The sequence below is a fragment of the Myxococcales bacterium genome (assembly GCA_016703425.1).
Lineage (GTDB): Bacteria > Myxococcota_A > Polyangia > Polyangiales > Polyangiaceae > JADJCA01.
This window is the reverse complement of sequence record JADJCA010000008.1, coordinates 169,929-284,693: the sequence shown is the minus strand read 5'-3', so window position 1 is coordinate 284,693 and position 114,765 is coordinate 169,929. Positions and strand designations below refer to the sequence as shown.

General features: G+C 68.5%; 95 protein-coding genes (2 of these 95 running past the window's edge). 50 read left to right on the top strand and 45 right to left on the bottom strand.

Annotated features, from left to right (window positions below):
* Positions 1–39 carry the 3' end of a 2-dehydropantoate 2-reductase gene (locus tag IPG50_16230; protein ID MBK6693736.1) on the top strand. It extends 1,053 nt beyond the left edge of the window, so the window shows 39 of its 1,092 coding nt (coding positions 1,054–1,092); its start codon lies off the left edge, out of view; its stop codon occupies positions 37–39.
* Between the two features lie 12 nt (positions 40–51).
* On the opposite strand, the gene IPG50_16225 is transcribed toward IPG50_16230, so the two are convergent.
* A complete protein-coding gene (locus IPG50_16225; GenBank protein MBK6693735.1) occupies positions 52–1,107 on the bottom strand; it encodes a DUF1513 domain-containing protein in 1,056 nt (351 codons plus the stop codon).
* A gap of 6 nt (positions 1,108–1,113) precedes the next feature.
* Between IPG50_16225 and IPG50_16220 the strand changes: the two genes are divergently transcribed.
* From IPG50_16220 to IPG50_16210, 3 genes are all read left to right on the top strand, one after another.
* Positions 1,114–3,441: a tetratricopeptide repeat protein gene (locus tag IPG50_16220; protein MBK6693734.1), complete on the top strand. Its 2,328-nt coding sequence runs from the start codon at positions 1,114–1,116 to the stop codon at positions 3,439–3,441.
* Positions 3,442–3,508: 67 nt separating this feature from the next.
* Complete coding sequence (locus IPG50_16215) at positions 3,509–4,219, top strand: response regulator (GenBank protein MBK6693733.1); 711 nt, start codon at positions 3,509–3,511, stop codon at positions 4,217–4,219.
* A 14-nt stretch (positions 4,220–4,233) separates the two neighbouring features.
* On the top strand, positions 4,234–5,991 hold the full coding sequence (locus IPG50_16210; protein ID MBK6693732.1) for a HAMP domain-containing protein: 1,758 nt from the start codon (positions 4,234–4,236) through the stop codon (positions 5,989–5,991).
* Here IPG50_16210 and IPG50_16205 read toward each other — a convergent pair.
* Positions 5,967–6,758 (bottom strand): hypothetical protein, encoded by a 792-nt coding sequence (locus tag IPG50_16205; protein ID MBK6693731.1) that lies wholly within the window; start codon positions 6,756–6,758, stop codon positions 5,967–5,969. The genes IPG50_16210 and IPG50_16205 overlap by 25 nt on opposite strands.
* A 225-nt stretch (positions 6,759–6,983) precedes the next feature.
* Here IPG50_16205 and IPG50_16200 point away from each other — a divergent pair, with 225 nt between their 5' ends.
* From IPG50_16200 to IPG50_16180, 5 genes are all read left to right on the top strand, one after another.
* Complete coding sequence (locus IPG50_16200; protein ID MBK6693730.1) at positions 6,984–7,874, top strand: hypothetical protein; 891 nt, start codon at positions 6,984–6,986, stop codon at positions 7,872–7,874.
* Positions 7,875–7,951: 77 nt separating this feature from the next.
* Positions 7,952–8,812, top strand: a complete 861-nt coding sequence (locus IPG50_16195) for a hypothetical protein (GenBank protein MBK6693729.1) — start codon at positions 7,952–7,954, stop codon at positions 8,810–8,812.
* A gap of 7 nt (positions 8,813–8,819) precedes the next feature.
* A complete protein-coding gene (locus IPG50_16190) occupies positions 8,820–10,397 on the top strand; it encodes a PAS domain S-box protein (GenBank protein MBK6693728.1) in 1,578 nt (525 codons plus the stop codon).
* Between the two features lie 70 nt (positions 10,398–10,467).
* A complete protein-coding gene (locus IPG50_16185) occupies positions 10,468–11,838 on the top strand; it encodes a sigma-54-dependent Fis family transcriptional regulator (GenBank protein MBK6693727.1) in 1,371 nt (456 codons plus the stop codon).
* Positions 11,839–11,883: 45 nt separating this feature from the next.
* Positions 11,884–13,056: an HDOD domain-containing protein gene (locus IPG50_16180; GenBank protein ID MBK6693726.1), complete on the top strand. Its 1,173-nt coding sequence runs from the start codon at positions 11,884–11,886 to the stop codon at positions 13,054–13,056.
* Between the two features lie 35 nt (positions 13,057–13,091).
* On the opposite strand, the gene IPG50_16175 is transcribed toward IPG50_16180, so the two are convergent.
* From IPG50_16175 to IPG50_16150, 6 genes are all read right to left on the bottom strand, one after another.
* The gene (locus IPG50_16175; protein MBK6693725.1) at positions 13,092–13,520 is read right to left on the bottom strand and encodes a universal stress protein; all 429 of its coding nucleotides are present in this window, start codon (positions 13,518–13,520) and stop codon (positions 13,092–13,094) included.
* Positions 13,521–13,634: 114 nt separating this feature from the next.
* A complete protein-coding gene (locus tag IPG50_16170) occupies positions 13,635–15,260 on the bottom strand; it encodes a DUF4173 domain-containing protein (GenBank protein ID MBK6693724.1) in 1,626 nt (541 codons plus the stop codon).
* Between the two features lie 51 nt (positions 15,261–15,311).
* Positions 15,312–17,210: an ATP-dependent DNA helicase RecQ gene (locus tag IPG50_16165; GenBank protein ID MBK6693723.1), complete on the bottom strand. Its 1,899-nt coding sequence runs from the start codon at positions 17,208–17,210 to the stop codon at positions 15,312–15,314.
* Between the two features lie 26 nt (positions 17,211–17,236).
* Positions 17,237–18,061, bottom strand: coding sequence for an SDR family oxidoreductase (locus IPG50_16160; GenBank protein ID MBK6693722.1), 825 nt, complete (start codon positions 18,059–18,061; stop codon positions 17,237–17,239).
* Between the two features lie 37 nt (positions 18,062–18,098).
* Positions 18,099–18,683, bottom strand: coding sequence for a response regulator transcription factor (locus IPG50_16155; GenBank protein ID MBK6693721.1), 585 nt, complete (start codon positions 18,681–18,683; stop codon positions 18,099–18,101).
* A 59-nt stretch (positions 18,684–18,742) separates the two neighbouring features.
* Positions 18,743–19,816, bottom strand: coding sequence for a PAS domain-containing protein (locus tag IPG50_16150; GenBank protein ID MBK6693720.1), 1,074 nt, complete (start codon positions 19,814–19,816; stop codon positions 18,743–18,745).
* Between the two features lie 290 nt (positions 19,817–20,106).
* Here IPG50_16150 and IPG50_16145 point away from each other — a divergent pair, with 290 nt between their 5' ends.
* Complete coding sequence (locus tag IPG50_16145) at positions 20,107–20,448, top strand: PilZ domain-containing protein (GenBank protein MBK6693719.1); 342 nt, start codon at positions 20,107–20,109, stop codon at positions 20,446–20,448.
* Positions 20,449–20,488: 40 nt separating this feature from the next.
* Here IPG50_16145 and pgi read toward each other — a convergent pair whose 3' ends face one another.
* Complete coding sequence (gene pgi, locus IPG50_16140) at positions 20,489–22,120, bottom strand: glucose-6-phosphate isomerase (GenBank protein ID MBK6693718.1); 1,632 nt, start codon at positions 22,118–22,120, stop codon at positions 20,489–20,491.
* Positions 22,121–22,261: 141 nt separating this feature from the next.
* Between pgi and IPG50_16135 the strand changes: the two genes are divergently transcribed.
* A complete protein-coding gene (locus IPG50_16135; protein ID MBK6693717.1) occupies positions 22,262–23,047 on the top strand; it encodes a response regulator in 786 nt (261 codons plus the stop codon).
* Between the two features lie 48 nt (positions 23,048–23,095).
* Here IPG50_16135 and IPG50_16130 read toward each other — a convergent pair whose 3' ends face one another.
* From IPG50_16130 to IPG50_16110, 5 genes are all read right to left on the bottom strand, one after another.
* Positions 23,096–24,466, bottom strand: coding sequence for a protein kinase (locus tag IPG50_16130; protein ID MBK6693716.1), 1,371 nt, complete (start codon positions 24,464–24,466; stop codon positions 23,096–23,098).
* A 56-nt stretch (positions 24,467–24,522) separates the two neighbouring features.
* Complete coding sequence (locus tag IPG50_16125) at positions 24,523–27,846, bottom strand: efflux RND transporter permease subunit (protein MBK6693715.1); 3,324 nt, start codon at positions 27,844–27,846, stop codon at positions 24,523–24,525.
* A gap of 3 nt (positions 27,847–27,849) precedes the next feature.
* Positions 27,850–29,589, bottom strand: a complete 1,740-nt coding sequence (locus tag IPG50_16120; GenBank protein ID MBK6693714.1) for an efflux RND transporter periplasmic adaptor subunit — start codon at positions 29,587–29,589, stop codon at positions 27,850–27,852.
* Positions 29,579–30,880, bottom strand: coding sequence for a TolC family protein (locus IPG50_16115; GenBank protein ID MBK6693713.1), 1,302 nt, complete (start codon positions 30,878–30,880; stop codon positions 29,579–29,581). The genes IPG50_16120 and IPG50_16115 overlap by 11 nt, the downstream gene beginning before the upstream one ends.
* Before the next feature lie 118 nt (positions 30,881–30,998).
* Entirely contained in the window at positions 30,999–31,436 is a 438-nt protein-coding gene (locus IPG50_16110; GenBank protein ID MBK6693712.1) for a hypothetical protein, read from the bottom strand.
* 153 nt (positions 31,437–31,589) lie between these two features.
* Between IPG50_16110 and IPG50_16105 the strand changes: the two genes are divergently transcribed.
* The 5 genes from IPG50_16105 to IPG50_16085 all read left to right on the top strand — a co-directional run bounded on the left by IPG50_16105 (position 31,590) and on the right by IPG50_16085 (position 37,064).
* Positions 31,590–32,243, top strand: coding sequence for a sugar transferase (locus IPG50_16105; protein MBK6693711.1), 654 nt, complete (start codon positions 31,590–31,592; stop codon positions 32,241–32,243).
* Positions 32,236–33,300, top strand: a complete 1,065-nt coding sequence (locus IPG50_16100) for a histidine kinase (protein ID MBK6693710.1) — start codon at positions 32,236–32,238, stop codon at positions 33,298–33,300. Before IPG50_16105 ends, IPG50_16100 begins: the two co-directional genes overlap by 8 nt.
* 14 nt (positions 33,301–33,314) lie before the next feature.
* Complete coding sequence (locus tag IPG50_16095) at positions 33,315–34,076, top strand: response regulator (protein MBK6693709.1); 762 nt, start codon at positions 33,315–33,317, stop codon at positions 34,074–34,076.
* A gap of 111 nt (positions 34,077–34,187) precedes the next feature.
* Complete coding sequence (locus IPG50_16090; protein MBK6693708.1) at positions 34,188–35,792, top strand: radical SAM protein; 1,605 nt, start codon at positions 34,188–34,190, stop codon at positions 35,790–35,792.
* A gap of 267 nt (positions 35,793–36,059) precedes the next feature.
* Positions 36,060–37,064: a hypothetical protein gene (locus IPG50_16085; protein MBK6693707.1), complete on the top strand. Its 1,005-nt coding sequence runs from the start codon at positions 36,060–36,062 to the stop codon at positions 37,062–37,064.
* Between the two features lie 88 nt (positions 37,065–37,152).
* Here IPG50_16085 and IPG50_16080 read toward each other — a convergent pair whose 3' ends face one another.
* Positions 37,153–38,235 carry a citrate/2-methylcitrate synthase gene (locus IPG50_16080; GenBank protein MBK6693706.1) on the bottom strand — a complete coding sequence of 361 codons (1,083 nt, stop codon included), beginning with the start codon at positions 38,233–38,235 and terminating at the stop codon, positions 37,153–37,155.
* Between IPG50_16080 and IPG50_16075 the strand changes: the two genes are divergently transcribed.
* From IPG50_16075 to IPG50_16065, 3 genes are all read left to right on the top strand, one after another.
* Complete coding sequence (locus IPG50_16075) at positions 38,219–39,175, top strand: DMT family transporter (protein MBK6693705.1); 957 nt, start codon at positions 38,219–38,221, stop codon at positions 39,173–39,175. The genes IPG50_16080 and IPG50_16075 overlap by 17 nt on opposite strands.
* A 165-nt stretch (positions 39,176–39,340) precedes the next feature.
* Positions 39,341–40,762: a trypsin-like peptidase domain-containing protein gene (locus IPG50_16070; protein ID MBK6693704.1), complete on the top strand. Its 1,422-nt coding sequence runs from the start codon at positions 39,341–39,343 to the stop codon at positions 40,760–40,762.
* A 61-nt stretch (positions 40,763–40,823) separates the two neighbouring features.
* Positions 40,824–41,630, top strand: a complete 807-nt coding sequence (locus tag IPG50_16065) for a hypothetical protein (GenBank protein ID MBK6693703.1) — start codon at positions 40,824–40,826, stop codon at positions 41,628–41,630.
* 24 nt (positions 41,631–41,654) lie between these two features.
* Here the strand turns inward: IPG50_16065 and IPG50_16060 are convergent, their stop codons facing one another.
* Together IPG50_16060 and IPG50_16055 are read right to left on the bottom strand one after the other, a co-directional pair.
* Positions 41,655–42,557, bottom strand: a complete 903-nt coding sequence (locus IPG50_16060) for a hypothetical protein (protein ID MBK6693702.1) — start codon at positions 42,555–42,557, stop codon at positions 41,655–41,657.
* A complete protein-coding gene (locus tag IPG50_16055; protein MBK6693701.1) occupies positions 42,512–43,765 on the bottom strand; it encodes a hypothetical protein in 1,254 nt (417 codons plus the stop codon). Before IPG50_16055 ends, IPG50_16060 begins: the two co-directional genes overlap by 46 nt.
* A gap of 369 nt (positions 43,766–44,134) precedes the next feature.
* Here IPG50_16055 and IPG50_16050 point away from each other — a divergent pair, with 369 nt between their 5' ends.
* From IPG50_16050 to IPG50_16040, 3 genes are all read left to right on the top strand, one after another.
* Positions 44,135–45,496, top strand: a complete 1,362-nt coding sequence (locus IPG50_16050) for a hypothetical protein (GenBank protein ID MBK6693700.1) — start codon at positions 44,135–44,137, stop codon at positions 45,494–45,496.
* Between the two features lie 116 nt (positions 45,497–45,612).
* Positions 45,613–47,070, top strand: a complete 1,458-nt coding sequence (locus IPG50_16045) for a prolyl oligopeptidase family serine peptidase (GenBank protein ID MBK6693699.1) — start codon at positions 45,613–45,615, stop codon at positions 47,068–47,070.
* A 69-nt stretch (positions 47,071–47,139) separates the two neighbouring features.
* Positions 47,140–48,039 (top strand): hypothetical protein, encoded by a 900-nt coding sequence (locus IPG50_16040; GenBank protein MBK6693698.1) that lies wholly within the window; start codon positions 47,140–47,142, stop codon positions 48,037–48,039.
* Between the two features lie 25 nt (positions 48,040–48,064).
* Here IPG50_16040 and IPG50_16035 read toward each other — a convergent pair whose 3' ends face one another.
* A complete protein-coding gene (locus tag IPG50_16035) occupies positions 48,065–48,709 on the bottom strand; it encodes a hypothetical protein (GenBank protein ID MBK6693697.1) in 645 nt (214 codons plus the stop codon).
* Positions 48,710–48,946: 237 nt separating this feature from the next.
* On the opposite strand from IPG50_16035, the gene IPG50_16030 reads away from it, so the two are divergent.
* From IPG50_16030 to IPG50_16005, 6 genes are all read left to right on the top strand, one after another.
* Positions 48,947–49,132: a hypothetical protein gene (locus IPG50_16030; protein ID MBK6693696.1), complete on the top strand. Its 186-nt coding sequence runs from the start codon at positions 48,947–48,949 to the stop codon at positions 49,130–49,132.
* A 323-nt stretch (positions 49,133–49,455) separates the two neighbouring features.
* On the top strand, positions 49,456–50,412 hold the full coding sequence (locus IPG50_16025; GenBank protein MBK6693695.1) for a hypothetical protein: 957 nt from the start codon (positions 49,456–49,458) through the stop codon (positions 50,410–50,412).
* A 67-nt stretch (positions 50,413–50,479) separates the two neighbouring features.
* The gene (locus IPG50_16020; protein ID MBK6693694.1) at positions 50,480–52,060 is read left to right on the top strand and encodes an Hsp70 family protein; all 1,581 of its coding nucleotides are present in this window, start codon (positions 50,480–50,482) and stop codon (positions 52,058–52,060) included.
* Between the two features lie 123 nt (positions 52,061–52,183).
* On the top strand, positions 52,184–53,278 hold the full coding sequence (locus IPG50_16015; protein ID MBK6693693.1) for a response regulator: 1,095 nt from the start codon (positions 52,184–52,186) through the stop codon (positions 53,276–53,278).
* 58 nt (positions 53,279–53,336) lie between these two features.
* Entirely contained in the window at positions 53,337–54,908 is a 1,572-nt protein-coding gene (locus IPG50_16010) for a L,D-transpeptidase (protein ID MBK6693692.1), read from the top strand.
* 114 nt (positions 54,909–55,022) lie between these two features.
* The gene (locus IPG50_16005) at positions 55,023–56,033 is read left to right on the top strand and encodes an ATP-grasp domain-containing protein (protein MBK6693691.1); all 1,011 of its coding nucleotides are present in this window, start codon (positions 55,023–55,025) and stop codon (positions 56,031–56,033) included.
* Between the two features lie 182 nt (positions 56,034–56,215).
* Here IPG50_16005 and IPG50_16000 read toward each other — a convergent pair whose 3' ends face one another.
* Positions 56,216–57,256 carry a putative zinc-binding metallopeptidase gene (locus IPG50_16000; GenBank protein MBK6693690.1) on the bottom strand — a complete coding sequence of 347 codons (1,041 nt, stop codon included), beginning with the start codon at positions 57,254–57,256 and terminating at the stop codon, positions 56,216–56,218.
* Positions 57,257–57,443: 187 nt separating this feature from the next.
* Positions 57,444–57,806 (bottom strand): response regulator, encoded by a 363-nt coding sequence (locus tag IPG50_15995; GenBank protein MBK6693689.1) that lies wholly within the window; start codon positions 57,804–57,806, stop codon positions 57,444–57,446.
* 286 nt (positions 57,807–58,092) lie between these two features.
* Here IPG50_15995 and IPG50_15990 point away from each other — a divergent pair, with 286 nt between their 5' ends.
* On the top strand, positions 58,093–59,571 hold the full coding sequence (locus IPG50_15990; protein ID MBK6693688.1) for a sigma 54-interacting transcriptional regulator: 1,479 nt from the start codon (positions 58,093–58,095) through the stop codon (positions 59,569–59,571).
* A 65-nt stretch (positions 59,572–59,636) separates the two neighbouring features.
* Here the strand turns inward: IPG50_15990 and IPG50_15985 are convergent, their stop codons facing one another.
* Positions 59,637–60,455 (bottom strand): SUMF1/EgtB/PvdO family nonheme iron enzyme, encoded by an 819-nt coding sequence (locus IPG50_15985; protein ID MBK6693687.1) that lies wholly within the window; start codon positions 60,453–60,455, stop codon positions 59,637–59,639.
* Positions 60,456–60,655: 200 nt separating this feature from the next.
* Between IPG50_15985 and IPG50_15980 the strand changes: the two genes are divergently transcribed.
* The 5 genes from IPG50_15980 to IPG50_15960 all read left to right on the top strand — a co-directional run bounded on the left by IPG50_15980 (position 60,656) and on the right by IPG50_15960 (position 66,542).
* Complete coding sequence (locus IPG50_15980; protein MBK6693686.1) at positions 60,656–61,411, top strand: protease complex subunit PrcB family protein; 756 nt, start codon at positions 60,656–60,658, stop codon at positions 61,409–61,411.
* Between the two features lie 136 nt (positions 61,412–61,547).
* Positions 61,548–62,054 carry a hypothetical protein gene (locus IPG50_15975; GenBank protein ID MBK6693685.1) on the top strand — a complete coding sequence of 169 codons (507 nt, stop codon included), beginning with the start codon at positions 61,548–61,550 and terminating at the stop codon, positions 62,052–62,054.
* 77 nt (positions 62,055–62,131) lie between these two features.
* Positions 62,132–65,254 carry a hypothetical protein gene (locus IPG50_15970; protein ID MBK6693684.1) on the top strand — a complete coding sequence of 1,041 codons (3,123 nt, stop codon included), beginning with the start codon at positions 62,132–62,134 and terminating at the stop codon, positions 65,252–65,254.
* A 68-nt stretch (positions 65,255–65,322) separates the two neighbouring features.
* On the top strand, positions 65,323–65,697 hold the full coding sequence (locus IPG50_15965; protein MBK6693683.1) for a hypothetical protein: 375 nt from the start codon (positions 65,323–65,325) through the stop codon (positions 65,695–65,697).
* Positions 65,694–66,542 (top strand): hypothetical protein, encoded by an 849-nt coding sequence (locus tag IPG50_15960; GenBank protein MBK6693682.1) that lies wholly within the window; start codon positions 65,694–65,696, stop codon positions 66,540–66,542. The genes IPG50_15965 and IPG50_15960 overlap by 4 nt, the downstream gene beginning before the upstream one ends.
* A gap of 6 nt (positions 66,543–66,548) precedes the next feature.
* Here the strand turns inward: IPG50_15960 and IPG50_15955 are convergent, their stop codons facing one another.
* Positions 66,549–67,172 carry a hypothetical protein gene (locus IPG50_15955; protein ID MBK6693681.1) on the bottom strand — a complete coding sequence of 208 codons (624 nt, stop codon included), beginning with the start codon at positions 67,170–67,172 and terminating at the stop codon, positions 66,549–66,551.
* 8 nt (positions 67,173–67,180) lie between these two features.
* Positions 67,181–67,741 (bottom strand): hypothetical protein, encoded by a 561-nt coding sequence (locus IPG50_15950; protein MBK6693680.1) that lies wholly within the window; start codon positions 67,739–67,741, stop codon positions 67,181–67,183.
* 150 nt (positions 67,742–67,891) lie between these two features.
* Between IPG50_15950 and IPG50_15945 the strand changes: the two genes are divergently transcribed.
* A complete protein-coding gene (locus IPG50_15945; protein ID MBK6693679.1) occupies positions 67,892–68,224 on the top strand; it encodes a PilZ domain-containing protein in 333 nt (110 codons plus the stop codon).
* Here the strand turns inward: IPG50_15945 and IPG50_15940 are convergent.
* Positions 68,211–74,399 (bottom strand): hypothetical protein, encoded by a 6,189-nt coding sequence (locus tag IPG50_15940; GenBank protein MBK6693678.1) that lies wholly within the window; start codon positions 74,397–74,399, stop codon positions 68,211–68,213. The two genes, IPG50_15945 and IPG50_15940, sit on opposite strands and share 14 nt — an antisense overlap.
* Positions 74,400–74,573: 174 nt before the next feature.
* Between IPG50_15940 and IPG50_15935 the strand changes: the two genes are divergently transcribed.
* Positions 74,574–74,927: a hypothetical protein gene (locus IPG50_15935; GenBank protein MBK6693677.1), complete on the top strand. Its 354-nt coding sequence runs from the start codon at positions 74,574–74,576 to the stop codon at positions 74,925–74,927.
* Positions 74,928–74,974: 47 nt separating this feature from the next.
* On the opposite strand, the gene IPG50_15930 is transcribed toward IPG50_15935, so the two are convergent.
* A complete protein-coding gene (locus tag IPG50_15930; protein MBK6693676.1) occupies positions 74,975–75,745 on the bottom strand; it encodes a hypothetical protein in 771 nt (256 codons plus the stop codon).
* A 149-nt stretch (positions 75,746–75,894) separates the two neighbouring features.
* On the opposite strand from IPG50_15930, the gene IPG50_15925 reads away from it, so the two are divergent.
* Together IPG50_15925 and IPG50_15920 are read left to right on the top strand one after the other, a co-directional pair.
* Positions 75,895–77,058 carry a hypothetical protein gene (locus tag IPG50_15925; protein ID MBK6693675.1) on the top strand — a complete coding sequence of 388 codons (1,164 nt, stop codon included), beginning with the start codon at positions 75,895–75,897 and terminating at the stop codon, positions 77,056–77,058.
* 3 nt (positions 77,059–77,061) lie between these two features.
* Complete coding sequence (locus IPG50_15920) at positions 77,062–78,471, top strand: MBOAT family protein (GenBank protein MBK6693674.1); 1,410 nt, start codon at positions 77,062–77,064, stop codon at positions 78,469–78,471.
* Positions 78,472–78,505: 34 nt separating this feature from the next.
* Here IPG50_15920 and IPG50_15915 read toward each other — a convergent pair whose 3' ends face one another.
* The 4 genes from IPG50_15915 to IPG50_15900 all read right to left on the bottom strand — a co-directional run bounded on the left by IPG50_15915 (position 78,506) and on the right by IPG50_15900 (position 83,929).
* The gene (locus IPG50_15915; GenBank protein ID MBK6693673.1) at positions 78,506–79,807 is read right to left on the bottom strand and encodes a hypothetical protein; all 1,302 of its coding nucleotides are present in this window, start codon (positions 79,805–79,807) and stop codon (positions 78,506–78,508) included.
* Between the two features lie 162 nt (positions 79,808–79,969).
* A complete protein-coding gene (locus tag IPG50_15910) occupies positions 79,970–80,560 on the bottom strand; it encodes a hypothetical protein (GenBank protein ID MBK6693672.1) in 591 nt (196 codons plus the stop codon).
* Between the two features lie 170 nt (positions 80,561–80,730).
* Complete coding sequence (locus tag IPG50_15905; protein ID MBK6693671.1) at positions 80,731–82,536, bottom strand: hypothetical protein; 1,806 nt, start codon at positions 82,534–82,536, stop codon at positions 80,731–80,733.
* A 10-nt stretch (positions 82,537–82,546) separates the two neighbouring features.
* Positions 82,547–83,929 carry a glutamine synthetase gene (locus tag IPG50_15900; GenBank protein ID MBK6693670.1) on the bottom strand — a complete coding sequence of 461 codons (1,383 nt, stop codon included), beginning with the start codon at positions 83,927–83,929 and terminating at the stop codon, positions 82,547–82,549.
* 108 nt (positions 83,930–84,037) lie between these two features.
* Here IPG50_15900 and IPG50_15895 point away from each other — a divergent pair, with 108 nt between their 5' ends.
* Positions 84,038–85,249, top strand: a complete 1,212-nt coding sequence (locus tag IPG50_15895; GenBank protein ID MBK6693669.1) for a 2-hydroxychromene-2-carboxylate isomerase — start codon at positions 84,038–84,040, stop codon at positions 85,247–85,249.
* Between the two features lie 40 nt (positions 85,250–85,289).
* Here IPG50_15895 and IPG50_15890 read toward each other — a convergent pair whose 3' ends face one another.
* Positions 85,290–86,996, bottom strand: coding sequence for an SUMF1/EgtB/PvdO family nonheme iron enzyme (locus IPG50_15890; protein MBK6693668.1), 1,707 nt, complete (start codon positions 86,994–86,996; stop codon positions 85,290–85,292).
* Between the two features lie 241 nt (positions 86,997–87,237).
* Between IPG50_15890 and IPG50_15885 the strand changes: the two genes are divergently transcribed.
* From IPG50_15885 to IPG50_15870, 4 genes are read left to right on the top strand one after another with little or no spacing between them, the layout of a single operon-like run.
* Entirely contained in the window at positions 87,238–88,098 is an 861-nt protein-coding gene (locus IPG50_15885; protein MBK6693667.1) for a hypothetical protein, read from the top strand.
* A 36-nt stretch (positions 88,099–88,134) separates the two neighbouring features.
* On the top strand, positions 88,135–88,827 hold the full coding sequence (locus IPG50_15880; protein ID MBK6693666.1) for a sigma-70 family RNA polymerase sigma factor: 693 nt from the start codon (positions 88,135–88,137) through the stop codon (positions 88,825–88,827).
* Positions 88,824–89,717 carry a hypothetical protein gene (locus tag IPG50_15875; protein MBK6693665.1) on the top strand — a complete coding sequence of 298 codons (894 nt, stop codon included), beginning with the start codon at positions 88,824–88,826 and terminating at the stop codon, positions 89,715–89,717. The genes IPG50_15880 and IPG50_15875 overlap by 4 nt, the downstream gene beginning before the upstream one ends.
* 41 nt (positions 89,718–89,758) lie before the next feature.
* The gene (locus IPG50_15870) at positions 89,759–90,844 is read left to right on the top strand and encodes a hypothetical protein (GenBank protein MBK6693664.1); all 1,086 of its coding nucleotides are present in this window, start codon (positions 89,759–89,761) and stop codon (positions 90,842–90,844) included.
* Positions 90,845–90,875: 31 nt separating this feature from the next.
* On the opposite strand, the gene IPG50_15865 is transcribed toward IPG50_15870, so the two are convergent.
* The gene (locus tag IPG50_15865; GenBank protein MBK6693663.1) at positions 90,876–92,417 is read right to left on the bottom strand and encodes a serine/threonine protein kinase; all 1,542 of its coding nucleotides are present in this window, start codon (positions 92,415–92,417) and stop codon (positions 90,876–90,878) included.
* Positions 92,418–92,609: 192 nt separating this feature from the next.
* On the opposite strand from IPG50_15865, the gene IPG50_15860 reads away from it, so the two are divergent.
* A complete protein-coding gene (locus tag IPG50_15860; GenBank protein ID MBK6693662.1) occupies positions 92,610–92,903 on the top strand; it encodes a hypothetical protein in 294 nt (97 codons plus the stop codon).
* Between the two features lie 38 nt (positions 92,904–92,941).
* On the opposite strand, the gene IPG50_15855 is transcribed toward IPG50_15860, so the two are convergent.
* Both IPG50_15855 and IPG50_15850 read right to left on the bottom strand, forming a co-directional pair.
* On the bottom strand, positions 92,942–94,063 hold the full coding sequence (locus IPG50_15855; GenBank protein MBK6693661.1) for a hypothetical protein: 1,122 nt from the start codon (positions 94,061–94,063) through the stop codon (positions 92,942–92,944).
* 178 nt (positions 94,064–94,241) lie between these two features.
* The gene (locus tag IPG50_15850) at positions 94,242–94,529 is read right to left on the bottom strand and encodes a hypothetical protein (GenBank protein MBK6693660.1); all 288 of its coding nucleotides are present in this window, start codon (positions 94,527–94,529) and stop codon (positions 94,242–94,244) included.
* 252 nt (positions 94,530–94,781) lie between these two features.
* Between IPG50_15850 and IPG50_15845 the strand changes: the two genes are divergently transcribed.
* Positions 94,782–96,560 carry a hypothetical protein gene (locus IPG50_15845; GenBank protein MBK6693659.1) on the top strand — a complete coding sequence of 593 codons (1,779 nt, stop codon included), beginning with the start codon at positions 94,782–94,784 and terminating at the stop codon, positions 96,558–96,560.
* A gap of 39 nt (positions 96,561–96,599) precedes the next feature.
* Here the strand turns inward: IPG50_15845 and IPG50_15840 are convergent, their stop codons facing one another.
* Positions 96,600–97,598 carry a hypothetical protein gene (locus tag IPG50_15840; GenBank protein MBK6693658.1) on the bottom strand — a complete coding sequence of 333 codons (999 nt, stop codon included), beginning with the start codon at positions 97,596–97,598 and terminating at the stop codon, positions 96,600–96,602.
* 183 nt (positions 97,599–97,781) lie between these two features.
* Here IPG50_15840 and IPG50_15835 point away from each other — a divergent pair, with 183 nt between their 5' ends.
* Positions 97,782–99,950: a hypothetical protein gene (locus IPG50_15835; protein MBK6693657.1), complete on the top strand. Its 2,169-nt coding sequence runs from the start codon at positions 97,782–97,784 to the stop codon at positions 99,948–99,950.
* Between the two features lie 41 nt (positions 99,951–99,991).
* On the opposite strand, the gene IPG50_15830 is transcribed toward IPG50_15835, so the two are convergent.
* From IPG50_15830 to IPG50_15810, 5 genes are all read right to left on the bottom strand, one after another.
* Positions 99,992–100,918 carry a hypothetical protein gene (locus IPG50_15830; GenBank protein ID MBK6693656.1) on the bottom strand — a complete coding sequence of 309 codons (927 nt, stop codon included), beginning with the start codon at positions 100,916–100,918 and terminating at the stop codon, positions 99,992–99,994.
* A gap of 81 nt (positions 100,919–100,999) precedes the next feature.
* On the bottom strand, positions 101,000–101,770 hold the full coding sequence (locus IPG50_15825) for a hypothetical protein (protein MBK6693655.1): 771 nt from the start codon (positions 101,768–101,770) through the stop codon (positions 101,000–101,002).
* Positions 101,771–102,003: 233 nt separating this feature from the next.
* Positions 102,004–102,537: a hypothetical protein gene (locus IPG50_15820; GenBank protein ID MBK6693654.1), complete on the bottom strand. Its 534-nt coding sequence runs from the start codon at positions 102,535–102,537 to the stop codon at positions 102,004–102,006.
* Positions 102,534–102,692 carry a hypothetical protein gene (locus tag IPG50_15815; GenBank protein MBK6693653.1) on the bottom strand — a complete coding sequence of 53 codons (159 nt, stop codon included), beginning with the start codon at positions 102,690–102,692 and terminating at the stop codon, positions 102,534–102,536. The genes IPG50_15820 and IPG50_15815 overlap by 4 nt, the downstream gene beginning before the upstream one ends.
* A 94-nt stretch (positions 102,693–102,786) precedes the next feature.
* Positions 102,787–103,212 carry a hypothetical protein gene (locus IPG50_15810; GenBank protein MBK6693652.1) on the bottom strand — a complete coding sequence of 142 codons (426 nt, stop codon included), beginning with the start codon at positions 103,210–103,212 and terminating at the stop codon, positions 102,787–102,789.
* Positions 103,213–103,429: 217 nt separating this feature from the next.
* Between IPG50_15810 and IPG50_15805 the strand changes: the two genes are divergently transcribed.
* Together IPG50_15805 and IPG50_15800 are read left to right on the top strand one after the other, a co-directional pair.
* The gene (locus tag IPG50_15805) at positions 103,430–104,647 is read left to right on the top strand and encodes a hypothetical protein (GenBank protein MBK6693651.1); all 1,218 of its coding nucleotides are present in this window, start codon (positions 103,430–103,432) and stop codon (positions 104,645–104,647) included.
* Between the two features lie 97 nt (positions 104,648–104,744).
* On the top strand, positions 104,745–105,980 hold the full coding sequence (locus IPG50_15800) for a hypothetical protein (protein MBK6693650.1): 1,236 nt from the start codon (positions 104,745–104,747) through the stop codon (positions 105,978–105,980).
* Positions 105,981–105,996: 16 nt separating this feature from the next.
* Here the strand turns inward: IPG50_15800 and IPG50_15795 are convergent, their stop codons facing one another.
* On the bottom strand, positions 105,997–107,097 hold the full coding sequence (locus IPG50_15795; protein MBK6693649.1) for a hypothetical protein: 1,101 nt from the start codon (positions 107,095–107,097) through the stop codon (positions 105,997–105,999).
* Positions 107,098–107,293: 196 nt separating this feature from the next.
* Positions 107,294–107,812 carry a hypothetical protein gene (locus IPG50_15790; protein MBK6693648.1) on the bottom strand — a complete coding sequence of 173 codons (519 nt, stop codon included), beginning with the start codon at positions 107,810–107,812 and terminating at the stop codon, positions 107,294–107,296.
* A gap of 945 nt (positions 107,813–108,757) precedes the next feature.
* Between IPG50_15790 and IPG50_15785 the strand changes: the two genes are divergently transcribed.
* Complete coding sequence (locus IPG50_15785) at positions 108,758–109,021, top strand: hypothetical protein (protein MBK6693647.1); 264 nt, start codon at positions 108,758–108,760, stop codon at positions 109,019–109,021.
* Positions 109,022–109,151: 130 nt separating this feature from the next.
* Here IPG50_15785 and IPG50_15780 read toward each other — a convergent pair whose 3' ends face one another.
* From IPG50_15780 to IPG50_15765, 4 genes are all read right to left on the bottom strand, one after another.
* Positions 109,152–110,246, bottom strand: coding sequence for a 6-phosphofructokinase (locus IPG50_15780; protein MBK6693646.1), 1,095 nt, complete (start codon positions 110,244–110,246; stop codon positions 109,152–109,154).
* 92 nt (positions 110,247–110,338) lie between these two features.
* Positions 110,339–112,258 carry a DUF1565 domain-containing protein gene (locus IPG50_15775; protein MBK6693645.1) on the bottom strand — a complete coding sequence of 640 codons (1,920 nt, stop codon included), beginning with the start codon at positions 112,256–112,258 and terminating at the stop codon, positions 110,339–110,341.
* 162 nt (positions 112,259–112,420) lie between these two features.
* Positions 112,421–113,254 (bottom strand): hypothetical protein, encoded by an 834-nt coding sequence (locus tag IPG50_15770; GenBank protein ID MBK6693644.1) that lies wholly within the window; start codon positions 113,252–113,254, stop codon positions 112,421–112,423.
* Between the two features lie 258 nt (positions 113,255–113,512).
* On the bottom strand, positions 113,513–114,163 hold the full coding sequence (locus IPG50_15765) for a hypothetical protein (protein ID MBK6693643.1): 651 nt from the start codon (positions 114,161–114,163) through the stop codon (positions 113,513–113,515).
* Positions 114,164–114,337: 174 nt separating this feature from the next.
* Here IPG50_15765 and IPG50_15760 point away from each other — a divergent pair, with 174 nt between their 5' ends.
* Positions 114,338–114,765: the 5' end (the start) of an ATP-dependent DNA ligase gene (locus IPG50_15760; GenBank protein ID MBK6693642.1), read on the top strand. The gene runs 1,441 nt beyond the window's last position; 428 of the gene's 1,869 nt are visible here — the first part of the coding sequence; the start codon lies at positions 114,338–114,340; its stop codon lies beyond the right edge, outside the window.

Genomic DNA, 114,765 nt, shown 5'->3' with positions numbered 1-114,765 from the left:
CGCATCGCGAAGCGGCGCGAGCTCGAACGCACGCGGTAGCTCGGGCTCCGATCAGCGGCGCGCGCCTTCGCCGTCCCACGCGTAGACGTGTGAGCCCGAGATCGTGCCGCCGCCGGCGTCGCCGAGCGACGTCACGGCGCGGTCCGCCGAAAAGAGCGTCATGATGGCGCCCTTGCCGTGGGTCACGACGAACGCGGAGCCATCGAGTGACAGCGTGACCCCTCGCGGAAACTCCATGGCCCGAGCCTCGAGGAGTTGGCCCTCGCGCACGTCCCAGAGCGTCATCAGGTTGCCCCAAGGGTTGGTCACGACAGCGACGCCGCTCGCCTCGTGCACCGCGACGCTTAGCGACTCGCCGAGCATGCGACCGGTCACGTCGCGAGGCTCATCCATCGGTCGGAGCGGTCCGCCACCTCGCCGAAAGCTCACGCCACCGGGGGACTCTTTCTCTGGCAAGCCGTCGCGCGGTGCCGAGCTCACGGCGAAGGTTCCCGCGTCGCTCACGGCGAGGTGCCCCGCGTTCCACTCGCCTTTGGTGACGACGGAGCGCTCGAGAAGTTTTCCCGTCGCCAGCTCCACGAGGCACACGCTCCCGTGCTCCTCGGTGCCGACGGGGCCGCCGCCGTTGGTCACGAGCATCACGCCGCCGTCGAGCAACACGCAGTCGTGGGGGTTCTGGCCAAAGGTTGGCACGTCGCCGAGGACCCGGAAGGTGTCCCGGTCGCGCACCGACAGGACGCCTCGTCGCGTCGAGAGCTCGGTCTCCACGCAATAGAGGACGCTGCCGTCTTTGGCGAACTGACCGTGGCCGTAGAAGTGGTGACCCGGTGAGGGCTCCACGGTGGCGAGCGCCCTTCGTCCCACGAGGTCGACGACGGCGGCGCCGGGGCCCTTCTTTTCGAGGACGACCGCGACGCCCCGGCGGCGAGGGTCGACGGCGAAGCCGTGGGCCAAGAAGGTCATGGGGACCCGCTGGATGGCGTCCTTGGGATCGAGCGCGTCGAGGTCGACGAGATCCAGCGAAAAGAAGGCGCGTTTGGTCCGCGCATCTTGCAGCTGCATGCCGCCGACCATCACGCCGCGCTGCGCTGTGTCCTTCGGCGTCACGTTGCCATGCTCGCACAGGTGGAGACCTCGTGCCTCGCCCGCTTCGCTGACATTTCGGCCCCGGGGCTCCCATCGGGTATGCTCTCGCGGCTGATGTCGACCGGTGATCCCACCGGCTCCCTCGTGCGCGCGTTTTTCGAGCTTCGAAAGGCCCGCCGAAGTGGGGTTTTGTCCGTTGCCGCCGACGAGGTGACGACGTCGGTGCACTTTCGCGAAGGCCTGCCGGTCTGGGCCGAAGAGGAAGGAACGCCTGGCGAAGCCCTCGGCCGCATGTTGGTCCGCACCCGGGTGCTAACCGCGCAGGAGCACGCGAAGGTCATCGACAAGATGGCCACGTCGCTCGAGAACGGCCAAAAGTTCGGCGAGATCGCCATCGAGCTGGGGCTCCTCACACAAGCGAAGCTCGAGCACGCGCTCCGAGAGCAGGTCCGTTGGCGCATCGTCCGCGCCCTTCAGCGCGAGGGCGTGCACCACTCGTTTCGCGAAGCGTCGATCGCGGCTCGCGGCGCAGGGTTGCCGCTCGAGAGCCTGGTGCTCGACGCGGCACGCTGGCTCCGCCCCGAGCAACGGCTGGGCGTCGTCGAAGCGGCGAGGGGAAAATTTCCCGTTCTGTCGAGCACCGTTGTCGCCGACGTCGCGGCGCGCTTCGCGTTGACGGCGGAAGACGAACCCACGCTCGCGATCTTTGACGGCTCGGTGGCCCTTGAGGACCTCGTCAAGATCGAGCCGTCGGCCGCGGGAACCGACGTCGGGGCGCTCTGCGTGGCGCTCTACGCGGCCGGCGAGTTGGAGCTTGCCGACGCCGCGCGGGCTGCGAGTCGCGGCTCGCTCCGTCCGCTGTCGCGGCCGCCGTCGCGACCCCCGCCCAGCGAACGCGTCGCGCGCACACTGGCTCGCCTAAAGAAGGCGCGCGCCAAGAGCGCGCTCCTCGAGCTCCCAGAGGCGGTAGCGGAGCGAAAGCCCGCGAGCGAACACGAGGCGCGGGTCATCGCCGAACAGGCGTTCCAACACGGCGTCTTGCACCTGCGAGCCAATCGCCTCGAGGCCGCGGTGCCCCTTCTGCGGCGCGCCTTCGGCCTGATGCCGAAGAACATCGAATACGAGCTCTACGCGATGTGGACCGAGGTTCGCGTTCACGAGGGAAAACCAACAGCGCCGCAGCTCGGCGCGCTTCGCCACATCGCGCTGTCGGCGGTGAGGCAAGATCCCAACCTTGCCTTCGCGTACTACGTCCTTGGTCAGGTGACGCTCTACGAGGGCGGCTCCGAGTCGATGGCCAAGCACCACTTCGTGCACGCCCTCAAGCTCGACCCCGACGCCATCGACGCCGAGCGCCATGTTCGCGTCCTCCGCCGCCGCGAGGCGCGCGGCTCGCGTGTCCCTCAAGTCCGCACGTCACGGGCGCCTGCCGTGCCGCCGCCCGCGCCGAGCGCACCGGTGGCGCGCGTCGCGCTCAAGAAGGTCTTGAGCCAAGCGCCACGACCTGGGTCCGATGCCACGGAGACGCCGGTCGTCCTCTATCGCAAGCCCCAGCGCACGCTCGAGATGTCGCTCGAGAGCCCGCCTCCGCCGGAGGTCGAGGTCGCACGAGCGCCGGCGCCGCCCACCGCTGCGCCGGCACTCTCACCGTCCGCGTCGCTGGCCAACGCCGCCGCGGCACCCGTGGAGCCAGCGGTCCCTGTCGCGCCGGTGCTTGACGGTGCGCAGCCCGCCGATGCGACGTCGCTGACGGGGGTGGCGAGGCCGAAGGCCGGCGGAGCAGAGGACCAGGGGCCACCCTCGACGGAGCGGCGCCCTGCGCCGAAGAAGCCCCAGAATACGACCACGCTCGTGGCCGGCGCGGCGATGACGCTGGCCGTGCTGGCCGCCGCCTTCGCGATGCTGGGCCTGCGCGCGAGTGGCTCCGTCGTCAAGCGGCCGCCGCCGGTTGCGTCCTTCGTCGCCCCCGCGGCGCGTCCGCCAGCCGCCGTCTCCGTCAGCGCGACGCCGCTCACGTCTCCAGCGCCGCCTTTGGCCATCCCCAGCACCCCCGCTGTCACGTCAACCGCGAGCGCAAGCGCGCGCGCGCTCGTGCCCGACGCCGGGGCGCCCGTCGTCGCGAGCGCCGCCAGCGCCGACAACCGTGTCGACGGCGGGCCCGCGGGCCGCAGCGAAAACGGCCTCGTCGTTCTCCCGAAGTGGGCCTCGCAGCGGCGCATCTACGTCGACGGCAAGCTCGCGACCAACGGTGGCGAACAACTCGAAGTGAAGTGCGGCTCGCGGCAAGTGCAGATCGGCAGCAGTGGAAAGCCGCGCACGCTGGAGGTGCCGTGTGGCGGCATCGCGACCTGGTAGCTAAGAAGAGAGCGGCCAGCTACGCGCCGGGCGGCGCCGACGAGCGAGGGCCAATGAAGGACGGCCAATGAAGGAAGGATTGGTTCTCTTGGTCGACGACGAGCCCGACTTGGCTCGACTCGTGGCCTACAACCTCGAGGAGGCCGGCTTCGAGGTCGTCGTCGCGTCGACGGCGGAAGATGGCCTCGAGCGGGCTCGCGAGACGCGACCTCTCTTGGCGATCTTGGACGTGATGCTGCCGGGCGAGTCGGGCGTCGAGTTGTGCGGTCGCATTCGGCGCGACCCAGCCCTCTCCGACATCGGCATTCTGATGCTGACGGCCCGCGGTGACGAGCAAGACCGCGTGGCCGGTTTCGAAGAAGGCGCCGACGACTACGTCGTGAAACCCTTCAGCGTGAAAGAGCTGGTGCTCCGCGTGCGTGCCCTCGCGCGTCGTGCTCGCGAGCGCAACGTCGCCCGCGCCTTGGACAAAGGCGGCGAACGCCTTCGCTGGAAGGGCCTTGAAGTCGATGTCGGGTTTCACCGAGTCTACGTCGACGGCGTCGAGGTTTCGCTCCGGCCGTTGGAGTTCAAACTAATCTGCGTCTTGCTCGAAAACCCCACGCGCGTGTTCTCTCGGAGCAACCTCCTCGAGGAGGTTTGGGGCACATCCGGTGAGATGAACACGCGCACCGTCGACACGCACGTGCGAAGGCTGCGCGACAAGCTGGGGCCCTGCGCCGAGGCCGTGGAGACCGTACACGGCTTCGGATATCGCCTTAAAGACGTGGTCGGCTGAGAGCCTCGCGGTCCATGAGCACCCCGTCCAGCGGCTTCACCTTTCGCGCGAAGCTCCTTGCCAGCTACGTGGCCCTGGTCGTCGCGGTCGTTGCCGTTGCCGTCGTCCAGCTCGATCGTTCGCTTGCGCGGGACTTGCGTGAGCGGCTTGACCAGCGCCTCGAGCAACAGGCCATCGGCGCCACGCAGTGGGGCGTCGGCGAAGGTCGACGGCATCCCGAAAAGATTGCGGCGCGTCTCGCTAAGATCGTCGGTGCCGATGTCACGATGTTCGACGACAAGGGCGTGGCCGTCGCCGACTCGCGCCCCGAACCAGTCGGCGAAGGCGACGTTGGGCCGGAGGTGGCCGCCGCCTTGGGCGGCGCCGTCGGGCGCGCCTCGAGGATCAGCGCCCTGCGCCGCGTGGAGACCTACTACGTGGCTGTTCGCGGCGGCGACGGTTGGGTCATTCGTCTCTCGGTCCCCTTGTCCGACATCGATGCCACGGTCACTGGCCTGCGCAGTCAGTTGCTCGGCGCCGCAGGGCTCGCGCTCGTTTTGGCCCTCGCGCTCGGGCTTTTGGCGTCGCGCGTCGTCGCTCGGCCGCTGCACGCGATGACGCTAACGGCACGTCGCATCGCCAACGGCGACTTCGACGTGGCCGTGCCGGCGCCATCGCCCGACGAGTTCGGCGTGCTCGCCGAGTCGCTCACGTCGTTGGCGAGGCAACTCAAGGCTCGCATCGGCGAGCTCGTTCGAGAGCGAGATCGGCTAAGCGCGATCCTCGAGGGCATGGCGGAGGGCGTCCTCGTCGTCGATCGCGGTGGCGCCATCGTCCTCGCCAATGCGGCGGCCAAGTCGATCCTGCGCGCGCCCCGCGCTCTGGAGGGCGAATCGCTCAAGGCGGCGCTGTCCGATGCCGAGATGCGCGGTTTCGTCGAAGCTCGCCTCGCCGACGGCCACACCGACGAGAGTGAAATTGCGGCGACCGACGGCCGCTCCACCGCCGTCTACGTCACCCCCCTTGAGCAACGCGCCGGCGCCGGTGTTGTGTGCGTCCTTCGAGACATGACGACGATCCGTCGTGTCCTCACGATGCGACGCGATTTCATGGCGAACGCGTCCCACGAGCTTCGTACGCCGGTGGCCGCGATCCTGGGCTACGCCGAGACGTTGCTCTTGGGAAAGCGCCTCGACGGCGAAGGTCGGCAGTTTGTTGAGATTATCGAGCGGCACGCGAAGCGCCTCTCGAGCCTTGTCGACGACGTCCTTCGCTTGTCGGAGCTGGAGGATCGTCCGGCGCCGTCACGACAGGTCATCGAGCTCGGGCCCCTCGTCTCGCTCGTGGTGGATACGGTCAAAGCCAAAGTCGAGCGGGCGAAGGTCGACCTGGTCATCGACGTCCCGGCTCGCCTCGAGGTCCTGGGGGACAGCACGGGCCTGGAGCAGGTGCTCGAGAACCTCGTCGACAACGCGCTCAAATACGGCAACGGGGCTCCGATTCGCGTCGCCGCGCGCGACGACGGCCCCAAGATGGCCGTCCTTGAGGTGACCGATCGAGGCCCCGGCATCGCCGCCCAACACCTGCCACGGCTCTTCGAGCGCTTCTATCGGGTGGACCCCGCGCGCTCCCGCGAGCGAGGTGGCAGCGGCCTCGGGCTCGCCATCGTGCGGCAACTCGTCGAGTCCATGGGTGGCACTATCAACGTCGAGAGCACCGTCGGCGAAGGGACGACGTTTCGCGTGGCGCTCGAGCGGACGTCAGAGCCTCAGCGCACGCCCGACACGGCGTAGATGATGCCCAAGACGATGAGGCCAAAGAACAGGCCACCGGTGAAGGAGAGCGCCAGGAACGCGCGGTGACGTGACTGGGCCGGGCCCGGCTGAATGATGCGCGTGTTCGACCGGCCGGGGGCCGCCTGCGCCTCGTGAATCGCCGGTGCGGGGCCCGCGCCATAGTCAGGCATCGAGGGCCGCCGACTCGTGGCCGGAGAGGGACCCGGGCCCGCTAGGCCCTGCCCCGGCAGGCCGTGATCCGGCAGCGATGGGCGCCGTCCCGCGGCAGGTCTCGCGGCCGGCAGATCGCGAGCGGGTGGCGGAAACGAGTCGTGCACCGGCGAGCCCATCTCAGGCAGCTCGCCCTCCTCGAAGGGCGACGCCGTGATGAGCGTTCGCTCTCCGCCTTCCTCCTCGTCGGCCGGGTGGGGGGGCTCCGACGGGGGCGCGGCCGCAGGCGGGCGCCTCCCGAACGAGCGCATCTCGTCGACCGACGCAGGACCGGCGGCAGCCGCTTGATCGAGCGCCTTGATCTCGGCGGGGCTTGCGATGAGCGTTCGGAGGGCAGCCTCGTCTTCCGGCCCATCGGCGCCTGCACCGCCGCCGGCGAGCAGCGTCGCGAGCTCGGGGAACGTGTTGGCGGGACGAAAATCGTTGGGCGCCGCGGCGCGGGCGACACGTTGCCGCGCATCGAGGATTCCGCTGCGAATGGCTCGAGCCAGGTCGGCGGCCGATGCGGGACCTCGAGGGACGCCGTCGTCCGAGTGAATGAGCCAGTTCGCCATGATTCGTGCGGGGGCCGCTGCGAACTGAAAAGTATGCCTTTCGGCCGCGTTCAGGCGTGAGTTTTCTCACTTCGGGGGCATTCCCCCGCAACTATTTTGCCTCGCGGAGGTCCCCGTCACGCAATCGTCGCGGCGTGCGTCGTGGCGCGTGCTAGACCTGCCCCGCTGCCTGCGGAGCGTGGTTCTTCTCTCTGTTTTTTGGCTGTTTTTCTTGGCAGGACCTCGATGAAACGAACCTTCAGCGTGCCCGTTGTTCCTTCCGTCGTCGTCCTTGGCGCGCTCTGCCTTGGCTGCAGCGCAGAGGGCCGTGACGTGACCGCGTCGCCGGCCCCCAGCAGCTCCCAGGCGCCGGTGGGCCCGGGCACCACGGGGACGCCCTCTGGCATCGGTAGCAACGACGGCGGCGTCGTCACGAAAGAGCCCAAGAGCGAGGTCTACGGCCACAGTGGCACGGAGCTCTATCGACTCGACCCGATCACCAAGGCCGTGACCCGCGTCGGTGACTTCAAGAGCTGCGGCACCACCGGCGGCGTCATCGACATCGCCCTCGACGAAGACTCCAACCTCTTCGCATCCACCGCGCAGGCCCTCTTTCGGGTCGACCCAGACACGGCGAAGTGCACCAAAATCGCCGACGGCGACTACCCCAACTCGCTGTCCTTCGTGCCCAAAGGCACCGTCGACGCGAACGCCGAAGCGCTCGTGGGATACGACAAGGACGACTACGTCCGCATTGACCCGCAGACCGGCAAGCGCTCCATCATCGGTTCGCTCGGACAGGGCTACACGTCAAGCGGCGACATCGTTTCGGTTAAGGGCGGCGGGACTTACCTAACGGTCAAAGGCAACAGCTGCGACGATTGCATTGTTGAGGTCGACCCGGCGACCGGCGCCCTCAAGAAGAAGCTCGGAAGCCTGGGGCACGCCGACGTGTTCGGCCTCGCCTACTGGGCCGGCAACGCGTACGGATTCGACAAGAGCGGCAACCTCTTCGAGGTTGACCTGACGGCGAGCAAGGTCACGACGAAGTCCATCCCGCTGCCGAAGGCGCCCGCCGATCTGAGCTTCTGGGGCGCTGGCTCCACGACGTCCGCGCCCGTTTCCGGTCCCAAGTAGCAGGACGGTCCGTCGGCGGGCGCCTGTTGGCACCGCGCCTTGCAAAGCCGGGTCGCCTAGCTACTCTGCCCTCGACCATGGGCGGCCGTATCGCGACCTTAACGCTCCTCACAGCGGCGGCGGGCTTCTCGCAAGCCGGCTGCTCGTCCGACGCCCGCTCCTACACGGTCGCCGACGCTGGCTCCGCCCCCGCCGATGCGGCGGTCGTCATCCTGGCGCAAGAGGGCGGCGCGCCATCGGGCGGCGGCGAGGTCTTCGGCCACAGCGACACGACGCTGTATCGACTGAACCCCGAGTCGAAGGCCGTGTCCGTGGTCGGCGACTTCGACGGATGCAACGAGAAGATCCTCGACATCGCGCTCGACGAGAAGTCGAACATGTACGGCGCCGGCGACACGTCGCTCTACCTCATCGATCGCACCACGGCGAAGTGCACGCTCTTAAAGGCGGGGCAAAAATACCCGAACTCGCTGTCCTTCGTGCCGGCCGGCACCGTCGACCCTTCGCGCGAGACGCTCGTCGGCTTCGTCGACTCGATCTACTACAAGATCGACACATCGACGGGCGCCAAGGTCTCCATCGGCTCGCTCGGCACCGTCTTCGAATCGAGCGGCGACATCGTCTCCGTCAAAGGCGGCGGCACCTACGTGACCGTGAAGAACAACGGCAACGGCTGCAACGACTGCCTCGTCGAGATCGATCCAAAAACGGGCGCCATCAAGCAGAACTTTGGCTCGCTCGGCTACACAGACGTGTTCGGCCTCACGTTCTGGGGCGGAAGCGCCTACGGCTTCACCGACGGTGGGCAGCTCTTCGAAGTTCGGTTTCAAGGGACGAAGGTGACCACGGCGCCCATCGCGATTCCCGCAGCTCCTGCGGGCCTCAGCTTCTGGGGAGCCGGCTCGACGACTTCGGCGCCGCTCACCCCGATCCGGTGATGCCGCGATGACGGACACGAGCGCCGAGACCCTCTTCGCGGAGCTCAAACGTTACGTCGTCTTCGACGCCGCCGATACGGCGCGCATTCGTGACCTGCGCCCTCACGTCGCGCCGCAGTTCGAGCGCATCGTCCGCGCCTTCTATGATCGGACGCGCGCTCACGAGCAGGCGCACGCGGTCTTCGCCGACGAGGCGCAGATCGCGCGCCTCCAGCGCTCGCTCATCACGTGGCTCGACCGCGTCTTCTTGGGGCCTCACGACGAAGCCTTCTTCGAACGAACGCTTCGTATCGGTCGCGTGCACGCCGTGATCGAGCTACCGCAGCGGTACATGCTCGCCGCCATGGCGTTCGTGCGAACCGAGCTGGCGACGCTCTTGGACGACGTTGCCCTCGCGGAGCGGCAAGCGTCGATGCATTCGCTCCACAAGCTCCTCGACCTCGAGCTCGCGGGAATGCTCGAGTCCTACAACACCGACCTCAGGGCGCGCCTCGAACAGCAGCGCCGGGCGACCTACGACGCGCTCCTTCGGATGGAGCACCGCTACGTCAACGCCGTCGAGGTCGCCAACGTGCTCGTCGTGGGCCTCGACACCGCGCAGCGCATACGCTTCGTCAACCGGGAGGCCGAGAACGTCACCGGCCGCACGCGGCACGATCTCCTCGGGACGGTCTTCGCCGATTCGCTGGACACCGAGGGGCTCGTCACGGAGGCCGCGGCGGAGGTCGCTTCCGGCAAGCGCCCATCGGGGACCGCCGCCGACGGCGTCGTTCGCAACCGCGCCGGCAAGCTGCGCGACATTCGGTGGCAGCTGGCCCGCGCGCCCTCCGAGGAGGACGAGGTCGTGCTCTTCGCCATCGGCTCCGACGTGACGGAAGAGCGTTTGCAGGCGGCGCGGCTCCAGAAAGACCAGAAGCTCGCCGCCGTAGGCACGCTCGCGGCCGGCCTGGCGCACGAGATTCGCAACCCCCTGAACGGCGCGCAGCTCCACGTGACGTTCCTCGAAAGGGCGCTCCGAAAGCGCGGCGACATGCCTGACGAGCTCGAAGCCGTGGGGGTCGTGGGCGACGAGATCAAGCGGCTAGCTCTTCTCGTCAACGAGTTCTTGGACTTCGCCCGTCCCCGGCCTCTCGCCCTTCGGCCGGTGGACGTCAACGCGCTCGCCAACCGCGTTCTTTACCTCGTGTCCGCCAAGGCCGCCGCGGCCGAGGCTGAGGTCTCCCTCGACCTGCCCGTGACGGAGCTCGCGATCCAAGCCGACGCGGGCAAGCTTGAGCAAGTGCTGCTCAACCTTCTGCACAACGCCATCGAGGCGGTGCAGTCTTCGAGTGGTGGCAAGGTCGTCTTGCGGGCGCGCCTTAAGCCCCGCGCCGTGCTCTTCGAAGTCGAAGACGACGGACCCGGCCTCCAGAGCCCCGACGCACCGATCTTCGACGCCTTCTATTCGACCAAGGCCCAAGGCACCGGCTTGGGCGTGTCGATCAGTCACCGCATCGTGACCGACCACGGTGGCGTCATGAGCGTGGAAACCCGCCCTGGCCAGACGATTTTCCGGTTTACCGTCCCGCTGAGCCCAGGGACCTAGCGCTCAGCTCGGCGTTCCTTGCAAGGTGCCCGTTTCGCGGCCGGGCTGCCCTTGTTATCGTCCCGCCTCCATGAAAGCCAAGATCCTCGTCGTCGACGATGAACCGAGCGCCCGCTCAGGTCTCGAGCGCCTCCTCGTGCAGGAAGGTTACGCCGTGGAGCTCGCCGCCGACGGCGAATCCGCCGAGCGGCTCGTGACCGAGCAGCCGCCCGATCTCGTGATCACCGACCTCAAGATGACAGGCATGGACGGCTTGGAGCTGACCAAGCGGCTGCGCGATGCCTACGCCGCGCTGCCCACCATCGTGGCGACGGCCTTTGGCGACGTGTCCACCGCTGTGGCGGCCATGCGGGCCGGCGCCGACGACTACGTGACCAAGCCCGTCGACATCGACGCGCTCGTTCTTTCCATCGAGCGGAGCTTGGAGCGTCGCGACCTGCGCATCGAGGCCGACAACCTGCGGCGCCAGTTCCGCGAGCGAGAGGGGGAAGGGCTCCGCGGTCTCATCGGCGCGAGCCCCGCCATGCAGAAGGTGTATCGCGTCGCGCGGCAGGTGGCGCCGTCGCGCGCGACGGTTCTCATCACCGGCGAGAGCGGAACCGGGAAGGGCGAGTTGGCGCGTGCGCTTCATGAGCTCAGCCCGCGCGAGAAGGGGCCCTTCGTGAGCGTGCACTGCGCTGCCCTCGCGGAGTCGCTGCTCGAGAGTGAACTCTTCGGCCACGAAAAGGGCGCCTTCACCGGCGCCGACCGGCGACGCGCTGGCCGCTTCGAGCAGGCCTCCGGCGGGACGCTGTTTCTGGACGAGATCGGCGAAGTGCCGATGCTTACGCAGGTGAAGCTCCTGCGCGTGCTCCAGGAGCGGGCCTTCGAGCGTGTCGGCGGCAACGACACGGTATCGGTCGACGTTCGACTCCTCGCCGCCACCAATCGCAACCTCGCGCAGGACGTTCGCGACGGTCGCTTTCGCGAAGATCTCTACTACCGGCTCAACGTCGTCAACGTCGAGGTGCCGCCCTTGCGCGTCCGCGGCAGCGACGTGATGGTGCTAGCGAATCACTTCCTCCGTCGCTTCGCCTCGGAGAATCACCGGCGCATCGACGGCTTCTCCGCGGCAGCGCGAACCGCCATTTTGGGCTATCGCTGGCCCGGCAACGTCCGCGAACTCGAGAACGCCATCGAGCGCGCTGTCGTGCTCACGGAGACGGAGCAAGTGGATGTCGACGTGTTGCCCGTCGACTCGTCGCCGACGCTTCAAGGCCCCATTCGCATCCCTGGTTCGACGATGGCGGAGCTCGAGAAGCACGCCATTCTGACGACCCTTGATGCGTGCGAAGGCTCCACGGCAAAGGCGGCGGAGATCCTCGACATCAGCGTGCGCACCATTCAATACCGTCTCCACGAGTACGGCGTTGCGGGCAAGCAAGCGAAGTCCAAGGAGTAGCGGTCCCTAAAGGAGAGCGCCGAGTGGCCGTTCTCTTGAGTGGCCATGCTCCGCGTACTGTTCGTCGACGACGACGAAATGTTTCTGGCTTCCCTTGAGGCGCGCCTCATGGCGCAGCGCGCGCCTTGGGACATGGTGTTCGCGTCGGGTGCCGACGAGGCCACCATGGAGCTTGCGCGCGGCAGTTTCGACGTCGTCGTGAGTGACATGACGATGCCCGGGACCGACGGCAAGGCGCTGCTGGAGCGCGTGCGCGAGTTCGCTCCGCGGACCGGCCGGGTCATCATGACGGGGGCCGACGACCTCGACGACGCGGCTCGCTTCTCCGACGTCGCGCACCAGATGGTCTCGAAGTCCCAGAAGGTCGGGTTCCTGGAGGCCGCCGTGGAGGCCGCGCGCCGCCTTTCGCACGTCGAAGCGAGCGATCCGAGGTTGGCGATTGGGCGTATCGAGCACCTGCCGACTCCGCCCGCCCTCTATGCGGACCTGTGCCGCGCTCTAGACGAGACCAAGGCCGATCTGCGCGGGCCGGCCAAAGTTATCGCGCGCGATCCGGCGCTCGGCGCGCAGATCCTCAAGGTCGTCAACTCGGCCTATTTCGGCCTAAGGAAGCCGACGACTGACATCGCGCGGGCCGTCGCTTGCCTCGGGCAGACGCTCCTCCGCGGCATGGTGCTGCGCTACGAGGTCGAACGCGCCGCGCTCGGTCTCTCGCCGCAGGTGCGCTCGCTCGTCGAGCAGCTAAACGCCCACTCGCTCAGCGTGGCCGAGCTCGCCAGCGAGATGGTGCCTCCAAGCGAACGAGCCGACGCCTACACAGCCGGCTTGCTCCACGACGTTGGCAAGCTCGTTCTCGCGCGCGAGGATTGCGACGCGCTCCTCTCGGTGGCGGAGACGGCGCGGCGCCTGGATGCGTCGGAGAGCTGCGTCGAGCGCATGCGCTGGGGCCTTTCGCACGCCGAGGTCGGCGGCGCGTTGCTCGATCTGTGGGGGCTCCCCGGGGTCCTCTACGACGCGGTGGTCTCTCATCATGAGCCGCTAGCTCGCTACCGGCGGCATCGAACGCTGGCGGACGTCGTTGCCCTCGCGAACCGTATCGCCGAAGAGGCGGAGAAGACGCGGTCGCCGGTCTCCGCCGCGAAGGCGCGAGGCGCCGGCTCCGACGACGACGTCTGGGCCTTCTGGGTCGCCGAACTTGACGGTCCCGAAGGCGAGTAGGACGACCGTGGACGCGCGCGTGCCGCGCGAGCGTCCTAGGGCTTGGAGCGCACCACCAACACCGAGCGATCGGTGTGGTTGACGACTTTGCCGGCGGTGGTGCCGAGGAGGCGGTCAATGCCGCCGTAGCCGTGCGCACCGATGACGATAAGGTCCACGTCGAAGGCCTTCGCCGCCGAGCAGATGGCTTCCCAAGCGACCCCGAATTGCACCACCGTGCGCTCGACCATGCCCGGCGGACAGGCTGCCTGGTGACGAGCGAGGTCGGCCTCGGCTTCGTGCTTCATCGAGTCGGGCAGGCTCTCCGTTGGATGCGTGACGGCTTGCTCATCGATGTGCGTCGGCAGCCCGAGGCTCCGAAACAGCACGAGCGAGGCTCCGATGTTGGCGGCGAGCTGGCACGCGGCGTCGCGCACGGCGGCCGTGCGAGGCGAGGCGTCGAGGGCGACGAGAAGCCGCCTCATGAGTGCTCCGATCGCTGGGGATGCCGTGGGCTTCGGCTCTCTCGACCATACACGAACAAGGCACCGGTGGCGGCGCCCAACGCGGGACGAACGCCGGGCGCGAGGCTACGCGTTCTAGCGGCGGTTCGGCTCCAGTGACTCGTCGGCGCCCCATTCCTCCGTGGGCGGCTGAAATTTTTTCGCTTCTTGGCACAGGGAACCCAGCTCGGCCTCGCAGGTCGTTCCCCGGTGGAAGCCCCTCCCGCCAGCCGACACGCCCTCCCAGCGGCCGAGGAGCGGGCCCACGATGTCGAGGAAGCGAGCCGATTCCACCGCGTCTTTCGGTCGCGCTTGGCGGAAGCCCACGAGCGCGCCGCTCCCGAGGCGGCCTACGTACTGGGCATCGAAGGGCTTGCCCTGGAGCGCGCGCTCGACATTGACGCGCGCGATGTGCGCGTCGGCATCGACGAATCCGGCGAGGGTCAAGGCGCAGAACGCCGTGAGCGAGACGGCGGCGAAGAAGCGCGGCCACGCTGGCGAGAGCGAACGGGCCGCCGTGAGCGCGAGGAGCGGGAAGATGAAGAGCACGATGAGCCCCACGGCGAGCCGCTGGTAGGTGGCTCCGTACGCGTCCACGTAGAGCATGAGCTTCTGTCCGCAGGAGGCGAGCGTCGGAACGGCGAGGGCCAGAAGGAGAAGCTCGGCCGCGCGCAGAGCCCGGCCTTCGCCCGCCGAGATCCGATCGCGACGCGCCCGGAAGAGTCGATGGCCCGTGAGGATGAGGCCGACGCTGAGCGCCGTGGCGACGAGGAGCGAGGCAAAACCTGCGTGAACCTGCCCCGCGTACGTGACCCCCGACGTGTGGCGAACGTGCGCATGCCCCGCGAAGAGCTCCCTGGCGTGGAGCGCTACGTAAAGGAGAAACACCGTGGAGACTTGCGCGAGCGCGAAGGCCCAAGCGAACGGCGAGAGCAGCGCCTTGGTCTCTTCGCGACCCCGGTCAATGGCTCCCGAGTCCTCCGCCGGGGCGCCCCGGTAGGGTCCGAGGGGCCGTGCCCGGGAGGGCTCCAACGCCGCGCCGCTTGCGGAAAACGTGAGCGTGACGAGCGCGAGCGTGAGGAGCGTTGCCGGCAGCGCGAAGGCGGTGACGTGGCCCGAGCCCGAGGTCACGCGCCCGACGGCGTTCGCGAACGACGGATCGAAGGAGAAGAGGACCACGAAGACGAGCGCGCTCGGTACGCCGACAGCGAGACCGAGTAGCGCCGTTCGCAAGCGGCCGCCGCCCACGAGGCCAAGGGCGGCGCGAAGCGCACGCGCGAGGGCCGGTACCACGTTGCCGAGCCAGCGCTGGGTTCGCTCGAAACCGGCATCGAACGCGTCGAGCCGGACGCCGTGGCGCGCCAGTCCCGGCACCAGCGCGAGGGCCACGAGCGCCGCCGGAACGCCGAAGGTGCGAGCCCACGTGCTGCCGTAGAGCACGAGCGGTAGCGCGGAGAGCACAGGGAGCCCCGCCGCAACGAGGCGCGTCGCCGGTGAGGCGCCGAGCGACGCGAGCGCAAGGAGCGATGCCGCGAGCGCCATGAACAGGACGAAGTTGATGCCGAGCGCGGCGCGGTAGAAGAGCGCTTCGCCCGCGATGCCAGCGGCGATGCAAAGCGCGAGCACCTGCGCGTCGCGAAGGCCCCGGTGGGGCGACGGAGCGCGCCAAGGTTGGTTCGATTCCGAGGCGTCGGCGGAGAGGGCAAGCTCGGCGGGCGGCATGGATGGGGCAACGCCCAGAGCGGCGACGCTATTCGGCGCTTTCGTTGGATCTTAGGCCGTGGCGGCGACCACTCGCAGAAACCCCTCTCCGTATTGGTCTGCCCGCGCCGGTCCCATGCCGTGAAGGAGGAGCAGGTCTTCGCGTGTGCGCGGCTTGGCCGCGGCCATTTCGACGAGCGTGCGGTCCAGGGCGACGACGTACGCCGGAACGCCGCGCTCTCGCGCCACCGCCGCGCGGTGAACGCGGAGCCGTTCAAAGAGCTCGCTGTGTTCGGGGTTCAAGGTCGGCTTCTCGCGACTCACGCGGCCACCGGTCGTGCGCCTGCCGCCGCCGCCGCTCGCCGCCGTGTCCTTCGGCAACACAATGCGCGCCGGGAGCTCGCGCTTCATGATCTGCGCGCCCGTGTGCGTCACGATGGGGACGGGATGCTCCGTCGGCGTCAAGTCGACCCAACCGGCTGCAAGCAATGAACGCAAGAGCGCCACGACCCAAGGTTCCGACTTGTCCTTCAGCAGGCCAAAAGTGGAGAGCGTGGTGAAGCCAAACTTTCTCGTCTTCTCCGACTCGACGCCGCGCAACATTTCTACGATGGCGCCGATGCCTCCGCGCCGGTTGGCTCGAGCCACCGCCGAGAGCGCCTTCTGGACCACCACCGTCGTGGCCTCCAAATCGCCTGACGTCGGTGCCGCCTCGCCCTCGCCGTCGAGCTCGACGCAGACGTCGCAGTGACCGCAGCCGCCAAGCAACTCCTGCTCGTCGCCGAAATAGCGGAGGACAAAGTCATGACGGCAGGAGCGCGCGTCGAGGTAGCGGAGCAGCTCGCGGAACAAGCCCCAAGCGCGCGCAGCCGCCTCCGGCGCCGCTGGAACCCCGCCCTCGCTGTTGACGAGTCGCCGCCTAAGCGCGATGTCGGCGCCGGAGCACAAGAGGAGTCCGCGCGCTTCGTCGCCGTCGCGTCCAGCGCGACCGACCTCTTGGTAATAGGCCTCGATGGAGCTTGGCGGCTGCACGTGAACGACGGTCCGGATGTCGGCGCGATCGATGCCCATGCCGAAGGCGTTGGTGGCAGCCACGACGTGCAGCTTCTTGGCGGCGAACGAGTCGGCCACACGGCTGCGGTGCTCGCCCGCCTGGCCCGCGTGATAGGCCGCCGCGTCGTAGCCCCACTCGCCGAGCAGCTTCGCGTAGTCTTCCGTCCCCTTGCGCGTCGCGGCGTAGACGATGGCGGCGCCGCGCGTTCGGTTCGGAGCCCCGATGGCCTGCGCGAGCTCGGCTCGCAGGAGCGCCCGCGCTTCGCGAGGCCCCTCGACGCTGCGGGCCGCGAGGTGCAGGTTGGGCCGGGCGAAGCCGCGCAGCACCTCGTGGCATGGCGGTGCGTCGAGGCCCAACTGCCGGCGGATCTCGGTGCGCACCAGCGGCGTCGCCGTCGCCGTGCACGCCAGAATGCGCGGAGGCCGCAACGTCTCGAGGAGCGCGCCGATGCGCAAGTAGTCGGGCCGAAAATCGTGCCCCCACTGGGAAATGCAGTGGGCCTCGTCGATGGCGACGAGATCGATGGTGAGCCGGCCGAGGAGCTCGACGAAGCGTGCGCTCCCGAGGCGCTCCGGCGCCACGTAGACGAGCTTGAAGCGGCCCTTCACGATGTCCCGCTCGCGCTCGGCGCGCGCCGCGTTGTCGAGCGTCGAGGCGAGGTACGTCGCCTCGATGCCGCGGGCCGTGAGCGCCCGCACTTGGTCTTCCATCAACGCCACGAGCGGCGACAGCACGAGCGTCACGCCGGGCAAGAGCGCCGCCGGGAGCTGATACGTGAGCGACTTGCCGCCGCCCGTCGGAGCCACCACGAGAACGCGACCCGGTTTCCCGAGGAGCGCGTCGATGGCCTCGCGCTGCCAAGGCCGAAAGCTCGCGAGGCCGAAGCGGCTCTGGAGCGCTGCGTCGAGGTCGTTCATGGGCGCCTCACGGCGCACCCTCGCGCTCACTCACGCGTCCACTCCTCGCTTCGCGTCCAGAGCTCCTCGGCAAGGTCTCGTCGCTGCGCGAGCTCGCTCGGCATCCTCTCCTCGCATTTGTCCCAATAGAGACCTGACTTGCCGTCCAGCCCCGGCTCGTTCGCGCAATGGAGCGAAGTCTTCGCGCCCTCTTCGTTCGTAATCATGTGCCATGTCGCGAGCGCGCGAATGGGCCACGGAATGCGCCGCCAGATGTCGCTCCGCACGACGCCAGGATGAAGCGCGTAGGTCGAGATGCCCTTGCCCTCGAAGCGGCGTGCGAGCTCTTTGGCGAACAAGACGTTGGCCAGCTTCGAGACGCCGTATTCGGCGATACCTGTGTAGGTCGCCGTTGGCTGGCGAAGCGCCGTCAGGTCGAGGCTCTTGGCGCGGTAGTGCGCACGGCTCGCCACGACCACGACGCGAGCGCCGTTGGCGCGCAGGAGGGCCGGTAAGAGCCCCTGCGTCAGGAGAAAGTGACCGAGGTGGTTGGTGCCAAAGGCGAGCTCGAAGCCTTGTTTGGTGGCGCCCCGTTGCCCCGCGAGGCCGGCGTTGGCGATGAGCACGTGGAGCGGTTCGTGCGCCGCTTCGAAACGAGCCGCGCAGGCCCGCACCGACGCGAGGTCGGCCAAGTCGAGCGAGAGGCCTTCGATGCGCGCCTTGGGGTACCGCCGCGCCAGCTCCAGGACGACGGCGCGGGTCTTCTCTGCGGAGCGATTCGCGAGCCAGATGCGGTCGCCGCGCTCCGCGAGCGCTTCGGCGGTCGCCAGGCCGATGCCGGTGTTCGCTCCGGTGATGAGGACGTTGCGCATGCCGTCTGTCTTGATTCGTGATTCGTGGCGTGATCGTTCAGGTGGAGATGAGGTCGAGTTCGAGCGCGATTCGCACGATGTCGGCGCGGTCTCGCACGCCGAGCTTCTCGGTGAGGCGCGTTCGGTAGGTGTCGACGGTCTTGAGGCTGATGCCGAGGTGTTCGGCGATCTGCTTCGCCGTGTAACCGCGCGCGATCTCGGCGAGCACCTCGACTTCGCGGGAGCTGAGGGTGCCGAGGGGCCCTTGCCCAACCTTGCCTACGAACGATTCGAACGCTTCGTCGGAGAATTCGACGCCGCCGATGGCGTTGCGACCTGTATGAACCGCTCGGATCGACGAGATGAGCTCCGCGTGAGCCGCCTGCTTCACGACGAAGCCCGAAGCGCCTGCCGCGAGCACGGCCTTCAGATGACTCGCGTCGTCGTGCATCGTGAGCACGAGGACGCGCCCGCGTGGCACGGCCTTCTTGATGTCGGGGAGGACCAAAAGGCCGCTTTTTCCTGGCATCGAGAGGTCGAGGATCACGATGTCTGGCTGAAGCTCGGTGGCCACGTCGATGGCCGTCGTGCCGTCACCGGCTTCGCCGATGACACTCATGTCGCTCTCGGCGTCGATGAGCATGCGCAGCCCTTGGCGCAGGATCGCGTGATCGTCGACGAGCACGATTCGAATGGCGTCGCTCAAGAGCTCACCACCTTTGCGAGCGGACCGAGCGGCACCCGCACCTCGAGGGACGTCCCCGCCGGGCCGCTCACGAGCATGAGCTCGCCGCCGAGGTTGCGCACGCGTTCGCGGATCCCCAAGAGACCCATCCCCGGGGTGACGCGCGCGGCGTCGAAGCCGTCGCCGTCGTCCTCCACGCTGCAGACGAGAACGTCGTCGCTCCAATCGGCGCGAAGCTTCACTCGCGTGGCCTTTGCGTGACGAACGACGTTGGTCATGGCTTCCTGCACGATGCGGTACGCGGCGAGCTCGATGGCCGGCGTCGGCCGCCCGCCACCTCGCACCACGACTTCCACCTCGAGGCCTGCCTGGCGGCCTTCGGCGGCGACGCGCGCGAGGCCTGCCTCGAGGCCCAAGTCTTCGAGGACCGCGGGATGAAGGCCCCGCGAGATGCGCCTCAAGTCCGCGTGAAGCTGCTCGCCGACGGTCACCACGTCGGCGAGCCGCTGCCCCAGGCCGCCTTCGGCGGCGACGCGCGGATCGCGTTCGATGGCCCGCAAGCGCACCAACATCGACGTGAGGGCCTGGCCTGCTTCGTCGTGGAGCTCGAGGGCGAGCTGCCGTCGCTCCTGATCGCGGACGCGGACGACGGCATCGGCGTACTTTCGGAGGGTGTCCTCGGCGCGACGTCGGTCGGTGATGTCGCGGGCGATGGCGACGGCGCCTCGCGGCTCGACGCCGTTGGGGTACGGCACGACGAGCGTGTGCCAAACGCGCGCCTCACCGCTGTGCAAGACGAGGTCGTCGTCGCCGGCTACCGGCACCCCTGAAGCGAAGGCCGCGCGCATGCGCTCGCGCAGCGTCGCCGCCATGCTCGTCGGGAACGCGTCGTCGAGGGTCCGATTGGCCATCTCCTCCGGCTGCTTGCCGAGGAGCGCCGAGCCGGCGGCGTTGGCGAGCGCGACGCGCTCCCCGCGCGTGATGACCCAGACGCCATCGGTGGTTCCTTCGACGACCACGTCGAGGAGCGCCTCGACTTCGGTCAGGCGGCTCCCGACAGAAGGCGGCGGACGGGAAGTTGCCCTCGACATGTCGTCCGATCCTACGCTGTTGTGGGTCCAAAATGAGGCGTCAGGGATTTTCCTGACAGGCGTGGTCGCGCCAGAAGACGTATCTCAATGAGAGGCAAATGGGACGCAACCGGTCAGCCGATACAGAAGCCGCAGCGGAGGCGCCGACCAGTCGGGGGTCCGGCACGCGCCGGGTCGTCACGGAGGGCGAGCAAGGCGCGGAGCCCGCGCCGGCGCCGCTCGACGGAGGCGCGGTCAGCGGCTGGGACGAGGAGCCGGATACGAGCCGTTTTCTGGGTGGAGGAGGCCTCATGAAGGCGGGAGCGGAACGGCGGGCCGCGAGGCGCGTTGCCCTCGAGGTGCCCGTGGCCATCGAGCTCGGCGACGCCTTGATTCTCGGGACCACAGAGGACATCTCGACGTCGGGTCTGTTCGTGGCCTCGTCGCACCTTGTGCCGTCGGGCCGGACCGTGAAGTTGCGCTTCGACATGCCCCACGGCGTGGTGGAGACGTCGGGGGTGGTCGTTCGTTTTCGTACACCGGCGCGCGGGACGCCTCCGGGCATCGGGCTCGTCTTCTCCGCGCTCACCAACGATCAGTCCGAGTGCATCTCCGCGTATTGCGACGCGAGCCCCGACTCCATCGTGACCTAAGCGCACCCCTCACGCGTGCTCGCCGACGGCACTCCAATCGTCATGCCGTTCGCGCGAGCTTGATGAGCGCCGCCGTCGAGGCGTCGTGCGCTCCCGGTGGACCGCCGGCGAGCTCAGCGTCGATGGTCTTTGCGAGTTGCTTGCCCAGCTCGACGCCCCACTGATCGAACGAGTAGATGTCCCAGACGATGCCCTGCACGAAGATCTTGTGCTCGTAGAGGGCGAGCAGCTGTCCGAGGACGCGCGGCGTGAGCTTGGGGAACACGATCGTGTTCGAAGGACGGTTTCCCGAGAACGTCTTGTGCGGAGCGAGCCGCTCGACGTCGGCCGCTGACAGCCCAGACTGCTGGAGCTCGCTGCGAGCCTCGTCGGTCGTCTTCCCTCGCATCAACGCTTCGCTTTGTGCGAAGCAGTTGGCGAGCAAGACGCGGTGGTGGTCGCCGAGCGGGTTGTGCGAGGCGAGGGGAACCAGGAAGTCCGCCGGCACGAGGCGCGTCCCCTGGTGAATGAGCTGGTAGAACGCGTGCTGCCCGTTCGTGCCCGGCTCGCCCCAGACGATGGGGCCCGTGGTGTAGTCGTCGATGCGGCGCCCGTCGCGATCGACGCTCTTGCCGTTGCTCTCCATGTCGCCCTGCTGAAAGTAGGCGGGGAACCGGTGGAGATACTGATCGTAGGGCAAGAGCGCGTGGGTCTCGGCGCCGAAGAAGTTGGCGTACCAGACTCCGAGGAGCGCCAGGAGCACGGGCGCGTTCGCATCGAGGGGCGCCGACCGAAAGTGCTCGTCCATCTCGTGCGCGCCCTTCAGCAACGCTTCGAAGTGCTCGAAGCCAAGCGTGCACGCGATGACGAGGCCGATCGACGACCACAAGGAGTAGCGACCGCCCACCCAGTCCCAAAACGGGAACATGTTTTCGGGGTCGATGCCGAACCTCTTCACCTCGACTTCCGCCGTCGACACGGCGACGAAGTGCTTCGGAACGGCGCCTTCGCCGAGGCGTTCGACGAGCCACGCCCGCGCCGAGCGCGCGTTCATCAGCGTCTCCTGCGTCGTGAAAGTCTTCGAGGCGACGATGAACAGGGTCGTCTCCGCGTCGACGCGCTTGAGCGTCTCCGCGAGGTGCGTGCCGTCGACATTCGAGACGAAGTGGGCCTCGACCTGCGGGCGCTTGTAGGGGCGTAGCGCTTCCGTCACCATCACGGGGCCGAGGTCAGAGCCGCCGATGCCGATGTTGACGATGTGCGCGATGGCCTTGCCGGTGTGACCTCGCCAGGTGCCGTCGCCGATGCGCGTGGCGAAGGACTTCATCTTCTCGCGAGCCGCCCGCACCTCAGGCATGACGTCTCGGCCGTCGACGAGCATCGGACGCGTCTCGTTGCGCAGCGCCACGTGCAAGACGGCGCGTCCCTCCGTTCCGTTGATCTTCTCTCCGGCGAACATCGCGTCGCGAACGCTCGCGACCCCTGAGGCCTCGGCGAGCGCGACCAAGAGGGCCATCGTCTCCGCGGTGACCCTGTTCTTTGAGTAGTCGATGAGGAGCTCCCCGACGCGGAGCGAAAAGGTCTCGAAACGAGCGGCGTCCTTCGCGAAAAGGTCGCGCATGTGGGTGGCGCCCAAGGCCCCGTGGTGGTGTGCAAGCGCGCGCCAGGACGGTGATTCAGTGAGTGAGGGCATCCGCGCAGGGTAGATCGCTCTCGGCCGCCGCCGGGAGCGATCGCGTGACGTCTATGAAGGACGGGCGCGGCGACGCGACCACACTCTCGTACTTGGTTTAATCCGCACCGCTCAATATTTGTGTCGCTTGCCGCTGCGGTCGTGGCACTTCTTAGGGAAGTGACCGAAGCCGACAACAAACGTGAAGCGCGCGCCTCGACCTCGCCGCCCACTTCCGGCGTCGCGAGCGGCGATGAGGCGAGCGCCATCGAGCTCGGGGCGCTTCGAGCGGACCTAGACGCGGCGAAGCTGCGGCTAGCCGCCGTGGGCCGTGTCGGCCACGACATCAACAACGCGCTCGCCGTCGTGGTGGCGTTGGCGTCGAGCCTCGCCGACACGAGCGCCGACGAAGACACTCGCATCGACGCGAAGACCATCTTGCAGGCGAGCGAGCGCATCACGAGCCTCTCGAAGCGTCTCTCGGCGCTGGCAAAGGGCGTTCCCGTTCATGCCGAGGGCGAGTCGCCGGCGTCGGGACGTGCGAGCGTGGCGCCTTCGGCGCCTCTGCTCGAAGCTCGCGGCGTTCTGGTGGTGGTCGTCGATGACGAGCCGGTTGTGGCGAAGAGCACCGCGCGGTTGCTCGAGCGTTATGGATTCTCAACGGCCGTTTGCGTCGAGCCCGCGGACGCCTACGACGCGCTGGCGAAGGCCGCGCCGGGGCGGCGATGCCTCCTCACCGATGTGGTTATGCCCGGGATCTCCGGGGTCGATCTTGCCCTTGAGGCGCGGCGCCGGTTTCCCGATCTTCCGGTCCTCTTGATGTCCGGCTACACGGGCAACGTCGACGTCGCCGCGAGCGGCCTCGAGTGCGTCGAAAAGCCCTTCGAGGGCAAATATGTCGCGCAGCGGTTGCTCGCCCTCGTCGGCGGCGCTGCTGCCGTCCCGTAGGGACACGGAGTTCGCGCAGACTCGACGCGTCGCTCTCGCCCTTGCCCCTCACCGGAACAGGAGCATCGCCAATGCGACGCCCGCGAGCAGCGCCGCCGCGACGGCCACGAAGACGAAGACGAAGGCGCGCGGCGGCGGCGCCGGAGCGGTGGCCTCCGGAAGAGCCTTGAGGCCAGGCCGGACCTTCGTGAGCACGACCTCGCGCCCGGGCGCGGCGGGCTCGATCGCCGCACGTGGGGCGGGGCGAGGCGTCGCCGCTCGCTCGCGCACGAGCCCGACGTCGGTCGCCGACGAAGGCGCTCGGTCTCCCAGGTCGACGTCCGCGGAAGGCGCCGCGAAGGGCTCGTCGACATCTTGGCCCGGGTGAATCCGAGCGCCCGTGTAGACGTTGACGTCGAAGTCGGGCCGCTCGGAGAACGCAGGCCGCGCCTCGCGTCGACCGGGTTCCCTGGCCGTGAGCGGACCCTCGTCGTCGGCCGGCGCGGCTCCGGTAACGAGACCGCCCGCGATTCGGCCAGCGACTGCTGGGCCGCGCCCTCGCGTGGTGCTGAACGTCCTCGCCGACGGCGGGCTGCCGCGAGCGAGGAGTGCGTCCTCGAACTCTTGGGCGGTCCGGTAGCGCTCGTCGGGGATGGGCCTCAAGCAGCGGAGCAGGACGCGCGCGATGCCTTCGGAGAGATCGCGTCGGAGGTCTCGTGGCGACGGCACGCCGAGCAGCAATCGACCGACCCGATCGTGGAGCGGAACGTCCTCGAGCGGGACCTGTCCGGTCAGCATCTGGTGCAGGACGACGCCGAGCGCGTAGAGGTCCGCCCGCCCGTCGACGTCCGAGCCGAGCCATTGCTCCGGCGCCATGTATCGCGGTGTCCCGAGGGCCGTTGCGGGAGCCGTGAGGGGCCCGGACTCCAAGTCCCCGAAGGCGCGAGCGAGGCCGAAGTCGAGGACCTTCAGCGTGCGCCTGCCTTCCACGTTCGCCACGAAGAGGTTCCCAGGTTTGATGTCGCGATGAACGATGCCCCGCGCGTGAGCCTCCGCGAGCGAGCGGCACGCCTCGACGGCGTAGTTGACTGCCGCGTCTTCGCCCATCGGGCCTTTGGCTTCGAGGAGGTCGCGCAGCGACGCTCCTTCGAGCAACTCCATGACCATCGTCAGACCGAGCGGCGGGAGTTCGCCCACGTCGTAGAGCCGAATCGTGTGCGGGCTCGTGAGCGCGAAGGTCGCGCGGGCCTCTCTCAAGAAGCGACGCGTCGCCTCCTCCTCGCCGACGCCGCTGGTGCGCAATACCTTGAGCGCCACCTTGTGACCGTGGCCCAGGTGCGTTGCGCGGTACACGACGCCCATGCCGCCGACTCCGATGACCGCCTCGACTCGGTACTTGTCGGCGACCACACGACCGACGAAAGCGCTCGGATCTTGCACGAAGGTTGACGATACCGCAGGGGCTCGGCGCACGCTGCGGAACCTGATGGCTGCCGCTACCGCTGCGCGACGCCGCAAATCTCCGCCAATGGGCGGCCCGTGCGCTGCGCCTTCTTGAGCTGCGCGTAGCGCCAGTACGTGTAGATGACGGGAATGATTTCGAGCGTCAGGAAGGCGCTTGAGAGCAGACCGCCTACCATCGGCGCGGCGATTCGCTTCATGACGTCGGCGCCGCTGCCGGTGGCCCAGAGCAGGGGCACGAGGCCGATGAGCATCGTCCCCACGGTCATGAGCTTCGGACGCACCCGCTGCACGGTGCCCTCGCTGTGCGCCGCGATGATGTCGTCGAGATCGCGGATCTTTCCTTCCCGCAGGCGTCGCTCGAAGGCGTGGTCGATGTACACGATCATCACGACGCCGGTCTGCGCCGCGAGACCCACGAGCGCGATGACGCCCACGAGGACAGCCGTCGAGACGCGGTAGTCGAGGAGATAGAGGAGCCATACGCTTCCCGTGAGCGCAAAGGGCACCGAAAGAAAGACGATGAAGACCTCCGTGAGGTTCTTGAACTGGAGGTAGAGCAGGACCGCCACGAGGAGCAGCGCGAGCGGCACGAGGAGCTTCATCCGCTGCCGCATCGCCTCGAGCAGCTCGTATTGCCCGGTCCACTTCAGGTACATGCCCGGCGCGAGCTTCAGCTCGCCGCGAGCGCCGGCGGCGGAGACGGCCGTTTTCGCGCGGTCGACGTACGTTCCGACGTCGACCTTCGACTCGTCGAGGTCGACGTACACGTAGCCGACGAGGAGGCCTCCCTCGTTCTTGAGCATCGGCGGCCCCTCCTTGACCACGACGTCGGCGATCTCCCCGAGCGGCAACATCGGGACAGCGCCGGTGGCCGAGCTCGCCATCGTTCCCGCGGGCCCGCCCGCGACGTCACGCCGCGGCAGAGCGACGAGCACCTCACGCATCATCGCCGGGCTCGAACGGAAGTCCTCCTTGTAGCGAACGTTGATGGACAGGCGCTGGCGTCCGTTCACGGTGGTGGCCACGGACTCGCCGCCGATGGCGCGTTCGACGGCCATGCTGACGTCGGAGGCCGAGAGCCCGTAGCGCGCGAGGGCGTCGCGTTTAGGAATGATGTCAACGTAGGCCCCGCCGAGGGAGCGCTCGTAGAACGCGCTCCGCGTTCCCGGGACGCCTCGCATCAGCGACTCAAGTCGTTGCCCCGCGTCTTCGATGGCTTGAAGGTTCGCGCCAAAGACCTTGATGCCGACGGGCGTACGAACACCCGTCGTGAGCATGTCGACGCGCGCCTTGATGGGCATCGTCCAAGCGTTCGTGTAGCCCGGCATGCGGAGTTTCTCGTTCATCTTGGTGACGAGCTCGTCCCAACGCTCGGGCCGCTCCTCCGGCCAAAGGGCGCGAAGGCCGCGGGCGAGGGGGGCCGGTGCCCAGCTCGAATACCAGCGCGACTCCTTGACGCGCGGCCACTCGCTCGACGGTTTCAGCTGGATGATGGTCTCGATCATCGAGATGGGAGCTGGATCGGTGGGCGTCTCGGCCCGCCCAACCTTCCCAAAGACCGTGTGGACCTCAGGAAAACTCTGCAGCAGCGCGTCTTGCCGCTCGAGCTGCCGCTTGGCCTCTTCGATCGACACGTTGGGTAGCGTGGTGGGCATGTAGAGGAGGTCTCCCTCGTTGAGGGCGGGCATGAACTCGCTCCCGAGGCGCAAGAGCGGCGGGATCGCCGACACGAGCGCGAAGGCGCCGATCAACACCGTGGTGACGGGGCGCCTCAGCGCGATCCACACGAAAGGCTCGTAGACCGTGCGAATGGCCTTCGACACCGGGTGATGCGCCTCGCTGCGGATCTTGCCGCGGATCAAGAAGTCCCGCAGCGCCGGCGCCAGCGTGATGCTCAGGATGGCCGCCGTCACCATCACGAAGGTCTTGGTCCACGCGAGCGGCTTGAAGAGGCGTCCCGCCTGGCCTTCGAGGCCGAAGATCGGGATGAAGCTCAGGGCGATGATGAGGAGTGAGAAGAAGATCGTCGGCGTCACCTCCTTGGCGGCGTCGTGAAGGAGCGCGGCGCGCTCCTTGAACGAGAGGTTCGGCGGCGCGTTCTCGAGCTTCTTGTGGCAGGCCTCGATCATCACGATCTCTGCGTCGACGGTCGCGCCGATGGCGATGGCGATGCCGCCGAGGCTCATGATCGTCGCGGGGATCCCCAAGAGGTGCATCGGGATGAACGACAGGAGCACGGCGAGCGGCAAGCTGATGATCGGCAAGAGCGCGCTTCGGAAGTGCAAGAGGAACAGCACAATGACCACGCTGACGGTGACCATCTCCTCCACCAGCGACGCGCGCAGCGTGGCGATGGCGCGACGAATGAGCGAGGAGCGGTCGTAGGTCGTGACGATCTCGACGCCCGGCGGCAGGGCAGGGCCGAGCTCTCGGATGCGCTCCTTCACGCGCTCGATGACCTGAAGCGCGTTTTCGCCGTAGCGAGCCACCACGATGGCCCCGACGGTCTCGCCTTTGCCCCCGAGTTCCGCGAGGCCTCGGCGCTCCGCTCCGCCGATGCGAACCGTGCCGAGCTCGGCGACGGTCACGGGGGCGCCGGTAGTCGTCGCCCGGAGGACGACGCTCTCGAGGTCCTTGATCCCTTCGACGTAGCCGCGGCCGCGCACGAAAAACTCACGACCGCTCATCTCGAGAATGCGGCCGCCGACCTCCGCGTTCGCTTGACGCAGCGCATCGGCCACGGCGCCCACGTCGACGCCGTAGGCCCGGAGGCGCTCCGGGTCGAGGGTCACTTGGTATTGGCGCTCGTAGCCGCCGACGCTCGCCACCTGCGCTACGCCGGGGACGCTCTCGAGGGCGTAGCGCAAGGTGTAGTCCTGCAGCGCCCGAAGCTCGCCGAGGTCGGTCTTGCCGCTCTTGTCGACGAGCGCGTATTCGTAGACCCAACCGATGCCCGTCGCGTCGGGGCCGAGCACGGGCTCGGTGCCCTGGGGCAGCTTGGAACGGAGCCCGCTCAGGTACTCGAGGACGCGTGACCGAGCCCAGTAGACGTCCGTGCCCTCCTCGAAGAGCACGTACGTGAACGACATGCCGAACATCGAGTAGCCGCGCACGGCGCTGACGCGAGGGGCCGCCAGAAGCGCGCTGGCGATGGGGTAGGTGATCTGGTCTTCGACGAGGGTCGGCGATTGCCCCGGCCACTCGGTGAAGACAATCACCTGCGGGTCCGACAGGTCGGGGATCGCGTCGAGCGGCACGCGCTTCGCGGCGGCGACGGCCAAGAAGGCCAGGGCGACGTAGAGCGCGATCACGAAGGCGCGGTAGCGGGCCGACAGCTCGATGATGCGGGCGATCATGGCTCAGTGCTTCGGCTTCTCGGATGAGGTTGCCGCTCCAGGGGGAGCAGGACTCGGGCGAGCCTCGACGCTCTTGACCGCCGCGAGGAGTCGACTCTCCGAGTCCACGAGGAACGTCGCGCCAGAGACGACGCGAGCGCCCGGCGCGATCCCCTCTTGCACGAGGAGCGAGTCGCCTTCGCTGCCAGCCAACGTGACCACGTGCGGCTGGAAGACGCCGTCTTGGCCGACCACGAAGACATACGCCGAGGCGCCCGTGTCGACGACCGCGTCGCGCGGGACAACGAGCAGCCGCCGCTTCGGCGCTTCGAAGATCACGGAGCCGAAGTCACCAGGCCGCAAGGCGCCGTCGCCATTTTTTACCGTGAGCCGCACGCGCGTCGTGCGCGCCGCCGTGTCGACGAGCGGGTAGACGAGGTCGACGAGCGCATCGACGGGCGCGGAGCCGGCGCGCGACGGGACGAAGCGCCCCGCCGTGCCCTTCGCGAGGAGGGCGATGTCCTTCGGAAAGACGTCGGCGAGGACGTAGACCTTCGAGAGGTCGCGGATTTCGTAGAGCGTCATCTCCGGCGTCACATAGGAGCCGAGCACCACGCTCTTCGCCGTCACGATGCCTGCGCGCGGGGCCACGACGGGAACGGCGCGCAGCGCTTCCTTGCGCTGAAGGACGCCGTCGATGTCCTTGGTTGACATCCCCAGGAGCTCAAGCCGCCGTCGAGCCGCGCCGGCGGCGCCGGTCCCGCTCTCCGGCGGTGTCGAGGCAAGCCACCGCGATGCCGCGAGAAGCTCGCTCTGCGCTTGGAAGATCTCAGGGCTGTACATCGAAAAGAGCGGCTGACCTTTCGCCACGGGCTGCCCCGTCTGCGCCACGTGCACCTGCTCCACGAAGCCCGCTGTGCGCACGTGCACCTCCGCGACGCCCTCTTCCGTCGAGGCCACCGACGCGGTCACGCGCACGGTTCGCGCGACCTCCTTCTCCTGCGCCACGGCCGTCCTCACGCCGATCGCTTGAATGCGATCCAGCGCCAAGTGCACCGGCATGGTGCCTCGAGGAACGCTGCCCGGCGGCTCCATGGCGCTCGGAGTTGTGATCGGGGTCGGGGTCGGGGTCGGGGTGACTAGGGTCCTGGCGGACCCGTCGACATGACTGGACTCCGTCCCTACGGGACTCCGTCCAGTAATGTTCGAGGTCGAGGTCGAGGTCGAAGTCGAGGTCGAGGTCGGGGTCGGTGTTGGCGTGCTCCCCCCCGCGTCCTGCGGCCGAAGCTCGAGGTCCATGCGACAAATGGGGCACGCGCCCGGCTTGTCTGACGTGATCTGCGGATGCATGGGGCACGCGTAGAGTGACGGGGCGAGCGACGCGCCGTGCCTGTGCTCTTGCGGCGCCGTCACGACTGACGCGGTCGGGCCTGCCGAGGGAGCGTGACCCTTGGCGAGGCGCGCCGGGTCTATCGGTTCAAGGTCCATGTGGCAGATGGGGCACTCACCCGGCTGGTCTGCGATGATCTGTGGATGCATCGGGCATTGGTACTTGGGCCCGGCGACTCGCCCCTCGCCGCCCAATTCGGCGCGCGCAAAGCCGTACCAAGAGAGGCCCGCGGAGGCCGCCGTGAACGCGAGCAGGGCCCACCGAACGAGCGCCATCGCGCGGACGCCTCGCGGTCTCGCCTCCCCGCGTTCTTCGCGCTGGGCCGAAGCCGTCTCTTCTTGTCCTTCGTCGTTGGGACGTTGCTCAGTGGCCATGAGACTGCTCCTTCGAATCGGTTTCGGACACCTTCTGCGTCGTGATGGGCGCGCCGACGGCGGCTTCGAGGTCCACGAGCGCGTGGTCGAGGCTCGCGCGCGCTTCAACGATCTCCATCTGAATGTCGACGAGGTTTCTCCGCGCCTCGAGCACCATCGCGAGCGGGACACCACCGCTCTCGTAGCCGGCGGCGGCGACGTCCACGGCGCGTCGACTCGCCGGCAGCGCGCGGCCCGCAAGTCCCTTCAGGCGCTCGGCGGCGCGCGCGACCATCGATTGGGCAGCCACGACCTCCGTGCGAATCGGCAGCCTCGAGGCGCCCCTCGTGGCGAGGGCCGCGGCGGCCCGCGCCTCTTGCGCGCGCGCTCGGTCCTTGGCTCCCCCCCAAAGCCAAGGCACCTCGACGCTGGCGCTCGCTCCGTACGAGTGCATGTCCATCGCGGCGCTGGGCGGAAAGTAGAGCGCGCTGACGGCGAACGATGGCAGCTGAGCCTCCTTCCTCGCCGCCGCCAGCTCGCTCTCGGCGGCGCGCTGCTCGGCCTCTGCGATCTTCGGCTCCGCGCGACTTTGCGCGGCCCGATCGAGGAGCGCCTCCATCGCGAGGGCCGGTACCTCAGGCGGCACCGTTTGGGCGGCGCCGAGCGGCGAGTCCAACGACCGTCCGAGGAGCACGTTGAGTTGCCTGCGCGCCGCGTGCTCGGTGGTAGCGGCGCTCGCGACGTCGGCTTCCGTCTTGGCGATCTCCGCCTCGGCCCGCACCGCGTCGGCGAACGAACCGCCGGCAGCGTGCCGTGCGCGCGCGAGCTCGAGGAGACGCCGCTCAACGCGCTCATGGTCGATGTGCAGCGCTCGCCGGGCCGTGGCTTCGGCATATTCCACGAAGGCGTGCCCCGCCTCGCGCCTCACCGCTCGCTCGCTCGATTGCGCTGCGAGTGCCGCGGCCCGTGCCTCGTGTCTCTTCGCGTCCTCGCGAGCCGAGAGGCTTCCCGGCGCGGGAAAGCGCTGCGTCAGGCCGAACATCGACATGCCCGCCTGGTTGACGGCGTACGGCTTGGCGAGGGGAATTTGCCAGACTTGCGCCATCACTTCCGGCGCCGGCAGCCGGCCCTCCGCGTCCGCGCCCGCAGCGCTCGCGCGGGCGCGCGCGTCGGCGGCCCGCAGCTCCGGGTGCGCTTCGAGCACAAGGCGCTCGAACGTCCGCCGGTCGAGCGGCGGCTCGTCGGCGCGCGCCGCTGAGGGGCGCGCGAGATTGACCATCACAAATCCAAGCGCAATCGTCGTCCGTTTCATCGGTCACCGTCCCTCGGCGCGGGGCGAGGACGCAGCGTCAGGCGCGCGGGCGCACCAGGCTGGCGTCGACGTCCATCCATCCGCCGCGGACATCGCGGCGGAGACCCACGTCAGTGACTCAAAGGACGAAGACCGACAGGCGCTTGCAGTGATCGAGGGCCAAGAGCGGGGGTGGTCCGCTCGCCTCGCGGATTCGGGTCGTTCGCGGCGCTCCCCCGCTCATCGCGACGAGCGGCGGGGCCGGCAACGGCGACACCGACAGCGTGGCCGGCGGCGCCTCGAACCGCGGCGCCCCAGCCGTGCCTTGTGGCACCGTCGTCGTTGCGCTCGCGCTGCAGCAGCGCTCGTCCTCCGAGACGGCGGCCTGCTCGGTCTCGCTGCGCATGACGTCCTCGAGCGAAGGCACGAAGTCGCTGCAGCAGGTGCGATGGGCGTGGACTCGCTCCATCGAAGCGCAGAAGAAGAACTTCGTGCCTGAGAGGGCGCTCGCCGCGACGAGCGACACCACGAAGAGCAACGCCGCGAGGCGCTTGGCGCCCGCTCTGAAGCTTCTCATGTCGAGGCGACGCAACATCGGTTGATGTTGCAAGGTAGCACCTTCGGCGGCTGCCCGCACCGCGGCGCTCGTGAATGACCGTTCGTCGCTGGGTAGCGACCGTCTGGCGGGAAGGCGGCGGTCGCCGACTCCATGGGCTGCCATGTTGCCTTGATGCGTCGCCACGCGAAACGAGCGCTCGACCTCCTTCTCTTGGGGCTCACGGCGCCGGTCTTCGGCTCCATCTTCCTGGTCGCCGCAGGTGCCGTCTTGGCCGTCGACGGGCGCCCCGTCTTTTTTCAGCAACGGCGCGTGGGGCTAGGCGGCGTCCCCTTCACGGTGTGGAAGCTTCGGACCATGACGTGTGAGCGGGACGTTGCGGCCCGCAAGGCCACGTCTCTCGGGCACCAACTTCGTCGGCGTGGCCTCGACGAGCTCCCGCAGTTCATGAACGTCCTCGCGGGCCACATGAGCCTGGTGGGGCCGCGGCCGCTGTCGCTGCCCGACACCGCAAGGCTGGGCGAACGTGTCGCCGGTTTTCATCGGCGCCTCGAGTGTGTGCCCGGCATCACCGGGCTCGCGCAGGTCCTCGGTACATCGACGGCGACGGAGACGCTCGCGGCCGATCTCGCCTACGCGGAGCACCGCTCCGTCGCCTTCGACGCGGCGATCTTGGCGTGCACGGTCGTGGTCAACGCGGTGGGCAAGGCTCGCGCGCGGCCGCTGGCGCGCGGTCTCTTGCGCCGCTTCATCGCGTCACCGGGCGACGGTGCTCCGTCGTCGCCCGCCGCGACGTTGACGCATCGGATAACCTCCCGCCATGGCTGACGCGAAGCGCCACAGCTTCTCGGAGACGCTCGCGTCGCTCCTCGAGCCGCGGCGGCTCTTGCCCATTGTCCTCGTGTGCAGCCCGCTCGTCGTCGCCCAAGGGGCCCTCAGCAGCGATCGCTTCGCGATCCCCTTGGGCGTCGCCATGTGCGCGGCCTTCGTCGTCATCGCGCCACACGCATACCGCGCGCTCTTTCTCGACGCTCCGCCGCGAGCGATGGCTTCGGAGCTTGTGGCCATGGCCGCGTACGTCATGCTTGCGGCGACGGTCGTCGTCGGCCTCGCCGTTGGTGTTCCCTCCGTCACCGGCATGGGGCACACGTTTCTCACGAGCCCGACGAGCATCGCCATCTGCTCCGCGCTCTTCGCCGTCGGTGGCTGGGGTCTCGCTCGCGACATCGATCTCGAGGCGAAGCTCGGGCGGGCTCGGCGCCGCGAGGAAGAGCTCTCGCGTGCGGCCGAGCGGGCGCAACTCTTGGCCATCCGTGCCAACTTCGACCCGCACTTCCTGTTCAACACGCTCAACGCCATCGCCGAGTGGTGCCGCACCGACGGGGAGGTGGCGGAGAAGGCGATCCTCAAGCTCTCGGCCATGTTGCGGACGGTTCAAACAGGCGTCACGGCGCCATCCTGGCCTCTCGAGCGCGAGCTTTCGCTCGTGCGTGCGCTCTTCGATCTCTACCTTGTCCGCTCGCCGTCCGCCTTTACGTTGAAGGTCGACGTCGACGAGAGCCTCGCGAGCGTCCTTTTGCCTCCGCTCATGGTGCTTCCCCTCGCGGAGAACGCCATGAAGCACGGCCCGAGCGCCGGTTTCGGCGGCGAAGTCTTGCTTCGGGTCTGCCGCTCTGGCGACGACGTGAGCGTGGTGGTCGAAAACCCAGGGCCCTTTCGCGGCCCGCGCGCGGGCTCGCAAGGGCTCCCGACGATTGAGCGGCGACTGGCCCTCGCTTACGATTCGCGAGCGACCCTTTCCGTCGCACCGATCGAGTCCACGCGGACGCGCGCGACGCTGACCTTGCCCATCCGCGGGCCCATCGCCGACGAGGGCGCTTCGTGATGACCGCGTCTCGCATGCTGACAGCGCTCATCGCCGACGACGAGGAGCTCGCTCGAAGGCGCATGAAGCGCCTCCTCGAAGACGCCGACGACATCGAAGTCGTCCGCGAATGCACGACGGCCGTCGAGGTGCTTCAGGCCCTCGCGAACGAGCCCGTGGACCTTCTCTTTTTGGACATCCACATGCCGGGCATGAGCGGCATCGAGGCGCTCAGGCTCCTGCCCGAGCCGCGGCCGTACGTGATCTTCTGCACGGCCCACGCAGAGCACGCGCTCTCGGCCTTCGATGTCGGCGCCGTCGACTACCTCCTCAAGCCCATCGAGAGCGAGCGCTTGGACAAGGCGCTCGCGCGCGCGCGGCAGGCGGCTGGCGCCGACCCTCGCGATTCGAGCGCGGGCGCGGTCAACGGCGCTCCGGAGAGCGCGCCCTTTGAACGCCTCCCCATCGCCACCAAGACCGGGATCTTTCTCGTGAGTCCCGAAGACGTCGTGTCTGCGGTCCTCGAGGGCGAGCTCGTTCGCGTTCGCACCAGCAAGGGGGACTTCTTGTCCGACGACTCGTTGCAGGCGCTCGGCGGCAAGCTGCCCGGCAGCCACTTCTACCGCGTGCATCGTCGCGCCATCGTCAACCTCAAGCACGTCGTTCGCCTCGAGCCGCTCGATACCGGCGGCTACGTCGCCCACACCTCGCTCGGCGATGGCGTCGAGGTGTCTCGCCAGGCAGCGCGGCTCTTGAGGCGCCGCCTCGGCCTCCGTCGCTCCGACGACGATCGCTGAGCGCGACGCCCGCCCTCGCCCGGAGCCGCTCGCGCTGCGCTCGCGACCGTTCGCGGGGAACGTCGTGGCGAGCCGTCACGCCGCCCCGCATGGTGGACCGAGGAGATCACGATGACGTACCGGTCCCAAGAGCTCATTCCCGCTGGCCGCCTCGCGCTCTTGCGGCGCGCGCCGCTCGTCGCCAAGACGCGCGAGATCGGCGTGCGTTCGCCCTCGCCAGCGCCGCCCGCTCGTCGCGACCCCATGCGCGACGCGCCGCTGCTGCCGGAGCCCACGCGCGGCACCCCGCAGCAGGGAACGATCCTCCTCATCAACCCGTTTTACGCGAAGGACGTCCACGCGAGTTTTGGCAAGCACGTGCTCACGCCGAGCTTGGCGCTGACGAGCCTCGCTGGCGCGACGCCGCCGCCATGGAACGTGCGCTACTGGGACGAGAACCTCCTCCAAGGCCCGCCGCCGGCGCAGCCGGTGCCGGAGGTGGTGGGCATCACCGTGCACCTCACCTTCGCGCATCGCGCCTACGAGCTCGCCGCCTACTTTCGCGCCTTGGGATCCGTCGTTGTCTTGGGCGGCCTTCACGCGCTCTCGTGCCCCGACGAGGTGGCCGAACACGCCGACGTGATGGTGGTCGGCAATGGCGTGCCGGTGTGGCCGCGGCTGCTCTCAGACCTCCGCGCGGGACGCCTCGAGCGGCGCTACGACGCGGACTACCTCGACTACGCGTCGGACCCGCCTCCGGCCCGTCACATCGTGCCGGAGAGCGGCTTTCTGACGCGCGCATCGGTCATCGCGACGCAGGGGTGCCACAACCGCTGCGACTTTTGCTACCTCGCGACGGGCGACACGCGCATCAAGTATCAAATGCGTGAGCCCAAGCAGGTGGCTCGCGAGGTCGACGAGGCGGGGGAGCCGTACGCGGTCTTCGTCGACAACAACCTCGGATCGAGTCGGCGCTACCTGCGCGACTTGTGCCGCGAGCTTCGTCCCCTTGAGAAGATCTGGAGCGCAGCCGTGACGCTCGACGTCACTGACGATCCGTCGCTCGTACGTGAGATGGCCCTCGCCGGCTGCACCGGCGTCTTCATCGGCTTCGAGAGCCTCCGTGACGCCAACGTAGAGGACTCGGGAAAGCGGAGTCCGCGCGCCCGCGACTACGCGCGCCGCATCAAGCTGTTCCACGACGTCGGCATCCAGGTGAATGGGAGCTTCGTCCTTGGCTTCGATCACGACGACGTCTCCGTCTTCCAAGAGCTCGCCGAGTGGATTGAAGAGACGCGGCTCGAGTGCGCGACCTTTCACATTCTGACGCCCTATCCGGCGACGCCGCTCTTTCACCGCATGGAGGCGGAGGGGCGCCTCCTCCACAAGGACTGGTCGCTCTACGACACGGCGCACTGCGTTTTTCGACCCAAGCGCATGACGAAGGAAGAGCTCGAGGCCGGCTACGCGTGGCTCTACGAGCGACTCTTTTCGCTCGCCTCGATCTGGGCGCGGCGTCCCGAAGACGCTGCGGCGGTGGCGCCCTACCTCGGCATGGCGCTCCTCTACAAGCGCGTGAATCCCCTGTGGCAACGCCTCATCGAGCAGCGTCTAACGCACGCCGTGTGGACGCCGCTCGTGGAGCTCACGCGGCTTCGGCACCTCGCCTTTCGCCGCCGCCTCGCGGCGGGGGAGGGAGGAGCGCCGCTCCGCGCGCCGATGCGCCCGTCGGTGTGAAAGGTTCGGCGGCGGCCCGCATCGGCTGGCGTCAACACACCGCGAGTTCACGCTCACTCACGACGTCATCGAACGCGTCGCCCCGTCGAGCACCGGCAGCGCGACGATGTCGACGCGCGTCCCGAGGCTGCGGCTTCGTGGCGACAACGCGCGGGGCGAGCTTCGCGGAGGGCCGCCTCTTTCGGCTGGACCGAGCGCGGCGGGTTGGAAACTTCCGGAGGCCCCGTGCGTTGCGTGACCGGCACTTACCTTGCATCGCGACCGCGCATGCGCCTCAGGTCCATGCTCCGCTTCATTTCCTCGTCGGCGCTGATCGCGGCCCCGCTGCTCACGGGCTGCGCCTCTGCCGACGAGGACGCCGCCATCGCCAGCAGCACCGACGCGCTCACCGCGGCGACAAGCGGAAGAGCCCTTTGTGCGCCTTCGCCCCAGCCGAGCGACGGCTGCACGACCAAGAAGGCCGAGTATCTCCTGCCGCACATCGCCGTTTTTCGTGACGTCTTCCAGGACCAGTGCATTCGACACGACCAGTGTTACGGAGCGCTGGGCGCGAGCATGAACGAGTGCGACGACGCCTTCGTTCGAGAAATGAAGGACCGCTGCAACGACAAGTTCAACAAGTACTGGCGCCCCGTCGAGTGGAGCGCGTGCCGCAGCGCCGCAGAGGACTTCTACCTGGCCGTTCGCACCGCTGGCGTCGACGCCGAGTTTGCGGAGATGCAGGCTGACGCGAAGAATCGGAGCCTGTGGGCGCGCCACTACGTGAGCTCGGAGTCGTGCGGAACCACGCCCGAGCGCTCGCAGATCTACCACCCGCGGCTGATCGAGGAGGTGCGAGCCGAGTTTCGTGCCGTCCTAGGTCGCAACCCCACGACGTTCGAGTTCTTCGACGCCGTGAACCTGTCGGACCCCGATCCGACCGACGCCGTGACGGACCCGCGCGTTTGGTTGCCGGGGATGATTCGGGCTTACGCCGCGACGCGGCCGTCCACGGCACCGGTTGCGTCGTACTCGCGCGCGGCCACGTGGAACATCGAGCTGACGGCGAGCCCGTCGGACGCGGCGTCCTATTATTGGCGCGTGGGCGCCTACAGCGAGACCGCCCCCACCATGATCATCCCGCGCGGCCAATCGATGTACGACCGTCGGTACACCTTGGAAGGCTTTCTGGTGGTGCGCGATGCGGCCGGCACCCGCGACCTCGCGCTCGTGAGCGAGTTCGTCTACGAGCCGGGCGAGTGCAGCTCCCGGCGCGGGCTGCCTTGCCGTTGATGGATCCAGGAACTTCCTCCGGCGACGGGGAGCCTGCGGCCTCCCGCGTAGGGTTATGCCACTCGAGCGAGGTGAGCTCGGCTTCGCCTCAGAGGTGGCGTTCCGGCGGCCCCGCGTAGGCGCTCTCGGGCCTCACGAGGCGCCCTTCGCCGAGTTGCTCTTCGAAGTGCGCGAGCCAACCGCACCCCACGCCCAACGCGAAGGCTGCAACATACATCGAAGGCTCCACGCCCAAGGCGTCGAGCAAGACGGCCCCCCAAAGATCGATGTTCGCGCGAAGGACCTTCGGGGCGAAGACTCGCAGAACAGCGGCTTCGAGGTCGCAGGCGGCCTTCTGGAGCGGGACGTCACTCATCGCCAGAATGGCGCTTCGGAGCGGCGGCAGCCGCGGGTCCGCGCCCTTGTAGATCCGGTGTCCAAAGCCGGGGAACACCTGCTTTTGCGCACGCCGCGAGCGAACGAGCGCGTCGACGTCGTTGCAGGCGGCCACGCTTGAGAGCAGCGCCTGCGCGTCGCGCGTGGCGCCGCCGTGACGTGGTCCAGAGAGCGTCGCGCAGGCGGCGGCAAGCGCCACGGCGGGGCTGGCTCCCGACGAGGCAGCGACGCGGCACGCGAAGGTCGATGCCGAGAGGCCGTGCTCGGCCTCGAGCGCCAAGAGCACCTCAAGGGCGCGAAGCGCCGCAGCGTCGGTTCGCTTGGCCCCGAGCGCATGGAGGGCGCGCGCGGCATAGCTCCCTCGCGGCGGCGGCGGCGCGCCTCCCACGGCCGCGACCACCGCCGGGATGCGCCCGACGAGGCGCGGCATCGCCTGAGGCGGGTCGAGCCACCAATCGTCTTCGCCGATGAGCGGCATGGCCGCGACGAGCCCTTGCTCGGAGCCCAACGCTCGCCCTAGATCGCGGGCGATGGAAGGCCGCTCGGCCTCAAGCACACTCTCGGCCAAGACGTCGCCAAAGCTCGTCGCCTGGTGGGGCAATTCGCCGCGCAACACCAGGTGCGCGATGCGCTCGTAGCTCTCTCGTTCGGCGAGCTCAGCGAGCGAATACCCGCGAACGAATGCGCCTCGGACCGGGTCAACCCAGGCGATGCGCGTGGTGGCCACGGCGACACCGGCGAGGCTCGAATCGATGGTCGGCGAAGTCGGCTCGGCGCCCATGCCTTTTCGTATCACGAGGCGGCTCGTGTTATCGAGCGGCGTGCCTACGGCGAGCCGATCCATCGAGCCGACGCGACCCGGGGATGCGGCGCTCCTCGTCGTGGCGGCGATGTCCATCGCGCTGGCGTCGCCGCTCGCCAAGGCCGTCGTGGGGCTCGGCCCGCTGGGCGTTGGCGCCGGACGCTGCGCGGTCGGTAGCGCCCTTCTGTTCCTGCTCGCGCCGCGCCTCACGCTTCGGTCGTTGGCCACCTTGACACCCAAGGGAGCCTCGCAGCTAGCCGTCGTGGGCGTCCTCCTGGCAGCCCACTTCGCGTGTTTCCTTTGGGGCCTCTCGCTCACCTCGCTGCCGGCGGCCGTCTCGCTCGTGTCCCTCGAGCCGCTCGCCGTTGTGCTGCTCTCATGGTTCGCGTTTCGCATGAGGCCTCGGGGCCTCGAGATGGTGGGCCTCGCCGTCGCTGTGGCTGGCGCCCTCGTGATCGCGCAAGGGGCCGGCCACGGCGAAAACCGCCTGATCGGTGACGTGCTCGTCGTTTTCGCGGTGGTGCTGTACGGCGCGTACGTCGCCGCCGCTCGCGGGCTTCAACACCTCCTTCCCGTGGTGCCCTACGCCGCCGCCGTCTACGGCGTCGCGGCGATTTCGCTCGTGCCCTTCGCCATCGGCGAAGCCGGCGGCGTGCCGCATCCGCCGGCCCGCACGCTGCTCTTGGTCGTGCTCATGGGCCTCTTGCCTACGCTCGTCGGGCACACGTTGATTCAAAGGCTCGCGCGCCGCCTCTCCCCGTCGGTCGTGGCCTTGGTGCCCGTTGGGGAGACGGTCGGCTCGATCGCCATCGGCGTCGCGTTTCAGGGCTTCGTCCCGACGGCGGCCGAGTGGGTCGGCGCGTTGGCCATCCTGGGCGGGGCCGTGGTCGTTTCCCGAGCGAACGTGTCGGCCCGCGCCGAGGCGAAGGGCTAGCGCTGGAGGTCCGTTGCGGGGTCAGACCGTTTTGCTGGTTGCCGCGTAAGCGTGGGAATGCCCCTGACTCGTCGCCGGTTGGTCCTCCCTGAGAGACTGCGCTTACGCTCCCTCGGCCTCACGCGACTCCGTGGGCGCACCGACGAATCAAGGAGAACTCTTGTGATGGCCCGATCCGCCCTGCCGCTCCTCTTTTCCGTCCCGCTGGTCTTCGCCCTCGGCTGCAAGAGCACCAACGCCACCGCCGAGCCACCCAAACCCGCGGGACAGGCCGAGACGACCCGCGCACCCTTCGCCACACCGCCGGTGCTTGCCGGGGCGCCCGACATCGCGACGCTGGTCGCGAAGGTGCAACCGGGCGTCGTGAGCGTTGTCGTGGATTCCGTGAGACCCGCCGCGGCCGGTGGCCTCGACATGTTCGAGTTTTTTGGCGGCCGCGGACCGCGCGGCGGCGACGAGTCGTTTCGCTCCCGGTCGCAGGGCTCGGGCTTCATCATCGACAAGGAGGGTCACGTGGTGACCAATGCGCACGTCGTCGACGGCGTGACCGACGTTCGCGTGAAGCTCGCCGACGGTCGCGAGCTCAAGGCGTCGGTCAAGGGGCGCGACCCGCGGCTTGACCTTGCGGTCCTAAAAATTCAGGGTGAAAAGGCCGATTTTCCTGCCGCCGCCCTCGGCGTCTCGGAGGCTGTGCGCGTCGGTGAATACGTGGTGGCCATGGGCAATCCGATGGGACTTGGTCACACGGTCACGATGGGCATCGTCAGCGCCAAGAGCCGCACCATCGGCGCCGGGCCCTACGACGACTTCATCCAGACCGATGCGTCGATCAACCCAGGCAACAGCGGCGGACCGCTCTTCAACCTGAAAGGCGAGGTCATCGCCATCAACACGGCGATCATCAACCCGCAGCGCGCGCAGAACATCGGCTTCGCCATCCCCGTCGACGCCCTGAAGGACGTGCTCCCGCAGCTCATCGCCAAGGGCACTGTGTCTCGCGGACGCATCGGCGTCGGCTTTCAGCCGGTCGACGCGTCGCTCGCCAAGGCGCTCGGTCTCGACAAGCCGAAGGGCGCCATCGCTTCAGACGTCGAGCCCGGCGGCCCCGCCGACCGCGCCGGCGTTCGCTCCGGCGACATTATCCTCTCGGTCGGCGCCGACGCGGTGAACGCCGCGCAAGACCTCCCGCGACTCGTGGCTAAACATGCGCCCGGCTCCAAGGTGGAACTCAAAATCCAGCGCGACCGGCAGGCCCTCTCGATCCCCATCACCCTCGAGGAGCTGAAGGAGGAGCGCGCGGCCCGCGCCCCCGTCGTGCAGGGCGGTCCTGCTGCCGCATCGTCCTCCGCGCTCGGCGTGAGCGTCGACGACGCGCCGAACGGCGGGGCCTTGGTTCGGGGCGTGACCCCGGGCAGCCGCGCCGACGGTGAGCTCATCGCCGGCGACGTCATCCTTGAGGTCAACCGCGCCCGCGTCGAAAGCGCCGCGGATCTCTCCAAGAAGGTGCAAGCTGCACCGAATTCGGGAGCGCTCTTGCTCAAGGTGCAGCGCAACGGCCGAACGCGCTTTGTCGGCATCGAGCGCTAAGCGCCGTAGTGAAGCGCCGCTGAGGGCGGGAACTTTTCCTCGTGGTAGCGTTCTCAGCACCGTGCGGCGGTTCCTTGGCCCCTCGACGTTCGTCCTCCTGGCTGGCGCCGCCACTCTGGTCCTCGCGCTCGTGACGGGCTCGACCTCGAAGGCTCATGACGGGGCCTCACGCGAAGTCGCGCCCTTCGCGTCGCACGGTCTCGGAGCGCCACCGCCGGAGCTCTCGGCGGAGGCTCGGGCCTTCGAGGACGAGACGCGGGTGGTGCCGCTCTTCGCGGGGGGCAACTTCCGAATGCCGCTGGTCAACGGGCCTCTCGAGGGGGAACGCCTGCCTGAGCCCGTGGCGCGTCGCGCCCTGGCCGTGGTTCGCCGCGAGCTCCGCCGCTACCGGCCCGAGCGCCTCGTCGCGGTAGGGCTCCGGCGCGTCGTCCTGGCCGCCGACCTGCGGGAGAACGGCAAGCTCGTCTCGTCGCTCCCCAACGTAGCCGGCGCGCTCATCCTCGACGGCGCCGTGCCGGAAGCCTTTCTCGTGCGCCTCGTGCACCACGAGGTCTTCCATTTCTTCGACTTCGCCGATCCGGAACGGCGCGCAGAGAATGAGCGATGGCACGGGGAGCATCATCTCTTCGCGTACGGCGAGGGCGGTCGCTCGGTGCGCGCCGCCAGCGCCGGCGACGTGACCCGCGAGCACCCGGGCTTCCTCACGCGCTACGCGATGAGCGCCGTCGAGGAAGACAAGGCCGAGGTTTTCTCGCTGCTCATGACGAAGCCCGAGCTCGTCAGGGAGCGGGCCGACGCCGACGCCGTCGTGGGCGCGAAGGTCGGCCACCTCCGCGGCAAGCTCCGGCGCCTCGCACCGGAGCTCTAGAGCCGCTCAAGAGCGCCCCTCTCGTTACTGAAGGATCGTCTTCGCCGACGGCGGAAGCGTCAGGCCCGAGCCGAGGGTCGCCGACTTGTCGAGCGGGTTCTGAGGCATCGCGCAGCGGCCGAAGGTGTCGGCGTCTTTCGCGTCGAGCAGACACGACTGCGTGGCTTGCGGAAGCGGTTGCCCCTCGCACTTGAAGCGGAGCGCGAAGCGCGTGTGGGATGGAATCGCCTGGGGCTTCGCCATGTCGAAGCGGGCGAGCTTGTCCTTGAGCGCCGCGCAGTCCTTGTCGGTGGCGCGCGGGGCGAGCACGTGGCTGGCCCACTCGCCGCCGACGATTTGCGCGAGGCTCGCTTCGGGAATCGGCTGCTTCTTGATGAGCGCTTGGGTGATCGTCGCGGCGGCCTCCTGGTCCTCCGTCGACTTCGTCATGACTTCGCGCATCTCCTTCTTCTCGGAGTCGCTGAACTTCTCGGCGAGACGAAAACTGACAACGCGTCCGTCGCGCTTCACGGTACCGCTCTTGATGGCACGCATGAAGGGGTCGATGGCCACGCCCCACTTCTTGTGACCGAGTTGGGAGGGCGCCTCGCGAACCAGCTTGGTGAGCTTGCTCTCGTTGTTTTCGATGGCCGACTTCCAGTCGCGTGTCGCGTCCTTGAGCTCGGCTTCCACATCTTTCGCGGCGTCGCCGTCGCGCGCCACGAAGATGAGGTTGAAGCGCACGCCGTCGGAGTCCTGAATCGGCGCGGCGAGCTCGTAGGTCACGGCGCGGACCTTGGAGTCGATGGCCGACGCGTTCTTCTCAACCGACTTGGGCAGGCACTCCTCGACGAACTTCGAGCCGGCGCCGCTGTCGAAGCCGGCGTGGCTGCAGGGGAGCTTCAAGAGCGACGACGCGGCCTTCTGGCGCGCATCGGCGCGCCGCACCGCGAGACCTTCACCAGAGTCGAAGGCGAGCTGCAGGTTCTCGACGGTCGTGGAGATCTCTTTGCGCGGCTTGAGTACGAGCGCGCGAAGGCCTCGACGGCGCTCCGTCGGCCAAATAACCAGTTGGTCTTGTCGTTGAAGGCCGCGAGCGACTGCTCCGTGCACTCGCCGTCCTTGTCGTCGGCCTTGGTGCTGTTGCCGAGGCCGGCGCTGCCGCTCCACTTGAAGTCCGGTTCGGTCTTCTTGGGCGACACGAGGCAATAGCCGGACATGCCCGCGAAGGTCTGGCGCGCGAAGCCGTATTTCGTCGGCAGCTCGGTCAGCTTCAGGTGGAGCATTTGAACGCCCAAGAACTTCTTGTCGTCTCCGTCGTGGAACACGAGCTCGGTGTACGACGGCGACTCGAGCGCCGCGACGAGGCTCTGGCCGCACTCGAGCGTGGCCCGCCGCGCTTCGAGGGTCTTCGGATCGAAGAGCGAGACGGCGTCGGCCGGCGACGCTCGAAGTCGCGCGAGGCGCTCGGTGAAATCGCTGCCGGCGCCGCAAACGTGGCGCGCGAGGTCCGACGCGAGGAACGCGTCACGCAGCGCGGGCGCGCCGTCGGCGCCGGGGAAACGGTCCTCTTGAACGAAGTCCGTGTCGGTCGGGAGCTGGGCGGCCTCGACGGGCAGCGGCTTGTGCGTCGTGTGGAAGAGCGCGTACGCGCCTACGCCGAGACCCGTCAGGAGCAGGAGCCCGCCGAAGGCACCGCCGGCGATCATGGCGATGGTCTGCGTTGAGGGTCCCGTCTTCGCGGGCGCGTGGTGCTGCGGCGGGACCGAGCCGTAGCCGTTCGGGGTCGCTTGCCAGCCGAGCGGCGGCAAGCTGCCGTAGCTCGCTTGCGGCGGCGCGCCGTAGGCGTTGGCCGGCATGGGCGCGGGAGGAGCGCCATATCCGCTCGCCACTGGTGGGGGACCGTAGCCCGTGACCGGCACCGCGTAGGCGGTCGGCGTTTGCGCGGGGGCGGCCGGCGGTCCGTAGCCGGCGGGCTGCCCGTACGCGCTTGGAGGAGCGCCGTAGCCCGACGACGGTCCGTAGGCGGCTTGCGTGGGCGGCGGACCGTACCCCGTTGTTGGCGGGCCGTAGCTCGCTTGAGCCGGAGGACCGTAGCTCGCTTGGGTTGCTGGCTGCGTGGACCCCCGTTGCGGCGGCGCCGGCAGAGCGGTCATCCCAGAGTTTGGCGGCGGAGGGAGGGGGGAGCGCGTGGTCATGGGCCTTCGGGTCTACGGCGCAGCGACGGCGGATCTCCCCGGTGCGCGCGCGCCGCAGCGGCGTCGTCCTGTCACGTCCGGAGGTCGGCGCAAGCGTTCGCTCCGCAAACGATCTCCCAGGACTGCAATCGACCGCGGAAGGCGACGTCAGGCCTCGCGGCCCGCCGGAAAATCCCCCTCAGTACCGCCCAGGGTGGCAATTCCTAACGCAACTGGATCGGCGCGCTTCCATGACGTCGCCAAACGGTGACGCGAAATCATTACGTTTTACGACAAAGGCCCCATGGTACGACACGTGCTCACATACGTATCGTAGGAGAGACGATCATGAAAAGCCTTGTTCTTACGAGCGTTTTTGCGTTGGCCCTCGGTGCGGTTGCTCCCGCCCTCGCTGGATGTTCATCCGGCGCGCAGGGGGGTGAAGAAGAGGTCGACCAGGGCGCCCTGGAAGAGACCGGCCCGCAGGTCGTCAATCTCCCGTTCTACTTCGGCGTGCCGCAAGCCTCGCTTACCCAGATGAGGGCGGCGGAGCGCGGACACCCCTACAGCACCATCTGGCAAGGCGCGAAGGGCGCCCACAACGAGATCGGGCTCCGCATCATCGCGGTCCCCGGCGCCGCTCGCTCGAGCGTCATGAAGGAGCTCGCGGAATCCAAGGTCATCCAGACCGGCGACGTGATGCTCAGCTTCCGCCCCGGCCTCGGCGAGACGATCCCGTACGCTCACCTCCAGATGGGCACGACGCACGCGGGCATCGTTCGCGTCCAGGGCACGCAGGGTCACACCGTTGACCAACCGCTCGACCTGGAGCACAACGACCCCTCCAACGCGAAGGGCCGCCTCGTCAGCAGCCACTACTCGAAGGTCCCCGCGCTCCACATCGTGCGGCCCCGTTCGATGAACACCGAGCTTCGTGCCAACCTAGACGCGTGGCTCGACCTCGCCGAGGACATGATCGGCTCGCCGGGCCGTCCGGGCTTCAACGACAACTACCTGGCGCCCGCCACGGTGCACCCCAAGTTCGGTGGGAACCCGGCCAACGTCGCCTTCACGATCGGCAAGGGCCTCATCGCTGGGAACATCCGCCAGGCCCTCGGCGTCGACATGAACCCCGAGAAGGACGGCGAGCAGCAGATCTTCTGCAGCGAGCTGGCCTACCACCTCCTCTCGCTCGCCAACTGCACCGTCGACGAGGTTCGCAACGCCACGAGCGCGCCCGAGTGCGCGTCGAAGTCGCCGTTCCCGATGATGTCCTTCGCCGGCCAGAACGCCGCCGAGGGACTCGGCGAAGGCCCGCTGCTCAACGCCATCGCGGCGAAGGGCGCTGGCGACCCGGCGGCGCTCCTGGGCTCCGTCTTCAAGGAAGGCAACACCAACTCGACGGAGCTCTCGTCGGGTCACCGCGGCGCGAACAAGATGCTCATCGAGAAGGGCATCGTGCAGGGCCTCCAGATGGTCTACCAACTGCGCGGGCAGAACGCGAACGCGGTGCTCCCGGCCCAGCTCGAGGGACTCCGCAAGGAAATCCCCGCGAACTACTCGCCCACGGCGTTCCTCATCGACACCATCAAGGACGAGCGCGTCCGCGGCTTCGATTACGTCGCCACGGTGGTCTTCGTCGATGGCGCGCAAGCGGCCGCGGTGCAGGCGCTCAAGTCGAACCCGATCCCGCGCACCGAAGCGCCCTGATTCGTCGCTAGCGCTGCCACCACAAAATTGGCATCACAAAATGGCGCCGGGCGAGAGGGGCTTTCTCCTCTCCACCGGCGCCTTCTTCTTTCCCGCGTGCTAACCGAACCGAGCCCATGCCGAAAACCTCCTCCGCGCTCTTCGCCCTAACGGCCCTTGCTCTCCTCGCGTGCGGTGCATGCAGCGCCGAGAGCCCCGCCGATGCGGCAGCGGCCGGTGGCCCCGGCGGCGGTGAGGCTGCGGCCGATGTCGACGGCGGTGCCCAAGGCCCCGGCGGGCCCACAGGCCAAGGCGCAGCGACGCCGCCGGTGGTGCTCCCCGCCGATCCCGCCACCGATTGCCCCGCGCCCTACAACGCAAAGGGCGCTGGGCCCAAGGCTGGCGCGAACGCGCAGTATTCGATCGCCGGTCAGTCACGCAGCTTCACGCTGCTCTTGCCGCCGGCCACGTTCACCGGACCAAGGCCGCTGCTCTTCTCGTTCCACGGCACCACCGAGAACGCCGACAAGTTCATCACCCGCGCGAAGCTCCAGGACTTCGTGAACAAGGGTTTCATCGTCGTTGCGCCGAACGCCGCGGGCAACGGCACGTATTGGCCCGTCTGGGACGGCATGCGCGGCGTGGGGCACGAGGCCGATCCGAACAAAGATCTCGAGCTCGTCGACAGTCTCCTCAAGTGCTCGGCGGCTCACTACGAGGTCGACAAGAACCGCGTCTACGGCGTGGGCCACTCGGCCGGCGGGATCTTCATGAACCGCCTCCTGCGTAGCCGCTCGAAGGACTTCGCCGGCGGCATCGTCGGCTCCGGCGTGTTCTCGCTCACCAAGACGGATTCGAGCGCCAACCTCGACGGCATGTTCGTGCTGGTCACGTGGGGCGGCGACAACGACACCTACAAGGGCACGACGCCCAGCGGCGTCAACGTGCCGTCGTTCAGCTTCGTCGAGCAAGCGTCGCTCGCGTCGACGTTCTACGAAGCCGAGAAGAACGTCGGCCAGGCGTATTGTCGCGGCAACGACATCGGCCACGCGTGGCTGCCGCTCAACACGTGGTTCATCGAGCAGCTGCTCGCGCATCCCAAGGGCAGCGCGACACCCGGTGCCGTCGTGCTCCCGCCCTTGCCGGGTGGCTCGCCGGCGGTCTGCAAGACCGGCGCGTACCCGCTCCCGCCGCTGCCCGACGTGACGTGCGGTTCGAGCACGCGCGCCGGCTGCCAGCAGGCCTGCCAGCTCATGGCCGATTGCGCCGCGGAGAATCGGACCGTCGGGACCGCTCTCGGCGCCCAACTGGCGTCGCTGGGGTTCTCCGGTACGAGCTGCACGGGCTGCGTCGACAAGTGCGAGGCGAAGGCAACGACGGCCACCGATGCGCAGGCGCTCTCGTGCTTCCAGACGCGTCAAGCGAGCGCGAGCTGCGGTCCGGGCATCGACGGCGCTCAGCCGCTCATCGACGCCATCAACGACTGCTGCGCCGGCAAGACCGGGTCGAAGTTCTGCGTGGGCCTCTGCCAGACGATCAACCAGAACTCGGCGGCGAAGTCGTTCTTCCCGACGTGCCAAGCCATCGCTCCCTGACGACCCGTCGCGGACGGTGCGTTGACAGATTGACGCTCACTGTTCGGTCACTTCGGCGATGCTGCGTGGGTGAGGTCCTTGTGGATTCGGGGCGCCTGGCTGCTCGCCGCTTCCGGCTGCGCCGCCTTTGCGCCACGACCGACCTTCGGCGAGCTGCCACGCGACCTTGGGTTTTCGGTCGTGCGCGGCGATTGTCCACGCTCGCGGGGTGAGCTTGTTCGCGCTGCGGCTCTCCAAAGCGGCGCCGCCGAGGCGACGCTCGCCCCGGACCTTCGCCGAGACTTCGCCTGCCTCTCGGTGCGCGACAACGTGGTTCGCGACGAGATGGGCGAGTGCACGCCGCCGGCGGAGTTTGTCTTCGCCACGCCCATCCCGGCGCGTCGCCGCGTCGCCGCCGATCTCGCCTACGTGGGCCTCGACCCGCGCGAATACAGCTACGATCTCGTGCCAGAGGTCGACGGAGCGCTCGGTGTCGAGGTCCGCATCCACTTCAAAGGTGACCTCGGCGCGCGGCCCGAACGAGTCGCGGTCATGCAACAGAAGCTCGCCGACGCCGCGAACCTTTGGACGCGCGGGAGTCCTGGCGGCCGGATGCGCTTTCGGTTTTTCGCGGTCGCGCGCGAGGACAACCCCCACTACGTCATCGACCTCGCCGAGGGGTCGCCGAGGACGCCGTTCGACCTCACCTGGGGTGCCGACTGGTCGGCGCACCTCATCGCGCACGAGGTGGGCCACATGATGGGTCTCGACGACGAATACGGGCAGCTCGCGAAGACCTGGGGTCACGCCGTCGGACAAGAGGCCGCGTGGCGTGCCGACGCGGCGGTGCGGCTCGCGTGGCTCTCGTGCGATCTGGGCAGCCTCATGTGCGACTCGAAAGGTGAGTCGGCACGGCCTCTTCTGCACCACTACTACGTCATCGCGCGTCGCCGTTTCTGTCGACCGAAGCCCTATCGATGGGGGCCGTAGCCGCGGAACGCGCATCGTGAAGCGCCTATTCGATGACGAACTCGGCGTCGTCGATCAGCACGCAGCCCTTCTGATGGCTGTCGTTTGAAAGCAGGATGAGAAATTCCGCGGTGGTCATGTCGCCTGCCCACCTTTCGTGGTCGACGAGCGCCAGCTCGGTCCATGCGCCCGCACTGAGGAGAACGACGGGCGACTTGTGCTCGGGGCTGCGGGCAGTGGCCGTCGAGGCGGAAATCACCACGGCCGCGGCGAGCCGGCCGTTGCCGTTGCTCAGCGCCTCGTCGGACTTCACCCAAACGCGCGCCGAAAACCGGCTGAAGAGCGCAGGCACGGCGAACGAGGCGAAAACGTCGCCGCGTGCTTCGCCCCCGTCGAAGCAGACCTTGCAGGCGCGCGCACCCGAGCGGCCCTCACTCGACAAGCTGCGCGTCGCCAGGAAGCCCTCCCAAGAATCGCCGCAGAGCGTCGCGCCCTTCTCGAAGCCGCCGTTCGGGAGGAGACCGTTGCGAGCCCCTCCGTCAACGACGTCGGCCGCTCCCGCCGCGTCGGCGCCGGCGTCGTCGATGGCCTGAGCGGTGACCACGGAGGCGGTCTCGTGGAATTCGAGCACCGCCTGGCAGGCCGTCGGCAACGTGACGCCGAGAAGCAGCACCGAACAGCGTCGGACCATCCGAGGCGAAAGCGTAGCAGCATGCCCTCGCGCGACGGAACCCGTCCCCGAAGGGAGCCCTAGGTTCTCGCGCCCCGAAACGCCGCGAGCCTGGCCCTCGGGGAGCAGCGCCGTGGAACGGTCGCGGGCACGTGGCTCCTCGAGGTAACACGGGCCGGTGCGACTCCGCGTTCTCGCACACGGCACACCGGCTCAGAAACGTGTTGCGCGCCCGAGGGGTGTGCTAAGGCTCCGCCCATGCCGAAGTTCGATTGGCGCAAGGCTGCGGAGCGGTTCCGCGCGAAGAGTCTGGGAACGTCGGCGCGCCCAGATGACGACGACGATGACGACGACACCCCGGGCCCGTCGGCTTCGGCTCCCGTCGGTTGGTTGCCGTTTTTCGGTCCGCGCGGCGGCGGCTTCGGTCAGCCCGAACTCGCGTAGTCGATACGGACGCGCAAAGCGTCGGCCCCTTCGCTGCCCAGGGCGGCTGCTCGTGTCGCAGGGAGCGGTGCCACGCCCCGCAAGCGCGGTGAAAATCGTTGCTGCTCCAACGTTCGCGCTGGGACCACGGATCCGGCTCGGAATCGGCACGCGCCTTCCGTTCACCACGGAACAGTCGCATAAGTGGCGGAATCATAGGCATTTGACCGCTCGACACCCGCCCTCGAGCGGCTAGAACGCACTGGTACGAAGGGTGATACGGACTGACTCGGCTGCCGCGCAGCTCGAGCTAAGGCTGTCGCGGCTTTCACCAGAGGTTCCACGTGCTCCGCTTCTCCAAGCGCTCCCGGCTGACGTTTTCCTCCATCCCCGACGATGCGCGGTCGGAGGAAGGCTCGGGCACGCGTCCCCGCGACTCCAACTCACACAAGGCGTCGAGCCCGACAGGCACCCAAGGCGCCAATTCATCGCTTTGGGGCACAAGAGCGCCGGCCACGCCGATGCCGCCGCCGACCGGCGTGCCCGCGAGTCTGCGACTCCCGGCCGTCCCGGCCCGCAAGGCGAACCCGCCGCCGCTGCCTCGCGCTGCAAGCGGTCGCACCTCGTTGCCGGCCGTCCCGGCGCCCTCGCTGCCACCACCGCCGCTCCCCTCGCGAGCGTCGACCGTCGCGTTGCCCAAGGTGTCGGCCCCCGCGCCTCGCCCCGCTCCGCCCACCGACCGCCGCGCCGACGACCGCACCGATAGCCCCGCTGAGCCCGGCGCCGGGCGCGCTCGTCCGGGCTGGGGTTACTCGCTCGCGCTCCTTGCGATGGGCGTCGTCGCTGGCATCAGCGCGTCGTCGGCCATCAGCCATTTTTCAGCGCTGCGCCGCTCCGCGCCCTCCGAAGGCCCCGTCGTGGTGACGTCGCTGGAGGTGCCCGCGCACAGCGCGGAGCCGGCGCGCAGCGACACGCCGCCGCCGGCCGTGCCCGCCGCCGAGCTTCGCTTCGACACGCCGCTCGACATCGTCGTGCCGCCGCCGGTTTCTCCGAGCGCGGCCGTCGCGGTCGCACCGGTCGCGCCCGTGTCTCCGCGCCCCCCGGCGTCCGCCGCTCCCGCGGCGCGCGCCGTCACGCGCGAGGTCGCCCCGCCCGTGCCCCCGGCGAGCCCGAAGGGCGCTGAGGCCCCCCGCGCGCGCGCGGATAAATCTCCAGAATCGCTGCCATCACCGGCCGCATCGATGAGCCCCGCCGCCGTCGACGCGCTCGTGCGCGAGCGGCTACGAACGTCGCTTCGATAAGCGCTGCGAGAAAGTCGCGCTCGCCGCCTTTCTCGCCCGGGAACGCGGCTATAGTGCGCCCCTTCCCATGAGCCGATCTTCGAAAACGCGCCGCGGACCCGCGCCCGCTAGCAAGGCTGTGCTCGGCATCGACTTCGGTACGACGCGAACCGTCGTCGCCGTGGCCGACCGGGGCAACTACCCCGTCGTCAGCTTCGAAACGAACGACGGCGACTCCGTCGAGTGGTTCCCCTCCATCGTCGCTGTGCGCGGTGACGACTTCCGCTTCGGGTTCGACGCGCTCGACGTCGCACGCGAGCCCGACTGGAAGATCGTTCGCTCCATGAAGCGGCTCCTGGCGACGCCGGACGTCGGCACCGAGCCCGCCTTCGGCGTCGGCCGTGGGGCGGCGGAGGTGCTTCCGCGTTTTCTCGAGGCCCTCTCCACGGCGCTGCGCGAGCGGTCGAACGTCGCCGACGCGCTCCGCGACGGAGCCCTCGAGGTGGTCATCGCCGCGCCCGCCAACGCCTTCTGCGCGCAGCGCTTCTACACGCTCGAAGCCTTTAGGCACGCCGGCTTCAAAGTCCGTGCATTGCTCAACGAACCGTCGGCCGCCGGCTTCGAATACGCGCACCGTTACGCGCGCACCATGAGCTCGTCTCGCGAAGGGGTCATCGTCTACGACCTCGGTGGCGGCACCTTCGACGCGTCCCTGGTGCGCATGAGCGGCGCGCGCCACGACGTCGTGCGCGCCGCTGGCATCTCGCGGCTCGGCGGCGACGACTTCGATGCGGCCCTCGCCGAGCTCGCGCTTGCGGAGGCCGGTCGCGAGGGCGGCCTCGCGTCCCTCGAGGCGAGCGCTGCACAAAAGCTCCTCGACGACTGCCGCGCGGCCAAAGAGGCGCTCACGCCGAGCGCTCGCAAGGTCTCCGTCGACGTCGACGCCGCGCTCGGCCTCCCGTCGCGAGCTATCTCGGTGGCGACCGCGGACTACTACGATGCGTGCACGCCGCTCGTCGAACGCACCATCGAAGCCATGGCTCCGCTCTTCGAGGACGGCGCGCTGCCCTTCGACGTGGCTGGGCTCTATGTCGTGGGGGGCGCGAGCTCGCTCCCCCTCGTCGGGCGCGTCCTGAAGGCGCGTTTCGGTCGCCGCGTTCACCGCTCGCCGTATCCGCACGCGGCCGTCGCCATCGGCCTCGCCATTTTTGGCGACGACACGGCAGGCTTTGAGCTCGTCGATCGGTTCTCCCGCAACTTCGGCGTCTTTCGCGAAGAAGAGGACGGCCGCCGACCCACCTACGATCCCATCGTGACGCACGACGTGCCGCTGCCGGCGCCGGGCCATTCGCCGGTCGTCGTTCGTCGCCGCTACCGAGCCGCGCACGACGTCGGGCACTATCGCTTCTTTGAGTGCGCCACCTTCGATGACCATGGCGTTCCGCGCGGTGACATGGCACCGGTCACGGAGCTCTACTTCCCCTTCGCGGCAAAGCTTCGCGGAGCCGAGGTCGACCTCGTGAGTCACTCGGTCTCACGGCTCGGGGGCGAAGGACCGCTCGTCGAGGAGCGCTACTCGGTCGACGAAAACGGCGTCGTCCGGGTGACCATCGTGGACCTCGAGTCGGGCTTCGAGAAGTCGTCGCGTCTCGCGCAACCGACGGCGTAGAACCGGCGCACCCCCCGCACGGCTGCGCGTTACGTTGCCCGACCTGTGGGGGCGGTGCCTCCAAATCGACGGGATGCGGCTGTGGTCCCTTAGGAGCCTAGGGCGACCGTCGTTCTTATCGACATGGATGCGGTGGCCAACGTGCTGCTCGTGGACGACGAGCCTGCCGTTCTTCGGGGATACCAACGGCTGCTTGTCTCCTCGGGGCTGCGGGTCGAGTGCGCCACGAGCGCCAACGGTGCGCTCAAGCTGCTCGCCGACGGTCACGTCTTCGATGCCATCCTCTCCGATGTCAACCTGCCGGGCCTTTCAGGCCTCGAGTTCATCAGCGCCCTGCGGGCCCATGATCCGGTCGTGCCGGTCGTACTCATCACGGGAAATCCGCAGCTCGAGGGCGCCGCCCTCGCGCGCGAGCGCGGAGCTTACGGGTACTTGGGCAAGCCCGTCAGCGCCGAGACCCTCGTCCGAACGGTGCTCCGCGCGGTTGGTGCGCGCGGCACGGGGTCGAGGGCCATGCGCGCCGTGGTTGACGGCGCGGAGCTGAGACGCTCCCTGCGCGTCTCCTTTGCGCCCATCGCATGTGCGAGCGATCGAGCCCGGGTTCGCTTCGAATCGGCGAATCTCACCCTCGCTCGACCCGGCTTCTCCACCACCAAAGCGGTCATCGACCTCGCCACGCAGCTCGGCGAGACGAGCGCGATCACGCGCCTCATCATCGATGTCGTCGCGGCGCGCGTACGTACCCTCGATGCCAGCACCAGTGTGCTCATCCCGCTGCCATCGGCCGCGCTCTTCGATCCCGTCCTCACCGATCCCCTTGGACCGCTCGCGCCGCTCGCGCCACGGATCGTCCTCGAGCTCAAGGACCCGGAGGCCCTCCGCGACCGCGACTTGGTGTCTCGCGTCGCCGCCCTTCGCGCGCAGGGTTACCGCTTGGCGCTCGAAGACCTGACCCACGTCAACGACCCGTCCTACGACGGCCTCTCGCCGAGCTTCGTTCGGGTCGAGGCGGCGCTCGTTCGCGGGGCCACGGAGTCGGAGCGGCGCCGCAAGGTCCTCCGGGCGCTCTTGGAGATGTGCCGTCGCGACCTCTCGGTGCAGGTCGTCTGCGATGGGGTGGATTCGAAGGCAATTTTCGACACCGTCGTCGCCTGCGGCGGCGACCTTCTTGGGGGCAGCTACATCGGCGACCCGGTACCCCGCCCGGCCCCCCTCTGAGGCGGAAAAGCCCTCGAAACTTGCGCTCGCGCCGATCCTGTCGTAGCCGCGAAGGACGATGCTCTTGCACCGCGCCACGCTTGGTCTCGCGCTCGTCGTGGGTGCGTCGGCGATCGCCGCGTGCAAGAAGCCGGGGTCCGGCGCCGGCGCCGGCACCTCGGCCGCCGACGCGAGCGTCACCTCGGCGCCCGTCGCCGTGGTCGCGGGCCCTGGCGCCACGGTTTCGCCGCCGCCGCCGCCCAACGCTCCCAAAGTGGCGGCCCTGTCGGTCCCCACGCCTATCCTCAGCGCTCCCGAGTGGCCGGCGAAAGATCCGTCGAAGGCCAGCGACGAGCGCCTCGGTGTGATTCGCCTCGGGTACCTGCGAAGAGGTCAGCTCGTCGCCGTCAAGAGCGCGGAGCCGACCAAGAAGGCCAACTGCCCCGAGGGCTGGTGGGAGCTCGTTGAGGGGGGCTTCGTCTGCGGCAAATACGCGACCGCCGACCTCTCGCACAAAGAGCTCGCGAAGGCGCCGCACGCTCCCTACATGGACCGGCCGCTGCCGTACGAATACGGCATGAACCTCACGAACGGCACGCCGCTCTACCGGCGAACGCCCTACCGCAAGGAGCGCAACCAGTTCGAGAAGGGGCTCGCCGTCGGAAAGGCCAAGAGCGCCGACGACATCAAAGCCGAGGCGCGCGCCGAGCTCGGCGGCGACGGCGAAACACCGTGGTACCTGAAGACGCACGGCGGCCAGAAGCCCACCGTGTCGTTCGACGAGCTGAAGGGTGAGGTTGGCCTCATCGAGCAGCGCATGGTCCGCGGCTTCTACCTCGCGCTCGACACCAAGACGTCGGCTTATGCCGGGAAGTTCTGGCGCACGACGCGCGGCAGCTTCGCGCCGGCCGATCACATCCTCGTGCACAAGTCGGTGACCGAGTTCGAGGGCGTCCGCATCGGCGCGCCCGGCGAGTCGCGCAAGCTGCCCATCGGCTTCGTGCTCGGGCTGCACGCGAAGAAGTTCACGTTCACCGACGACAAGCGGGCGCGCCGCGGCGATAAAATCGAGCGCTTCACCATCGTGGGCCTGACGGGGCAGAAGAAGGTCGTCGACGACGAAGCGTATTGGGAGACGACGGAGGGCTGGTACATGCGCGCCGTCGACGGGACGCGTACGAACCCTGGGCCCGCACCGAAGGACCTCGGCCCCGGCGAAAAGTGGATCGACGTGAACATCACGTCTGAGACGCTCGTCGCCTTCGAAGGCGACAAGCCCACCTACGCGACCTTGATCTCGAGCGGCCGAAGCAACAAGGACGACCCGGCTAAGAACTACAAGACCAAGACGGGCAACTTCCGCATTCGCGAGAAGCACATCTCGACGACCATGGACGACGACGGCGCGAGCGATGGCACGTACCGCATCGAAGACGTTCCCTGGGTCATGTACTTCGAAGGTTCGCTGGCGTTGCACGGTGCCTTTTGGCACTCGTCGTTCGGCAAGGAGCGGAGCCACGGTTGCGTAAACCTGACGCCCTTCGACGCAAAGAACCTCTTCGCTTGGGTCGGCCCGCGGCTGCCGGAAGGGTGGCATGGCGTGCGCGGGACCCAAGCCAACCCGGGTACGCGCGTCATCGTGCACGAGTAGGGCGCCATCGCCTTCAGCGGCGGACGGCGAACGCACCCACGCGTCATGGGAGGCGCGTCGATGGGAAAGTTCGCGCAGCCGTCACGCGAAGCGCGCTATAGGTGAACGGCCCGCATGAGCGCACGCCGCGCCAAGCTCCCCACGCGTCTTCGCATCTCGGTTCTCACGTACGTCGACAAGGAGGGGAGCCTTCAATACGACGACGTCGTCGACCAAGTCGCCGCCGCCTTGCGCGAGCGCGGACACCGCGTGGCCATTCTCGGCGTTCACGGCGACGTCGACCGCTTCATTGACGAGCTAAGAGCGCAGAAGCCGCAGCTTGTCTTCAATCTCGTAGAGATGTTCGGCCGCAACGTCCTGGGTGACGTCTCCGTGGCCGGCACGCTCCAGCTCCTCGGCCTTCGCCATACCGGCGGCGGCCCCGGCGAGCTGTTCCTTCGGCAAGACAAGGCCCTCACGAAAGAGCTGCTCGCGTATCACGGCGTGCCGTTCCCCAACTACGCGGTCTTCCGTCGCGATGCGTACCCTGATGCGGGCCGGCTCCAGATGCCGCTCATCGTCAAGCCCCTCAGGATGGATGCCTCCATCGGCATCGACTCGTCGTCGCTGGTGCGAAGCACCACGCAGCTCATGAAGCGCGTCGTGGCGATTCACGAGAAGGTGAAAGACGCGGCGCTCGTCGAAGAGTACGTCGAGGGGCGCGAGTTTCACGTGGGGGTCATCGGTAACCGGAAGCCGCTCGCGTTTCCGCCCATCGAGGTCGACTTCTCGGGGCTGCCGGAGGGAATGCCCGCGATCCTTGGCCGCCGCGCGAAGTGGGTCAAGACGAGCAAGGAGTACAAGGGCACGCGCTCCAAGCTCGCGGAGATTCCTCTCGAGCTTCGCCGCCGCCTCGAAGACGTGTCGCTGGCGGCCTACCGCGCACTGCGCGTTCGCGACTACGGTCGCATTGACCTCCGCCTCGACGAGACCGGCGAGGTGTACGTCATCGAGGTCAACGCGAGCTGCTACCTCGAGAAGGCCAGCGAGTTCTCCGTCGCCGCACGCGCCGCGGGCATCGGCTACACCGATCTGGTGAACGTCATCGCCCGCCTCGCCATGGCCCGCTCAAGACGACCGTTTTAGTGGGGGAGCGGTGGTGACTTCGAACGCACGTGACCCGTCGCAGCCAGGCTCGCTCAAACGCGTCAGTCGAAATCCGCGCGGTGGCTAGCCCACCGCCGCGGAGCACCCGCCGGAGGCGCGGTGCGGCAGGGGGAGGCTCAGCCGTCGCGAAGCGCGGCTGAGGGGGAGTGCAACTCCCCGCATCACAGAACGTATCTTCCGCTCTGCACCCAGTTCATCGCGAGCGTCGTCACCAAGCTCGTGAGGGCGATGGCCAGACGAATTTCTTCCTCGATGTCGTACGTCAGCTCGAGCGTGTCGGCGCGGCTGGCCAGATCGTCCATGAGATTCTTGGTGCGCTCCGGCAAGTGCCCGGTCCACTGGAAGACGCTTCCCGGCAAGTCGCGCTCTGCCTTGCGGATCAGATCCGACGCAGCGAGCCTCACGTTGCCGGGGCCCGCGTCGGCGAAGACGGTGCGGAGCATGGCGTCGAGCTCGACGACCTTCGCGCCGTCGTGGCTGGCGCCATCCCGCGGCGGCGTCGCTCCGTAGAACTGCTCCAGCGACATGGTGAGGCTCGCGACGTCGTCGTCGAGCTCCGTCGACGTCGTGACGGGCTCCCGCTCGAGGAGCTCCTTCATCACGCGCTCGCAATACTCGAGCTTGCGAAGGGCGCCGGGCCACTTCGCGTATTCGGTTCGGTAGTCTTTGCCGGGCGTCATCCAGACGGCGAACGTCTCCGCCCAATCCTCGTCGGGGTGCTTCTGCGCGTACCAGCCGGGCAGGTGGTGGACGTACTCACGGCTGAAGGGCCTCGGGTGGTACTCCTCCAGATAGGGGCGGTCCATTGAGCCGAACCGCTCGACCCACTCCTTCGTCTCGTGGAGCCGGTGCGCGTAGTTGATCACGTGCCCCATCTCGTGCCGCAGGTAGCGCAAGATGTCCTTCGCGCCGTTGCCGCCTTCCACGTGGCAGGCTTGCTCGGCCTGCAGCTGCGTGAGGTCGGGGCGAGCGAGGTAGAAGGGGATCGCGATGGCGAGCGTGTCGTATGGGACCCCCCATTCAGTCGAGAGGTAGAAGCGCGGCTTGATCTTCTGGATGCCGACCTGAACGAGCTCACGCTCGAACTCCGTGAGGATCGGCTCGAGGTTCGTCCCGGCAATGGTGAGCCCCAGATCGCGGATGGGAATCTTCCGCTTCTGCTCAGGGACCTCCAAAAGGGGGCTGTCGAGCGCCGTCGCCATCCGCCAGAACCTCGACCCGGTAGCGTAGCCGGCCCGGCGGGGCGGCGAGAGGGGTTTGGCTAATTTATTGATTTTGCTACAAAAAAAATGCGGGCGCGACCCGCGTGGGTGACGCCCGCAGCCTATGAAGGCAAGGCCGACGGCGGACCGCCGAAGCCAACGCCTCCCCCCGTTTGGGGGCGTCCGTTCACCGGACGTAGCGCTTGATGGCTTCTTGAATCTCGCCGTCGCCGAAGGGCTTGCCGATGTGCATGTCGGCGCCTTGCTTCTGGCCCCAGAACTTGTCGCTGTCGCCGGACTTCGACGTGACGAGGACGACGGGGATCTTCGAGGTCACTTCGTCCTGCTTCAGCTTGCGGCACGCCTGGAAGCCGTTCATCGACGGCATCACGACGTCCATGAAGATCAGTGCAGGCTTCAGCTCCTTGGCGCGAATCAGCGCTTCGTCGCCGTCGGACGCGTATTCGGGTCGGTGACCCGAGGCCGACACGATCTTGCCGATGAGCTCTCGGTTCGTCTGCACGTCGTCCACAATGAGAATCGTCTCCATGTGTTCTCCCTCGTCGCTTGCGGTTTGCCGATGCGCCGACGGCGCCCCCGGAATTTCTTGCCCCGGACCTTCGTCTCAGGGGCTCGAGAATACCGTCATCGGTGCAAGATGGGGACCGTTGAATCGTTCCATGGAAACACGGGGCTTGCGACGACGGCGCTTTGCAGAACTGCAATCGCGACGGCGCCGATGAAATCGTTAATCGGCGTCTGTGTAGGGAAGACGCGCCAACGCTCCGCGTCGGGTGAGACGTGCGCCCGGCTTTTGGGTACGCTTCATAGCCCGCATGAGTGACTCCTCGCGGCCACCCCGGCCATCGGTTCCGAGGCCCGAACCTCGGCTTCGATCGGATGGGCCCGGGCCCATCATCCAGCCGAAGGCGCCGACGCCAGGGCAACCCTTCAAGCCGCCTTCGCCGGGCCGGCAAGGAGAGCTGGCGACGGCGCCGTTGCGGCCCATCACGCGCGTCTCGGTTCCGCGGCTTGTCATCACCGTTGAACGCGAGAACGGCGGGGCGGTGGCCCGCAGCGTCATCCATGAGGGAGAGCTTTGCCGCATCGGCACGCACTCGTCGAACGAGGTGGTGCTCGAGGATCCGGCCGTTTCGAGGTTTCATTGTCGCATCGCGCGTGAGGAGGGGGCCTTCCGCATTCGCGACGGCGGCTCACTCAACGGCACGTTCCTATCGGGGGTTCGCATCCGCGACGCGGACCTCTCCCGCGAGGTCGTGCTCGAGCTCGGCAGCTCGCTCGTGCGCGTTCGGACCGGCGAAGAAGACGCGACGACGCTCGTGCCGATGGTGCCCGCCTTTGGGGCCATCGTAGGCGCGAGCTCGGCGATGCAACGGCTCTTCTTGCTCCTCGACAAGGTCGCCTCGAGCGACATCAACGTCTACATCGAAGGCGAGAGCGGCACGGGCAAGGAGCTCGTGGCGACGGAGCTGGTTCAGCACGGCACCCGCGCCGAAAAGCCCTTCGTCGTCGTCGATTGCGGCGCCATCTCGCCGAACCTCGTCGAGAGCGAACTCTTTGGCCACGTCCGGGGATCGTTCACCGGCGCCGATCGCGATCGCGTCGGCGCCTTTGAGTCGGCCGAGGGCGGCACCGTCTTCCTGGACGAGATCGGCGAGCTGCCGCTGGAGCTTCAACCGAAGCTCCTCCGGGCCCTCGAGCAACGCGAAGTGCGGCGCGTTGGCGAGTCGCGCGCGCGCAAGGTGAACGTGCGCGTCATCTGCGCGACGAATCGCGATCTCGAGCGCGAGGTGAACCGAGGTCGCTTTCGCGAGGACCTCTACTTCCGCCTCGCCGTGGTCACGGTTCGGGTGCCGCCGCTCCGCGAGCGCAAGGAAGACTTGCCCTTGCTCGTGCAGTCGTTTCTCGCGCAGCTCGGCGCCGAGGCGCGGCAGCACCAGCTCTTTCCTGCCGAGGTGCTCGCGGAGATGGCGCGCCACGATTGGCCCGGTAACGTGCGCGAGCTCAGGAACTACGTCGAGCGAAGCTTGGTCCTCGAGACGGCGCTCCACGGGCTCGACAGCGGCCCCGAGGCGCAACCTGAGACGCCCTTCGACCCGGGCGCGCCCCCGAAGATCGACGTCTCCATCCCCTTCAAGACCGCGAAGGAGTCGCTCGTCGATGGCTTCGAACGCGCCTACCTCAAAGAGCTGCTCGAGCAGTCCGGCGGCAACATGAGCAAGGCGGCCCGCGTGGCGGGCATCGACCGCATGTATCTACACCGGCTCGTGCAGAAGCATCGCCTTCGCGAGTAGTGCCGAGACGGTCCGTCTCGACGTGATGGCGAACCTTCGATTCGCCACGCGCGCCGCGACCGCGCTCAGGGGTCGGCGCAGCAGCGAAAGCCCGTGGAGTAGTCGTAATACGAGGTCGCGTGAGCCGTGGTCTTGTAGTCGCAGCCCTCGCCATTTTGTGTCGTATCGAGGTAGTAGCCGCCGCGGAAGGCTCCGTCGTCGGTCCACTCGTGCAGGTTGCCGACCATGTCGTGGACGCCGTAGTCGTTCACGCACTCGGCGGCGGCGCCCGTCTTCGCGACGGTGCCGGGGACCTGGTTGAGGCGAGGATCGTTCATCGTGGCGACCGAGTGATCGCCGCCGTGGAGCTTGTGGACCGGCGAGGTGCGCCCACTGTCAACGCACGCGCCGGGCTTGCGCGCGCCGCCGTACGGATAGCGGGTGCCTTGCGGGCCCTGACACGCCTTGCGCCACTCGGCGCCTCGACACAAGCGCTTGCCGGCCGCGCGGCACGCGCGCTTCGCTTCGTCCTTCGAGATGTGCGCTTGCGGCGTGACGCCGGCGCGCGAGATGGCCTTCACGCGCTTTCCGTTGGGCGCTTCGTAGGGACTGTGAGCTTCCTCGCGGCCATCGTCGTCGATGCTCACGAGCGTCGCTTCCCATCGGTCAACGCAAACGCTGCCCACGAGGACCATCTCCGCGGAGCAGGTCGAGGCCACGTCGACGGGAGCCAGTTCAGCGGTCGACCGAACCATGTGCGCGACGCCCTGCGGGGGCACGAGCGGCCGCGCGGGCGACGCCGCCAAGACGCCGGTTACGAACACCGCTGCCCCCACGACGGCGACGATGTGCCCGAAACGGGACGCCTTAGGTGTAGGGCCGGGTAGGAGAGAGTGACGGGGCATCGCCGCCGGTTATCCAAGATGGGTGCCATGACAAAGTTGAATAAAATCATGGCAATCAACAGAAGACACCGGACATCAGCTGCTGACTCATGGCAGCAGTCGTCCGGTAAAAAACGGAAAATGGCGTTTTCAGTCGGTGATCAAAAATCCAGGTGACGCTCTCCCTGGACGCAGTCGGAGGTCGTGCTACATAGGCCGCCATGCCCGCTCCCCGGAAATTTCCGGTTTCCCTCCACTCCGCGTTCCCTTTCCTCGCTTTGCTCGCGCTCGCAACCGCGGCCTGCTCGGGCCAGCCGGGCGAGCCAGGGGGCCCTGAAGGGGCCCTCGAGATCGGCGAGACCGGCCTCGAGGAGAGCGGGCTCAGGACCAACCTCGATTTCGAGGTGTTCTACGACAACGTCGGCACCAAAGGGCAGTCCGAGACCCGCAAGGTCATCACTTCCGAAGCGGGCTACCGGAGCTACTTCGGCCACGATGCGCCGTGGGACGTCGACTTCTACACCCACTGGGTCGTCTTCTACAGCGCGGGCACCAAGAGCACCGGCGGCTTCGACGCGACCGTCGAGAAGATCGAGACCTCAGCCTCCGGCGCCACGCTGTACGTGAAGACGCGCCTCGAGTCGCCGGGCGCGAACTGCCAGGTGTCGCAGGCCTCGACGAAGCCCTACGCGCTCGTCAAGTTCGAGAAGCCGTACCCGCGCCCCACGTCCGCCAGGTACACGCGCCGCGACGCCGACATTTACTGCGCTGCGCCGGAGCCGGAGACGTGCGCGGACATCTCCTGCAACGCCGGGAGCCACTGCGTTGAGGCCTCGACGGGACCCAAGTGCGTGCTCGATCCCTGCCCCGGCGCCGGCCATCGCAACGCTGCCGGTCGCTGCGAGTGCAACGTCTTCGGCATTTGCTCGCTCGGCACGTCGTGGAACGACAGCGCGTCCGTTTGCGCCTGCGAGTAGGACCGCGAGCTCCGAGTAGGCCGGTCTAGCGGTCGGTCGCCCGCCTAGTCCGTGGGCGCTCGGCCTCCGCGAGGGGCCGCGCGGCTCGCCGTCTGCCGGACAGCTTCCGAATTGGGTAACATCGGCGATCCGCCTGATGACCTACGACGTCGCGATCTTCGGAGACCTTCTCATCGCCGAGGCGGAGCTTCGCCGGTGGAAGCGGGCTGAGATCGGTTCGCGCGGCAACCGCGCCATCGCCAAGGCCTTCCCCGGCTCGAAGAACGACGCGCCGCAGAAGCAGGTGGCGCTCGTCGCGGAGCTCGCCAAGGCTGGCTTCTTTCGCCTCGAAGAGAGCGACGGCCTCGTCCGTGTGCGCGGGCAATTCCATGGGCTCGCCTTTCGAAAACGCGCCCGCGCGTTGGCGGCGCTCTTCATCGCCGCGGCGCGCTTTGGCGCCGAGGGGACCGTGACGTTCCTCGGCGAGGGCGTGTGGGTCGGCTACGAGATCTTCCTGCATGCGGGGCGCGCACAACTTCGCGTCATGACCGAGGACGAGGTGCGCCGCGCGGCCCAGGACCCGGCGCTCGACATGATCAGCGGTCATTTCGAAGCGGCGGTGCCGCTGACCGCGTGGCCGCAACCGAAAGACGTACGCGACTGACGGACGCGGGCCGCGTCGGGACGAATCCGGCCAAAGTTTCTCCCCGCCTTGTCCGACGCGTAGAGTGTCCCATCGCGATGCGCTTCCACGGCCGCTTCTTCGTCCTCCTCGCAGTCGTACTTCTCCTTGTCGCCGCGCTCTCGCCCGTCTCCGCGTGGGCCGCTGGGCCCCTCGCGCCGAAGGACGTGCCGGAGCCGCTCAAGCCGTGGGTGCCTTGGGTGCTTCATGGGAAGGAGGAGGCTTCGTGTCCCGTGGTTCAGTCGGGCGCCACGTGCACCTGGCCGTCACGCCTCGACCTTTCGCTCACCGATCGCGGTGGCTCGATGCGTCAGGAGTGGCGCGTGGACGCGGAGCGAACGGTGGCGCTTCCCGGCGATGAGCGCCGCTGGCCACAAGACGTGAGAGTCGACGGAAAGAAGGCGGTCGTCGTTCCCAAGGAAGGCAAGCCGGCCGTCGCCCTTTCCGTGGGCACGCACCGCATCGAAGCCACCTTCGCCTGGGACACGCTTCCCGAGGCGCTGCCGATTCCGAAGGAGACGGGCCTGCTCGTCCTCCAAGTGCGCGGCCGGCGCGTCGCCTCGCCGGTGCGCGATGCGGAAGGCCTCGTGTGGCTCCAGAAAGAGAGCGGCGCCGTCGAAGGCGACGCGCTCGAGATCGTCGTGCATCGGCGTGTCGAAGACGAGGTGCCGCTCAAGCTCGTGACGCGCATTCAGCTGGCGGTCGCGGGGAAGAATCGCGAGATCGTCCTCGGTCGAGCGCTGCCACCGGGCTACGCGCCGGTCTTGCTCGACGCGCAGCTCCCGACGCGCGTCGAGCCCGACTCGCGGCTCCGCGTGCAAGCGCGCGCCGGCAGCTACGTCATCGAGCTAACGGCTCGCAGCGAAGGGCCCGCCGGCGAGCTCGAGCGTCCGAAGCCGGAAGGCCCGTGGCGCGAAGGCGACGAGGTTTGGGTCTTTCAGGCGCGGCCCGAGCTCCGCGTCGTGGAGGTCGAAGGCGTTCAGTCCATCGACCCGCAGCAGACGACGCTCACCGACGCGTGGAAGAAGCTCCCGGCGTATCCCATGAAGCTCGGGACCAAGATGCGCCTCGTCGAAAAGCGGCGCGGCGACGCGGATCCGCCGCCCGATCAGCTCACGCTCGACCGGCGCATCTGGCTCGACTTCGAGGGCGGCGGCATGACGACCACCGATCGGCTCACGGGAACGCTGAGCCGGTCGATGCGCCTCGAGATGGGCAAGCCCTCAACCTTGGGACGCGTCGCCATTCGCGGCAAAGATCAGTTCATCACGCACCTCGGCGACGCGTCTCGACTTGGCGTGGAGATTCGCCAGGGCGAGCTCGACGTCGTGGCCGACAGCCGCATCGTCGGCGACGTCGCGCGGGTCCCCGCCGTCGGCTGGAACCACGATTTTTCCCACGTGTCCGCCCGGCTCTTCGTGCCGCCGGGCTATCGCTTGTTTCACGCGTCCGGCGTCGACGAGGTGCCGGGCACTTGGCTAAGGCACTTCACGCTGCTGGAGATCTTCCTTGTGTTGGTGCTGGCCTTGGCCACGGCCCGCCTCTTCGGCCTCGCCTGGGGCGCCGCAACGCTCATCACGTTGATCCTCATCGTGCCGGAAGCGGGGGCGCCCAAGTGGATTTGGGCCGTCCTCTTGGCGGGAGAGGCGCTGACGCGCGTCATTCCAGAGGGCGTCGTGAAGCGCGTGCTCTACGCGCTTCGCTTTGCCGTGGCGATGGTCCTCGTGGTGATCGCGCTCCCGTTCTTGGTGCACCACGTTCGCCAGGGCATGTACCCGGCGCTCGGCGAGCCGCAACGCACCGGCGCTTTGCTTGGAGGGCTCGAGAACGACAAGGAGGTGAGTGCGGCCGCGAAGGGGGACGAGCCGGCGCCGCCGCCAGCAGCGCCCGCGGCCCAGAACGTGCCGGTGCCGTCGCCGGAAGAACGACAAGAGAAGCCGGCGGGCGCGCCTCGTGATCAGTCTGAAGATCGGCCGGTCGCGAAGAAGCCGGTCGCCGGCAAGTCGCGCGCAGCCGCCGTCACCGAGAGCGCGTCCGACGGATGGTCGAAATCCTACGGCGGGAGCGCTCCACGACAAACGCTGCAAAACATCGACGTCTACGATCCCAACGCCATGGTCCAGACGGGCCCGGGCCTCCCGAGTTGGTCGTGGACCACGTTGGACCTCAAGTGGAGCGGCCCCGTCGAGCGGAGCCAAGAGCTGCGCTTGTGGCTCGTGGGGCCGACCGGCAACCTTGTGCTGGCGCTCCTTCGCGCGGCGCTGCTCGTCGCCCTCGTGCTTCGCTTCATGCCGTTCTTCGACTGGATGAGGCGCGTTGGGCGCGGAGGCGGAGGTGGCGCCCTGCGAGGTGCGGCCGCCGTCGCGACGTTCAGCGCGCTGCTCTTTGCGTCAGCGCTGGCGCACGCGGACACCCCGACCAAGGAGATGCTCGACACGTTGCAGGAGCGGTTGCTTGCCCCGCCGCCGTGCAACCCACAATGCGCTTCGAGCTCCAAGATGGTCCTTGAGGCGTCTGGGACGACGCTGCGCATCCGCATGGCCATCGACGTTGGCGCGAAGGTCGCGGTGCCGCTGCCCGGTGGCCCGTCGCATTGGTTACCGGAGCGTGTCGACATCGACGGCAAGGCCGCGACGGGCCTGTTGCTTCGAGACGGAAAGCTCTACGTCGCGCTCGACGTCGGCAGTCACGACCTCGTCCTTGATGGCCCCTTGCCGGAGCGCGAGACGGTGCAGGTGCCGCTGCCGCTGAAGCCTCGCCGCGTGGAGGCCGACGCCAAAGGTTGGAAGCTCGAGGGGCTTCACGAGGATGGCCTGGCGGACGATAGCTTGCAGCTTACACGTACCGTCGCCACGGCGAAGACCGGCGGCGCCATGGAGACGACGGCGCTGCCGCCCTTCGTTCACATCGAGCGGACCCTTCGCATCGGTCTGTCGTGGCAAGTGGAGACGCGCATCGTCAGGGCTTCGCCGCTCGGCGCCGCCATCGTTCTCGAGGTGCCGCTTCTGGCCGGCGAATCGATCACCACCGCCGACGTGCGCGTGCAAAACGGCAAGGCGCTCGTCAACATGCCGGCGCAAGCGCCCGAGACCACATGGCGCAGCGTGCTCGACGCGAAGAGTCCGGTGCGCCTCTCGGCGCCCAAGGGCCTCCCCTGGTCGAGACGTGGCGCGTCGACCTGAGCCCCGTCTGGCACGCCTCTTTCGACGGAATACCGCCCGTCCATCCGGGGCCGAAGCGCTTCGCGACCATGCCCGAATGGCGCCCCTGGCCCGGCGAGGGCTTGTCTCTGGCCATCGCGCGCCCGGAAGGAGCTGCCGGCCAGACCATCACCGTCGACGACAGCAAGCTGCTCTTGCGCCCCGGCGTGCGCTCCACCGACGCGACGCTGACGCTTCGCCTGCGCGCCAGCCGCGGCGGGCAGCACTCGATCGATCTGCCGCCCGGCGCGATCCTCGAAGCGCTGCGCATCGGAGGGACGGCCCAGCCGATTCGACAAGACGGACGCGCGGTGGCGCTCCCATTACGCCGGGCGCGCAAGAGGTGCAGCTCGTCTGGCGTGAGCCGAGGGGCATCCAAACGCGTTTCGATGGCTCCGCCGTCGATCTGCACCTGGGCACGGTGAACGCGGAAGTGAAGATCGACGTCGGCGGGGCTCGCTGGGTCCTCTTCGCGGCGGGGCCCCGCCTCGGGCCGGCGGTGCTCTTCTGGAGCTTGCTGCTCGTGCTCGTCGTGGTCGCGCTCTCGCTCTCGCGCGTGCGCTTCGTGCCGCTCTCGGCGAGCGCGTGGTTGCTCCTGGCCATTGGCCTCTCGCAAACGCCGGTGGAGGCCGGCGCGTTCGTGGTCGGCTGGCTCGTGGCGCTTGGCGCGCGCAAGCACTGGCCCGAGCTGACGCCGGGATGGTTCAACCTCCGTCAGCTGGCGCTCGTGCTCCTCACGCTCGTCGCGCTCGGCGTCCTCGTGGTGGCCGTCTACCAAGGGCTCTTGGGGCGACCGGAGATGCAGATCGTGGGCAACGGCTCGTCGCCATCGCAGCTCATCTGGTTCGACGACCGTACCGAGGGGCTCCTGCCGCAGCCTTGGGTCCTCTCGGCGCCGATGCTTGTCTATCGGCTGGCGATGCTCGCATGGGCCTTGTGGCTCGCCTTCGCGCTCCTCAAGTGGCTGCGCTTCGGCTGGTCGTCGTTCTCGACGGGCGGCATGTGGAAGGAGCTCCCAAGAGCGCCGCGCAAGGTGTGGCAGGCGCCGCCACACGCGCAGCAGCAGTGGGCCGCGCACGAGGCGCAGCAGCAGGCTTGGCAACAGGCGCAAGCGGCGCAAGCGGCCTATGGGGCCGCGGCGCCGGTGCCCGAGCAAGCCGCAGCGCCCGCGGCGCCACAGTCGGACGATGCGTCGAACGTGCCCACGTCCGGGCCGGAAGGTTCGGGGCGCGGCGCTGGTGGCACAGGAAGCGGCAACGCTGACGCGTAGCCTCGCTCAGTAGCCGCAGTAGTTACCGTCCAACGTGTCACTGTGGCACTGCGTTCCTGGCGCTTTGGTTTCGCAAGGGGAGTCGTTGCAGAAGCCCGAGACGCCCGCGACAGCGCCGCATCCGAGCTCGGGCGTGCACACGCCGAGGGCTTGGGTAAACGGCACGAAGCAGCAGCCGGTGAAGCAAGCTCCGCTGCCACCGCCCCCAGCGGCATTGCACCCGGCGCAATAAAAGCGGCCCGCGTGCGCGATGCAGGAGTGATTCTTGTCGGTGTTGCAGTCGATGCCGCAGGCGCCGCAGTTGGCGTTCGTATCCATGCGCGTCGACACGCCGCCGCAGCAGCGCATGTTGTTCCCCATGTCGAAGCCGTTCGCCTTGTCGGCGCAGGTGACCGGTCCGGCGGTCTCGGGGGTACCGGCCTCGCTCACGGTGCCGCCCTCGACGGCGGCTACCGACCCATCGGTGGAGGCGTCGCGCCCGCCGGGGTTGATGCTTGTCAACGGACCGTCGGGGGCGCCACCGTCGTCGGCGTCGCCCTCGCGATCCTTGAACTCGGCGAGCAGCGAGCAGCCCCCGGCAAGGAGCGTCACCGCGCCGAGCCACACGACTTGAGGGGACAGGAGGCGCATGGGCGAACTCAAGGATACGTGCAGATGGCGCTCTCCGTCCCTGCAGGGCGGCAAATAGCCCCGCGCTGCTGACAAAGCGCGTTGTTGCACACGTTGGTCGCGCCCGTTTGGCAAGGGGTGCTCGCTGCGCAGACGCCGAGCCCAGGCGCGAAGCTCTGCGAGCAGCAGCCCGTGGAGCCTTGGCACCGACCGTTGACGGCGTTGCCGTCGCTGGCGCAACCGGTGCAGTAGTAGGCACCGGCGCGAAGCTCACAGTTCTGATCGGCGGCGCATTGAAATCCGCAAACGCCGCAGTGCTCCTTGCTGTCGATGCGCCTCGGGATCCCCGCGCAGCAGCGCGTCAAGCGGTCCGTCGGATCGAGCGAGCCCAAGGTGCCGTCTTGCACGTGAGCCTTCGTGGCCGGATCGATGCAGGGATTGGGACCGGCGTCGGGGGGGGCCGGCGGCGGGGTCGTGGCGGTGGTCGTCGCCGTCGTCGTCGCCGCGGGGCCTGCGTCTTCTTCGTCCGTGGGGGCGCGCTCGTCGAACGACACGAGGAACGTGCAGGCCGTCGCAAACAGCGGGCCCACGGCGGCAATCCACAGAGACTCGCGTTTGAAGCGGGCGAACATCGGCGACCGGTGTCCATCCTAGTGCATCGACCCGGGGCGGCATCCTCTTCCCGCTTTGACCGCCCGCAAAACTTGGCCCCCGCGCCCTCGACCACGGAAGCTCGCCCCATGAGGACGGCCCGCGCCGAGCGTTTTCCCGTGACCGATCAGTACCCCGAGCCGGGGAGCGACCTCTTCGTGACGGATCTGAGCAGGAGCGGCGCGTGCGTCCGCACCCGCCAGCTTGAGCCCGTCGGCGCGCAGATCGACGTGCGCGTGACCTTCGTCGACGACGACCTCTACACGCTCGAGGGCATCGCCGACGTCGTTCGCCGCGACGACCGCGAAGGCCTCATGGGCCTGCGCTTCGTGTGGCTGACGCCCGAGTCCAAGTCGGTCCTCGACGGCCTCGAGCGTCGCCGCGCGCCGGGCCGTCGTCGGCGTCGCGTCACTCCACGATGACGCGATCGCCCGCTCCGCGGCCGAAGGTCTCGGGGCTGTACATCTCCTCCGCCTTCGGCGGCGGCGCGACGTACGTACCGGGCACCGTCGCACGAGCCACGTAGGTGTACTCGTAGACGCCGTCCCACAAGAGCGACGCGAAGGCCTCGGCTCGCTCGTCGCGCATGTTTTGGTGCTCGTACCAGGTGCGGCTCCACCACCAGGGCACGCCACGCTTCTTCTCCGACTCGTTCTTGTCTTGGGGGATGGCGCCGGTGACGGCGAGCGCGGGGTTCATGGGCTCAAGGCCCGCGGGCAAGGGATCCACGAGCGCGACATGGTGGCGCCGCGCAGGGGCGACCATGCTCACGCGGATGCGGACCTTGGCGCCGGCCTTTACGCGGTAGGTGCCGTCGGGATCACGCCGTACGTCTTTCGCGTCGTCGGCGCCTTCGTAGACGCGCGTGACGCTGAAGCCTTGTTCCGTCGGCGGCGGACGAAGATCGCTCGGCGCGTAGGTCATGCCGACGCGGTAGTAGAGGCGGCCGACGCCGTCCTTTTGCAGCACGAGATCCACCGGCGCGCCGCCCCTCGGCTCGACGAGGCTGGCGAGCACCGCCATCGGGATCGCGACGTGGTTACGGTCGGTGCTTCGACCCTGGAACGCCTGCTCCATGGCTAGCTTCTCACCGAGCCACGCGCGCCCCACGAAGTTCGGCGTCTGCTTCTCGTACGTTTGGAAGTAGCGGTCGAGCGCCAAGAGGACGAACGCGTTCTCCTGAGTGCTCGTCCACTTGCCGGCCTTGCGGTGGCCGAGCAGACCGGTCACGAGCTTGGGGATCAGATCGTTTTCCGGCTGATCACCGATGAGCGACTCCAAGAGCACGCCGTCGGCGCGCCGGTCGGAGTGAAGCAAGAAGTGCGAGCCGTCGCCATAACTCGTCGCGAAGTGCGCCGCGCCAGCCGTCTCGGTCACGCGGTTCCTGAGGAGCCGGCGCATCGCCTCGACCTCGTTGGTCGAGGTCGCGTCGGCGCCGAGCGTCGGGAGGAGCCAGCCGACTTGGTCGAGCGGAAGCTTCTCGACGCCGCCGGCCTCTTGGATGAGCGCCTTGGCGCGCGCCACGTCGCCGATGCCCCAGCGGTGCCGTACGTAGAGCGCGTAGGCGACGATGGCCCTCCGCGAATCCGGGTGGTAGTACGCGGGGATCCAGCGCTCGACGTTCTGAAGGAACGAGCGCGAGCGGGACTCGACATCGCTCGGCACGGCGTAGCCCTTCGACTTCGCACGTTGGAGCGCGTGGGAGACGTGCACGCTGACCCACGGGTAGGGCTCGAAGTTAGGGCCCCAGAACGAGAAGCCGCCCGAGTAGTGCTGCCTCGTACGGAGCTTCTCCATGTCGGCCTTCATGCTCTCCGCGAGCACCGCCGGCTTCGGCAGTTCCTTCGAACCGAAGGCCCCAAGCACGTCGCGCAAGGCGGCGATGCTCATCATGCGCGACGAGATCTGCTCGTTGCAGTCGAAGGGATAGCGGATCAGGTACAGCACCGCGTCGGTGAGCCCTTGCAGGCCCGTCGACGACGTCGTGATCTCGAGGGCGCCGAACTCCTTCACGACACCGCCGGGCATCTGCACCTTCTGGGCGATGGCGCCTTCGTCGAGCGTGCCGTAGGTCGCGAAGGCCTCGCTCGTCGCCGGCGTCCACACCGGCAGCTCGAGCTCGGCGGCGTCGTTCGCCATGCGCGCTCCCGTCCCCGAGATCGTCGCGGCGGCTACTTGGAAGCGCGCCGTGCCGGCCTTGGCGGTGCCCACGGGAACGCGAACCTCCACGCGATCGTTCGGCGCCACCACCACGCGGCGCCCGCCGGTGTCGAGCATGCGCGCGTTCTTGGCGCGTGCCGCCACGGCGACGTCGAGCGGCGCGTCGGTTTGGTTCTGGAGAACGATCGGGAACTCGAAGCGATCGCCGTAGTTCAAGAACCGCGGCGCCGACGGCCGCACCATGAGCGGCAAACGCGTCGTCACCGTGGACTCGCCGGCGCCGAAGTCGGTGATGCCGGCCGAGCTGACGGCCATGATGCGGTAGCGTGTGACGCTCTCCGGCAGCTTGACCTTCGCCTGCACGCGGCCCGATGCGTCGGTCGTGAGGCGCGGGAGCCAGGCGGCGAGCGCTGCGAAGTCCTTCCGCAGCTTCAGCTCGGGGGACTTTGCATCGTCGGCCGCGGACTCTTCGTCCTTCGCCGCTGCACCGGACGGGGGTGATGGCGGCGCCGCAGAGGCCACGGGACGCGGCGCCGCCGACTTCTTCTCCGCCATCTCCTTCTTGGGCTTCTCCGCTCGTCCCAGATCGAGCTTGTCCGCGCTGACATCGGCGAGGCCGGCCGCGCCCGCTCCGCGGGTGACCGACATGCGTACCGAGCCGTTCTTGACTCGCGGTCGGCTGTCGTCCCCGGCGAGACGAAGGGCCGCGGGGCGCGCGAGCCAGACGAGATCGCGCGAACGCAGCTCACGCAGCTCGGAGCTGCGCGGCGGGTAGAACGTCGCGATGGGATCGGGCAGCTTTGCGTCGCTGAGTGCGAGGATCGCTTCATCAACGACGGCGAGCGCCACCGACGCGCCGGGCATCGCGCGCCCTTTGGCGTCAGCCACCGTGACGTCGATGGTCGCTTCGCTGCCGGGGTCGAGCTTTGGCTCGCGAGCGACCGTTTGAACCTTCAGCGTGCGCTCGGCCGGTGGCACCGAGAGCGTGGTGCTGCCGACGGCGTGGGCGGCGCGCTTCGGGAGCGAGGGGTCGGGCTCGCCGGCGGCGTTGTCCCGTGGCGCTTCGCCCACGAGCACGACGCGGGCTTCAACGCTCGGGTAGTGGCCCGTCGTGAGCTTCGTGCGCAGCACTTGGCTCGTCTTGGTCAGGGCGAATCGCTCGAAGTGAACGATGCCCTGACGCGTGAGCATGAGCACGCCCTCGGCCGGCGCGAACGGTGCGAGCACGAGAAGCTCGGCCGTTTCGCCCGCCGCGTAGGCCTTCTTGTCGGCGACGACCTCGACCTTGCCGCGCGTGAGATCGCGATCGGGCGGCGCCGAGTCGTCGGCGACCCACATGAAGATCCGCGTCTGGCTCTTGCGCCCGTAGACGTCGGTCACCACGGTGGTGACGGCGTGTTGCCCGCCGCGCTTCGTCGGAAGCTGGCAGCGCACCGGCTCCTTCGTCGTCGTGACCTCGCAGGTCTGAGCGTCGAGCTCCTTCTCCTTGTAGCCGTCGGGAGTCCACTCGGTGTCGAGGCGAGCGGAGCGCACCGTGACGCGGCTTCCGGCCACGAGGGTGCCGTCGAGGTCGCTGACGACGACGTCGATGGGCATAGCCTCGCCGGCGCGGACGAAGCCCTTCTCGCTGCGAAGGCCTGCCGTCAGATCGGCGGGATGAACGAGCAGGTTCCCGCGCGCCGTCCACTCTTGACGGTTCACGTCGGTGACCGTGGCCTGGAGCTCGATGTTCATCGGGTACGGCGGCTCGACGGCGTCGAAGTCGATGCGCAGTCGATGCTCGCCGGCGGCGCTGGTGCGGGCTGTCCAGGTCTCTTGGTTCTTGTCGCCCGCGTCCGGCGCGCTGCGCCAACGCCACCACGGCTCCGGGGGCTTGCCGAAGGAGAAGTTCGACAAGTTCGGCGGCGTGAAGCGCGCCGCTTGCCCCTTCACGAGCCATCGTGTCTCGGCGGCGGGCAGGCCGCCGCCGGCGAAGTAGCGGGCTGCCACCGTCGCGACGGCGTGCTCGCCGACGAGGTGCGGTCCGCCGGCGACGGAGACGCCGACCTCGAACTCGGGCCGCCGGAACTCCTGCACTTGAAACGCGTGCGACCCGTAGTGGCCATTGTCGAGGCGAAGCTCGACTCGACCGGTACCGAGATTTGCGTCCTTGGCGAGCTTGAAGGCGAAGTCAAAGCCTCCGCTCTCGTCAATGACGGCTTTGCCCTCTGTGATCTTGCTGCCGCGCGGATCGTTGGCCTTGAACGACAACGACTTGGCGCCGGCGGCGGCCAAATCGCCTCCGATCTCGTTCTTCTGTAGCCGCACCCAGCCTTTGACGTGAACCTCTTCGCCGGGCTTGTACATGCGGCGATCGTCGTAGGTGAAAAAGCGAATCGAGTCGGAGAGCGCGCGCCGCGTGAGGCTCAGGTCCGCGTCGTAGCGGTCCGTGAGCATGGCGACATCGGACCCCTTTCTTGCGACGACGACCTCGCCCGACTTCGAGTCGCCCAAGTCGAAGCGAGCGACGCCGTCGCGCTCCGTCTTGACGAGGCCAGGTGCCGGCAAGAGCGACAGCTCGATGCCCTCGAGTGGCGCTCCGTTGGCCAGCGCCGACGCCCAACCGTAACCCTTCTGGTTGTCGGCGAAGACGTCGAGGCCGATGGCCGTCACCTGGATCCACTGGCGGATCCACTGGCGGTCGTCCTTCGTCGACACCGTCGGTTCGACGAGGGCGATGACCTGCCCGAAGCCGCCGGTGAGCGCGGCCTTGAGCGGGATCGACGTCTCGACGAGCTCGTCGGGCGCGCGCTTCGGGCGCACGACCTCGTTTTGCACGAGGGTGCCGGGCGGCGCGATCTCTTTGCCGTCGTAGTCCCACGATTGGCGGAACTTGAGGTAGCGGCCCCAGTCTTCGGGGCGCACCTTGAAGAGCTTCACGCGCAGCGCATCGCGGTTCACCGAGAAGACCGAGAGCTTCGGTCCGCCGGCGGCATTGAGCTCGATGGGGTCGAGCACGATCTGCGGCGAGTCTTCGCGGAAGAGGAGCGGCCTTGCGCTACCGACCTCGAAGGCCGCGGTGGCGTCGCGCTCGAGCGACTGGCCGAAGCGGTCCTTGAGCGCCGCGGCCACCGTGACGGTGTACTTCGTCCGCCCCTTGCTACGTCCCGAGACCGTGAGGCGCGAGCCTGAAACGTCGACCTTCATACCCACGAGGGGAGGCGAGACCGTCACGAGGTTCTTGTCGAAGGCCGCCGTGTCGATGGCGTTCGAGAAGTCGAGGATGAACGGCGTGAGCGGCGGACAGACGTCGTTCCAACTGCAGTGGTGATTCGAGAGCGCCATCGGACCGTAGGTCGAAAACCCGAAGCTCTGGGCGCGTGTCGTGCGCTTGGGCCCTTCCGCCGAAGGCGTGCCTTCGGGGAAGCGCACCTCGATGTGGGTCGCCTTGGGCAGAGGCCGCACGGGTTTGAAGGCGATGAAGCGTTGCGGCTCGCCGGCCTTGCTCTCGTGCCGCTTGGCGAGCGCGCGAAGCTGCGCGTTCGCCTCGACGTCTTCGCCGGTGAGCAACGTGACGGGCACGCGGTCTTTGCCGGCGCGAACCTCCATGGCCGCGAGGATCGACTGCGGATCGATGCCTTGGTTGAAGCCGGCAAAGATCTTCGGCTCCAGCTCGACGGAGCCTCCGCTCGGCGCGTGCCCGCGCAGCGCGACGGCAGGCGTCGTGAAGGTCCAGACCTCCGGTCGCGTCAGCGTGGAGCCGTCGGTCGAGCGTGTCCCGGCTTTGATCTCCACCTTGTAGTCGGTCGACATCGGAAACCGTTCGCGCGCCGGATCGAAGACGACCGTCTGCGTTCCGAGCCACCGCCACTTGCCCGGCGGTTCGGGCAACAGCGTGACAGGAGGCGCGACCTTCGCGAGCTCGTCGTGCGACGTTATGGCGACCATCGGCTTCGAGAAAGAGACGCTGAGGCTCGGCGCGAGGTCGAGCTCTCCTTCGGGGGCGCGTCGCGATATCGTCAGCGGGCCCGGCGCCGCCGCGACGGCCGGCGGTGCGCCGCTGCCGGTCGGCGGGAAGGGGAGGTCAACGGTCTTGCCAGGCCGCGGCGCCGGGCGAGAGCGCTCGCGCAGCGCGAAGTCCTTCTCGTCGGACGGGTCGGACTCCATGGCCGGGAGGCGCGCCAAGAGCCGCTTCGCGTCGGCCTCGGCGAGCATCGTCACGTTGGCCGCCGACGGTTGAGCTTCCTCCTCGGGCTTCGCATCGCTCAGGCGAAACCCGAGCCCCGACTTGGAGGTTCGCCAAACAACCGGCTCCTTCGGCCGGGCCTTTTGGGCATTGGCGGGGCTCGCCGGCGGCGGCAGCTCGCCTGGGCAACCGGAGGCCAAGAGCGCCGTGACGGCGGCCAGGGTGAAGATCCCGAAAGCTCGTTTAGGAGTTCGCGTCGTGTTCTTGCGCATGAGGAGCGGCCGCAGGGTAGCCCCGTTCAACGACGTACGAGCGGCCTTCTTGGTCTACCTTTCGCAGCCGCCATCGCTCACAAGATGGCCTCTGCGGGGGAGCTCCGGGGCGCGACGTCCGTTCAGTCTCGTCATTCTGTTCACAAGGCATTCGGCGGCGCATAGGCTGGTGGAATGTCGCGTTCGAAGGAAGAAGCCGCGCGCGAGCTCATCGCGCGTCACTTCCGCGGTGAGCCGCGACTCCGGCGCATCTATTGGATCGTGACAGCCGCCGACGCGTCCGACGACGAACCCATCAAGCTCCTCGAGGTCAACCAGGCCGCGCCCGACGAAGGGCAGATCGAGTTCTTCAACTTCCCGCCGAGCGAGCACTTCCCTTATCGGAGCCTCGTGGCCGAGATCAGCCCGTCGCAACACGAGCGCGTGAAAGACGGGAGCATTCTCTTGCCCGACGGCTGGGACATTTCAGAAGCTCGCGAGTTTCGCCGCTCCGACGTCGGCATGCCGACGACGCGTCCTTCAGGCTGAGGCGGCGAGCGCCCCGCCGCGCTCGACGGGGTCGTGCCGAGCGGTCGTCAGTTTCCGCAGAAGAGCGTCGTCAGCGCGCTCGCGAGATCTTCGAACGTCGAGCCCGCGTTGCAGGGCGCGGCGGCTCCTTGAAGGAGCGCGTCGGCGCATTGCGCGTCGGTGGCGAAGCTCTGGCACGCCGAGCTTTCGGCGTCGGTCTGGCACTGGTTGCGATCCTGAAGCGCCTGGTCGTCGCCGTCGGGGACGGGGCAGTTGGCGTTGCACGCTTCGTCGGTGCACTGACCGAGGGCCTGCACTTTGGCGCCGCACCCGGTGGCCGTCATCTGGTTGGCGGTGCGGGCGATGCAGCCGGCGATGTTCAATGTGACGAGGCTGTCGGCGGAGACGACCATCGGGCCAAGGGCCGGGGCGGAATCGGCCGTCGCCGCACACTTGATGCAGGACTGGTTCGCGGCCGCCTTTTGGAAGGCGTCGCAGGTCGTTTGGCTGGCGCTCGCGTTGAAGAAGCAGTCGATGAGCGTCGTGATCTGCGTCGGCGCGCAGGCGCCCGCGTGAAGGACCGCCGGCGCCTTCCAGGTGGGCGTGAAGCTCGAGACGTCGCCGGGAGCGCACGCCGTGACGGGGGGCGCGCCCGAGTCCTTGGGCTTCTTGCCTGAGTCGGTCTCTTCCGTGGTGCCGCCGTCCTTCTTGGTGGTGGTGGCGCCGGTCACCGAGGTCGCGTCGCTTCCCGCGTCGTTCGAGGCGAAGCGGTTGGAGCTGGTAGAGCAGGCAAGGAATCCGGCCACGGACAAAAGCGATAGAAGCGAGGCAGAACGCATCGTTGGGAATTAGCGCAGGTTGGCCCCGAGCGCCAGACGCCGGCCTCGGGGACGTTCCGTTGCGCTACCGCGGACGGGGGTTCGGGGCGACCTCAGCGTCATTTTTTGATACAGCACTCACTCCGCCAACGGGGCAGAGCTCGCGACGCATGGAAGAAGCCACTCGCCCCACGTCGCCGTCGCCCAGCGGTCCGGCTCGGGATGCCGGCAACGGACCTCCGCGCGACGAACCGCCGCGCGACGCGCGGGCCTCGTGGCTTCTTGGCCGCGTCCTGTTGCTGCTGGTGGCCTTCTCACTGTTCGCCTTGCCGCTGGCCCGGGTTGGGACGGTGCGCAGCCCTGCGTGGGAAGCGCTCGAAGAGGCGACGGAGGGCGAAGGGAAGAAGCCCATTGGCTTCGCGATCCTTGGCAATTCGCGACCTCGCGCCGGCGTGTCACCGCGTCTGATTTCAGCGAGCCTCGAGGCCGCGGGCTTCGGCGAGGTGAGAGGGTACAACTTCTCCGTCGATGGAACCGATTCATTGCATCATGCAAGTTTTGGCCGGAGCGGCCTTCTCCGCATGAATCCGTCGCCGCGGCTCGTGGTGTGGGCCGTCGATCCGTTGATGTTCGACGCGACGCGGAAGGCCAATCGGCTCGAGCAGCTCGAGCGCCGCGACATTCCGACACTCTTTGAGGCGGGGGCGCCCTTCGAGCTCGTGCTCGACGTGGGGCTTATGAATGTCTTTCCGCCCTATCGGCACCGGCCGCCGGTGCTGCTCAAGGTGGAAGACAAGACCGAGGGCCTCGGCAAGCGGCTCGCGAAGCTCCAGAAGCGGCTCGGCCTCTACGAGCGCGAGTCTCCGCGGCCCCGCGTCTACGAGCCCGAGGGCGACGGCTACGAGCCCTTCCGCGTCGTCGCCGATTGGGAATACCGCTTCTACCAGCGCCACGCGGTGCACTACGCCGGCGAGTACCAGAAGCTCACCGTGAGCCAGTGGCACGCGTCTTTCGCGCGGAGCTTCTTGTCGGCGGCGCGTGAGTGGGGCGTCGTTGTCGTGCTGGTGGAGGTGCCGGCGGCGCCCTATTACCGCGAGCACTTCGCCAACGGAAAGAAGCACCTCGCGTGGCGCGAGCAGCTGCAGAAGATTGCCGCCGATGAGGGCGCCATCTTCTGGAACCACATCGACCGCTACGGCTCCGACAAAGACTTCGGGGACCCGGGGCACATGCACCGCGCGACCGCCGAGGACTACTCGAAGTTCCTCGGCGCTGCGCTGGCCGCCGACCCGCGCATCAAGGCCGCCTTTGCGCGCCCCTCGAAGGGCCGGTGATTCGTGCTCTTCAACTCGCTCACCTTCCTCGCGTTTTTTATCCCGCTCCTCGTCGTCCTTCGCCTGCTGCCGGTCCACGGCATCGCGCGCAACGCGTGGATCTTGGGGGCGAGCTTCCTCTTCTACGCGAGCTGGAGCCCGCCCTTCATTCTCCTCCTGCTCGCGACGGCGGCCGTCGACTACGGCGTCGCCATCAAGATGGGCAGCTTGCCCACGCGGGCCGCGCGCAAGCCTTGGCTGATCCTCAGCCTCGTCTTCAGCTTGGGCTCGCTGGCGTTCTTCAAATACACGGGGATGGCGCTCAGCACCGCCGGCGGCTTGGCGCATTGGCTCGGCTCTCCGTGGAAGCCTCCCGCCCTCGACATCGTCTTGCCGCTTGGCATCTCGTTCTACACCTTCGAGACGATCAGCTACGGCATCGACGTCTACCGTGGTGAGCTCCAGCCGAAGCGGAACTTCTTCCAGTACCTCAGCTTCTTGATGTTCTTTCCGAAGCTCATCGCGGGGCCCATCGTCCGCGCCAGCGAGCTCCTCCATCAAATTCCCAAGCCCCGCCTCATCGAGGAAGAGAAGTTTGGCGAAGGCCTGACGCTCATCGGCCACGGCTTCATCAAAAAGACCCTCTTCGCCGACAACTTCGCGCCCTTCGTGGAGCAAGTCTTCGCGCGGCCCTTGGAGCACAACCGCTTCATGTGTCTGGTCGCCGTGTACGGCTACTCGATGCAGGTCTACTTCGACTTCTCGGCCTACAGCGACATCGCGCGTGGCTGCGCCAAGATCGTCGGCTACGAGCTGCCGCTGAATTTCAACCAGCCCTACAAGGCCGTCAGCATGAGCGAGTTCTGGCGTCGCTGGCACATGACGCTGTCTCGATGGCTGCGCGACTACCTGTACATTCCCCTCGGCGGCAACCACGGCTCCAAGTTCGCCACGTACCGCAACCTGTTTCTGACGATGCTCCTCGGGGGCCTCTGGCACGGCGCCAACTGGACCTTCGTCGCGTGGGGCGCGCTCCACGGCATCTTCCTGCTGACGGAGCGCGCGTACTTCGAGCTCCGCGGCAAGAAGCAGAAGAGGCGCTCTGATATGGGCTTCGGAGAGCGCCTCGTGCGGGCGCTCATCGTGTTCCACCTCATCACGTTCACGCGCATCTTCTTTCGCGCGCCGGACTTCGGCATCGCCCTCGACGTGATCCACGGCATCGTCGCGCCGAAGACGCGCGAGCTCGTGCCGTCCTTCGCCCTCTTCGCTATCCCGGCGGCGACCATCGCCTACGTGGCGCTGTCACAGTTCAAGGAGCGCATCCTTGCGCTGCGGCCGCGCGGCGCGAGCGTGCTCATCTACGCCGTCGCCGGCGTGGTACTCCTCGCCTTTGGCGCTTCGCAGGCCGAGTTCATCTACTTCCAATTCTAAGGGCGGCCGGTTCGCTCCGCTCCGCTCGCGATCGTCAGCGACGCTCGGGGGTGACGGTCAGCAGGTACTCGGCGTTGCCCGCCGCCGCCGACGTCACCACGAGCTCGTGATCGCCGGCGCTCATCGGCAGGGTGCCTTCCCGTCGCTCGACGCTCCGACAGGCGCCGCCTGGTTCGCGCACAAAGAGGCGTGCTGCTCGCGGGCCGTTTTCGAAGAACCCGACGCGGATCGACTCCGTGGCGCTTGTTCGGAAGCGGTAGACGAAGCGCGTGGGCTGTCCCGCGCACGACGCGTCGGCGCTCGCGTTGGTGGCTTCCGTGTGGCTCTCGCCGAGGGCGCGCAGATCGGTGAACGGCACCTCGGGCGGCAAGAAGGGGTCGTCGGGCGTTCCTTGTCCTTCGATGCGAGGCGCCTCGGCGTCGGCGGCTTTGCCGAGCGTCGCCGCGCGGGCCCGGTGGAGCGCATGGAGCGTGACCAGATTTCTCACGTTCATTCCGAATCGCAGGCCGTCGTCGTCGAAGCGGCACGCGCCGCGGGGAGAGGCGTTTAGGTGGAGTTGGTCGGGACCGATGCCGAGGCCGTCGAGCTTGCGAAGCTCGCGCTCGAGATCGACGAAGGGCACTTGGCGCGCCTGGGCGATGCCTCGCACCACGGCGGAGTAGCGAGGCACCCAGACGTCGGCGCCGGCGGGCCCGAAGGCGGCCACGTCGTAGCTTCGCAGGGGCCTCGGCGGCGGCGATGACAAGATGGGAACGACGCCTTGGGCGATGAGCGAGTCGGTGATGCGGAGCATCTCCTTCGCGTACGTCTCGATGCCGCCGCTCGGCGCGCCCTGGATGTCGTTGGAGCCGTACATCACCACCGCGAAGGCGGGGCGGTTTTGGGCGACCTCGCTGTCGAGGGGCCCGCCGAGCGCGAAGCTCGCCATGGCGCCCACCTTGGCCGCGAGGCTCGTGCGACCAAACGAGCGCGCACCGCGGTGTTGACCCAAGAGGGCGGCGAGCGTCATGGGCAGCGTCTCGCCGCCGATGGGCGCGTCAACGCCGAGCTCCACGGGCCTCGTGAGGCAGTGCATGAAGAGGGAGCTCACGGTCTGCGAGTCGCCGATCTTGGAGAACGCGTCGCCGCGTTGCCCGTCGCGCAGGACCGAGCGAAGGCGGGCCGCCACGCTCGGCGCGATCGGCGAGTGCGTTCGCGACGCCGAGTAAAAGACCGTGTTGGGCAAGGAGCCGAGCGCGCCCTCGTCGCTGCCGGTGTCTTCGCCTTCCTCGTCGGCGGCGTTGCCACTGCAGGCGAGGAAGGTCGTCAGGGAGAGCGCCAACAAGGCTCGCGTCACGCGTCCGTCCAAGACCATGCGCAGCGAACTGCAGCCCTCGTGCCGCGGCTAGACGCGCGAACGCTCGAACCCCAATCGGTCGGGCCATGGATCGCGCAGCCCGTGGGCCCCTGAGCGGCCAGAGCAGGGTCTGCCGCGCGCGCCGAGCCCTCCTTGCGTGGCTCAGGGATGGATCGGCATGCCGAGGGCGCCGGGCGGCGGGCCCGAGCCGTTGTCTTCTTCGACGATGCAAGTGCCCGACGGGGGCGGCATCGGCAGACCTACGGCGCCCGGGGGCGGTCCGCTGCCGGCGTCGCGCCGACGGATCGGCATGCCCATGATGGGGCGGGGGCTCGGCTGGTCTTGGTCAACGTCGCACACCAGGCCCGCCTGACACTGCACGTCGCCGAAGCCGCCGCAGCTGCCGCCTTCTTCTCCGGCCTGGGGCCGGATGCACTTCCCCGACGCATCGGGGTGACGGCGCGTCATCTTGCAGTGAAGGCCATCCTTGCACTGGAAGCCCGCGATGCCTCCGCAGATGCCCCCCTCGTCGCCCGGCCCGGGGGCTCCGCAACGGCCTGTCGCATCGGGATGCTGCGCCGTGAGCTTGCAGACCTGTCCGTCGGGGCACTGGATGCCCGCGAAGCCGCCGCACACCTTGCCGCGACGAAGCTCGTCGTCACTTTCGCCGTCTTCCGGCGCGCTCGTCCCGGCCGAACACGCCACGAGCGCAAACAAGGACACGAGCGAAGCTAGCGATAGGGATCTCTTCATGATGGTCGTTATCTCCTCGGGACGGAGTGGGTACTGCATGGTCGGTGCCATGACCACAGTGTGGGTATTCAGCCGGTTGCGGGATTCGGCGCGCCGATCTCGCTCGCTCTGGATCCTGGGGCACTCAGGCAATTCTCGCGGGGGCGGGGCCGCGAGGCCGCGGGTGGTGTTTAGCGATCGCGCCGAGGCCCGTCTAAGCGGAGCTGAAAGACGAAATACGGAGGTATGCACGCGCCCGTTCCCGCCGGCGCGCCCGGCACCCGCGCGCACGCGTAATCGTCGCGGCAAGGAGTCTGTCGGTCGCATGTGGCGATGGTCGCCGCCACGACGTAGCGCTTGAGGCACTTCTCCACCGGCTCGTCGGTGACGAAGCACTCGGCCTCGTACCCCGCCGTGGGGAGGTTCGCGCAGATCGCGCCCTCCGCGCGCGCGCCGACCTCCGTGCAGCGCTCGCTGCACATGCCGGCCGTGAAGCCGAGCCAGTTGGGGGCGCAGAAAGGTCCCTTGTCGTGGGTTGGCGATGGCAGCGGGCACGCCGGATCGGCGCCTTCGCTGCGGACGAACGCGCCCTCCAGCCTCGCGCTTGCCTCGACGCGCACGCGCTCGCAGGGCTCTCCCGCGCGCGAGCCCAGGGCCGGCGCACATTGGCCGAGCTCGAAGCCGTGCACGTCGCGGCACTCGAGGCCCGGCTCGCAGCCCCAGTCGGTGTAGCCGCGAGCCGCTCCGCCGGGCACCTGCGCGGGGTCGCGCCCCGGCACGGCGCAGGCGGCACCCATCAGCCCCGGGCCGTCGGCGCGACCGGAAAATGGGCGCGCGCTCACGGCCTCGCCGCGCGCGATCGCGGAGAGCGCGCCCTTGCGCCATGCAAGCTCGCTCGCGAGGTGCGGCGAGTGGCCCACTGCGAGCGCGTTGAACGTTCGCGACGCATCGCGCTCTTCGCCGAGCAAATGAAAGCCCGCGATGCCGCGGCTCTGATGGCAGCCAGGGCACGTCATCTCGTCGAGGCGGCGGAAGAGGAGCTCGGCGGTCTTGGTCCTCTGCGCATCCTTTAGCGGGAACGCCTGGGCGATGCGGAGCCGCCCCGCCTCGTCCCAGAGGGCGGAGAACGGGCGGTTTTTTGCGTGCAAATGGCCGCGCGGCGAAACGGACACGGCGCGCGTCGCGAGGAACTTCTCTGGAACGACGGCCGTGCCCTGGTCAATGGCGCGGGCCTCTTGCGTGATCCATTGCGCGAGCTCGGCCCGCTCGCCGTCGCCGAGGTCGGCGCGCGGCGTGCCGAAGAGCCGCTCCGGCACAAGCTCGCGCGTGTCCATGCGGAACGTGCGAAGGACGTATTCGGCGTTGTCGTCCATGTCTTGCCGATACGACGGCACGTGGAGGCTTTGGAAGTTCACCTCGAGGCGCGTCGGCGCTCCGAGCGCTCGCAAGAAGCCTGCGATGTCGCTGACCGTCGTCCACTGACGCGCGACCTCGGCGCATCCCCCGGGGCCCTTCCTTTGCGGGATTCGAACGTTCGCGGTCATCGGCAAGCGGGTGTCGGGTCGTCCCGGGTTCTCGAGCGTGAGTCGGTACACGAGCCGTGCTTCGCCACAGGCCGCGCCATCGAAGGTGAGGCGATCGGTGCGGTTCACGATGCCGACGAGCTCGAAGCGGCCCCGTTCGATCCAGCGCGAGTGGAAGGGGCGCTTCACGTCGCCTTTGGGGCCAAGGTCCTTCGTGAGCTCGGCGATGTCTTCGCTCACGGTACGGCGTAAGGCTGCCTTGCGCTCGCTGCCGACGACCTGGTCGAAGGAGAAGCCTGCGGCCTCGAGCGCCACGAGCGTCTTCGGATCGTCGATGAGGAGGCCCGGCGCCGTCTCGGTTCCCGGCGCCACCGCTCGCGGCGCTGGGCGGAGCGCGAGAAAGAGCAGCGCCCCGACGAGAGCGACGCCGGCCGCCGCGGACAGCGCCCTCTTCTTGGTTGCAGCGCGCGCCATCGTCGCCGCGTCAGATGATCTCGAAGTAGCGGCGGAGCTCCCAGTCGGTCACGGCTCGCTCAAACTGGCGCACTTCCCAGTCGCGCGTGCGAACGTAGTGGTCAACGAACGCGTCGCCGAGGATCGCGCGGGCGGCGGCGCTCTTGTCGAGGAGCGCGGTGGCTTCCTTCAGCGATCGCGGCAAGCGAAGTCGCGCATCGGTTGACGCGTCGCCGGTCGAGGGCGGCGGGCACGCCGTCTTGTGTTCGATGCCCCAGAGACCGGCGCCGAGGCTCGCGGCGATGGCCAAATACGGGTTCATGTCGGCGGCGGGCTGACGAAACTCGAGGCGCGTGCTCTTCGCGCCGCCGGTGATGGCGCGTACGGCGCACGTCCGGTTCTCGACGCCCCAAGTGGCCGTGAGCGGCGCCCATACGCCGGGCACGTAGCGCTTGTAGCTGTTGACCGTGGGCGACACGACGGCCGTCATGGCGGGCATGTTCTCGAGGAGGCCTCCCAAATACTGAAGCGCCAGCGAGGAGAGCGTGTTCGGGAGCGTCGCGTCGTAGAAAGCGTTCTTGGCCGCGTCGCCTTCGCCGGTCACGAGCGATTGATGCAGGTGACCGCTGGAGCCGGGCAGCGATTCGTTCCACTTCGCCATGAAGGTCACCGACAGATTCCGCTCGGAGGCGATCTGCTTCATGCCGGTCTTGAAGAGCGCGGCCTTGTCGGCCATGCGAAGCGCGTCGTCGAAGGTGAGCGCTGCCTCGAGCACACCGGGGCCGGTCTCCGTGTGGAGGCCCTCGATGTCGATGTCGAAGGCGGCGAAGTCCTCGAGGATGGCGTGGAGGAGCTCGGAGTTTTGTCCTTCGCGGAGCCACGAGTAGCCGAACATGCCGGGCGAGAGGGGCGTCATGCCGCGGTAGTCCTTCGCGCGCATCGATTCGCTCGTTTCGCGGAAGACGAAGAACTCGTATTCGGCGCCGATCTTGGGGGCGTAGCCCATTGTGTTGGCGCGCTCGATGACGCGACGGAGCACGTTCCTCGGGCACGCCGGGTGCGGCGAACCGTCGGCCAGATAGAAGTCGCAAAGGAAACTTGCCGTCTGCGGCTCCCAAGGCAAGACGCGGAACGTCGACGGATCCACCCTGGCGATCACGTCAGAGTAGCCGGTGTGAAAGCCGGTGGTCTTGCCGTTGTCGTAGAGGACGTCGCCCATGTCCCAGCCGAAGATGACGTCGCAGAAACCGAAGCCGCTCTCGAGGGCGCTAAAGAACTTGTCGGCGGCGATGTATTTGCCGCGCAAGACGCCGTCGATGTCGAAGCCGCCGACCTTGATCTTCGTGATGGCGCGCTCTCTGAACTGCTCCTTGAGGTCATCGGGCGTTACGGACCGCACTTCGGAAGGTGTCATGGGACATTGACGGTATCCTCTCGACGGGCCTCTTGGAACGCGGAAGAACTGGCCCTACGCGAGGCCTCGTCCTCGTGTGCGCTCCGATCGAACGAGGCGAAGGACGCCGTGCCGATGGACTTCTATTTCGACTACACCTGTCCCTACGCGTACCTCGCGTTCACGCAGCTCGAAGCCTTCGAGGCCGCGAGCGGGACGCGAGCGCGTCTCCGGCCGATGCTCCTGGGCGGCGTCTTCGCCGCGACCGGCACGCCGCAGAAGCTCTTTGCGACGCTGTCGCCGGCGAAGGCGAAGCACAACGGCGAGGACATGATGCGCTACGCCGAATGGTTCGGCGTTCCCCTCCGCATGCCTGCCGAGCACCCGCGACGCAGCGTCGAGGCGCTGCGCGCGACGTTGGCGACGGCCGACGGCGACGTCATTGATCGACGCGTGGTGCGCGGCTTCTACGACGCCTATTGGGTGAAGGGGCAAGCGCCCTCCGACGAGGCGACGATTCGCGCGGTGGTCGGGGCGGCGGGGCACGATGCCGATCGCGTTGTCGCGGCCATCGGGACTTCGATCATCAAGGACCGGCTCCGCGCGCTGACCGACGAGGCCATCGGTCACGGCGTCTTTGGTGCTCCCGCGCTCGTTCGAGAAGACGGCTCGCTCTATTGGGGCCAAGACCGGCTCAACTTCGCCTTCGGCGTGCCTTATGCTCCGCCGAACGGTGAAAGCTCGAAGGCCATGACGAACCATACGCTCGACTTCTATTGGGACTTCTCCTCGCCCTACGCCTACCTCGCCTCGACGCAGGTGGAGGCGCTCGCGGCACGCACCGGTGCGACGCTCCGCTCTTGCCCCATGCTCCTCGGCGGTCTCTTCAAGGCCATCGGCCAAGTCGACGTGCCGCTCATGGCGTTCTCCGAAGCGAAGCGGAAGTACATGCTCGTGGATCTGCATCGTTGGGCTGATCACTGGGGCGTTCCCTTCAAGTTTCCGTCGCGCTTCCCTATGAACACGGTCAAGGCATTGCGCGCTTACCTGGCGCTTCCCGAGGCGCGCCGCGCTGCGTTCCGGGCCGCGACGTTTCGCGCTTACTGGGCCGACGACCGCGACATCGCAGACGACGCGGTGCTCGCGGAGCTCATCGGAGCGGACGCGGCCGAGGTGCTCCTCCGCACGAAAGAGCCGGCCATCAAAGAAGAGCTCTTCGCCGCCACGGGAGCCGCCGCGAAGGCCGGCGCCTTCGGCGCGCCGACCTGGGTCGTCGATGGGACCGACCTGTACTGGGGGCAGGATCGGATCCCGCTCGTGGAGCGGGCCCTCGCGAAGTAGCCGTCGCGCCCTAGTGTGCCCGCGCGCGCGGCGCCCGGTGTTACGGCGCTCGCGCGCAGCGAATCCCAATGGGAAAGCTGCTTCGCAAGGTGCCGCTCGACGTGTCCAGGCGCGACTGGGCGTTGGCCAAGCCGCCCGTCGACGCGGTATCGAAGCCGGCCCCGTAGGCGTGAAATTGATAGGACAGGTAGCAGTCGTTGCACGGGCTCGTCGGCTGTACGCCAGACCAGCCATCGAGGACCCACTCCCACGCGTTGCCCGCGAGGTCCGCGTGGCCGAAGCGGCCGTCACCGGGCGTGAAGGCCCCGGGAGCGGTGGATGGGCCCACGCAACTTGCGCCGGCGACGCACCAGTTCGCGAAGCTCGCGCTCGGCAGCGTGTTGCCCCACGGGTACACGCGCTGCTCGGCGCCGCCGGTGGCGGCCAACTGCCACTCGGCTTCCGTCGGCAAGAACCCGTGGTCCCAAATGCAGAACGCATAAGCTTCGTACCAGTGCACGTACACCATCGGCAGCCGTTCGTTGGCGCCAGGGGCGAGGGTCCAGGTCGCGGCGGGCCTCGCTCCCGCGACCTCCGCGGCGAACGTGCTCGCGTCGGTCGGCAAATAGACGTCATAGGACGTTAGCCAGCCCGGCTCGCCCTTGAGGCCGGCGCCACCGCCAAGGTGAACGTGTTTGCCGGAGCCCGGCGGCGGCCGCCAACCGACGAGGGCCGCATCGACGAAGGTGCGAAAGCGGCCGACGGTGACCTCGTATTTGTCGAGGCGAAACGCGCTGACCGTCGCCGGCGTGGCCACGTTGTTGCGTCGGTCGTACGTCGCCGCCGGCACGAGCAAGCTCTCGCAGCACCCTTCGCTGTCGCCGCGGCAGCCGGTCGTCGTTTGGTTCGCGATGGCGCAGCTCTGAGCGTAGCCGCAGCGGTTCGGTTCGTTGACGCCGCAGGTCGCGCTCGCCGTGCAGGTCCCGCAGGTCACTTTGGCGCCACAATTGTTGGTCACGTCGCCGCAGTTCTTTCCGACGCACGCCTTCCCGTCGTCGACGCAGGCGCAAGCCAGAGCCGCGGCCGGCCCGGCGCAGGTCGATGACGCTGGGCACGCTTCGCAGGTCGCAGCGCCGCATCCGAAGGCCGGGTCGGTGAGGCTTACGCAGCGTTCCGCGCAGCGCTTGTGTGCGGCAGGACACGCCTCGCAAGGTCCGCCGTCGCACGTCGCTGGCGGCGCGTCGGAGGTCGGGAGCGGCGCGGATGGATCAAACGTGGGTAGCTCGCTCGCGTCGATGCGTCCGCCGATGCAGGCGCCGGTTTTCGTTTCGCAAGTCTCGCCCTCGGCGCACCGGGACCGGGCCGCGCCGTCGGCTTCGGCGGATACCTGCGGAGTGCAACGGCCGCTGAGGACGATGCGGAGCGACGCGACGCGGTCCGTCGGGACCTGCTCCACGAGGTTGTCGCGGCGGTCGACGGGGGCGCCGCCTCGATACCCGCTCACGCTGACGGTGACGCGCGCCCCGGCGCGACCGTTGGACGCGACGGCGAGGGTCGTGGGCAGCGAGGCCTCGGCGGGGATGCGGTAGTCCACATCGTGGAGAATCGCGCCGTCGGCCGCCACGGTGATGTGCATGCGGTCCAAGGCGAGGGGGCCGTCTTCGCCGAGGATCAGCATGAGGCCGCCGGAGGGCGCTGTTTCGGCGCCGCACGCCGCCATCGGGATGCCGAGCAGAAGGGCGCCAACAGGACCGCGTCGAAGGCGCATGAGCCGGGATCTTCGCGGAAGGGCGCGACTCGGGCAAGGGGACGGGGGGGCGCTAAGAGGACGCGATCGACGCCGTCCGGTAAAACGAAGTCGTCGCGCGGGCGCCGGCGCCTCCCTGCGCTAGACCCCCGAGGTGCTGCGCGACGCTCGTCTCTCCCGGCCGCGAGCCACTTTTGCGGCTGCGCTGGGCCTTTCCGCTTGGGTGGGGGTCGGCGCGGCGCGAGCTGCGCAGGCGCCGCTGGTGACGCTCGACTATCAAGCCGCGCCCGCTTGTCCTTCGCGGTCGAGCTTCCGAGATCGCGTCGAGGGACGCACCGACCGAGCCCGCTTCGTCCTCGGCGGCCAGGAGTCCAAGGCGCGCGCCGTGGTTAAGGCCGAGCTGACGGACGATGGCGCGCGCGCGGTCGTTGAGGTCGACAGCCCGGCCTTTCGCAGCGAGCGTCGCGTCCTTTCAGGTGCAACCTGCATGGAAGTCGTCGACGCGAGCGCGCTCTTGGTCGCCGTCTTTGCCGAATCGCTGGCGGCGGAGCGTGACCAAACGTCACCGCCCGTGGTCCCTGCGGTCGCACCGCCGCCGCCGGCCCCGCAGGCCTGGCGTGGCGAGGGGTACGTGCACGGCGGGATGGCGACGGGCCTTGGTCCCGAAGCGGGCCCGCTGGGCAAGCTTGGCCTCGGCATCGAGCACGTGGGTCGAGGCTTCGCGCCGTCTTTTCGCCTCGAGGGCCGGTTTCAGAGCGCCGGCGAGTGGCAAAGTGGCGACCTGCGAGCGAGCTTCTCCGTGAGCTCCGTCGCGCTCGACGCGTGCCCCGTCTCGTGGGTCGTCGGTGCGGTCTCGCTTCGACCTTGTTTGGCGCTTGCGGGCGGAAATGTCCTCGCCACAGCCAGCGGATTCCCCGACGCCCGCGACGGAGGCCGCCTCTACGCGGCGCTCGAGGCCGGCGGCCGCGGGCGTCTCGCCCTTTCTTCGGCTTTCGTCGAGGTCGACGCCCGGGCTGTCGTTCCCAGCGCCCGCCACGAATTCGTCATGGGCGGCACCACGCTCGTTCACCGCATGGGCACCGGCGCCAGCGCGTCGCTGGGAGCGGGGCTCCACTTTTGGTGATGGATCGCCATCGGCCCGTACATCGCTAGGCAGGTGATGCTCCTCTCGACGCTCCTCTTTCCCGAAAGGTTCGCGCCGCGTGCTGCCGCGGCGGCGAGGGAAGAGTCTATGGCGCTGCCGCCATCGGGGGCGAACGACGTCCCCGTTGGAGCGGGCGAGCCGAGCGCGAGCACGACGGGGGTGAGCGCGGCGCGGGCCGCGGCGGACCCGGCGCGTATCGCGACCGTCGTTCGCGAACACCAGCCCTTCGTGTGGCGGTGCCTTCGTCGACTCGGCGTATCGGAGGCCCACGCCGACGACGCTACGCAGCAGGTCTTCCTCGCATTCCTCGGCCGCATGGCGGACGTCGACACGGGACGCGAGCGCTCGTTTCTCTTCGGAACCGCCGTTCGCGTCGCATCGAACGTTCGGCGCTCGGCGGCGCGAGAGCGCGCCGTTCCGTGGGGCGACGACGTTCCCGACGTCCCTTGCGAAGGTCCGAGTCCCTTCGACGCGCTTCACCACGCCGAGCGCCTCGCGCTGCTCGATCAGGTGCTGGAATCCCTGCCCGAAGACTTCCGCACCGTCTTCGTGCTCGCGGAGCTTGAACGCATGACCGCGGAGGAGATCGCCGGCTGTGTGGCGGTGCCCGTCGGAACGGTGAACTCGCGCCTAAGGCGAGCGCGTGAACTCTTCGCGAAGCAAGCGGAGCGACTCCGCGCCCGGCTTCAAACAAGGAGCCCCTCATGACGCACCGGGAGCCCGTGGACGAGCTCAGCCTCTCGCTCTTGGCGGCCGGTCGCGACGACGCGCCGCGCGCCGGCAGCACCGACGTTCTCCTTGCGGCGCTCTTGGCGGCGAGCGCTGCGGAGGTCGCTGCCGCTGCGATGGCGCTCGCGCCCTTGACGTCGGGCGCGGCAACTTCAGGCGCTGCGGCGGCGGCTTCGGCCGTGGGCGCGGGCGCAAAGGTCTCGGCCGCGACCGGCACGCCGCTCTTGCTGTCGATGGGCAAGTGGCTCGTCTTGGGGAGCGTCACCTTCGGCGGGGGCGTTTGGGCATCGCGCGCGATTTCTCCTGCGCAAGCGCCCTCCGCCGCAAACGCGCCCACGCGCACACTCGCGCATCTCCCGGCGCCGGCGGCATCGACGATGACGACGTCTGCTGCAAGTGCGGTCCTGCCGCCGCCGGAGAGCGCTCCCGATACGGTCGAAGTCCCGGCGGCCAAAGCGAGCGGTTCGATTCGACGGTCGCCGGTGAAGCTCAAGGTGCCCGGAGCCGAGACGGAAGCCGAGTCCGCTGCGATCGCAGAAGCCACCCCGGTGGCCGCGGCGCCGAGCAGCGCCCCGCGCGCGCTCTCGCTCTCCGACGAGGTCACCCTGCTCGACGGCGCGCGGAGCCGCGTGCGCGAAGGGGACGGCGCCGGCGCGTTGCGGCTCCTCGCCGATCTCGAGCAGCGCCGCACGGGGCCGTCGGCGCTGGCCCCCGAGCTCTTCCTCGTGCGCATCGAGGCGCTGCTCTCGCTGGGCGACCGAGCCACGGCCTCGCAGGTCTTCGAGGCGCTTCGTCGCGCTCACCCGAAGTCGGCGGCGGCGCGTCGCGCGAATGATCTGTTGGCGTCGCCGGCGACTGTGGCGCCGTGAGTCGGCATCGTTGTTCCTTACTTCGCACTAGGAGGTTCTCTATGCGTGTTTCGCTTTCTCTCTACGTGGCGCTGTCGCTCGTTGTCCTCGCCGGCTGCGGCGGAAAAGAGCTCGTCAACCTCGGGGATCCGCGCGCCCCAGGCGCCGCGACTGACGCCGGCGTGGCAACGGTCACTCCGAGTGACACGCCCGGGGACCCGCCCGATGCCCCTCCCGTCATCGAGACCGTACTGTCGGGCCAGACGTCGCCGGGGCGCATCGCCGTCGGCGGTGACAAACTGTTCTTCACGTCCACCGAAGCGAGTGACATCGAGCGGTGCAACGTTCACGGCAAAGAGCTCGTGCAGCTTGGCCTTGGCGCGATGCCCACGACCTTCGCCGCCGACGCCGCCGGCTTCTATCTCGCGAGCGGCACTGGCCTTCAAGGCAGCGCCCTTGACGGCTGCTCGCTCCAGGAATGCGACGGCTTCATGCCGCAGTTTAGCGTCGAAAGCGTGTCGTCCCCGACGGCCGTGGCGCTTTCGTCGACCCACGTCGTCTGGGCGACCGCCGATGGAAACTTCGACACGACCGTCTGGCGAGCGCCGCGCGGCCTCTCGAAGAAGTACGACGCGCCGGTCGTGGCTGTCGCCGAGAAGGTCGTGTCGCTCAAGGACGTGCGCCCGTACACGTTCGAACTGGATGGCGAGGAGCTCTTCATCGGAGAGGGGAGCGGCGAACTCGCCAAGGTCGACCTCGGCACGAAGTCGGTCAAGCGCGGCTACATGGATCCCGTCGGGCCCGTGAAGCTTGACGCCACGCACCTCTACTTCGTGGACCGCAAAGACGGCCTCAAGCGCAGCCCACGCAACGGAAAGCCGGCGGAGCTCGTATGGGCCATGAGTCAGGTCGATCTCATCGGCCAGAACGCGGGCGTCGCGGCGGTTGGGCAGAATCACGTTTACCTGACGCTGGAGCGTGGCGAGGGCGCGCAAGCGGCGGGGCGCGTGGTGCGTGTTCACAAGAGCACCAAGGCCGTCACAACTCTCGTGAGCGACGCGGCAGGCCTCGCCTTTGGCGCCTACAGCGATGGCTACTTCTATTGGTCGGCGTCGCGCTCAGGGATGATCCAACGCGTTCGCGACTGAGCGAGGCGCGTCGTTATCCCGGAGGCCAAGCTCACGCGAGCTCGCCCTCGCGGCCGCGAAGGTCGATGGCCATCGTGGCGATAGCCGACGGGCGTCGGTCCTGCGCGCGGGCCCGGTCTTGCAGCGTGGCACCGTGAACGCGCCACCATTCCTTAGCCGCGTCGACGTCGTAGCGTGCTCGATCGGAGCAAGCCGCGAGCGCCTCCTTCAGCGCCACGGCGGAGGCCGGGCGTGCGTCTCGGGGCTTCGCGAGGCAAGAGAGTACGAGTTGCTCCAGGTCCGCCGCGATCGGCTTGCCCGCTCGCTCCGACAGCGACGTTGGCGTCTCGACGAGGTGCTTGGTGCACACCTCGATGACGGTTCGGCCCTCAAAGACGACCTTGCCCGTCAGGAGGAAGTAGGCCACCGCGCCGAGCGCGTAGAGATCGCTTTGCGCGTCGACGCCGTCGGGGGTCGTGATGGCCTCTGGTGAGAGGTAGGTCGGCGTCCCAGTGATCGTGTTCTCCTTCGACAGCCCGACGTCGCCTTCCCTCACGACGGTCTTCGCCAAGCCGAAGTCGACGACCTTCACTACGTCGGGCTCGTCGGCCCGCGTCGTGAGCATGATGTTGGCAGGCTTGATGTCGCGATGCACGAGGCCAAGGGCGTGCGCTTCCGCCAGCGCTCCGGCAGCCTGCATGAGGATGTGAATCGCTCGCGGCCCGTCGAGGGGGCCATCCACCTCGACCAGCCGCTCGAGGTCGACGCCGTCGAGGTACTCCATCACGTAGTAGAACGTGCCGTCGGCGGCGCGCCCGAAGTCGAAGATCGAGACGGTGTTCGGATGAGCCAGTCGACTCGTGAGCTGAACTTCGCGCTCGAAACGTGCCAGATCGTGTTCGCCTGCGCGATCAGGCGGAAGGAGCTTGATGGCGGCCGGTCGTCGCAGCATCGCGTGCGTCGCGCGGAACACGACGCCCATGCCGCCTTCGCCGAGCTTTTGCTCCAACGTGTACTGACCGAGCTTGCCGATCTCGCTAATCTTCGCCCGCAGGCCGTAGATCTGACGCGAGTTGAGCGCCGCCGTGATGACCGCCACGCCGCACCAGAGCACCGCGAAGAGCATGAAGGTCCGCACCTGGCGCTCGCTCGCCGTCGGAGCGAAGCCCATGCCGCGGGCGCCCATGACGATGGCTGTCGGCGTCACCGCTGCGCCACTGATCCACAGCGTCCGGCGGAAAGTGCTCGGGACGACAACGGAGCGCGCCACGACTGTGTACGTCGTGGCGAGGATCATGGAAAACTCGACGGCCTCGGTCCGCGGGAGCGTCACGCCGAGCATCGCCCAGCACAGGCAGAGCACGATGGTCGTGGCGGCGTCGAGCGCTTCGAGCGTCGGGAGGGCTGCGGTGGAGAGCCTCCCCACTCGCCACGTCGCGAAGGCGAGTGCCATGGCCCCGATGTGCACCAGTCGACTCGGTTCCGTGAAGTTTCTCTCGAAGCTGCGATGATGACTGGTCGTCGCCTCGAGCAAGAGCGACATACCGAACATGACGCCTGAGATGACGAAGACGACGCGTGCGAAGCTGGCCACGCGCTCTTGAAAGTCGCGTGCGGTCTCGGCACTGCCGACAGGAAAGTGACTCGCCGTCCCAAACACGCTGCCGTGTCATATCACGGTGGCTCCGGCTCGGCTGGCGGAGCGGCCCCAGTGCGTCTCCCGGCCCAGTGACTCCTCGGTCGCCGCAGTCGTTGCGCGAGGCCGCGCTTGTCGTAGGCTCGCACCATGAGCGTTCCGCCCGATGACGAAGACCGCGCAGCGATCCTCGCGCGCCGCAATCGTTTGATGGCGATCGCCCTCGTTGGCTTTGCTGGGGCGTCCGCTGCTGCCGCGTGCGGCGGCGCAACCGAGGGCGAACGCGACGCTTCCCTTGGCGAAGCCGACGCTAACGCTGACGCGAAGTCCGACGCGAACCAGCCCTTCGACGGCGGTCCCCAGCCCTGCCTCACGCCCGAGATCGTCGACGCCGCGCCTCCTTTTGACGGCCCGCTACCCTGCCTAAGGTTGCGGCCGCCCTAGGCGCCGCTTGACGGCCGTTCCTCAGCGCCACCGTCGGCCTACCGGCAGGCCGCTGGGTCGTTTTGCTGGCAAGTGCCGTTGCGGCAGGTCGTGTGGGTTGCGCATGGCGCGCCGCTGCTGGCGCACGCGGCGCCTTCGGCGATGCGCTCGACGCAGACCATCGTCGCTCCGTCCGCGGCTCCGTGGCACGCGAGCCCGTCGGCGCAGCGTGAACCCGTGGTGCAAGCTGCCCCAACGCCAACGACGGCGACAGCCTTGCACTTCGCGGCTTCACACAGTCCCGACTTGCAATCACCCGCGCGCGCGCAGTCGGCCCCGTCGTCGCGTGCCTCGGCGGGGTCGACGCAGGTCTTGGCGGAGCAGGTGAGGCCCTTGTCGCAATCGCCCAAGACGCAGGACTCACCCTTCGCGCCGAGCCGCGCGCAAGTCATGGTCGTCGTAGCGGGCGGGAGGGCGATGTTCGTTCGACAATAGAGGCCGGGGGCGCAGGGCAGCGTTGGCAACGTGCTCGACGTACCTGCGGCGGCTTGAGCGCAGTTGGCTCCCTCTGCGGCCGGCGCGGGCGCCGGCGCGCACTTGCCCGCGAGGCAGAAGAGACCGCTCGCACAATCGGCTGTGCTCTGACACGTGCCACCGTCGCCGAGGCCCGTCGCGCACACGCCGCAGAAGGAAGGTCGTCCACTGCTCGCGGGGCCGGGCACTTTGCAGAGGCCTCCCTTGCACTGCCTGCCTTTGCTGCAGCCTTCGCCGTCGGCCAGCGAACCCTTGGGCGGTTGGCACGCCGCCGCCTTGCTCTCGCAGACGTGCTGGCTCTCCATCTCGGCCGCGCATGCGCTCAAGAACGACGGCGAAGCGCCCGCTCCGGGAGCCTTAAGGTCGAGCAAGCATTGCTTGACGTAGAGCGGCTTGTCGACGGCCTTGTAGAACGAGGCCGCCGCGATGCCGAGGGGAATGCAACCGGCCGGCTGATGGCTGAGCGCGTCGAAGTACTGTCCGCAGGCGGCGGCGCCGTCCACGTCACTCCCTGACGACGCGGGCTCGTCGCTGTTGGAAGCGCACGCCATGGCGGCGGCGGCGAGTGTGATGAGCGTCGCGGCTTGCACGAAGCCGGAAGCGGAGCGCGCGCGCGTGGACGGTGGGGCCATGACCGGTCTGGGCATGACCGACCCTCAGCAATCTACGCGCCATGGTGCCCCACTGGGAAACCCCGGCGTTCACGCCTTCCGTGAACCGTTGGCTTCGGCCGTCGTGAAGGGCCGTCGCCTGGAACGTCGAGTTGTCAGGGCGTGAACTGCGGTCGCGCGGGGATGCGTCGCGACGCGCCAACGTCCGCTTGTTCTACCAGGCCCACCGGGCGGTTCTGCGGGACCGGCGCTCGTCACGCCGGCGCTTGGCCGGACGCCGCCGACCGCCCTCCACCTCACCGAGCAGGCTGGCGCTCAGCAGCATCCGAACGACGCCGGACCGCTGCACGAGTCGATCGAGGGTCGACTGTCGGCTGGCCTCGGTCATCGCCGTCACCAGCCCCGCGCCATGGCGGCTCACGCCTTCGAGCTCAAGCAGCCGACGGGTCTTGTCGTCGAGGGAGACGCTGAACGTCACGGTCTTTTGCAGTCGGGCCTTCACGGGAGCTACGCGATAGCACAAATCGCGGCTTCGCCCACACTCGCGCTGGAACACTCCAGGGCGGTCGCTGGGAGCCGTGGTGAGGCCTGAGAGGTCACGTTGCCGACGCCGGCGCCACTTTTTGCAACAAGACCGCCGCTCTGACTGGCCCGAGGCTTGCGGGGCTCCTTGGCTATGGGAACTCCGTTGCGCCATGAGTTCGCCTCGCGTTGGCGGCGTCATCGCGTTGCGAAGCGTCGCGCCAGCGGGCCGATGATGCGCCCTGTCGTCGCGTGCGTCCTTTCCGCCGCGCTCGCGGCTTGCGGTGACGCCTCGCTCCCCGCAAGCGCGCCGGCTGACGGCGGCGCTCCCGCGGCCATCGACGGCGCAGCGACCTGCTCCGGCAACTTTTGCATCGACCGAGCCAACCGAACCTTCGACCTCGACAGCGACGGTACTCCCGACACCGAGATGCGCATCGGCCCGTGCAGCGCCGACGCCGCGTCGGCGAGTTGCCTCTTGGCCGACTCGACGCTCGCCGCCATCGGTAGGGCCGAGTGGCGCTTCGCCCCAGGCCCCGTGCGCGCCGATCTCTACGGGTTCGGCGTACACGCGCTTGGCCCTCACTTCGGTCCGCTCCAAGCGATCAGCGTGGCGTACTACGACCCGTCGACCTTCCACCCGGAGCTCGTCGTCATCGATCCGAACGCGGCGCGCCCATCCTCACCCGTGGCGCGCTTCGGCGCACCTCCGGGCTGGTCCGTTCACGACACGTGGTTCGGCCTCGTGCGTAGCCCTGACGGGCGCCGCCATCCGCTTCTCGCTCCCGGGCGGCACTACATTCCGCGCACCGACGGCGTCTCCGACTGGTCGTTCCTCTGTCAGTTCGACGTGGCGCGCATCGCCGCCCCCGCCGACACCTGCGGCGTCGGCTTCCGCTCGGTGCCCACGATGTTCACCGCGGCCGAGGTCGCAGGCACGCCCGCCAATCCAGCGAACACGTTCCGTCACAACGGGGGAGTCTTCGCGGACGCCGACGGCGATGGCTGGGATGACGTCCATTTGCCCTACCTTTGGGTCATCAAGACCGTCTCCGGTCGCACCGGCGAGAGCCTCGCTGCGTCGGCGTTCGACGTAGCCTTGCAATCCGAGCCCAAAGCCCCCGCGCAGTTTCACTCGGGGCGCTTCTACGGAAGCTTCACGCCGTTCGCGCTGAACGGCGGCGAGCGCGTCCTCGTTGCCGCGGCCAACGCCGTCGGCACCTTCGACGACTACAACTGCAACGTCAGCCGCTACCACGCGCTCCTTGAGCGAACGCCAGGTGCGCCTACGAACCTCAGGCTCGCCTGGTCTCACTACGACTCGTTCACGAAGAACACGTTCCAGTCGCCGCTCGATCCGTCGAACCCTGTCGTGACGCGACCCGGCGACATGTTGAACGGCTGCTTGCACCGATTCTCGGACTCGCTCTACGAGGCCGGTGATGTGCCGGTCACCGTCTACAGTCGCTTCGCGTCTGACACACCGGCGAACGATTGCAAGGCGCAGCAGGTTGACGAAGTGGTCAGCAAGTTCGCCCCGGCGAAGATGGCGGCGTGGAGCGCCTGTGCGGCGGCGAACTTTCTCCCGACGCGAGGCACCTGGTCGGTGGACGTGCGTCGCCTCGCCGACGGCGCGGCGCTGGGGAGCGCGCCGAATCGATACGCGTGGGGCACGAGCAAGCAACTGACAACTGACCAATCGCGCGTCTTCTTGTTGGAGACGCTGCCAGGAAAGATTCGCTTCGATCGCCAAGGCGAGCCGGCCGGCTCGCTCGTCGTTGCGGCGCTTGGTGTCGACGCTGCGTGGCAGGCGCTCATGACGTTTCCCGGCGCCGGGCGCCCGAAGCTTCGCATCGACTACCCGGTCGAGCGCGGGCCATCGAGCACGTGGGGCGGGCTGCCCGAGCTTGTGACCGCCGATCGCGACGGTGACGGCCTCGCCGACGTGGCGCTCGAGAGCGGCGCTTGGGTCGGCTGGTCGGAGAAGGCTCGAGCGTGGGTCTTGAAGTGACGCTGCCCGCGCCGCCGTGGTGGTCAGACGCGTGGGGCCTCAACGGGGCGCGGGGATGAGGGGCCTCGCGCCCGACACGCTCGTGCCGGTGAGCGGGTTGCACTGCTGGTACACGGCGGTGTCGGGCACGAAGGTGCCAGCGTTGATCACGTAGACCTTCGACGCGGACCCAAGAAAAATCCCGCGCGTGAGCTCGCCGGCGATGATTTGAGGGTTCGTCACCATCGTCTTGGCCGAGGCTGCGACCTGATAGGAGTCCTGCTGCCAGGTGGAGCCCACCTTGGTGCCGCCCGTGTCGGCGACGGTCGCCCAGGTGGGGCCGCTTCCATCGCCGCACTCGGCGAGGATTCGAACGCTGTACGCCGTCGGCATGATGGAGCCAGAGATGGAGTAGAGCTTGTTGCAGAGGACGCCCGGTCCGCTAATCGCGATGCTCGCCGTCGCGGGAGCGGTCTTGTTCGCGAGGTCGTAGAGCGTGAACGACGTCCCGTTGCCGGACCAAACGACGACGTTGTTGGGAATGCTGGGCGAGTAGAAGAAGTGGATGTTGCTGAGGCCTGTGGTGACCGGTTGCGCGTTGACCGTCCCGTTCACCATGTTCGGCGGCAGCGCGATGCTGCAAAACGGGCAGTTCGGGTCGGCCACAACCAGGGTGGTTCCAACTTGAGTGCCCGTCGTGCTGCTCCCCGAGCTCGCGAAGGGGAGCCCCTTGTCGTTGGCGACATTCCCGACGAGGTAAGACATCGTCAGGTCCTCCGAGACCTTGAAGAGCTGCGAGCCGTAGATGCGGTAGTTGTTGCCGGCGATCGAACAGCTACCGGGCGTCGAGGTGTCCGGGCCCGCGGCGTCGGATAGCGGTGCCGCGGCGTCGGGCGTCGCGCCGGCGTCGCCCGAGCTCGCGGCCGCGTCTTCCCCGGGCGAGCCGCCGTCGAGCGTGCTCGCGCTCAGGGCCGGCTGCGGGCTTGAGTCGTCGACGCAGGAGACCGAAGTCGCGGCGCCGGCGCCGAAGAATGCGAAGCGGAGGAGGGAACGACGCATCGTCAACCCATACGCGAAGCGCCGTCGCGTGCCCAGGCGCGACAGGTGCGAACCGGAGCCCACCGATGCCGCGTCCGTCGTCGGTGTGGCTAGGCCGATTACTCCCTCTCCTCGGGTGAACCTTTCGCGCCAGCGGCGCATCAAGGTGCCGTCCACGCAACGCTTCGCTTGAGGGAACCCAAAATGTGGAAGCACCTGCTCGTGCTCGTCGCGCTCATCGTCGCGTGCCTTGCGGCCTGCGAAACGCAGTCGACGTCTACCGGCGAGCCGTCATCACTTGAAGACGCGAGCGCGCCCGCCGCGGCGCCCGGCGACGCGACGGCGCCACTCTCCTCCGATGCTGGCGTCAAGAAGAAGGACGGCGGCGCTGGCGAGGGAACCTGCAAAGGTGCGTTCGACAACAAAGCCTGCGCGCTCGACGGGGACGACGGCATTTGCTGCGGAGGCGTGTGCGTCTCTCGCTACGAAAAGGAACACTGCCGCCGCTGCAGCGAGAAGTGCGAAGACAAGGAGACGTGCGGCCTCACGGGGTGCCTCGGCACTCGGTGCAAACCAGGGCGCGCGTCCTGTTACACGGCCGACGGCAACATCGGCGGCTGCTGCGGCGAGGCTCAATGCACCGATCTGCAAACGAGCGCTCTTCACTGCGGAACGTGCGGCCACGCGTGTGATCCGGGCTTCGGCTGCATCAACGGGAGCTGCGTGCTTGCGGATTGCACCGGAGCGCCCGGTGGCGCGAGGTGCCTCGGCCAAGGCTCGTTCTTCGGCGAATGTTGCGGGGGCGTGTGCAAAGACGTCAACGCGGAGGCGAATCATTGCGGCGCATGCGGCGCATGCGGCGCGGCGTGCCCCGTCGGCGTGACCTGCAGCAACGCTCAGTGCAAGGGCGACGCCGGCGGCCCCGTGTGGTGCAGCGTCGCGTCGTCGCCGCCGTGTCCTTCCGGCACCACGTGTTCAGCGCACACAGGGCGTTGCGAGCAGACGGCCTGCAGCGGCGCCGCGGAAGAGGGCTACGCGTGCGCGCTCGGTGGCAGCGCACGGGGCGCGTGTTGCGGCGGCGGTTGCGTCGACCTCCGCTCCGACGCCAACCACTGCGGAACGTGTGGCGCGACCTGCGCCGCCGGTGAGTGGTGCAGCGCGGGCTATTGCCAGGCGAAGGTGACGTGCGCCGTCGGCAACAGCGGCGTTGCGTGCAACTTGCCGAGCGGTAAGAGCGGAGTCTGTTGCGATAGCGCGTGCATCGAAGCGCGGAGCGCCGATAGCTGCGGTCAGTGCGGTGCGGGCTGCAAGAGCGGCTCGACCTGTCGCGCCGACGGCATCTGCGCCGACGCGAAGGGAGCCGCTGTCTTTTGCACCGACTCGACCGAGTGTCCGGCGGGGCGCACCTGCAACGCCGGTCGATGCCTGCGGGCGACGTGCGCGCCCGGCGCCAACGGTGGCGCGTGCGCCTTTGGCCGGACGTCAAGGGGGACCTTCGGTACGTGCTGCAACGGCGAATGCGTCGACGTCAATCAAGACAAGGACTCTTGTGGAACGTGTGGCAACGCGTGCGCGAGCGGACTGTGCGCCGGTGGTCAATGCATGCCCACGCCGCACGCGTGCCCCTCGGGAGGGTGTTTCGGCGGACAGCAGTGCGTCGACGGTACGTGCGTTGCGGCTTGCCAAGCGGGGCCCATGGGCGGCTTTTGCGCGGCCACCAGCGGCGGTCTTGGCGCCTGTTGCGACAACTTCTTCTCCAGCAGCTGCCAAGACCTCAAAGGCGATGCGAACAACTGCGGCGGCTGCGGCGTTCGCTGCCCCGCGGGTCAATCGTGCCAGGGCGGCAAGTGCAGCGGCGCCTCGGGCCTCTGCTCCGCCGGACATCAAGGCGCGCACTGTGACTTGGCCGGCGGCGAGTCGAAGCTCTGCTGCGGGGGCGCGTGCGTCGACGTCGACACGGACGAATTCAACTGCGGTTCGTGCGGAAGGACCTGCGGCTCCGGGGAGAGCTGCATCGATGGCGCCTGCGCCGTGACGAGCTGCGCGGGCGTGACAAATCAGCGCGTGTGCCGCGTTGGCGCCGTCTTCGGCGTCTGCTGCGGCGGCGCCTGCGTCGACACGAAGAGCGACGAGACGCACTGCGGGCAGTGCAACAAGGGGTGCGGAAGCGGAGCCGAGTGCCGCCTTTCGCGGTGCGCCGTTCCGACGTGTGCCCCGGCGAGCGCCGGTGCCCCGTGCTTCCTGGCGGGTGACGCCGTGGGCCGTTGTTGCGGCGCTGGCGCCTGCGTCGACATCACCAAGGACCCGAAAAATTGCCTGGGCTGCGGCATCGCCTGCGGCCCCACGCAGTCCTGCGCGAACGGCTGCCAGTAGCGCTTGAAGCCCTCAAGGTTCTCTGCCCGAGGCGCCGAGCGTCACGGCAGCGTTGCGTGGAAAGTGCAATAACCGCCGACGCCCCGCGTGCGGGGTCGGCTGCAGGTCGCGCCGTTCTGGTAGTAGCCGCTCGCCACCGGCACGTAGCGAACCTTCAAGTCGAGGCCGGTCGGCGTTCTGGTGGCGGTCGTGAAGACGTCGTTGTGCCGCAAGGTCGTGGCGATGCCGTGCTCTTGCCCGTCCACGGCGACCGAGTGGCGCTCTCGGAAGAAGACCTGGTTGGTCTCGTCGGCCGCCATCGTGCCGCTCGTCGTCTGGTTCTCGAGCGGCCACAGCGACTGGCCGTCATAGTGAAACGTGCCACCCGAGTGGTCTTGCACGTCGAGAAACCCTTGCACCGGGCAGGCGTACGCGTCGTAGCAGAGACCCGCCAGCGTGACGCAGTCGTTGCCGAGGTTGTTCGGGCAAGCGTTAAAGGTGAGGGCGGGCGAAGGCGCACCCGGTGACACGACGGGCACTGGATTCGTGCGCGCGAGCGAGACCGTGAGGGTGGCGCTTTTGCGTTTCGCCTCGCTGATCACGAGCCAGTATGTCCCTGCGTTCTTCAGCGTTCGGGTGATGCGTGCGTTCGGCAGACCGGCGCCCTCGTCGTCATTCTTCGCGAGCGTCGAGAAGGAGGCGTTGGTGAGCCACAAGACCGTGTCACCGTCGGTCGACTGGGCCGTGGCGACGATGGCGTCGCCGGCGGCAGCCACGAAGCTGTACGCGCGATAGCGCGGCGTTCCCGTGTACAGGACGGTGATCGACTCACCTGCGTGCAGGCTCCCGACGCGAGCCGCTGCGGGAACCACGAGCGCGTCCGAAGACTCGGCCGCGACGCCTTCCGGCTCATCCGTCGACGCGCCACACGCGACCAAGGACGCCACGCTGAAAGCGACCAGAGCGACGTGCGCGAGGCGGAATTGCATGCAGCGTCATACGGCGGGGCTCGCGGGGTCTCCCCGCGCCGCGGGTAAAAGCCTCGCGAGAGCGTCCACCCCATGGTGACCTTACGGCCCGCAAAGCGTTTCGGCGATGAACGTCGTCTGCGCGATGGCCGCGCTGACGAGGAGCTCGTCTGCCTTGGCGCCGTAGAGGCACTGGCTCGCGTTCGACTGTTCGAAGGCCGTCTTGCAGTCGGTTGGGACCTTCACGCACGCGCCGCGCGCGATGGCGTCGTCAACGCACGCGCCCCATTCGTTGGCGTCGAGGCACGCGCCGCAGTCGCTCTGGAAGCATTCGCGCTGTTCGGCGATCTTGGTGGCGCATCCGAGATCGGTGCGCGCTGCGATGCACGGGTAGGGGTTCACCTCCGAGCCCGCCGCAAAGGGCGGCGTCGGCGCGGCTGGCGCAGCGACACTCGTGGCTTCTTCGATGCACGCCTGACACGCTGCCCCGATACCGGCGAGGAACGCGAACTGAAGCTCTTGCTTCTCCTCGTGGAAGGAGGCCTCCGTGTACGTCCAGCTTCCGCTCGCCAACGCGATCTCCTCGCTGCTGCAAGCGGCACGATGCGCCACGACCCGCGCGTTCGCCGCCGCGAGGGCGTGGTCGTTGGACGCGCAATGCGGGAACTTGCTCGGTGGGGCGGCTGGTTTGGGCGGCGTGGCCACTCCCGGCAGCTGCGCAACGACAGGCGGTGGCGCCGGCTCGGACGCCGGAGCGCGTTGGCCGCCGGTGAGGGGCGCCGTATCGCTGCTGCTCGGCGCAGCGCTCGAACATCCAACGGCGCTCGCGAGGAGCGGCATGGCGAAGCAGAACGAGAGAGACGTCAGGTTCATGGGGGCCTCGCGGACGAACACTGCAGCCGATGTGCCACGCTGGGCTGTCGTGTTTCGCTGGAAAAACGGCGGCGTCCCGGCGGACTCGGCGTCCCGATGGACCTCGCCGGTGCCTCGTGGACTCACGCGAGCGCGTTTGGACGGCAGCGGACTGTGGAGGCGTGCCCCCGCGCGCTCCCTCGCCGTGTTGGTGCTTGGCGCATCGTCGCCGTCGCGCCCGCTCTAGCGTCGCGTTAGGGGCCGCGTGGTGCGCTGAGCGGGCCCCGAATGGCGTTGCACGGATCAGCGTCGGCCGTCCCGCGCTCGCCGAGTGAAAGCAGGAGGCCCGCGCACACGACCGCGAGCACGAGGACCACCGCTTTCGGAACAGCGCTTAGCCACCCGCCCGACGCTGCTCGCAGCGATTCTGAAGCGTCGGGTTCGGTCGCACCGGCATCGACGAAGATGACCGGCGCCCCGCCGACCGTGATCGGCAAGAACACGGAGCGGACCGCGTCTTTGGCCGACACCCGGAGCTCGAGTCGGTGGGCGCGTTCAAGCGCCCGGCGCGCGTACGTTGCCAAGAGCAAGCCAGCGCCTAGCGGCGCGCTGACCAGCATCAGCGCCCACGGGTCGCGGATAAGCGCGCAGACCGCGGCGGCGGCAGCGACGCAGAGCACCAGCGCCGCACGAAACGCTCGTCGCTCCTGGGCGCGGAGGCGCTTCGCGTTGACGCGGTGCGCGTCTTCCGGTCGAGCACTCCGCCCCTTCGTAGTCGGGCCTTTCACCGAAGACCTCGGTGGCTAATGACGACGCCAACCACACCCAGCGCGAGCAGCGGGTAACCGTACGGAGCGCCGGCGTTCGCGGTCCTTACACCGATCAGCGCCGCGCCGACGGCGGCGAACAAAAAGACAATCCAGCCAATGGAGGCTTTGTTCATGACAGACCTCTTCTGCCGCGTCCAAGGGACGCGTGCGTGTCCTCTGCCGAGCAACGCTCAGCGATTCAGGGCAATGGGTTGAGGAGAGGTCTCGTCAAATGTGGAAGACCATCAGGAGCGCGCGTGCGCCTCCCGGTGGCCACGCGAACACGTGTTGCGAAGGCGTGCCGCTCGGCGCGAGTGTCGACGGGCCCTCTGGCCGGCGTACGAAGAGCGTCGCGGTCGCTGAAGTCTCGTCGGCAGGTCCTCGGCCGTCGCGACGGTCAGGTCCGCGGTCCTGGGCGCGGAGGCCCAAGCGCGCATCATCGGCGCGGCGCGCCGCGGCGCATTGCTCGCGTGCCGCTCCTGCATCAACGGTCGATGCCGGCGAGACGATCGCCGCGATGTGCGCCCGCGACGGCGCCAGCAGGGTCGCGGTGAAGAGAAGGAGCAGCGCCGCAAGCGCCTGGTTGACCCACGTCCAACGAGGCGCCGCCTTCAAGGCGGCGCTACGGAGTCGAGTCGGACGCTGGGGGCTCATGGGCGCAACGTGAGTGTAGGCCGTGTCCGTCGTCGAGGCGAACCCCTCGCAGCAGAACCCTACGCAAAGAGAGCGCCCGCGAACGGCGATGGCCGCTGCGAACACCTCGTTCCAAGCGGGGAAGCGTCGATCCACGCGCAAAGTGGCGGCCATTGCGCCGCGATCCTTCGAAGAGGCGTCGCGCCCCACGGGCATCCTCCTTGCTCCTTCGTTACGCATGCACAGCCGTCCGACCTTCGCGCCTGCTTCCCTGTTTCGAGACGTCTCGTGGCTCGACCTTGTCCACGGCGGCGAGGATGAAGACGCCGCGGCCGCCCCCGCCGACACGAGCAACGAGCCCGCCGGCTACGACGCCTCTAGCGCCGAACCGGCCGAGAGCTTCGATGCGGGCGGCGGTGCGCCTGGGGGTGAGACGCCCGGAGGCGAGGCACCGGGCGGGGAGGCGCCGGGCGGGCAGAGCTCCGCGTATTCGGGGCAGAACGAAATGGAGTCTGCGAACGACACCTGGGCCACGCCAGAGGCCGGGGCAGCGGGCGCATCGCCAACGGAAGCGCCACAGAACGAGATGGAGTCGGCGAACGAAGCTTGGGGCGCGCAGGCCCAACCTCACGCGGCGGAAGAGCCGCAGACGCCTGCGCCGGCGGCAGCAGCACCAAGCGCGTCATCGGGAGAGACGCCGGCAGCCGCACCGATCGATCCAGAAGCGGCCATCCGGGCCATGGTCCCGACGCCTGAGGTTCCCGCGCCCGTTCAGTTCACCCCTGAAGATCTCCGCGGTGCCGGTCCTGGCACGACGGAACGAGAGCGGACGCTCGCGCGCGCTGACATGGCGCTCAACCACGAGGACCCTGCTAGCCCGCCCCGCGTCTACCAAAACGACATCGGCAATTGCGGCGTCATCGCGACGCTGAACGCGACGGCGCGCACACCTGCGGGGCAGGAGTACCTCCGCGGACTCGAAGGTGCGCCGCAGCCTGCGCCAGGGCAGGGCGCTAACGGAGACGAGACGCTGCGCGGCCTCGAGGCCTCAACGGGGTACCAGGAGGGACTCAACTCGGCGCAGGTCTTCGACCATCTCGGCCTCGGAGCCCGCGATACGAGCGCGCGGCAAGCGGTCGTCGACTACCAGCGCGACCCGTCGCAACCGACGACGGTGACGAGCCACGCGGCCTACGACTGGAACGATCAACACAGCATCTACGGCAACCACGTCTACGAAGTGGCTGGGCACTATCGTCATCCCGAAACCGGCGAGACGATGGTGCTGCTCAGGAACCCGCACGGGGCTTCCATCTCGGCGGACACGCCCCATGGGCAGGAACGTTCCCTTCACCCCCGCACGCAGCACACGGACGGCCAGTATTATCCCGGCGTCCCCATCAGTCAGATGAACCGGTACTTTGGCGTCGGAACACGGGGGCGTGTGCCGCGCTGATTGACGGTGCGTGACCTGCGTGTTCGAAGCACGGCTTCAAGGGACTAACGCGACGCCTTTGCATGGTTCGCGCCCGCGGCAACGTCCACTCGACCTAATGCGCGCGCTGGTCTTTTGGGGATCGCTGAGCACTCTGGTCGTCGCCTGTAGCACTGGGGGCGGCGCGAACCTCGCGTCGGTGCCGGGGGAAGGTGCGCACGATGCGGCGCCTTTCGACGAAGAGGCCGCCGACGCATCTTCGGCGCGCAAGCCCGACGGTGGAAGGAAGACCGACGCCGGCAAGACCACCGAGGTTGATGCGGGCGCCGCCTTCGCGAGCGACCCCAAGAACTGCGGCGCGGTGGGGCACGATTGCCGCGGCGCCATGTGCACCGCCGGCTTGTGCGAGCCGGAGAAGATCGCGACGGTCCATCGCCCCATTGCCCTTGCGGTCGCTGGTGCGCAGCTCTTCATGGTCGACTATCCCAAGTCCAGCAGCGCGCCGGAGCTGTTTCGTAGCGGCAAGATCCCAGGGAGCAGCGCCACCTCGGTGCCCGGGCCGAAGCTCTACGGTCATTTCGATACGCTCGAGCTGAGCGTTGGGGGCGACTACATCTACTTCGCCCTGCTCGGCGCTGGCGAAGGTGCGCTCCATCGCCGGCCCATCGGTGGCGTCGACGCGGGGAGCGACGAACGAATCAGCAGCGACGTGCCCTACGAAGACGTCAAGTCGTTCAACGCGAACGCGACTCACGTCGCCTTCGCCGTGGCCAACTACCCGAGCGGCACTTGGCTACGAACCCACTCCGGCACATTGGCCGAGTTTCCCGCGCTGACGACCGATCCAGTTCGTCGTCGTTTGGACTTCCTCTCGTTCGAAGGTGACGCGGTCTTCGGCCTCTACGATGGCAAGATCTACGAGACCAAGCTAGCGGCGCCGACGACGGCCAATCTCGTTGGTGCCACGGGGGCTGGTGGCTTTGACAGCGCGTTCGTGGCCACGAGCGTCGCATTCTACGGAGTGACCTTCCGCTACTCGAACCCAGTGACGTGCGCTTCGACGAACTTCAATCTGTGGCGAACGCCGCGCGCTGGCGCCAGCGCTTCAACGGGGAGCATCCTCCTCGCGGGGCACGGCTGGGTGCCTTCGCTACGAGCCGACGGAAAGGGCGCCGTGTATCCGCTCCGGCCGTGCGGCAATGGAGATACCCCGCTCATGGCGTACCGCGAGACCGATGGCGCCGCCTACGCGCTCGCCGAGTTCGACGGCGCGACCGACGTCTTCGCGCTCGACGACGAGTACGTCTACTTCTCGCGGTGGGACGACGACGCGCTCTACCGCGTCGCGCGATGAGGGCACGCGCGGTGAATCAAAGAGCTCGATCCCGGGCTGGCGCCTTCTTCGCCTTTTGCTGCAGGTATTCGTCGTCGACCGTTACGCTCCCGTCGGGCAGCTTGTTTTCGAGTTGCCTCGTCCAGTCGGCCATGCGCGTCTCGAAGGACGTCTTGCCCGGCGCCGCGCGGTAGTCATCAAGTCTTTCGAGGTCGGAGAAGTCGCCTTTGAAGTAGGCCTTAGCGAGGGCGTCTTCGCGCGCCGGATTGGCCGCGATGTATTCGCTGACCAGCCGCTGGCCGCCCTCATAGGCCTTGGTCTGGACACCACCGGCCGGCGGGAAGTAGCCCATTCGGCGGTTTAGGTACTCCGTGGCCGCTTCGTCGACGGGGCCGCGCATCCGGTCGCTCCAGCGGTCCGCCGCGAGCGTGTGCAACGTTTCGTGGTTCACCGTCCAGGCGCTGGCGTCCGTGGGCAGGAACACCTCGCCGTAGCGAACGCAAGCGCCAGCGCCGACTCCGCAGAAACCTTCCACGTGAGCGCGCGGCACGACGTTGATGTTGTTCTTTGCGTCCTTCTTCGCGTAGTTCGGCCAGCGCGCGCCAATGGCGGCGCGTGAAGCGGCTACCGTCATGGGGGCCGCATTCCTCTTCTCGTCAGCAAGCGACTGTTGCAGGCGCGCCTGCGAGTTGGCGCACGTAGAGCAACCGTTGGGACGAATGGCGGCGTTCTTCGGATTCGCGACCCACGGCGTCTTGGCGATGGTCGCGCTCAGCTCGTTGGCTCGCGCCTGCTGTTTCTTCTTCCAGTCCGCTTCCAGCGAATCCGACAGCGCCTTTTCGCGCTCGCTGTCGATCTCGCGCTTACGGCGCTCGCCGGAGCTGGCGTCCTGCAACCCTGCTCGCACGCGGATCTCGACCTGCTGCTGCTCGATGTACAGCGCATCGCGGGTCTCCCCCTTCCGCAGGAAAGCCTGTCGCTGCTTCTCCAGCTTGGCAACGCGGAACTGCGCCATGCCCTTTTCGAGTTCGGCGAGCTCGGCCTTCAGTTGCCGCGCCTTGTCCCCCGACGCCGTTTCGAGGAGCGTCCGCACATCCAGGCTCCGGGAGTAGAGTTTTCCTTCCTCAGCGTCATTCATTCGCGGCGGCCTCCGATGCCGATTCCGGCCTCGCTCGACATAGTCTTGCCGCACGCGAGGCCACACCGCGGCGTCCGACGCGGCATTGGGTCGCCGTCGCAAATGTCGCGCCACCCCGAGGCACGGGCTCCCGCGCCCCGGAGCATCCGGAAACAACCGCATGCGCCCGGATGGAGTCCGCCGCGCGGCTCTCGGGCTACTTCGCTTCGCGGATCTCGAAGTCGCGAAAGCCGGACGTGTAGTCGGCGTCCGCGGTGATGACGCTTCCCTTCGGGACCGGCACGACAGGACCGGTGATGATCACGTCTTTGTCGCGAAGCTGCTCAAGGCGCCGCGCGAGGACCTTGTTTTCGCTGATCCATAGATCCAGCGCCACCTCGTGGCCTGCGGGACTCGCGCCGCCTTTGACGAGCAAACGGTACCGAGGCTCTCGCCAGACGAGGCGCCCTCGTACTTCTGTCGTGACGGGGGCTCCCGTCGCAACGGGGGGCGCCAAGGCCGCAGCGCCTGCGTCCGCCGGCGCGACGCGCGTGGCGGGGGCGTCCGGCGCCACCGCGGACTTGACCCTTGGCTCGCCGACGGCGTCGTCGTCCCGTCTTGCGGTCTTCTCCGCGTCGGGAGGCGAGCGGACCGGTTGAACGCCGCCTCCGGGAGCCGCACACGCCATGAGACACACTGCAACAGCGACGCTCGGTCGTGAGGACGCGGAAGCCATGGCGTCAGTCTAAGGGGTATCGCGCCGCATCTCGACCGATCCTGGCGGCGCGTGGAGCGAGCCTAGGCCTTTCTTGGAGCGTCCCGGCGACGTTCCGTTGTCACGGTCCGACAACGTAGGGTTTGAGCGCGCCGGTTCTCCCTTTCGGGAAGCGCCCTTGCCGATCGGCGAGGCGCCGCGCAGCCCATCGTCTACGCTGCCTTGGCTTGAACGCGCGCCCCCTCCTCTCCACGTGGCTTGGACTCCTCGTGCTCGCGAGCTGCGCCTTTCGCACTGTGGCCGATGACACTGCCGCTCAGCCGCGGGAAAGTCTGGAGCGTGGCTGCACGTCGGACAAGGATTGCAACGGTCGACGTTGCGCACGCGGCCAATGCATGGGTTGCCTCTCCAGTGTCGAATGCACGGACCCGGCGAAAGCAACCTGCGAAACGGCGACCGGCGTCTGCGGGCCGTGCACCCAAAACAGCCAGTGTGCCGCGGGAACCGCCTGCCAAAACGGGATCTGCGCGGGGTGTCTCTCGAACGAGGTGTGCTCGGCCGGCCAGGCCTGCGTCGCTGGACGCTGCGGCCCCTGCGGCAGTCACTCCCAGTGCTCCGCGCCCCAAGTTTGCGACTTGCCACAGGGGGTCTGTCGCAGTCCTCCGCACAGCGAGGAGCCGCCGCGCCCACGCCCGGACGCCTGCGCCTCCGCCGGCTATGTGGGCCTCATCGGGCCCACGGGGCCCGTCTGGGCGTCCGGACTCGCCGGGAGCAGCGGGCCCGTTGGCCTCGCCGCCGGCGACGCCACCTGCAGCGCGACGTATGGAGGCGCGCACGTCTGCAGTTGGGAAGAGCTGAAGGCGTCCGACAATTGCGGAAGCTTGATCGCGCTCCGCAACATCACCGGGACCTTGTGGATGCACCGCACTGCGGTGGAGACGCCCAATGGCGTCACCAAGGTCGTCGATGCCGCGTCCGATGCGGGGGGCACCAGGCGCCGCGGGCCCTCCCGCGAAAGGAGGTCGCTGCGACGACTGGCGCTACCCGGGCAACGACGCCTACGACGGAGAGTGGATCGAGACGGGCGGCGGCATGATGATCGCTCACTTGGACAGCGACACGACCGACAACGGAAACGATTTCCCCTCGTATCCAGCCGTGAGCAGCGGTGCGGCGCCAGGCGTGCTCCCCTGCGGCGGGGTCTCTCGGCATGTGGCCTGTTGCAAGTGAGAGTGCCGATGGGCTCGTGCCTTGGCGAGCGCTCCGACGGTCAGCGCCGGAGCGCGTGGCTGATGGGAGTGTCGAGGCGGGGCTCCTCCCCCCACGCGGTTCGATTCGGCGCGCCCCCGCGCTGGCCTAGCTACCGATTCAAGATCGACTCCACCTCTTGGTAGATCTTCTTCCGCCACGCCGCGAGGGCCGACTCGCCGCGCATCATCCGCTCCGTCTCGCGGAGCACCTCCTCGAGCGGCGAGAGGACCACGTACGGATCAAAGGCCGTTGGAGTGCCCGGTACGCCAGGCCCGAGCCAGCCGGCCATGAAGTCCGTTTGGCCTGCCGCCAGACCTCGGATCGCCGCGTTCGCGAGCCTTGCACCGAGCAAGCGGTCGAAGGCCGTCGGCGTTCCGCCTCGCACCACGTGACCGAGCACGGTGACGCGCGTGTCGACATCCTTGAGCTCGCCTTTGATGCGCGCGTCGACACGCTCTTTGAGTCGTGCGATGTCGAGATCAACGTTCTCTGCTTTGAGGACCAAGACGCGCCTCTTGTGAGCGTTGCCGACGTAAGCCCGCCGCATTGTCCGGACGACGTGCTCGACGATGCCGTCTTCGTCCTTGCCCATCTCCCGCACAATGACGGCGTCGGCGCCCGCCGCCACGCCCGCCGTCATGGCGAGGTAGCCCGAGTCGCGGCCCATCACCTCCACAAGGAACGTTCGGCGATGAGCCGCCGCCGTGTCGAGAATGCGGTCGCAGGCCTCGACGATGGTGTTCATCGCCGTATCGACGCCGATCGACATCGACGAGTAGGCGAGGTCGTTGTCGATGGATGCGGGCACGCCGGCGACGACCAACGGCCGCCCGCTCGCGGTGTTCGCGCCCACGAGGGACCGCGCGCCCGTGAGCGAGCCGTTGCCGCCAATGATCACGAGACCCGCGAGGCGCTGGTTTTCGATGACGACGCGTGCGCGCGCTTGCCCTTCCGGCGTCGGGAAGGTCTTGCTGCGCGCGGTGCCGAGCATCGTGCCGCCGCGTCGCGAGGCGTCGTCGAGGGCGCGGAGGTCGAGCGGAACGACGGCCCCGGAGAGGAGCCCTTCGTAGCCTTCCTCGATGCCCACCGGCTCGAAGCCAAGCTCAAGGGCCACGCGGGCCGCCCCGCGCAACGCGGCGTTCATGCCCGGCGCATCGCCGCCACTGGTCACTAGGCCGATGCGATCCCCTTGAGCGAGCGTCATTCGCACAGTCTGAACGCGCCCCGGGCGCCCGGGAAGGGCGAAGCGCTGCGCCGACCTATGAGAGTCGCGCGAGGGTCGCTCCGCCGCGCCAGCTACTGCACCTCGTCGGCTCCGATGTCGAGGGTCGCACCCTTCGGGCGCGCTTCGCCATCCATGTCTTTGGCGGGTGCTTCCGTCGCCGTGCCCGCGTTCGCGCAGGCCGAGCCGGCGTTGAGGTGCCCGTCGAGAGTGGCGCCGCAGTCTTGGTTCAAGTTGCCCGACGGCGTGGGGTTGGCGATCGACGTGCCCGACGCTTGAAGCTGCGCGAGTGTGAGGTCGGCCCCGCTGCCCGCGCTTCCGTCGTCGGAGTGGTACACGACGTCCGTGCCCGCGACGCTCGCCAGCGCGAAGAAGACGGCGTTGTGATCGAACGCCTGCGGGTGGCACGTCTTGCCCAGCACGTGCGCCTCGAAGACGCCGTACCGGCTCTCGTTGCGCCCTCCCATCAGGATGTTGTTGCGGATCTTCCCTACGACGGCGTTGGTGCCGCCGGCGATGCGCAGCGCGATGGCAGCGCTCGCCGAGTTTGGGGTCGCGACGCTCGTGCCGCCGCCGTCGAGGTAGTTGCCGTTGACGACGATGTCGGTCGACGCGGCGGCCTCGGCGTTGGTGATGAGGAGAGCCGAGGTCCCGAGGGCGTTGACGCCGAAGACCACGTTGTTCGTGATGACGAGCTGCGTGCCGCCGGTCTCGATGCCGCCACCGCAGAAGGCGAGGGCGCCCTGCGCGCAGCTGCCACGCGTCGCGTCGGCGTTGATGCGGTTCTTGTCGATGGTGGCGGGGCTCTGGGCCCTTATCCCGAAGGTTCGCGCCGTACCGGTCACGCTTCCCGCGACGATGTCGTTGTCGACGATCGCCGTGTTCGCTCCGCTCCCGCTCAGCACCACGCCCGCCGAGTAGCCGGCTGTGGTGACGATTCCTCCGCGGACCTGGTTTTTCGCGATGCGCGCGATGGCCGGGTTCGTCGCGCCGGGGCGAACGAGGAGCACTCCGAACGAGCTGCCCGTCGTGACGAGTGCACCCTGAATGACGTTTCTCTGGATCACCACGCCGGTCGCCTGATCGTTCGACGGGGCGATGACGACGATGCCGCTGGTGCGGTTGGCGGCCCCTGCGGGGACGCTGCCGCCGGTGATCGAGTTGCCGCGAATCGTCGGTGTGCCGCCGGCGCAGGTGATCCCGCGCGACTCGGCGGTGCCGCCTCCGCCCTGGTCTTCTCCGCGGACGTCAAAACCATCGAGCGCCGTCGCGCTCGTGATGGTCTGGTTCGCGACGATGCCCTCGGGGCGCTGGCTCTGAATCGTCGTCAAGTTCACTTTCGTGTCGCGGGTCCACGGACAGCTCGCGAGCGCGCAGGCGTAGCCACCGTGGAGGCTGATGCCCTCACTTAGGTCGACGCTCTCGTTGTAAGTGCCCGCGGCCACGAACACCGTCTGCGCGCCACCGATCGCCTTCGCTTGGGCGATGCCCTTGGCGATGGTCTTGACCGGCTGCGCCTGCGTCCCCGGATTGGCGTCGTTGCCCTTGGCGATGGACACGTAGGTGCCGAGGCCGCCGCAGCCCTCGTCTGCTTGCGCGTTGCAGTTGTTGTCCTTCGCGTCGCCGCAAATCTCGCCGTTTCCGGGGAAGTTCGTCGCGTCGGCGTCGTTGCAATCGCCCCCGCACGTCGTCACGCCATCGCCGTCGGCGTCGGGACAGAGCGCGTCGGGCGCCCCGTCGCCGCTGCCGCCATCGCCGCCGCCGCTGTCGATGGCGCTCGAGTCGGCGCTCCCGCTCCCGTCGACGCTGCTGCCACCTTCTGCGAGCCCACCGTCCGTGAGCCCCGCGTCGGTCCCTTCGGCGGGAGGGTCGCCGCCCGTGATGTCGGCGGCGTTGGTGCCGCCGCAAGCGCCGCCGACTCCCGCCGACGCGACAAGAATGACGACCGACGAACGGCTACGCGCCGAGCCAAGGAGTCCAAGCAAGCGTCTCATCGAAACCTCACGGTGGAAGGAGCGTTGCGGCGTCGGGTGGCCACCATCGTGTGCACTTCGCGTGCCGCAATTTGCGGGGCTTGGCGCCGAATGCAATCGCCACGTTGGTGCGCGTGCCTACCCATGCACACCGCACGAATTGCAGACCGCTCGCACCGACTGTCACGAGGCGTCGCTGATGGCGCCGGCCTTGGCCACCACGAACTTGAAGCTCTTTTCGCCGCTCGCGAGCGTCACCTGGATGCGCGCGTCGTCGAGCCGTTGGAACGACAAGGACAGGCTCTTCTTGTTGGGCGTCGCGAGCGTGTACGTGCCCGCCTGCGGCACCGGATCGGCCCACCGCATTTCAACGCCGCTGATGCCGAGGTCCCACCGCCCGCGCGGACCTTCCCAATAGCGGCTCCCGTCGACCTTGAGGCCTTCGGCGACGCCGCCGCCGAGCGGACGCTGCGTTCGATCGCCGCCGCCTTGGCCGTGCGCACCGTCGGCGATGCGCGTCCAGTCGAGCTGGTGCTCGACGCGTCGCGAGACGTCCGTCTTGCTCCAGGTGACGTTCGCGCTGCCGCTCACCTTCACCACTCCGTTGGTGAAGTCGGTCCAGTTGTGGGTCACGTTGACCGCGCCGTCGTCGTTGCGCTTGATCTCAACGGTGTGCGTGCCCGCGAACTTGTGACCGCGATACGTGCAGTCTCCAGGTTTGGCGCCGTATTTGACGGTGAGCTTGGCGTCCACGAGCGTGACCTCGGCGCACGGCAGTTGCGTGCCGATGAAGGTGCGAAGCTCATTGGCCGCGTCCTTTACGGCGCCCCCGATGGTGAAGCTCGTCGACAACTCGATGGACGACGTCGTGAGATCACTCGCCTGCGACGATGCGCTCGCCTGCTCGAGCGCTTCTTTCGCCTCGCCGTAGGTCACGGGGTCTTCCTTGTCCTTGGGGCAACCCGCGAGCACAAGAACACACATCACGCCCATTGCCGTCGTCGTCACCGTGCGCATTGGCCTTCTCCCTTGGATGGTCCGCTTGTCGCGTCCCGAGTCTGCCGCTGCACAGTCTCGGCCAACGCGGCGGTGCGGGCGACTTTCTCGCCGCTGCGCGTCTCGCCGCAGGATTTCGCCGGCTTCGGCGAGGGGTGTCACGGGCCGGCCATCCGCGCGCCGTAGCCGCGGTTCACGGTGGACCGAGGCGGGTCCACCTCGGTGGACAGCGAGCCGTGCGGCTGCGACGCCGCGATCCCGAGGGCGGTCGACGTCGGTCTACGTGCCGGTCGCCGCGACGGGAGCGCGCGCCGGCACAACCGTACGCACATGAAGGGCGATGCGTTCGAGGGCCGTCAAGAGGCCCTCCGGGAGGAAGCGCTCATGGAACGACGTCGCGTCGGGACGGATCAGGGGCCGCCGCGCGGCAAGAGGATGCACGTGCACCACACGCACAAGGCCCCGTCGCAGATCGGGCACGATGTGAACGTCGTCGTCCTTGGGCAGGTGCTTCATGAGCGCGGAGCGCAGTCCGACGTCCGCCTGGAGTTGCCGCGCGAGGCGACCGCCAACAAACGACAAGCGCGTGCGTGAGCGCACGAACAGTCCCTTGAACGACTGGCCGAGCTTGGTGTCGTAGGTCGACTCCGTCGTCGCGTCCTTGTCGACGCGGACGACGTAGTGATGGGCCAAGGAGACGGTCCGCGGGCCTACACGAGCCGCGTAGAGGCTCACCAAGTGGATGGGCGAGTGCGAGAGCACGACGAGGTGCCGCTCACGCCAAGACGACGCGGGCGCGTCGTCTTCGTACGTCTTCTCCGGAACCCGAACGGTCGTGGCGTTGCGGCCGAGGGCGCGCAAATAGGCGGAGAGCGGCTCGGCTCCGGCCACGTCGTTGACCCACTGGGGAATTCCGGTCGCAAGGTCCATGGCTTCGGGCATTGGGGGCTCGTGTCCCCCGTCTGGAGTCTACGCAGGGTGTGTCGGCCTCCTTCCTTGGAATCTCGCGCTGTTAACGGCCGGGAAATAGGCCTTCCCCGCTGGTGTTCTCGGTTGCTCGTGACGCCCCGCCCGGCGCCCCGCGCGAGGTAGTAGGCTGCCCCTGTGCGCTCCCTGACACGGGCCCTCGATACGGCTTCGGCGACGCGATCGCGCATCGACAAGGTCGCCGCCATCGCCACAGCGCTCGCCGAGGCCGCCGCCCGCGGCGAGGGAGATCTCGCGGTCTGCGCACGTATCCTCGCAGGTCGCCTCACCGCTCCATCGGACGGCAGTCCGCTCGGCGTGGGAGGCTCGATCGTCGTCGAAGCCGCGAGCCTCGTCCGCGGAGTCCCCGAGGCCTGGATCGCGGCGCGTGCCCGTCAGCTCGGCGATCTCGGCGACGCCGTCGCGGAGCTCGTGGGCGCCGAGACGCACGAAGCCCGGCGCCGCACCGCGCACCACGTCGACGTGCCCGACGCGCGTCAGCTCCGCCTAAGCGGTGAGCCCGACCAATGGACCCTTCCGCCGGAGGCCGAGCGGCATCGCGGCTT

What these genes read in the sequence shown, in the direction of transcription:
- IPG50_16155 (MBK6693721.1), bottom strand. Translation starts at nt 18,683, where the DNA reads ATGCTCATCGACGCCGAGAGCGACATGAGTGTCATCGGCGAAGCCGGT.
- IPG50_15825 (MBK6693655.1), bottom strand. Translation starts at nt 101,770, where the DNA reads ATGAACCTGACGTCTCTCTCGTTCTGCTTCGCCATGCCGCTCCTCGCG.
- IPG50_16050 (MBK6693700.1), top strand. Translation starts at nt 44,135, where the DNA reads ATGAAAAGCCTTGTTCTTACGAGCGTTTTTGCGTTGGCCCTCGGTGCG.
- IPG50_15930 (MBK6693676.1), bottom strand. Translation starts at nt 75,745, where the DNA reads ATGCGTTCTGCCTCGCTTCTATCGCTTTTGTCCGTGGCCGGATTCCTT.
- pgi (MBK6693718.1), bottom strand. Translation starts at nt 22,120, where the DNA reads ATGCCCTCACTCACTGAATCACCGTCCTGGCGCGCGCTTGCACACCAC.
- IPG50_15880 (MBK6693666.1), top strand. Translation starts at nt 88,135, where the DNA reads ATGCTCCTCTCGACGCTCCTCTTTCCCGAAAGGTTCGCGCCGCGTGCT.
- IPG50_15770 (MBK6693644.1), bottom strand. Translation starts at nt 113,254, where the DNA reads ATGCGCACGGTGACGACGACGGCAATGGGCGTGATGTGTGTTCTTGTG.
- IPG50_16015 (MBK6693693.1), top strand. Translation starts at nt 52,184, where the DNA reads ATGGATGCGGTGGCCAACGTGCTGCTCGTGGACGACGAGCCTGCCGTT.
- IPG50_15940 (MBK6693678.1), bottom strand. Translation starts at nt 74,399, where the DNA reads ATGCGCAAGAACACGACGCGAACTCCTAAACGAGCTTTCGGGATCTTC.
- IPG50_16095 (MBK6693709.1), top strand. Translation starts at nt 33,315, where the DNA reads ATGCTGACAGCGCTCATCGCCGACGACGAGGAGCTCGCTCGAAGGCGC.
- IPG50_15775 (MBK6693645.1), bottom strand. Translation starts at nt 112,258, where the DNA reads ATGAGACGCTTGCTTGGACTCCTTGGCTCGGCGCGTAGCCGTTCGTCG.
- IPG50_16205 (MBK6693731.1), bottom strand. Translation starts at nt 6,758, where the DNA reads ATGGCGAACTGGCTCATTCACTCGGACGACGGCGTCCCTCGAGGTCCC.
- IPG50_16115 (MBK6693713.1), bottom strand. Translation starts at nt 30,880, where the DNA reads ATGAAACGGACGACGATTGCGCTTGGATTTGTGATGGTCAATCTCGCG.
- IPG50_15830 (MBK6693656.1), bottom strand. Translation starts at nt 100,918, where the DNA reads ATGCAATTCCGCCTCGCGCACGTCGCTCTGGTCGCTTTCAGCGTGGCG.
- IPG50_15945 (MBK6693679.1), top strand. Translation starts at nt 67,892, where the DNA reads ATGAGGACGGCCCGCGCCGAGCGTTTTCCCGTGACCGATCAGTACCCC.
- IPG50_16190 (MBK6693728.1), top strand. Translation starts at nt 8,820, where the DNA reads ATGACGGACACGAGCGCCGAGACCCTCTTCGCGGAGCTCAAACGTTAC.
- IPG50_15815 (MBK6693653.1), bottom strand. Translation starts at nt 102,692, where the DNA reads ATGAACAAAGCCTCCATTGGCTGGATTGTCTTTTTGTTCGCCGCCGTC.
- IPG50_16185 (MBK6693727.1), top strand. Translation starts at nt 10,468, where the DNA reads ATGAAAGCCAAGATCCTCGTCGTCGACGATGAACCGAGCGCCCGCTCA.
- IPG50_15855 (MBK6693661.1), bottom strand. Translation starts at nt 94,063, where the DNA reads ATGCCCAGACCGGTCATGGCCCCACCGTCCACGCGCGCGCGCTCCGCT.
- IPG50_15975 (MBK6693685.1), top strand. Translation starts at nt 61,548, where the DNA reads ATGACCTACGACGTCGCGATCTTCGGAGACCTTCTCATCGCCGAGGCG.
- IPG50_16160 (MBK6693722.1), bottom strand. Translation starts at nt 18,061, where the DNA reads ATGCGCAACGTCCTCATCACCGGAGCGAACACCGGCATCGGCCTGGCG.
- IPG50_16120 (MBK6693714.1), bottom strand. Translation starts at nt 29,589, where the DNA reads ATGGCCACTGAGCAACGTCCCAACGACGAAGGACAAGAAGAGACGGCT.
- IPG50_16045 (MBK6693699.1), top strand. Translation starts at nt 45,613, where the DNA reads ATGCCGAAAACCTCCTCCGCGCTCTTCGCCCTAACGGCCCTTGCTCTC.
- IPG50_15805 (MBK6693651.1), top strand. Translation starts at nt 103,430, where the DNA reads ATGCACAGCCGTCCGACCTTCGCGCCTGCTTCCCTGTTTCGAGACGTC.
- IPG50_15800 (MBK6693650.1), top strand. Translation starts at nt 104,745, where the DNA reads ATGCGCGCGCTGGTCTTTTGGGGATCGCTGAGCACTCTGGTCGTCGCC.
- IPG50_16165 (MBK6693723.1), bottom strand. Translation starts at nt 17,210, where the DNA reads ATGAACGACCTCGACGCAGCGCTCCAGAGCCGCTTCGGCCTCGCGAGC.
- IPG50_15765 (MBK6693643.1), bottom strand. Translation starts at nt 114,163, where the DNA reads ATGGACCTTGCGACCGGAATTCCCCAGTGGGTCAACGACGTGGCCGGA.
- IPG50_15870 (MBK6693664.1), top strand. Translation starts at nt 89,759, where the DNA reads ATGCGTGTTTCGCTTTCTCTCTACGTGGCGCTGTCGCTCGTTGTCCTC.
- IPG50_16070 (MBK6693704.1), top strand. Translation starts at nt 39,341, where the DNA reads ATGGCCCGATCCGCCCTGCCGCTCCTCTTTTCCGTCCCGCTGGTCTTC.
- IPG50_16170 (MBK6693724.1), bottom strand. Translation starts at nt 15,260, where the DNA reads ATGCCGCCCGCCGAGCTTGCCCTCTCCGCCGACGCCTCGGAATCGAAC.
- IPG50_15955 (MBK6693681.1), bottom strand. Translation starts at nt 67,172, where the DNA reads ATGCGCCTCCTGTCCCCTCAAGTCGTGTGGCTCGGCGCGGTGACGCTC.
- IPG50_16110 (MBK6693712.1), bottom strand. Translation starts at nt 31,436, where the DNA reads ATGAGAAGCTTCAGAGCGGGCGCCAAGCGCCTCGCGGCGTTGCTCTTC.
- IPG50_16055 (MBK6693701.1), bottom strand. Translation starts at nt 43,765, where the DNA reads ATGACCGCTCTGCCGGCGCCGCCGCAACGGGGGTCCACGCAGCCAGCA.
- IPG50_16215 (MBK6693733.1), top strand. Translation starts at nt 3,509, where the DNA reads ATGAAGGAAGGATTGGTTCTCTTGGTCGACGACGAGCCCGACTTGGCT.
- IPG50_16035 (MBK6693697.1), bottom strand. Translation starts at nt 48,709, where the DNA reads ATGGTCCGACGCTGTTCGGTGCTGCTTCTCGGCGTCACGTTGCCGACG.
- IPG50_15990 (MBK6693688.1), top strand. Translation starts at nt 58,093, where the DNA reads ATGAGTGACTCCTCGCGGCCACCCCGGCCATCGGTTCCGAGGCCCGAA.
- IPG50_15840 (MBK6693658.1), bottom strand. Translation starts at nt 97,598, where the DNA reads ATGCGTCGTTCCCTCCTCCGCTTCGCATTCTTCGGCGCCGGCGCCGCG.
- IPG50_16220 (MBK6693734.1), top strand. Translation starts at nt 1,114, where the DNA reads ATGCTCGCACAGGTGGAGACCTCGTGCCTCGCCCGCTTCGCTGACATT.
- IPG50_16100 (MBK6693710.1), top strand. Translation starts at nt 32,236, where the DNA reads ATGGCTGACGCGAAGCGCCACAGCTTCTCGGAGACGCTCGCGTCGCTC.
- IPG50_16020 (MBK6693694.1), top strand. Translation starts at nt 50,480, where the DNA reads ATGAGCCGATCTTCGAAAACGCGCCGCGGACCCGCGCCCGCTAGCAAG.
- IPG50_15875 (MBK6693665.1), top strand. Translation starts at nt 88,824, where the DNA reads ATGACGCACCGGGAGCCCGTGGACGAGCTCAGCCTCTCGCTCTTGGCG.
- IPG50_16150 (MBK6693720.1), bottom strand. Translation starts at nt 19,816, where the DNA reads ATGTCGAGGGCAACTTCCCGTCCGCCGCCTTCTGTCGGGAGCCGCCTG.
- IPG50_16145 (MBK6693719.1), top strand. Translation starts at nt 20,107, where the DNA reads ATGAAGGCGGGAGCGGAACGGCGGGCCGCGAGGCGCGTTGCCCTCGAG.
- IPG50_15785 (MBK6693647.1), top strand. Translation starts at nt 108,758, where the DNA reads ATGCCGCGTCCGATGCGGGGGGCACCAGGCGCCGCGGGCCCTCCCGCG.
- IPG50_16000 (MBK6693690.1), bottom strand. Translation starts at nt 57,256, where the DNA reads ATGGCGACGGCGCTCGACAGCCCCCTTTTGGAGGTCCCTGAGCAGAAG.
- IPG50_15925 (MBK6693675.1), top strand. Translation starts at nt 75,895, where the DNA reads ATGGAAGAAGCCACTCGCCCCACGTCGCCGTCGCCCAGCGGTCCGGCT.
- IPG50_15860 (MBK6693662.1), top strand. Translation starts at nt 92,610, where the DNA reads ATGAGCGTTCCGCCCGATGACGAAGACCGCGCAGCGATCCTCGCGCGC.
- IPG50_16195 (MBK6693729.1), top strand. Translation starts at nt 7,952, where the DNA reads ATGGGCGGCCGTATCGCGACCTTAACGCTCCTCACAGCGGCGGCGGGC.
- IPG50_15795 (MBK6693649.1), bottom strand. Translation starts at nt 107,097, where the DNA reads ATGAATGACGCTGAGGAAGGAAAACTCTACTCCCGGAGCCTGGATGTG.
- IPG50_15835 (MBK6693657.1), top strand. Translation starts at nt 97,782, where the DNA reads ATGTGGAAGCACCTGCTCGTGCTCGTCGCGCTCATCGTCGCGTGCCTT.
- IPG50_15900 (MBK6693670.1), bottom strand. Translation starts at nt 83,929, where the DNA reads ATGACACCTTCCGAAGTGCGGTCCGTAACGCCCGATGACCTCAAGGAG.
- IPG50_16125 (MBK6693715.1), bottom strand. Translation starts at nt 27,846, where the DNA reads ATGATCGCCCGCATCATCGAGCTGTCGGCCCGCTACCGCGCCTTCGTG.
- IPG50_15935 (MBK6693677.1), top strand. Translation starts at nt 74,574, where the DNA reads ATGTCGCGTTCGAAGGAAGAAGCCGCGCGCGAGCTCATCGCGCGTCAC.
- IPG50_16005 (MBK6693691.1), top strand. Translation starts at nt 55,023, where the DNA reads ATGAGCGCACGCCGCGCCAAGCTCCCCACGCGTCTTCGCATCTCGGTT.
- IPG50_16105 (MBK6693711.1), top strand. Translation starts at nt 31,590, where the DNA reads ATGCGTCGCCACGCGAAACGAGCGCTCGACCTCCTTCTCTTGGGGCTC.
- IPG50_16075 (MBK6693705.1), top strand. Translation starts at nt 38,219, where the DNA reads ATGCCTTTTCGTATCACGAGGCGGCTCGTGTTATCGAGCGGCGTGCCT.
- IPG50_16030 (MBK6693696.1), top strand. Translation starts at nt 48,947, where the DNA reads ATGCCGAAGTTCGATTGGCGCAAGGCTGCGGAGCGGTTCCGCGCGAAG.
- IPG50_15995 (MBK6693689.1), bottom strand. Translation starts at nt 57,806, where the DNA reads ATGGAGACGATTCTCATTGTGGACGACGTGCAGACGAACCGAGAGCTC.
- IPG50_15980 (MBK6693686.1), top strand. Translation starts at nt 60,656, where the DNA reads ATGCCCGCTCCCCGGAAATTTCCGGTTTCCCTCCACTCCGCGTTCCCT.
- IPG50_16175 (MBK6693725.1), bottom strand. Translation starts at nt 13,520, where the DNA reads ATGAGGCGGCTTCTCGTCGCCCTCGACGCCTCGCCTCGCACGGCCGCC.
- IPG50_16010 (MBK6693692.1), top strand. Translation starts at nt 53,337, where the DNA reads ATGCTCTTGCACCGCGCCACGCTTGGTCTCGCGCTCGTCGTGGGTGCG.
- IPG50_16210 (MBK6693732.1), top strand. Translation starts at nt 4,234, where the DNA reads ATGAGCACCCCGTCCAGCGGCTTCACCTTTCGCGCGAAGCTCCTTGCC.
- IPG50_15790 (MBK6693648.1), bottom strand. Translation starts at nt 107,812, where the DNA reads ATGGCTTCCGCGTCCTCACGACCGAGCGTCGCTGTTGCAGTGTGTCTC.
- IPG50_15845 (MBK6693659.1), top strand. Translation starts at nt 94,782, where the DNA reads ATGATGCGCCCTGTCGTCGCGTGCGTCCTTTCCGCCGCGCTCGCGGCT.
- IPG50_16180 (MBK6693726.1), top strand. Translation starts at nt 11,884, where the DNA reads ATGCTCCGCGTACTGTTCGTCGACGACGACGAAATGTTTCTGGCTTCC.
- IPG50_16085 (MBK6693707.1), top strand. Translation starts at nt 36,060, where the DNA reads ATGCGCCTCAGGTCCATGCTCCGCTTCATTTCCTCGTCGGCGCTGATC.
- IPG50_15965 (MBK6693683.1), top strand. Translation starts at nt 65,323, where the DNA reads ATGCCCGAATGGCGCCCCTGGCCCGGCGAGGGCTTGTCTCTGGCCATC.
- IPG50_15810 (MBK6693652.1), bottom strand. Translation starts at nt 103,212, where the DNA reads ATGAGCCCCCAGCGTCCGACTCGACTCCGTAGCGCCGCCTTGAAGGCG.
- IPG50_15905 (MBK6693671.1), bottom strand. Translation starts at nt 82,536, where the DNA reads ATGGCGCGCGCTGCAACCAAGAAGAGGGCGCTGTCCGCGGCGGCCGGC.
- IPG50_15910 (MBK6693672.1), bottom strand. Translation starts at nt 80,560, where the DNA reads ATGAAGAGATCCCTATCGCTAGCTTCGCTCGTGTCCTTGTTTGCGCTC.
- IPG50_15970 (MBK6693684.1), top strand. Translation starts at nt 62,132, where the DNA reads ATGCGCTTCCACGGCCGCTTCTTCGTCCTCCTCGCAGTCGTACTTCTC.
- IPG50_16090 (MBK6693708.1), top strand. Translation starts at nt 34,188, where the DNA reads ATGACGTACCGGTCCCAAGAGCTCATTCCCGCTGGCCGCCTCGCGCTC.
- IPG50_15890 (MBK6693668.1), bottom strand. Translation starts at nt 86,996, where the DNA reads ATGCGCCTTCGACGCGGTCCTGTTGGCGCCCTTCTGCTCGGCATCCCG.
- IPG50_15780 (MBK6693646.1), bottom strand. Translation starts at nt 110,246, where the DNA reads ATGACGCTCGCTCAAGGGGATCGCATCGGCCTAGTGACCAGTGGCGGC.
- IPG50_16200 (MBK6693730.1), top strand. Translation starts at nt 6,984, where the DNA reads ATGAAACGAACCTTCAGCGTGCCCGTTGTTCCTTCCGTCGTCGTCCTT.
- IPG50_15985 (MBK6693687.1), bottom strand. Translation starts at nt 60,455, where the DNA reads ATGCCCCGTCACTCTCTCCTACCCGGCCCTACACCTAAGGCGTCCCGT.